Source organism: Flavimobilis marinus, assembly GCF_900113055.1.
Lineage (GTDB): Bacteria > Actinomycetota > Actinomycetes > Actinomycetales > Cellulomonadaceae > Flavimobilis > Flavimobilis marinus.
Genome location: NZ_FONZ01000002.1, coordinates 340,031 through 453,663 on the forward strand (window position 1 = coordinate 340,031; position 113,633 = coordinate 453,663).

The window sequence follows — 113,633 nt, forward strand, 5'->3', positions numbered from 1 at the left end:
CACCTGCGCCGCGCGCGGTGCCACGTGGTCTCCCGACGACGAGATCGTGCTCGAACGGTTCACGGTGGTGTGGCCGCCCGAGCACGCCGACTGAGCTCGACCCTCAGCTCACGCCGGCGGCTTCCGTCGTCCGCGGGAACAGCTTCGCCAGCACGTCGGCGAGGGTGATCACGCCGCTGACGGTCGTGCCGTCGCTCACGATCGCGAGGTGGTTGCGCGTCTCGCGCATCGCGGCGAGCGCCGCATAGACCGGGGTCGAGGGTTCGAAGGCGAAGACCGGCCGCATCAGCTCGGCGACCGGCCGGTCGTCCGGCTGGTCCAGCGTGTCCCGGACGTGCGTGACGCCCACCACCTCGTCGCCGGCCCCCACGAGGATCCTCAGGTGCCCGGTGGCTCGCGTGGCTTGCTGGACGTCCGCCACGGTCGCGCCGACGGGCACGGCCGTGGGCCGCGTCCCCGGCTTGACGAGGTCCGCCACGGTGAGCGCCTGCAGGTCCAGCGCGCCCGAGAGCTGCGCCGAATAGCTGGCGTCGAGAGCGCCGACGCTCGCGGAGTGCTCGACGAGGTGGCGCAGGTCCTCGGGACGCTGCCCGGTCGCGAGCTGCTCGGTGGGCTCGACGCCAACCTTGCGCAGGCACACGTTGGCAAGGTTGTTCAGGCCGATCAGCAGCGGTCGGGTAAGGAACATGAAGCCGCGCATCGGGATCGCCAGCAGCGTCGCCGACGTCTCCGGGTGCGCGATGGCCCACGACTTCGGTGCCATCTCCCCCACCACGAGGTGCAGGAACGTCACGATCACCAGGGCGAGGACGAACCCGGCGACGTCGGCCGCCCACAGCGGCGCGCCCCAGTCCTCGAACAGGGGCGTCAGCCAGTGGTGGACCGCCGGCTTGGTGACAGCGCCGAGCGCGAGGGTGCACACGGTGATGCCGAGCTGGGATCCAGCCAGGAGCACGGTGAGCTCGGTCGAGCTGCGCAGCGCTGCACGCGCCGCGCGGCTCGTGGGAGCCGCGTCCTCCAGGCGGTGGCGCTTGGCCGCCAGCAGTGCGAACTCGACGGCGACGAAGAACGCGCTGAGCGCGATGAAGGCGACCGTCAGCGCGGCGACGACCCAGGGGTTGCTCATCGGTCCTCCTCCGTCGGGGTGGTGTGCGTCGGGGCGTCGGCTGCGTCGTCAGGCGCGCCGCCGTCGGCGTCCTCCGTGAGCGTGAGCCGGACCAGCGACGGGACGTGCCGGTCGACCTCGAGTACCTCGATCACGGCCCAGGTGATCACGGGCTCCTCGGCGCGGGCGAGGTCGGCGGGGTCCAGCGGGAGCTCGACGCGCACGCGGGCCCCGACGGCCGGGAACGCGCCGTACGTGTCGATGACGAGGCCCGCGATGGTCTCGTACTCGTCGCGCGGCAGATCGTGGTCGATCGCGCGCTCGACCTCGTCGATGTGCACGTCGCCGGCCATCACCCAGATGCCGTCGTCGTCCCGAGGAGGGACGGTCGGCGTCTCGGGGTCGTGCTCGTCGGTGATCTCGCCGACCAGCTCCTCGGCGAGGTCCTCGAGGGTCAGGACACCGGCGAAGCCGCCGTACTCGTCGATCACGCACGCCAGCCTGTTGCGGCTGGTCGTCAGCTCGCGCAGCGCATCGGGCAGCGCCATCGTCGTGGGCACCACCAGGGCCGGACGGAGGAACTGCGTCGTGACGCTCGTGCCCGGGAGCGCGGACGTGAGGATGTCTTCGAGGTGCACGACGCCCAGCACCTGGTCGTCATCGGTCAGGACCGGGTAGCGCGAGTGCCCCGTGGCCATCGTCTCCCTGACGTAGGCGAGCGTGTCGTCGTCACGCACGACGTCGACGCGGGCGCGCGGGATCATCGCGTGCTCGGCGTCCTGGTGGGGGAAGTCGAGGATCCGGTCGAGCAGGACCGACAGCTCGTCGGGCAGGTCACCGCTCTCGCGGGAGTCGGCCACGATGTGCTCGAGGTCGCGGGCCGTGGCCGAGTGCTCGACGTCGTGCACGGGCTCGATCCGCAGCGCCTTGAGCAGGAGGTTGGACGCATGGTCGAAGACCGTGATCAGCCAGCCGAAGACGGCGAGGTAGATCGTCGTCGAGCGCGCCAGCCACAGGGCGACAGGCTCCGGCCTGGCGATGGCGAGGTTCTTGGGGAACAGCTCACCGAACAGCATCTGGACGAACGTCGAGAACACCAGGGCGAGGACCGTGCCGACGGCCACCCCGACGGACTGCGGCACGCCGACACCACCGAGCGCCGTCCCGAGGGACTCGCCCACGAGCGGTTCGGCCACGTATCCGACCAGCAGGCCGGTGACCGTGATGCCGAGCTGCGCGCCCGACAGCATGAACGACGTCCGCTTCGTCACCGCCAGCGCTCGGCCCGCCCCGGGGTCCCCCGACGCGGCGCGAGCGCCGAGCCGTGAGCGGTCGACCGCCATGTATGCGAACTCTTGCGCGACGAAGTAGCCGGTCAGCGCGGTGATCAGGCCAATCACCACGATGCCGAGGAGAAGTGTCAGCACCCACACGAGAAGTTCGACCCCCTTGCGACTCCGAACGGTGGCACAAGGGGGTGACAACTATCTGCGTCCATCATCTCTCTCAGCAGTCGGGAAGCGTTCCGACAGCCTAACGCTGCGCCGGAGGCATGAGTTCCTGCGGCGCCAGAGGACTGTCCGCGTGACCGCGCAGCCGCTAGGGTCGGGCCATCCCGGGGGGCCGGCGGAACGGTGGTGGCTGATGAGTCTGGATGGCCGACGCGCGATCGGCGCGGGCGCGCTCGCGCTGATGCTCCTGACGGCGTGCGCGGGCGAGGGCGCGATCCCGGAGGGCTACAAGGACGCGCCCCGTACCGAGATCGACCTCTACGTGCACTGCGGCGTCCGCAGCCTGCACCACGGCGGACGCGAGTACGTCCCCGTCGACGGTCCGCTCACCTCGAAGCTCGACGACGCGAGCGGGGACGGCAGCCCGAGCGCCAGCGAGACGCCCGAGGGCGGCCTGGCCAACCCACCCGCAGGCTGGGACAACCCGAGTCAGGCAGGATGGGTGCGGGTGGACGGCGACCGTGCGCTCTTCACCGACGACCAGGGCCACGTGGTGGAGTTCCGGCTCCGCACGGCCGACGACGCGCCCGAGGAGCCGTGCCTGTAGCGTCACGGACCCGCCGCGGCACCGAGAGGACCCCATGACTTCCATGACGAACTGGTCCGGGACCGTGGCCTTCGGCGCCACCCGCGTCCATGCCCCGTCCACCGTCGACGAGCTGCGCGCGGTCGTCGCCGCGGCGCCGCGGATCCGGGCGCTCGGGACCGCGCACTCCTTCAGCCGGGTGGCTGACACCGACGGCGAGTTGGTCTCCGTCGCTGGGCTCCCCGAGACGATCGAGGTCGACGCCGTCGCCCGCACGGTCACCGTCGCCGCGGGCGTGCGGTACGGCGCGGTCGCCCAGGCGGTGCACGCCCACGGCCTCGCGCTCAAGAACATGGGGTCCCTGCCGCACATCAGCGTGGGCGGCGCCTGCGCCACGGGGACCCACGGCTCGGGACCGCGCAACGCCAACCTGGCGTCGTCCGTGCGCGCGGTCGAGCTCGTCACCGCCGACGGCACGCTGGCGCACCTGGCGCGCGACGCGGACCCGGACCGCTTCCCCGGGGCGGTCGTCGCGCTCGGGGCGCTGGGCGTGGTCGTGCGCCTCACGCTCGACCTGGTGCCGGCGTACGACCTGCGGCAGGTGGTCTACCTCGACCTCCCGCCGGAGCAGCTCACGCAGGACCGGCTCACCGAGGTGCTGGGCAGCGCGTACAGCACGAGCCTGTTCACCCGGTGGTTCGGTCCCGGGGTCGAGCAGGTGTGGCTCAAGCGGCGCGTCGACGGCGGCGCGGACGAGACCGGTCTGCCCACCGACGCACACGGCCGGTTCCCCGACACCTGGCGCGGCGCGCACCTCGCCGGCGACGCGGTGCACCCGCTGCCCAGCATGCCCGCGGAGAACTGCACGCAGCAGGGCGGCGTCGTCGGCCCCTTCCACGAGCGGCTGCCGCACTTCCGCCTCGAGTTCACCCCGAGCAGCGGGGACGAGATCCAAACCGAGTACCTCCTGCCCGCCGAGCACGCGGGCGCGGCCGTGGCGGCGCTCAGCGCCCTCGGTCACCGCATCGCGCCTGTGCTGCACGTCTCGGAGATCCGCACCGTGGCCGCGGACGACCTGTGGCTCAGCCCGAGCTACGAGCGGGACTCGGTCGCCCTGCACTTCACCTGGCTCAAGGACCCCGACGGCGTCACGGCGGTGCTGCCCGCGATCGAGGAAGCCCTGGCACCCTTCGCACCGCGTCCCCACTGGGGCAAGGTGTTCGCCATGGCGCCCGACGACGTCCGGGCGGCCTACCCGCGCGCCGACGACTTCCGCCGCCTCGCCGCCCAGATGGACCCCGACGGCAAGTTCCGCAACGACTTCCTCGACCGCTTCCTGCCGAGGATCTGAGCCGCGGCGCGGAGGACGGCCGGCCCTCCGGGGGACGAGGGCCGGCCGTCGGTCTCGCTACGACTGCGTCGGGTCGGCCCGCCGCGTGATGCGGACGTGCCAGTCCGTGGGGCCGTCGACGATCGTCTCGACGTCGATCGGGGCGCGCTGGGCCAGCTGCGCGAGCAGCGGCGCGGGCAGGTGCGGGGCGATGATCACGAGCGAGCCCCCGGCCGGGATCGAGTCGAACGCTCCGAAGACGGCGCCGTGGCGCACGGCGTGCGGGATCGTGCGGACGTCGAGGACCGGGGCGGCCTCGTCATGGCCGCCACAGCCGCAGCCGCCGCTGGCGGGCTCCGGGGCGGCGGGCAGGATCTCGATGGGCTGGCTCATGGGGTGCTCCTTGTGGGTGTGAGGGTGAGCTGACAGAGGGTGGGTTCGACGAACGGGAGGAGCTGGACATCCACGGAGGCGCCGTCGTCGGCGCGCGCAGCCACCGCGCGGGCGAGACCGAGGTGGATCTGGCACACGACCTGCTGGTTGCGGCGCGCGGCCGCGCGGAAGGGGCAGCCGCGCAGGTCCAGGCGATCACCCGCGGGCTCGGGCTCGAACCCGAGCCGCGTCAGCACGTGCGTCGTGAGCTCGAGCGCGTCGCCCGGCGGGACGTCGACACTGGCCCCCCAACGCTCACCGGCGCGACGTGCCTCGTCCGCGGGTGCCGGTCCCCCGGCCGCGGCGACGTCGGCGAGGGCGTCGATCATCTCCGAGCGCGCCGCGACCAGGTCCGCCTCGACCGAGCGGTAGCGCACCGCCGGACGGCCGCGCCGGCCGGAGCGCTCGACGCTGCGCCGGACGAGACCGGCGTGCTCGAGCTGCTCCAGGTGGAACCGCACCGTGGTCACATGCAGGCCGAGCCCGGCGGCGAGTTCGGCCGCCGAGGCGGCGTCCGGCGAGCCCTGGAGCAGCGCGAGCAGCGCACGGCGAGCGGGTGCAGCGAGCGCGCCGTGGCGCGCATCGTCTGTCCTGGACTCGATCACGTATTTGAGAGTATCAGCATCCTCTATATTGGCTCCATGACCACCACCCCCGTGCCCCGGCGGCGCAGCCGCGTACCGCGCGGGCGGCTGCTGCTCCTCGCGCTGGGCGGCGCCGCGATGCTCGCAGGGCTGGACGCGGCGCTGCTCCGGCTCGGGGCCGCCGCCCCTGTCCGGTCGGTCCCGCTCGCCTCCGTGCACGGGGTCCTCATGGTGTACGGGTTCCTCGGGACGGTGATCACCCTCGAGCGCGCCGTAGCGCTGCGGTCCGGCGGGTCGCGCCGGGACTCCTGGGCGTACCTCGCGCCCGCGGCGTGCGCCGCCGGGACGGTGCTCCTGCTCGCGCAGGTCGCCGGGCTGCCCGTCCCGGGCGGACGACTGGTCCCGGGGCTCGCCTGGATCCTGGGCCTGGGCGCGTTCGTCGCCGTCTACGTCGCGATCTGGCGCCGCCAGGCCGCTGCTGCCGTGCTCGTCCAGGCGCTCGGCGCCGTGTGCGGGCTCGCCGGCATCGCCCTGTGGACCCGCGGCCTCGACGTCGCCACGATCATGCCGTGGTGGGCGTGCCTGCTGGTCCTCACGGTGCTGGGCGAGCGCCTCGAGCTCGCGCGCCTCGCCTTCCTGGCGCGCGGCACCGAGACCCGTGTGGTCGCCGAGGTGTGCGCGGTGCTCGTCGCCCTCGTCGCGACGCTCCTCAGCCCCGCGTGGGGCTACCCGGCGCTCGGGCTGACCCTCGGCATCCTCGTGGTCGACATCGCGGTGCACGACGTCGCCCGGCGCACCGTCCGCGCCCCCGGCCTCACCCGCGTGATGGCAGTGAGCATGCTCGCCGGCTACGCCTGGGTGGTGGTGGCAGCGCTCGTGTGGATCCTCGGCGGCCCCGCGCTGTCCGGCTACCGCTACGACATCGTCATCCACGCCCTGACCATCGGGTTCGCCCTGTCGATGGTGATGGCGCACGCGCCCGTCGTCGTGCCCGCGATCGTGCGCCGCCCCCTGCCCTACCACCCCGTCATGTGGGTGGTCCTCGCGCTCCTGCACGGCGGGCTCGCGGTCCGCGCGCTCGGCGCGTCGTACGCGGCCGAGGGTGCGTGGCGACTGGGCGGCACCGTGAGCGTCGTCGCCGTGCTCGCCCTCCTGGGGACGGTGGTGGCACGCACGAGCGTCGGAGCCCGGCCGGGCCCCCGCGCGGTTCCGACGGAGCCGACGACGGCGGTCGTCTCGTGAGCAGCGGTGCCCGGCCGCGTCGGTTCCGCGCGGACCGGTTCACGACCGCGTGGATGCTGGTCGCCCTCGTCACGTCGGCTCTCACGGTCGTCGGGCGCAGCGCGATCCCGCAGCCCCTGTGGACGTCCGTGCACATCATCACGCTGGGCGTCCTCACCAGCTCCGTGCTCCAGTGGTCCTGGTACTTCGCCCGCGCGCTCCTGCACCTGCCGGCCGCGGACCGGCGCTCGGGACGCGACGCCCGCATCCGCATGGTCGCCTTCCACATCACCCTCGTCGGGCTCGTCGCCGCCATGTGGTCCGCCTCCGCCGTCGGGACCGTCGTCGGAGCCGGGGCGGTCGGTGCGATCGTCGCCTGGCACGGCCTCGCCCTGCTGCGCGCCGCACGGACCCGCCTGGGCAACCGGTTCGCGGTCACGGTGCGCTACTACATCGCCGCGGCCGCGTTCCTGGTGCTCGGCTGCGTGCTCGCGGGGTTCCTCACCGTGGCCATGTTCGCTGCGGGGGCGCCGTCGTGGCTGCTCGCCGCACGCGACGACCTCACTCTCGCGCACGCGGTCGTCAACGTGGCCGGGTGGCTCGGGCTGTCCATCTGCGGCACCCTCGTCACCCTCGCGCCGACGATGCTCCGGACGCGCATCGACCCCGCGGCGCTGGGCCACGCCGTCGGCGCGCTGCCCTGGGCCGTCGGCGGGATCCTCCTCGCGGCGGCGACGGCCGTCGTCGGGTGGACGCCGGGCGTGGGGCTGGGCCTCGGCGCGTTCGGCACCGCCGCGCTCGTCGGCGTCGGCGTGCCGCTCGCGCGCTCGGCCCGCCGCAGCGGGCCGTCGTCGTACGCGAGCTGGACCATGACGAGCGGCCTGGCGTGGTCCGCCGTCGCGCTCGTCGCGATCGTCGTCAACGCCGTGCTCGCGCCCGACGCCGCAGCGCTACGCACGACCAACCTGCCCTGGCTCGCCCTGCTCGGCGCCGGAGGGATCCTGCAGATCCTCGTCGGTGCTCTCACCTACCTCATGCCCGTGGTGATCGGCGGCGGACCGAGCGCCGTCCGCGCGGGCATGACCGTCCTGGAGACCGCGGGACCGGCGCGCGTCGCGCTCCGTGCCGCAGCACTCGCTCTGCTGACCATCGCGACGATCAGCGGGAGCGGGCCCATGCCCCTGTGGTGGGTCCCCGTCCTGCTCGCCTACGCGCTCGACGTCGTGCTGTTCGCGCGCGCGGGCGTCCGCCAGGCACGCCTGCGGGGCCGCGGGCCCGCCGTCCCCCCGCCCGTGCCGCTCACCCTCACCCCACCGCCCAGGAGCACTCCATGACGACGACGCCGCCCGAGCCCACCGCCCGGCGTCCCCTGCCGGGGCAGGAGGGCACCCCGGTCCAGCGGGCGGCCCTCGCCGTGATGGGCGTCGTCGCGGTGGTCGCCCTGAGCGTCGCAGCCGTCCTGGCCGACCCGGGCCTGGTTCCGGCGACCGATCCGGGAGCAGCCAGCAGCAGCGGCGCGGCCAGCCCGGGCGCGCCCGTCGCCCCCACCGGCCGCACCACGGAGGTGACCGTCACGGTCGACGGCATGGCCTTCACTCCCGCGCGGATCGAGGTCCCGCGCGGCGACGCGCTGCTGATCACCTTCACCAACACGGGTGACCAGCGGCACGACCTCGTCTTCGGCGACGCCCTCGGCACCCCGGCGATCGCCCCCGGCGCGAGCGCGACCGTCGACGTCGGCGTGGTCGGGGCGGACCTCGAGGGCTGGTGCTCGCTGCCCGGGCACCGGCAGATGGGCATGACCCTGCAGGTCGTGGCGACCGGCGCTGGCGCGCCCCCCTCCACCGCGGGCGCGCACGACGACCCCGCGCTCCCCGCGTCGCCCGTCCCGTCGGCGGCGGAGCTGCAGGCAGCGGCCGCGAGCGCCACGCCCCACCCCGCCGAGCTGCCCCCGCTGGACGACGCGACGGTACGCCGGTACACATTCACCGTGACCGAGGCGGTCCAGGAGGTCGCGCCCGGCGTCACCCGCGTCGTGTGGACGTACAACGGCTCCTCGCCTGGCCCGCTGCTGCACGGTCGGGTCGGTGACACGTTCGAGATCACCCTCGTCAACGAGGGCACCATGGGGCACTCGATCGACTTCCACGCCGGCGAGCTCGCTCCCGACGAGCCGATGCGCACGATCGAGCCCGGTGCGCGCCTGCAGTACACCTTCACGGCGGACCGCGCCGGAGTCTGGATGTACCACTGCTCGACGATGCCGATGTCCCAGCACATCGCCAACGGGATGTTCGGGGCCGTCGTGATCGAGCCGGCGAACCTCGACCCGGTGGACCGGCAGTTCGTCCTCGTGCAGAGCGAGCAGTACCTGGGCGCCGACGGCGGTCCGACGGACGCGACGAAGGCCGCCGCGGCGATCCCGGACATCGTCACCTTCAACGGCCGCGCGTTCCAGTACGACGCCCACCCGCTCACCGCGGCTGTGGGTGATCGCGTCCGGTTCTGGGTGCTCGACGCCGGGCCGAATGCGGCACTGTCCTTCCACGTGGTCGGCGGCCAGTTCGACACGGTGTGGACGGAGGGCGCCTACTCCGTCCGCGGGGGAACCGGCGCAGGCACCGCGGGCACCACCGGGGCCCAGACCTTGCCGCTGCTCGCGGCGCAGGGCGGGTTCGTCGAGCTGGCCCTGCGCGAGGCCGGGCACTACCCGTTCGTCAACCACCAGATGAGTCTCGCGGAGAAGGGCGCGCACGGGGTGCTCCTCGTGGAGCCCGCCGGCGCGAGCTAGTTGTCCTGAGCTGCGGCCGCGAAGAACCCGTGGGCGTCCGACCCGGTGGGCACGACGATCTCCGCCGGCGTGCTCCCGAGCCGCAGCTCCACCGACGTCGCTCCCGCGTAGCGCGGGTGGGGTCGCACCACCACCGCGTCGATCCTGCTCCAGGGGATCACCAGCCGGCCCGACGAGTGCTCCGGACCGCGGCCGCGGCGCAGCCAGTCGCGCCGGCTCACCACCTCGAGCACCGTCTCGCTGCCAGCCACCACAGCGCCCTGGAGAGTCATCGGGGAGACGAGGTGCGCGAGGCGCGCGACGACGCCGCTCGCCTCGGGACGCAGCCGGACACCCCGGCGCTCGTGCCAGGCCCACGCCCGCAGCTGCGGGTCGCGTCGGGTGATCTCACGGAAGTCGTTGACGAGCCCGACCTCGCGCTCGCTCATCGACGGCTCGCCGCCGGACGGGGCGCCGGTGCGCAACGCGTGCCCGGCTGTGCTCGGCGCGTCACCGGTCGTGGCCGCGCGCAGGGTCTCCACGAGTCGAGTGACAGCGGTGCGCGCCGACCCGTTGTAGGAGACGACGACGGGGTCCCCGTCGCGGGTCAGCACCGTGAGGCGCCCGTCGAGCAGGGACACGGCGTCCCGCAGCCCGGCGATGTCGGCGAACGCCACGGTCCGCGCTGCGTACCCCTCCCGCCCTGCGGCGTCCGCGGTGCGGCTGAGGACCGTGAAGCCGTCCACGGCGACGACGAGCAGGTGGTCGTAGAGGTTCATGTCCGGCGTCGCGTCGCGGCGAGGGATGTTGCGGGGCACCTTGAGGACGAGCGTCGCTGCGGCGAGGTCGAGGGGGTGCGGGCGGAACAGCGGTGGGACGTCGTCGGGCGCGCGGACCTCGTCGATCCACGGGCCGAAGGCATCGAACTCGGCGGTGCGGAGGAGACCGGTCGGAGTTGCAGCGTCGTCGCTCACCCCTCGAGCATACGCCCGGAGGGCGCCCGTCCGGCAGGCCCTCCGGCGTCCGCGTCGATAGGGTCGGACGCGCCAGCTGACCCGAGGAGAGGGGCGTCCTTCGTGACGTGGATCGATCATGCGCTGCTGTGGCACGTCTACCCGCTCGGCTTCGTGGGAGCGGAGCCCTCGGGGACCGGCGACGGCGTGCACCACCGGCTCGGCGGTCTCGAGCCGTGGCTCGACCACGCGATCGCGCTCGGCGCGTCCGGGATCCTGCTCGGCCCGGTGTTCGCGTCCTCGACGCACGGGTACGACACGGTCGACTACTTCCGCGTGGATCCGCGCCTGGGCGACGAGGACGACCTGGTCGCACTCTTCGCAGCAGCGCACGCCCGGAGGCTGCGGGTCGTCCTGGACGGGGTGTTCAACCACGTCGGGCAGGGATTCGAGCGGTTCACGACGGCGCTCGAGCAGGGCCCGGGCTCCCCCGCCGCCGACTGGTTCCACCTGCGCTGGCCCGACGACGGCGGCCCGGTCGAGCACGACGACTTCGAGGGGCACTCGGCGCTCGTCGCGCTCAACCACGACAACCCCGCGGTCGCGGACCACGTGGCGTCCGTCATGGAGTACTGGCTCGAGCGCGGCGCCGACGGCTGGCGGCTCGACGCCGCCTACGCGGTGCCGCCGTCGTTCTGGGCTCCCGTCCTCGAGCGCGTGCGCGCCGCCCACCCGGACGTGTACGTCGTCGGCGAGGTGATCCACGGCGACTACGCGGGGATCGTGCGCGAGTCCGGCATGGACGCCGTCACCCAGTACGAGCTGTGGAAGGCCGTGTGGAGCTCGCTGAACGACGCGAACGCCCACGAGCTCGCGCACGCCCTGGGGCGGCACGCGGAGTTCAGCGAGGCGTTCGTCCCGATGACGTTCCTCGGCAACCACGACGTCACCCGCATCGCCAGCAAGCTCGAGGAGCCGCGCCACCTGGCGCACGCACTGGCCGTCCTGCTCACGGTCGCGGGCACGCCGACCATCTACGCGGGCGACGAGCTCGGCTTCGAGGGCGTCAAGGAGGACCGCGCCGGAGGCGACGACGCGATCCGTCCGGCGTTCCCGGCCGATCCGGCGGACCTCGAGCCGGACGCGTCGGCGGTCTTCCGCCTGCACCAGGAGCTCGTCGGCCTGCGCCGCCGCCACCCGTGGCTGCGGACCTCGCGCACCGAGGTGCTCAGCGTGACCAACACGCTCCTCGTCTACCGGTCGTCACAGCGTGACGACACCGGCGCCGTCGTCGTCGCCCTGAGCACCGCCGACGAGCCGACGACGGCGGCGCTCCCGGGGCCGTGCACGGTCCTCGCGGGCAACGGCTGGGTCGAGGCCGACGGGTGGCGGGTCGGGCTGCCGACGCACGGCTGGGCGGTCCTCACGCTGCAGGCTGGCTGACGGTGGCACTCGACCTGGACCGCCTGTCCAGCACAGCGCGCCTGCTCGCGCTGTCGACCCATCCCGGTCCGAGCGTCGCCGTCACCGTCCTGTCGATCGTGCTCGGCGCGGCGGTCGGCATCTCCGCGCCGCGCGTCGCGCTCCTCGGCCTCGCCGTCATGCTCGGCCAGCTGTCGATCGGGCTGTCGAACGACTGGATCGACGCCGAGCGCGACGCCGCCGTGGGGCGCACCGACAAGCCGGTGGCGCAGGGACTGGTGCCGCTCGGGCTCGTCCGGGGTGCCGCGCTCACCACGGCGGCGCTCACGGTCGTGGCCTCCCTGGCGCTGGGCGTCGAGGCCGGGATCGCCCACGTGGTCTTCGTGGCGTCGGGGTGGCTGTACAACGCCGCGTTCAAGCGCACGCCCGTCTCGGTGCTGCCGTTCATGCTGAGCTTCGGCCTGCTACCCGCCGTCGTCACGCTCGCGCTCCCGACGCCGCAGTGGCCCGCGTGGTGGGCGCTCGCGGTCGGCGCGATCTTCGGCATCTCGATCCACTTCACCAACGTGCTGCCCGACCTCGACGACGACGCCCGCACCGGCATCGCCGGCCTGCCGCATCGCCTGGGGCGCGTTCGCTCCGGCGTCGTGGCGTTCGGTGCGCTCGCGCTCGCGGCCGTGCTGCTCCTGGTCGGCCCGGTCCTCACCGGCGGCGGCGGGGTGTCGGTGCTCGCCGTCGTCGGGCTCGTGGCCTCGGTCGCGATCGCGGCCACCGGGGTGGTTCTCGTGCTCACCCGGCCGCCCGGGCGGCTGCTGTTCCGGCTGGTAATCGTCGCGTCACTGCTGATCGCGGCCCAGCTCGTGCTCTCCGGGACCGAGCTGGTCGCGGGCTGATCGCGCGCTAAAGCCCACGCATCGCGTAGACCGACGCCAGCTGGCGACGCAGCGGGCTGCGCAGGGCGGCTCGCAGGGCGGCGTCGCGCACCGCCAGGTGCGCCCCCGTGGCCGGACGCCCGAGGGACATGTTGACCTCGGCCTGGGTGGCGGCGCGGCGCGCGCTGGCCATGCGCGCCCGCTCGAACCGTGCGAGACCCGTCTCGTCGGGCCCGCGCCCGGAACACCCAGCGACGAGCAGCGGCGCGAGCGCGGCGACGTCGAGCCACCCGAGGTTCATCCCCTGACCGCCGATCGGACTGATCTCGTGGGCCGCGTCCCCGACCAGCACGCACCGCCCGCGGACCATGGCGTTCGCGAGGCGACGCCGGACGGCGAAGGCGCTGGTCATGGTGCTGGTCGCCGGATCGAGCTCGAGCCCGGTGCGGTGGGCGACGACCTCGGCCAGGTGCGCGGCGCTCGGTCCCGGCACCAGGCTGCTGGTGCGCACCACGACGCGGCGCTGCGAGCCCGGCAGCGGGAACGACTCGACCACGCCGTCCGGAGCCAGGTAGACGACGGCGTCGCTCCCGCTGCCGGTGGTGTCCGCGAAGTCGCCCATGACGTAGGTGTCGCGGTAGTCGCGACCGACGACGCCGACGTCGAGCAGGCGACGCACCGCGCTGCGGGCGCCGTCCGCGCCGACGACGAAGCGCGCGCTCTCGGTGACCGCGCCGCCGGAGGCTCGCTGCCCGACGGCGCGGACTCCCCCGCCGACGTCGACGAGCGCCTCGAGCTCCAGGCCCCGCTCGACGACGCTCGGCGCGAGCTCGTCCAGGCGGGCGGCGAGCAGCGCCTCGGTGCGCACCTGGGGCAGGGTGGCGACGTACGGGTGGCGCGGGTGGACGTGCGCGAAGGGGACCTCGCCGAGGACGCCGCCCCGGCTGACCGCCAGCCCGCGCCGCACCTGCACGGCCTCCGCGGCGACCGCGGCACCCACGCCGGCGTCGTCGAGCACGTCCAACGCGGGGGCGTGGATCCCGATCGCGCGCGAGTGCGCGACCGGGGCCGCGCGACGCTCCCAGAGCACGACGTCGAGGCCCTCCTGGGCGAGAAGCGTCGCCAGGAGCAGGCCCACGGGCCCGCCGCCGACGATCAGCACGTCACGCACGCGCGCTCCCACCCGCAGGGCCCCCAGCGCCGGCCCGGTGCACCAGCAGCACGCGGTACGGGAACTGCGCCCGCACCCGCCAGCCGGGCGGGACGAGGGTCGCGAGCTCGGCCGGGCGGAAGCTGCGGCGGATCGAGAGCAGCCCGTCGTCGTGGATGAAGGAGGCATGCGGGCGGGCCCCGCGCACGAACGGCAGCGTCGCCACGAAGTACGCGGCGTAGGCGACCGGGCTGCGCGCGATGTCGTTGTGCACGACGACGCGGCGCGCCAGGCGCTCGCAGTCGGCCAGGAGGGCGCCGCGGGCGTCGTCGTCGAGGTGGTGAAGCAGATGGTTGGAGACGACGACGTCGAACGTCCGACCCGCGGCGACCAGCGCCGCGCTGGTGGTCTGCTCGAAGGTCACGCCCCGTTGCGGCACGCGGGCGGAGCAGAACGCGAAGGCTCGCTCGTCGGGATCGATCCCCGTCACGGTCAGGCGCAGCCCGTCGCGGCGCGCCCACCGCGCGAGCGCGATCGCGACGTCCCCGCCGCCGCAGCCGACGTCGAGCAGGGTCGTCTCGCGCGACGCGGACAGCAGCGGGCGCAGCCGCCGCACATAGACCCGGCGCCACCCGGCCACGAGGGCGTTGATCACGCGGAAGTGGCGGTAGGTGCGCGTGAGCGCCTGCAGGTCGCAGTCGGGGTCGTCCATGAGCTCGCGCGCCTCGACCTCGCGGTGCTGCAGCCGGACGGTCGACGCGGACGACCGTGAGGTCATCGGGGCGCGCGCCGGGTGAGCAGCGCGGACTCCACGGTGAGGCCGGGACCGAACGCCATCGCGCCCACGCGCGCGTCGGGCGGCCCCCCGCCCTCGCCGTGCAGCAGCCGGCGGAGCACGAACAGGACGGTCGCGCTGGACATGTTGCCGTCCTCGCGCAGCGTCGCGCGGGACGGCGCGAGCTGGCCGTCGCTCAGGCCGAGGGCGTGCTGCACCTTGTCGAGGATCGACCGGCCGCCGGGGTGCACCGCCCAGAGGTCGACGTCGGCCGCCGGACGGCCCGCGAGCTCCGGGTCGGAGGCCAGCAGCGGGGCCAAGCCCGCCACGATGTGCTCGCCGATGATGCCGGGCACGTACCGGCTGAGCACCATGTCGAAGCCCTGGTCCCCGATCGTCCACGCCATGTCGGCCTCCCCGGTGGGGATGAGCGCGCTGTCGAAGGCGTCGAGGTCGAGCCTGGGGTGCTGGTCTGCGCTGGGGGTCTCGCGTCCGGTGACCACGGCGGCCGCGGCGCCGTCGGCGAACACCGAGGAGGCGACGATCGTGTCCGGGTCGTCGCTCGCGTGCAGGTGGATGGAGCACAGCTCGATGCACACGACCAGCACGACGGCCCCCGGGTCGCTCGCGCAGAACGCGCGGGCGGCCCGCAGTGCGGGGAAGGCCGCGTAGCAGCCCATGAATCCCAGGTGGTAGCGCTGCGTCGAGGGCGCCAGGCCGAGCTCGCGGACGATCGCGTAGTCCGGTCCGGGTGCGAAGAACCCGGTGCAGGAGACGGTGACGACGTGCGTGACGTCGGGCGCCTCGATCCCCGGGGCCGCGGCCAGGGCGCGGCGCGCGGCCGCCAGGAAGAGCGCGGGCGAGCGCTCGGCGTACACGTCGTTCCGTACGCCCGTCGTCGGGGCCAGGAGCTTGCCGGCCGCGGCGTCGTAGAACACCGGTGCCCCTTCGCGCGGCTGCTGGTCGAGCTCGTCGACGACGGTGTGGCGCGTGTCGATCGCTGCGGCGTCGAACACGGCGGCGATCTGCCGCTGCGCGAGCCGGGTGCGTCCGGGCTGCGCCGCGAAGAGGTCACGGATCTCACCCTGCTTGAGCTCGGTGTCAGGAACCGCAGTCTCAATCGAACGGATGCTGATGGCCATTCGTCACTCTAACCAGCGCGGCTGCACGACCGCGCGATGACCAGCCCCGATGCGGACTGCTACTGCCGAGGCGCCCGACGCCGGACACGGCACCGCGTCATTCCGGTCACAGTTGGGCATCAGCCCACGAACCGGGCCTGGTGAGCGCTATGGTCCGGCACATGACCACCGCGCGCGTCACCTTCATCGTCCTCGTCGGGCTGCTGCTCCTGACGGGCTGCTCGGGCAGCAGCGACTCCGCGGGCGCGGGTGATGGTGCCGCCGTCGCGTACGCGTCCGCCGGTGCCGAGGCCGCCGACGACGCCGAGGCCACCGCGGAACGCGAGGTCATCACGACCGGCTCCCTCACCCTCGTCGCCAACGACGCCGAGACCGCGGCCGACGCGGTCGTCGCCCTCGTGGAACGGGCGGGCGGCCGGGTCGACGGCCGCTCGCAGCAGCGCGCCACGGACGAGCAGGAGGCCTCCGCCTGGTTGTCCGTGCGGGTCCCGGCGGCGAAGGTCACCGACACGTTGACCGCGGCCGAGGAGATCGGTGAGGTCGCGAACCTCTCCCTCACGTCCGACGACGTCACGCGCCAGGGCAAGGACCTCGACGCGCGCATCGCGGCGCTCGAGACCTCGACCGAGCGGCTCGTGGCGCTGATGGCGGACGCGGACTCGAGCGAGGCGCTGCTGGCGGCCGAGAAGGCGCTGAGCGAGCGTCAGGGCGAGCTCGAGGCGCTGCGCTCGGAGCGGGACTACCTCAGCGACCAGGTCGCGATGTCCACCCTGATGATCGACGTCGTCACCGAGGAGACCGCGCAGTTCGAGGCGGGCGGGTTCGTCGGCGGGCTGACCAGCGGGTGGAACGCGCTCGTCGCGTTCGCCAGCGCGCTGCTGGTCGGCCTCGGTGCGGCGCTCCCCTGGCTCGTGGTGCTCGGCGCGCCGGTGCTCGTGGCGGTGCTGATCGCGCGTCGATCGCGCAAGCGTCCGACACTGGAGGCATGAAACCTACCCAGGAGCTGCACGACGCCGGTCAGAGCCTCTGGCTCGACAACATCACGCGAGGGATGCTGGACGACGGAACCCTGAGCAGATACCTCGACGAGCTCGCGGTCACCGGTCTGACGTCCAACCCGACGATCTTCGAGAAGGCCATCAGCGCCGGCTCGGACTACGACGCCCAGATCGCCGAGGTCAAGGCGACCGGCGCGTCCGACGAGGAGGTGTTCTTCGAGCTCGCGCTGGCGGACCTGCGCCGCGCGGCCGACCTGTTCGCCCCGGTCTTCGAGCGCACCGACGGCGTCGACGGCTGGGTCTCCCTCGAGGTCTCTCCCCTGCTGGTGCACGACACCGAGGGCACCATCGCGCAGGCCACCGCGCTGCACGCCGCCGCGGACCGGCCCAACGTGTTCATCAAGATCCCCGGGACGCCCGCCGGGCTGCCCGCGATCGAGGAGTGCATCTTCGCCGGCATCCCGGTGAACGTGACGCTCCTGTTCTCGCCCGCGCAGTACCTCGCCGCCGCCGAGGCGTACCTGCGCGGCGTCGAGCGCCGCGTGCAGGCCGGGCTGAACCCGGTCGTCGCGTCGGTCGCCTCCGTGTTCGTCAGCCGTTGGGACACCGCCGTGGCCGAGAAGGTGCCCACGGAGCTGCGCGACCGCCTCGGCATCGCGCAGGCGGCGCTGGCCTACCGCGCCTACCGCGACCTGCTCGACTCCCCGCGCTGGGGCCGGCTGGCGAACGCCGGTGCCCGCGCCCAGCGCCTGCTGTGGGCCAGCACGTCGACCAAGAATCCCGACGCGCCCGACGTCCTGTACATCAACGCGCTCGCGGCCCCCTTCACGGTGAGCACCATGCCGGAGGCCACGCTGCTCTCGTTCGCTGACCACGGACAGCTCGGCGAGCTCATGGCGGCCGACGGCGGCGACGCCGAGGCTGTGCTCGAGGAGCTCGCCGGTGCCGGGGTGGACCACGTCGCGCTCGCGGAGGACCTGCAGCGCGAGGGCGCAGCGTCCTTCGAGGCGTCCTGGCACAGCCTGGTCAAGACGATCGCCGCCGTCGAGGCCGAGGTCACTGACGGCGCCTGAGGACGACTGAGCACGAGGCCCGCCGGGGAACCGGCGGGCCTCGTGTCTGCACTAGTCGGTGAAGCTGGTCAGCACGATCTTGCCGCCGGCGTGGCCGGTCATGCTCTCCTCGAACGCTGCGGCCGCCTCCTGCATGGGCCGGGTCGAGACGACGTGCACGGTCAGCTTGCCGTCCTCGACCAGGGCGTCGAGGCGCTCGAGCTCCTTGCCGTCGGGGCGGACCCAGATGTACCGCCCGCCGTGCTCGACCGCGCCGGCGTCCGCGATCGACGCGTGTCGACCGGAGTCCTTGAGCACCGCGAGGGTCTGCTCGAGCGCACCGCCGTAGAAGTCCGCGACAGCGTCCACGCCCTCGGGCGCCAGTGCGCGCACCGCCTCGACGAGCCCGTCGCCGTAGGTCAGTGGCTCCGCCCCGAGCGAGGCGAGGAGCTCGTGGTTCTTCGCCGATGCCGTCGCGAGCACCCGGACGCCGCGCGCGGTGGCGATCTGGATCGCAGCCTGGCCGACGCCGCCGGCGCCGTTGTGGATCAGGAGCGTGTGACCGTCGCTCAGGTCGAGCGCGTCGAGGGTGCGCAGGGCGGTCCCGCCCGTGAGCGGCAGCGCGGCGGCCTCCTCGAAGGTGAGCGCCTGCGGCTTGTGGGCGACCGCGCCGACGGGCAGCGTCATGTACTCGGCGAACGACCCGATGCCGACAGTGTCGCGCCGACCGTAGGCGTGCACCTCGTCGCCGACGGCGAACTCGGGGGTGTCGAACCCGACGGCGTCGACGACGCCCGCGACGTCCCACCCGGGGACGGCCGGGAAGGTGGTGTCAAGGATCGGGTCGAGGTAGCCGGCCATGACCTTCCAGTCGACCGGATTCACAGCCGCGGCCTTGACCTTGATCCGCACGGTGCCGGGACCGACCTTCGGCAACGGCAGCTCGAGCTGCTCGAGCTTCTCCACTCCCCCGTAGCTCCGGTACGCCATGGCCTTCATCGTGGGCTCGCTCATCGTGGTTCCTGCTCTCGCTCGACCGACTGTTCTTCGTGCCCTGCGACAACAGCGTGGCGTGCAGGATTATTCGCGCACACCACGAGGTCCGCGCGGTCGCGGGTCGCGGCAATGAGGTCCGCGTTGCGCTGGTCGCTGCCGAGAGCGTGCGCGCGGGCGCTCGCGGCATCGCGCCCGAACCGCTGGTGGCGGGTCACGAGCCGCGCGAGGCGGTCGGCGTTGTCCAGGTCGACGTACCAGCACTCGGCGAGCAGACCGCGGACCTGAGCCCAGGGGCCGTCGTCGTGCAGGAGGTAGTTCCCCTCGACGACGACGAGCGGCACGGTCTGCGGCACGGGGATCGAGCCGGCCAAGGGTTCCTCGAGCGCGCGGTCGAACGCGGGCGCGTAGACGACGGGCTCGTTCACTGCAGCCAGGCGGTGCAGCAGGGAGACGAAGCCGCCGACGTCGAACGTGTCGACGGCACCCTTGCGCTCGCGCCGGCCGAGGCGCGCGAGCTCGGCTTCCGCCAGGTGAAAGCCGTCCATGGGGACGACGACGGCATCCTCGCCGAGCGCGTTCCCGAGCGCCGCTGCGAGGGTCGACTTCCCCGCACCGGGCGGGCCCGCGATACCGAGCAAGCGACGTTCGCCCGTGGCTGCGAGGACGCGCGCTCGGTCGACCAGCTCAGGCAGGCCGCCCGCGACGGGGTGGGCGTTCACGACACGTGCCGGCGGACCGCAGCCGATCCGTCCTGCGCCTCCACCACCCAGATCGCGCCGCTGCCGTGGCGGGTCCAGGTCCCGTCCTCCTCGACGAGCAGGGAGGTGTCTTCGTCGATGCCCAGCAGGGTCGGCGCGACGCCGTCCTGGGCGAGCGCGATCAGGTTCCCGAGCGTGCCCGCCTGCGCGACGTGCACCTCGACCGGGTGCGGGAAGAGGCCGATCCCGTCGGCGATCTGGATCTCGTCGAGCCCTTCGGACCACTCCTCGGGGCAGACGTCCACCCCGCGCCAGCGGGACCCGCCGAGGAGCGCCTGTCGGGGCGCGATCATCGCGCCGGCCGAGAAACCGAGGTACGCGCCGCCGTCGTGCACGAGCTGGCGGAGGGCATCGAAGGCGGGGGCGAGCGACGCGTAGTACCCGGGCGTCGGTCCGCCGGCGACGACGACCGCGTCCACCGAGGCAAAGGCCCCGGGTTGGATCAGGGTCTGTGGGCCCGCGGTCACCAGGACCACCTCGTGGTCCACCTCCGAGAGCAGCGCGACGTACTGCGGCAGGAACGCCCCGGCGCTGCCGTCGACGTCGAACAGCACGTACGCCACCCGGGCGCGACGGTCACGGCGCTCGAGCGAGGCCAGGAAGGGAGCGACGACGGCGCGGTCGGCCACGGTGTCGGGCCCTCCGCCCACGAGAACGACAGTCATACGGGTCACGCTAGCGGACGGCGTACGCAAGACTGAGGGCTCGAACAGTAGGGGGTCATCCAGATGCATGCTCTGCGCCCCGGTGCGCGGCGTCTCGCCGCGTTCCTCGCCCCTCTGCTCGTCCTCGTCGGGTTCATCGGTGCCGTCGTCGGCGTCGTCGCTAGCGTCTCGGCGGCGAAGGAGCGCGACGGGGCGATCAGCGTGCCGGTGCACCTGAATGCCTCGGACGGCCTCGGCGCCGAGCTCGAGCTCACGGTGGGCGACGGCCACGGCTCGCCCTATCCGGGCGTGACGGTCAGTGGCATCCGCACAGGTGGACTGCCGCACCGTGACCACCGCACCTCGCCGCTCGGGGTGGTCACGCTCCACACGACCGGCGCAAGTGACCTGGAGCAGGTGATGTCCCGCGGTGATGTCCTGCTCCGGGGACTCTCGCTGTTCGTCGCCGCGCTGGCGTTGCTTCCCGTGCTCCGCGCCCTCGTGGACCAGCGCTCGTTCCGCGTCGCGCACGCGCATCGGCTCTGGATCGTCGCGGCGTGTGTGATCACGGGCGGGTATGTCGCCCCGCTGCTGCCGTGGTGGGCGAGCGCGTCCGTGCTCGGCAAGCTCCACGACGCGTACGGCATGAGCGCGCGGCCGATCCATCACCTGCAGGTCTGGGTGATCGCGGCGCTCGTCGTGGTGGTCGGGGAGGTGGTGCGCGCGAGTGTTTCCCCCGCGGATGTTCGGCCCGAGGACCTCGGAGATTCCGGCTCGGGGCACGCTATCCCTTAGGCCAGAAGGTCGCCGACGACACGGCCTGCGCGGTCACCCGAGACGAGGGCGCCCTGGATCGAACCGCTCCCCTGGTGGTCCCCCGTGACCAGCACCCGGTCGCCCGTCCACCGCGGCTCGCGCTCCACGAAGGGCGGTAGTTGGGCGGGGAGCGTGTGCGGGACGACGTGGTGGACGAGCAGCTCCCAGCGCTGCGTGGACGTCTGGTAGATCCGCTCGAGGTCGCGCCGGACCGCGGCTTCGTCCGCGCGCCCGTCGGGGCGGTCGAGCAGGGTGGTCGCCTCGACGAGGTGCTCTCCCGCCGGGGCGTACGAGGGCGCGGCGTTGGAGACGACGGCGGTGTGCCAGATCGGCCCCGCGGGCCCGCCGCCCGGACGGGAGGCGTCGAGTATCAGGTACGGGTGCTGCTGCGGCTGCTCCGGCGTCCGGAACCACCAGGTGGTCAGGCCGCGGGTGGCGGGTGTGGGCAGGGGCGTGAGCGCGCCGACGACCTGCGGCCCGACGGCCACGACGGCGGCGCGGGCGCGGATCGCGCCGTCGTCGGTGTCGACCTGGACACCGTCGGAGATCTCGCGGATCCCCCGCGCCGCGACCCTGAGGCGCACGGGCTGATCGAGCCACGCGGCCATCTGCTCGGGCAACGCCTGCATGCCCGCGCGGGGCAGGCCGGGAACGCCGAGAGCGAAGAAGCGCATCAGGTACCGCACGAAGTTCGCGGAGCTGCCGCCGGTGCTGTCCGCGAGTACGCCGGCCAGAAAGGTGTCGAGGACGTCGCGCCGCAGCCGACCGGTCAGCCCGGCCTCGTCGAAGGCGACGGCGAGCGTCTGATCCTGCTCGGCCCGGCGCACGAGGGACGGGCGCAGCAGCGCCGGGCCGAGCCACCGCGCGAGCGCGAGGACGTCCGACGCCGGCAGGTGCTCGCTCCGGAGAGTCTCGAGGGCAAGCTGGGGATGGCGCAGCGGGCGAGCGAGCGTGCTGGTTGTCTGGCCGCTGCGGACCACCACGCCCACGCCGAACCGCTGGAGCCCGAGCCCGGGTACGTCGATCCAGTCGTGGACGGCGGGGTACGCGGGGTTCAGCACCTGGAAGCCGCGGTCGCACAGGAACCCGTCGACCTGGTCGGTCCGCACGCGCCCGCCCACGGAGTCCTCCGCCTCGAGCACGATCACGCGGAGGCCGCTGCGCTCAGCCCGCCGGGCGCACTGCAGGCCCGCGAGACCTGCGCCGATGACGATGATGTCGGTGTCCATGGGGCTCCGTCCGGTTGCGTGCCAGTCTCGCTCCGGCGCTGCGACCGGGCAACACCTGCCGCGCCGGGAATCGTCGCCCTGGCGCGCACGGTCTTCCAACGTCAGCCACCTCGACGTCGAGGTCGACCCGAATGGGCCCGGCTATGCGCGCAACCTGGAACGGCACAGTCATCGCCGAGAGCGACCACACGGTGGTGGTCGAGGGCAACCACTACTTCCCGAAGGAATCGGTGAGCTGGGAGCTGCTCGAGCCTTCGGCCACGCGCACCACGTGCCCGTGGAAGGGACAGGCGCACTACTGGTCCGTCAAGGACGCAGGCGACTCCGGGCAGGACGTGGCCTGGTCCTACCCGGAGCCGTCCGCCGCAGCGAAGCAGATCACCGAGCACGTCGCGTTCTGGCGCGGCGTTCAGGTGGTGTGACGCCGTGCCTCAGGGCACGAGGTGACCTGAGGCACGGAAGAGCTCGTACCACTCCGCTCGCGAGAGCGGGATCTCCGAGCCCTGGGCCGCACCTGCCACGCGCTCGGGCGTCGTCGTGCCCAGCACCACCTGCATCTGCGCGGGGTGACGAGTGATCCAGGCCGTCGCGATCGCGATCGGCGGCACGTCGTACTTCGCTGCGAGGCGGTCGACGACGGCGTTCAGCTCGGGATAGTCGGACGAGCCGAGGAACACTCCCGTGAAGAAGCCCGCCTGGAAGGGCGACCACGCCTGGATGGTGATGTCGTGCAGACGGCAGTAGTCGACGATCCCGCCGCCGTCGAGGGTCACCGACTGCCGCTCGGCGAGCATGTTCGCGGCCACGCCCTGGGCGATGATCGGCTGGTGGGTGATCGAGAGCTGGAGCTGGTTGGCCACGATGGGCTGGCGCACGTGCTTGCGCAGGAGGTCGATCTGGCGTGGCGTGTGGTTCGAGACGCCGAACGACCGCACCTTGCCGGATGCCTCGAGCTCGTCGAAGGCGCGGGCGACCTCGCCCGGCTCCACCAGGGCGTCGGGACGGTGCAGGAGCAGGATGTCGATGCGGTCGGTCTGCAGCGCGGCGAGCGAACCCTCGACCGACTCGATGATGTGCTCGTAGGAGAAGTCGAAGTACGGTCCCTCGCGCACGATCCCCGTCTTCGTCTGGATCGTGAGCTCGTCGCGCTCGGACGGGGTGAGCTGCATCGCCTCGGCGAAGCGACGCTCACAGCCGTGGAGGTCGTCACCGTACACATCGGCATGGTCGAGGAAGTCGATGCCGGCGTCGCGAGCCGTGCGCATCAGCTCGCGGACCTCGTCGTCGGACTTGTTGCTGATACGCATCAAACCGAGCACGACGTTCGGGGCGACGATCTCGGTGCCAGGCATGGTGAAGGTCTTCACAGCAGGGGTCCTCTCGACGGTTCGGCTGGTGCCACCTCCACGATCGCGCTTCAGCGCCCGCCGTGCACGCCCATCAGAAGGATCAGGCCCAGGACTCCTGTGTGGTAGGCGCCCAGGTTCACTCGGAGTTCGGCTCACGTGACGAGCAATCCGTGCCGACAAGAACGAGAACGGCGAAGCCGCCCACCGCTGCAGAGACGGAACGATGAGATGCACTCCCTCAAGAGGACCGCCCTCACGCTGGTCACCGCTGTCATCTGCTTGACCGGGCTGACCCCGCCGCCCGCCAGCAACGCGCTCGAACCTTCGGGAGGCATTCCGACCCTGAGCGTCGCGGGCTCACCGGAATACGTACGTGACATCGCGCCCGGCGGATTGCTTCTCGCGAGGTACACCGGTGTCTACCCCGACGGGCCCGCCGACGTCATCTTCACCGTCCATCGTGCGGGCATCGACACGGCAGGGCTGGCGCCGGTCGCGACGCGCGTCGTCCCGACCGTCGTCAGGCGTGGTGAAGCATCGGCCTCCGTCAACCTCTATGCGATGACTGGATCGACCGGCAGGTACCAGGTCAGTGCACTGATGAATGGCACTGGCGTGGTGAACAAGGAACTCACCATCATTCGGTCCCCGGCCACGATCGTTCGCATCAACGAGAGAGCCAACGCCGACGTCCATCCCTTTGATGGTCGCTACGCTTCTTACGCCGCATCGTCCCGAACCATGAACTACGAGACCTTCGAAGTCGCTCCTGCACTTGGTCAGCGTGTCACACTCATGCGAAAGAGCGGCAAGCGTTGGATCGCTTCCGGTACCCCTGTCCGGCTCGGCAGCGACGGAGGCGCTCAGATCGTCAAGATGCGTCTCCCCCGGTCGGCGGGCCTGCAGCGGTTCCGGCTCCGCGTGGACGCCTCGTCGGGGAGCAAGGCGGCGAACTCCGCGACCCTCGAGATCAATCTGTCAGATACCAAGAAGCACGCCGCTCAGATCAGACGTGCACGCAAGTACATAGCAAAGTACTGTCCCAAGACTCCTGTATATGTCGTGCGCGACGAGGCGCACACGAGTGGTGCAGGCTCGCAGATCGGGTTCAGCCGCACCGATGGCAAAATCGTCCGCTTCTACCAGGATGCCATCCTGCTGTCACCGTCCACGTCTGCGCGGACTGTACGTGCTGCCGCGCTCCACGGCTGCGCGACCATCATCAGCACAAAACTCGAGATGGCCCCGCTGAGCGCTCAGCGCGCGCACGATCGCAACATCGCCAAGATATTCAAGGCCGGCAAGGGCGATCGGCGGTCAGTGAGCTGGCGCAGTTGGCAGAGGTTCGAGGCGTGCCTCGTCTACTCCATCTCCAAAGATCGCCAAGAGCTGCAGGACACACGATGCTCCCGATCCCGCATCGCATACGTGAGGAAATACCTCAAGACCTACACGAAGACAGCCGCTCAGCGCGATCCCTACTTCCATTGGACTTCGTAGCATCCTCGGCCGAGCCATCGTCGCGCGCACGACACCGGGGTGCCCACGGCGCGCAGCCGCCCAGAGGCGCGCCGCGTCCGCTCAAGCAGACGCGAACCTCGTCTGTTGGATTAAAGGTCCCCCAGGCCAGAGACGCCGCCAGCGTCGTCGGGTGCGCGCCAGACCAGCGCGTGCAACGACCGAGCCGTCCCGGGCCGGCTTCCTCCACCTGGCCACGGCGCTCCACTGCTTCTCGCGTCGGCGGTCGCATGGCCTATGACCTGGGCAAATGCTGGTGGGCGATACTGGGTTCGAACCAGTGACCTCTTCGGTGTGAAAACGGACAGAGGGGTCCGTCAATGTCTGAGCGGACACGTATGCGCTGGTCAGAGGCTTCCAGGTGAAGCGGCGGACGTCCCTGGATCGCTCGACTCCGCATCAAGTTGGGTCAGAAATGGGGTCAGCGCCGATGACGTTCGAACAGATGACCGCCCACGGTGTCGGCGATTCGATCCATGTGTGTCTTCTCTCAAACACCGGAGTCAACCGCTGGCCGCGCGAGCCGATCACCGATCTAGGCGGGGATACCGCCGATGGCATCGAGAGCGCGCCGGAAGCGCTCTTGCGTCTCGATGAGCCACTCGGCCATCGCTGGCCACTGGTCTCGATCGTTGATACTCATAAATGGCGAGGTCAGCACGATCTTGGTCGCCTTCATGCCGTCCATGTTGTCCCAGGCCGGAGCCTCGCCGAGGACTGCTTCGAACTCGGCCCTCCGGGCCATGACCGCTGCGAATCTATGCTCGTTCACCGTTGGATCCTGGTCGCCGAACCAGATCTGTTGAACGAGCCCAGCTCGGATCCATGACATCGAGAACCGGACCCCGCTCACGCCCGTTGATACATCACAGAAATCCTGGCCCGTGGTCCGCGCCGCGGTCCAGTGCGGGTGGCGTTCACGTATGCGGTTGAGAGTCACCTCCCAGAAGGCGCGCCGGATCTGGACCCGCTCACTGACTGCCGACGAACTCGTTCCAGCGCGAACGTGTTTACCCCAGTCATTGGGCTGAGCAACCAGCTTGAAGTTCGGCGCGGGTGCCGAGTCCCCGATCCGGACAACGATGATCTCCACACCGAAGAAGCGGGTGTCCTCATCAGTGCGCTCGTTGAGCCAGTCGAGCGCGGCCCGGTGCTCGTCCCGGAAGCCGGTTGTGATCCACACGATCGTGGTCGGGTCTGTCCCCGCTGCGTAAGTGAGGATCTGGCCGAGGTGGGCGTGGTCCGAGCCCTCGAGTTGGTTTTCGACGATCACGGCCCGTCCCGTCACCCGGTCGCGTCCGAGGAGGTCCAGCGAGAACCCACCGACCGGATGCTCTGCCGCCTCAAGCTCGAGATCCATGCCGAGCAGATCCGAGAGTACGTCGACGTTTGCAAGGAGCCATGGCGTGAAGTCCGCCGCCTCGTGCGGCCAGACACTGCGGGGGTGTATCACGTCTAATCGACCAAGGTCAGCAGTCACGTTCCGAGGTTACGGGGCAACGGAGAGATCCGGAAGAGGCAAAGGTGTGCAGCTTGCTGGTCGAAGCCGAGTGCGTTCGCAATCTCGCGAGGACGCTGTGGTCACTAGTCCCGAGTTCCAGAATGCGGCGCTGCTTCACGGCAGAGACCGGTCTGGAACCGTTGAGAGATCTCCTCCAGGGCAAGCCAGAACGCCTGGGCGATTGCCGCCCGAGACAAGTCAGATTCGCGCTACCACACCGGCCGCCAGCAGGAGTCCGCCGCCCACCACGGCCAACCAAATGGACGCGGCAACGCGACGGTGTTTCCGCCACGCGATGTCGGCCATCACCACGACCTGACGCGCTAGCTGTTCAATGAGGTCCGCTGCGCGCAACTCATCCGCGAGCGCCTCAGGTTCCCACCCTCGCGCGTGCCCGAAGTAAATGAAATTGGCAGCCATCTCACTCGCTAGATGCTTCGACCGGAGCCGCGGAGCGACAACAGAAGCCGCGAAGCCGAGCCCTACTGCCACGAGTAGGACGCCGAGCCCCAGGAGGACGTACTCGATACAGGAATCGATATCGTTGACGAGACTCACGGAAAGTGCGAGCAGCGCGCCCTGTATCGTCAACGAGAACGCCGCCTTAGCGTCGACCTTTCCCGTCCAGTCCATTTGTGAGTCGTGGAGACGCCAGGCGTTGGCGAGGCCCTCACCTCGCTCATCGGGTTCCTGTCGCCGCCTAAGCGAGAAGACTGTCATAGCGCGGCCCAGCGGTAACTCGTCGTGTAGTACTCGTACGAGCGACCGCCCATAGGAATCGAGTAGGCGCCGGTCCACATGTTCTTGCCAGCGGACATGATCGCAATATCCTCCAAGGAGCCATATGTACCCGCCCCGATCGCGATGTCGTGTCCGGGACTCGCGTCCCTCACGTCACTGAGTTTGGCCGCGAGGTTTGCCACTGCCCCAACCGATAGGAGGTCGTTATTGTTGCGGATGCCCGCTCTGACTAGCAGCGCTTCGCCCGACGCGACGCCCGTCATTGCCCTCACCGTCCAATCGGCCTCACGGAGCGCTCGGCATGAGTTCTGAACCTCTGGGTTCAAGAGTTCAACGGTCGCGTACTTGATCTTCATCGCCGCTTGCACCGCCCGTGTCGCGCGTCTGGGACCGACGAACACACCCATCACTCGGTCACCGTCGAAGCTCCGGATGTGCCCGTCGCCAGCCCGGACGATCCGGACCGCCACCTTGAGGAACGCCGACATCACCGACGCGGCCTCTTCCGGGCTCTCGGCAGTTCTAAGCAGTCCGGACGAGTCGCGAAGGTCCGAGTACAGATATGTCGCTTGGATCACCTTTGCGTCGCTGTACCCCATGTCATCCGGATCGGGAACGTCTGTCGAGGAAGTGGAGCACGTGGTCTTGATCCAGTACTTCGCGACGTCACTAACCGCGTCCTCGACTTGATCCTTCAATGTAGGCATCTCGATCAGCTCCTAGCGGATTCGTTGAGGTCTTGGTCACACCGTAGCGTTCGACTGTGACAGCCCCTTCGGGCCTGAAGGGACTGGATGCCTTGGGAACGTTGGAGTGACACCCCGTGCCGGTCCAGGTTCCGTGCCGCGTGACCAGCGCGCCATTTCAATGCCGTCGGGGACCATCTCTGTGCACATGTGCCTCGCCACGCGCGAACCCGCGATCAGGTGGGAGGACACGTCGATGAAGCGGGCGTCAGCCGCGCCGGCGAACCAGGGCACGTCGGTCAGCCGGCGACCTACGGCTGGTTCAGGGCGGGGTCGGTGAGGTCGCGCTTGGCCAGGTCCGGGTGGCGCAAGGCCGGCGGGTTGGCTGTTCGCGTCGATGAACACGACTTCTCCTTGTGTTGGCGGTTTCTCGTGTTGGCGGTCGAGCTCCGCCCCGAAGAATGACGCCGCCCGCTTCAACATCTCGTTGGTGTGCTTCAGTTCGCGGTTCTTCTGCTCGCGCTTGCGGACCCGCGTGGCCTCGGTCACGCTCACCCCGGGGGGCGCGTGTCCGTCGTCGATGTCGGCCTGCACGTGGATACGCACCGGGGGTGCGCACGACCGAGCCGACGCGGCGTCTTCAAGCGAACAACGCAACGGTCGCCTGTACGCTCCGCGACTGTCGCTCATCGACGACCGCTGCCGGGGCATCCATCCGAGCGTCTTGCGCACGAGGGCCTGACCGTCGACACGCGGAAGCCGGTCTGCTGGCAAAGCGCGGGTGACGGCTCACGGCCTATAGGTCGAGCGAACCCTGGCCCTGACCGGTATCGCCCAACCGGCCCTCGTAGCGGGGCTTGCGATCCGCCGGAACACTCGGCCACCGCACCCCCGCATCGCGGAGCTCGCTCATCGTTAGGAGTTTGCTGGCCACGATGCGACTAAGCAAGTCCGCCTGAGCGGTCTCAAGCTCGACGAGACGCGTGAGGACGGTTAGGAGGTCAATCAGCTCGGTGGTCCAGTCCGGGTCCCACGACGCGACGTGTATGTGGTCCAGCAGCGAAGTCTTCTTGCCGCCGGGTGCTGCCTTGCGGTAGTTAAACCAGGACTTGAGTACGTTCTTGCCGCCGACGGCGTAGTCCCACACGTCGGGCATGACGGGCCCTAGCTCCCCGGTACCAACGACGACGACGGCACGCGCAGCGTCATACGTCATGGTGGCAGGCAGACCGGTGATCGCCCTTCGGGACAGTGGCTGACGAGCATCCCCCTTCGGGTACCGAATGTTCCCGGCCGAGCGGGCCGGGCCGCTGAAGCTCTCGCCGTAGGTGTGCAGCCAGAGCACCTGCTCCCCGATCTCGACCGCTTCCGCCCACAGCGCCGGATCCTTGGTGAGCGGGACCCGGATGCCCGGGGTGGTGAGTTCGTCAGCGAATGTGCGCGTGAAGGCCGGGAGCCCGACGATACCCGCAACGTACGCGAGCACGGCTGGTGCGGTGACGCGGTGGTCGAGAGTGGCGGAGAGGGTCGCTACCAGGCCGGGCGCGAGGTTGGGTGTGCCGTCGGGGTGCAGGAAGGGGAGGGTGCGGCCGCCCTCAGACCCCTTGAAGTGGTGCAGGTCGGGGATAAGAGCGGTGACTACAAGAGCGGGCCCATTGGATAACGACCAAGAGTGCGGCTCAACGACGTAGACCTGGCCCGGGATGCGCGCCTCCCAAAGGTGGCGACGGGGCATATCGAGAATGCGAGCGTCTGGGAGGAGCCACTGCCGGTCGAACGATCGATAGCCCACGCGGACGGGGATCGGACTCCTTCCATCTGCCGCGACGCTCGCTCGCGGAGCCTCGTCGATCCCAGGGAGCGGCTCGACTGAACGATCCAAAGTCCGATCGCGTGTCTCCTTGAAAAGCGCGCGTCGCGTCCCGACGTCTGTCTCTGAGCGAAGCCGGGCCCACCGCGCACTAAGAATGCTGCGGGAAGGTGCGTACGGCCAACGTCGGTTGCCGGCTACGGCCGGCGATGTCCACGGCAGCAAGTCATCCAGCGCTGGATATGTGTCCCAGCTTGACGGCGCCGCAGGTGTGAAGGGGCCGGTCCACTCGGTGCGTGCCTGACGCCACCCGTCATCATCCAGCCTGACTTTGCCGAGCTCAGAGAACTTCTCCGCCTGGCGCCCCGAGACGCTCCGGTAGTGGATTGTCGCCGGAACCTCTCGATCGGCGTCGGCTCCGCGGACAAAGAGCCCGATCGCCAGCGGCTGACGCACGCCGGGGAAGATCCGTGTCGGCACGTCCGGCGTCTGCCCCTCGGGAGTTAGGTCGATGATCCAGCCCTCGGAGGCGTGTCGCCGCAGGTGCTGGCGCATCGCAGTGAAGCCGGGGCCGGCGATATACCCGGAGGTCGAGATGAAGCACACGATTCCGGCGTCGCCGTCTGGATCAGGCATGGTGGACTCCCACACCTTCCAGGTCGCCCAGCGCCAGAAGTACACGTAGAGGTTCTTCAGGTTGTGGAAGTGGCGAGCGGTCGACGGATCGCGGAAGTCGTCGAGGATCGCGCGCGCCGCCTTGCCGTGCGCCGCCGATCCGTGCTCGACCCAGCCGCCCATACCCTCGGCCCGCTCTCGGTACGGAGGGTTTCCGATCACCACAGTGACATTTGCCCTGGCCTTGACCTCGTTGGCTTTCTTTCGTGACTGCGCGATCAGGTGCAGGCCGGAGCCGAGTTGCGACTCCACCGCATACGGGTCGTCCAACGTATCCGTGACGTACAGATGCATCCCTCCGGGCGGGGCGGTGGCCCCGTGCGCGGCCAGCAGATCGGTGGTCCGCAGCTCGGCCACCGCGTACGGTCCCATCTGCAACTCGAACCCCACGAGGCGTTCGGCGACCTGACCGAGGACCCCGGCGACCGCTCCGGGACCATCGCTCGCCGCGACGTCATCGGCCACGCGCTCCAGAATCGTGTGCAGATAGGTGCCCGTGCCCATCGCCGGGTCGACCGTCAAGACGTCCGGGTCACGAAACCCGTCGGCCTTGCCCAGGCGGGTGACCAGCGCCTCCTCAGTCAGACGCACCATCTCCTCCACGATCTCGCGCGGGGTGTAGTAGGAGCCGGACTGCTTACGCAGGTCGTTGTCGTACGCCTCGAGGAAGTTCTCGTACAGGTGCAGATACGTGTCGCGCCGACCCTTGCGGACCCGCGCCCAGTCGACGGCGCCGATGACCCGTACCAGGAGGTCGAGGGTGACCTTGAAGTCCGCCGCGACGTCGTCGGTCAAGAGCTGGAGAGCCTTGCCCATGAGTGAGTGGTCATCGCCCAGAGCGCCTCCGACCTCGTGCAAGGGGCGCCCGGCGACGTCGATCCCCTCGGTGCGGGCGAGGAGCAGCGCGAACGTCACTGCCTGGGCATAGCCGTCGGCGAAGGTCTGGTCGTCCGCTGACGGGAACAGCAAAGCGCGCCAGTCCCGAGCGAGGCCCAGGAACGGCTGAGTGTCCTCGTCAGCGCCGGCCGCCATCGCGCGTCGCTCCGACCCCAACTGGTCGAGGACCTCGCCGCGGAGCAGACGCGTGAGGGGCGCAATGGCTCGCACGAGCGCACTGACTGACGTGATCGGGGCAGGATGCCAGCGTAGGAAGTCGGTGACCAGGGCCTCGAACTCGAGGGGTGCGGTCAGGTTGCTGCCCGCCGTCTCCAAGGCGCCACCGCTGAACGTGACCGGCCCTGCGAGCAACTGCGTGTCGCGGTACAGGCGCCACTCGGTGCCGTTGGTGTAGATGAGGTTCGGCAGGTCCCGCTGACGCTCCCACTGGCGCTGGTCATGGCCGGTAAACCCGGCAGGGTCAATGCCCCGCCCCGGCGCCTTAACCTCGATGTACCCCGTGATCGCGCCCTTGACCGAGACGCCGTAGTCGGGCCGCACCTGGCGCTCGGTGTCCCGAACCTCGTCGTGGAAGACTGCCTTGACCTGCAGGTGCGCGCCGACCGCGCCCAGCAGTCCCTCCAGTGGAGAGCGGATCGCGGCCTCGCGGTCACCCGGCCCGGCGAGCTTTGCCTTGCAGGCGCGGCCGAACGCGCTGACCGCGCCCGACAACCACGGTTCAGACGTCTTCGGCACGGCTAGGCCTCCGCTTATTCAATCGGATCGGGACTGAAGGCAACCCTAGTGGCACTCGTGTCGTCGAACGCCGAAGCAACATCCTCTCTTCCCAACGGGTTGGGGATTAGACATCGTCCCGAGGCGCTAGGTCGCCCCCCCCTTCCGTGCCGAGCCGCGTACCGCTCGGGCCGAGGTCTCGCGCCTCAGCACACATGACGGCGACCGGGACTCGTCTGGCACTGCTGGCTCGGGCGTCGCGGCCACCGTTCGGGCCACGGCGGCCCCACGAGGGGCACGAATCGGCAAGCGCCCGGCCACGGCCCTCGTTGGAGGGCCGCGTCAGCCCTTGCAGCGACGGACTCAGAACTCGAAGTAGGGTCACATTCGGCGTCACTGTGCGGCACCAAACTGTCCGTGGCTCACCTTCAGTACCCGTCACTAGCCAAGCGACGCGACGCGTCGATAGTGTCGGGAGATGAAGCTTCCCCCGCTGCTCCAAGGCAAGACCGTACCGAGCCGCGAGGAGTCGCTCATTCGCCAGGAGGTGCGATTCAACGCACAAACCTGGAAGGCTCGGCTGGCGCCCAACGACTGGCCGAACGCACTCGAGCTTCTGCCGAGGGTCGGCCGCTTCCATCGAGTCAATCGTGGTGACGTGTTCGCCCTCGCAGCCGTCGTCGAGACGACTGACGACGCGGTCCGCGCTTACGTCGGCGCGTGTGTATGGGGCACGGGCCTCCCTGGCATGGGTGTCGCCCGCCGCGTCCGACCACTCTCCGCTCACGGCGACGCAGGCGAACGTCTCCTGGAGTCGATAAAGACGCTCCGCGCTGACGGCGCGGTTGCCGCCTATCAGAGGCTGGACAAGGGTGGGGACCTCCGCCTTGTCGGGCTTGGGCCAGCGTTCTTCACCAAGTTGCTCTACTTCTCGGGATGGGACAAGGGCCCGGGCCCTCAGCCCCTGATACTCGACCAGTTCGTCGTGAAAGCGCTCAACGAGCAGGCCGGGTTTGGATGGCGGACGAACTGGACGTGGACCGCCGACCAGTACCACTCCTACCTCGAGACCGCCGCCGGGTGGGCGGACGCTTGGGGCACCACCGCCGACGTGGTCGAACTAGCGCTCTTCGAGCACGGCAAAGCGCTCAGCAGGCCGAACAAGACTGCCGACAAGCCCTCCCGCTGATCGAGGACGACCTCGTCGATCTCGTCCGCCCGAGACCGTGGCGCCCTCGCCGAGCTATCCCCGACCGGGGTGGGCATGTCACTCTCGCTGAACCAGGGCGACGCCAACGGGACGGCGGCTCTTAAACCCGATCACGTAGTTGCGGCTCGTTGCCTCGACGCTTCGAGGCGGTCGGAACTTCGGCAGCGAGTTGCATAATCCAAAGACACAGCCAGAGAACCTGCCGAGGATCCAGGGTCTACGGACCGGAGCGCACCCAGGTCGAGAGCGCGGTGTCGAGGATCCTGAGACGTGTGGTCTCGGTTTGCACTTTGCGCCACATGGCCACCTCGCTGATGAGTGGTGTGAGGCGGTCGATGGCTTCCATGAGGTCCCGGTCGCTGATCAGCGCTCGAAACACCTGCCAGTCGACCCGGTAGTCATCTCGCCCGGCCTCTGACCGGAGCCCGAGGTACCCACGGACGACTTCGTTCCTCACGGGGAAGAGGTTCGGACGCTTGCGTGCGCAGAGTTTGCTAGCAGCTTCCCAGTCGTCGGGGTTCTCGGTGGTCGGTCCCGAAAATGCAACCATGATGTTTAGGTAGAGGCTTTCCATGGCTTGGAGCACGCGCGGGCCTGCCACGAGCAGATCGCTGTCAGGGATGGCTCGGAGTGCATCCACCGTCTTGTGTCTCGCTACGCTCGGATGGAGCAGGCGCCTCGTCGCGCCCGGGCCGATGTTGACTGAGAGCAGCGTCGTGGCGTGAAGGTCGACTGCGGTGATGTCGTCACGCTCGAAAGGCCCGAGTTCCGTGAAAGACGCGCCAGCATAGTCCCCGGACCGGTCGTAGAAGTCTGCCAAACGCTCGTGCGCTGGTCGATCGCTGTCTGTAGACAGTGCGTCGAGGGCGGACCGCTTGGCGCCAGCTAAGACGTCCGCTGGCGCTTCCGACCAGCCGTCCGGAGTCTGAGTCCACTGGGCGACGTCCATGGGCTCACGGTGGCAGCCATCCACGGCTGCGGCAAGAGTCCCGGTGTACTTCGACAGCGAGATCATTGGCGACGTGTCCCCTCCGGCGGACAGCCACCAGCGACGGAGTGTCCGAGCAGGCTCGAGTGCGGCACCTTGATCGGCGGAGGTGGTCGGCTGGCCCTGCTAGCGAACCAAGCCATGTCGGCTCGCAACAGCACTCCCGACTGCGTACCCGGCTTCGTACCGCGCTCCCACCGGAACCTCTCTTGCCTGCTCGAAGTTGGTGGTCAGGTCTTCAACCTCGGCCGCGGGCATCGCAACGTACCCACCGCGGAGCGCGCTCACGAGGTCCTGTCCGGTGAGTTCCTCTTCCCCGGCACGATCGTGGCGCGATGCTCGGCCACGCCAGTATCCAGATCACCGCCAACACCTACGGCCATGTCTCCCCAGAGTCGCACCGGAAGGCGATGGAGGGCTTGGGCCGCGCCCTCGGCTTCTAGCTGAGCATCCGCAGCGCGGGCCCAGTGCTGTCGCCATTGAGCGCTAGTCTCTGTCACATGGCGGGCGGACCGGTCCCATTGCTCCCGTGCACGCGCTGCGCGAAGAGAACTCAACACAGCAAGAGAATCAACCTCTGCCGGGCCTGCGCACTCGAGAAGGGGTGGCGGGTCTGCACGGTATGCACAGCACTCTTCATGCCAGAGCCCGATCGTGCCCACATCAAGAGGTGCGGAAAGTGCGTGGCTCTGAAGCGGCGCACCGTCGGCGGCCGCCGGTCGGTCCGGACAGTCAGCGGGGGCCTCCCGGGCCTCGGCAAACGGCACTGACTTCGGAGCCTGTTCGCGGTCGGCCGATGCTAGGCAGGCGCACCTGAGGTCACCGCTCGAGGGGCCGGTGACTGCGCAAGACGGCGGTGCGCCAGCGTCCTTCGTCCGGGACGCGTATCCGCCTCTACTCGGCAGCAGTTGGGTCAAACTCGCTCGAGCTGCCGCCGCAGAAGGCTGAAACGTCGAGAAGGTGGGTCAACTTCCGCGACGCTAGTTGGGTCCGAACTGGGGTCACCCCCTCCATCGGGGCCTAGTTCACAACCTGTTCGACCGGCCTCATGGCCTCTGACCTGGGCAAATGCTGGTGGGCGATACTGGGTTCGAACCAGTGACCTCTTCGGTGTGAACGAAGCGCGCTACCACTGCGCCAATCGCCCCAGCGGCCTGCGGACCGACGCTGTGCGCCGTTCGCGTGCCGAGGAAGATGCTAGCGGACGTCGGGCCGATTGCCGAAACCGGCCCCGCCGCGCGCCCTCAGGGGTCGAGGTCGTCGTTCACGCGGGCCGCATACAGCGCGCACAGCTCGGCGAGCAGCGCACCAGGCACCGTGGCCGTCCCGTCGAGCGCGACCACAGGCACCGGCCCGCGCACGGACCCGCTGATCGCCAGCGACGCCCGCCGGGCCTCGACGTCGGCCAGCACGTCTTCGTACCTGAGCTCCCCAGCCGAAGCCTCGCGGACCGCGAGGCCCGCCTCCTGCCCCCACAGCAGGACGAGGTCGCGGGTGATGCCCCCGAGGCAACCGCTCGACAACGGCGGAGTCAGCACCTCACCGTCGCGCTCGACGAACACGTTCGCTGCGGTGCCTTCGCACAGCTCGCCGACCGTGTTGGCGAGCAGCGCCTCGTCGGCCCCCCGCTCCTTCGCGTAGGCGAGGGCGACCACGTTCTCGGCGTACGACGTCGTCTTCAGACCTGCGACGGCGGAGCGCTCGTTGCGCACCCACGGCACGCGCACCACGCGTGCGTCGACGCTGGCCGGGCCGCTCGCCGCCGCCACGACGAGCGTGGGTGTGGACCCGGGCGTGCGCGCCGACCCGAGTGGACCGGGCCCAGCAGTCACGGTGATGCGCAGCCGCGTCGCCTGGCCGGGCTCCTCCGCGGGCAGTGCCGCGAGCACCTCGGCCACGCCCCGGCGAATCTCTGCGTCAGCAGGCAGGTCGACGCCGAGCCCGGCGGCCGAGCGCGCCAACCGGTCCAGGTGCCGCGTCAGCGCGAACGCCTGTCCGTCGAGCACCCCGCACGTCTCGAACACGCCGTCGCCCACGGTCAGCCCGTGGTCGAGCACGCTGATCATCGGCTCGTCCGGGTCGCGCAAGGACCCGTTGCACCACACCACCGTCATGCTGTCTCCTTCGAGGCCAGGCCCACCAGACGGCGCGCCTTGAGCTCAGTCTCGTGCCATTCGCCGTCGGGGTCACTCCCCCACGTGATTCCCGCGCCGGTGCCGAACCGCAGGACGCCGTCGGCCCACCAGAACGTGCGGATCGCGACGGCGAGCTCGGCACGCCGCGCATCACCGTCGATCCAGCCGAACGCGCCGCAGTACGGACCGCGCGCCGCGGGCTCGAGCGCCGCGATGACGTCGAGGGCCGCCTGCTTGGGCGTCCCGGACACCGACGCCGGCGGGAAGGTCGCGTCGAGAATCTGTGCCCAGCCGACGCCCGGACCGCGCAGGTTGCCAGCGACCGTCGAGACCAGGTGCACGAGGCCCGGGTGTTCCTCGAGGGCCAGCAGCGCCTCGACCTCGACCGACCCTGGCGCGCACACGCGCAGCAGGTCGTTGCGGACCATGTCGACGATCATCACGTTCTCGGCCTCGTCCTTGGGCAGCAGCCCGGCGGCGGTCGGCGCGGTGCCCTTGATCGGCCGCGACGTCAGCCGGTCCCCGTCGCGCCGCAGGAAGAGCTCCGGCGAGGCGGACACGAGCCACGCCGGAGTCAGGCCCGACGACGCCGGGACGTGCAGCCACCCCGCGTGCGGCGCCGGGTTCTCCCTGGCCAGGAGCGCAGCGAACGACGCCGCGTCCGGCTCGGCGACGTCGTCGCCCGCCGGCAGCGGCGCGTCGAGCACCCGGCAGACGTTCACCTGGTAGGTCTCCCCCGCCCGGATCGAGGCGCGCACGACGTCGACCGCGTGCCGGTACCGCTCCGCCGTCGCCGAGCTGCCCCATGCGTCGGCCCGTGGGCCGCGCCAACCCGTCCGCGGGTAGTCGGAGAGCGCCGACGACGAGCCGTGCGCGCCGTCGTCGTCTCGCGTGACCTCGGCGAACCTCCACGCGTGACCCGTGCCCTCGAACCCGAGCGACACGAACCACAGGCCCTCGTCCAGGCGGGCCCGGCCGACGTCGTCGGACAGGTCGACGCACTCGACCGCGCCGCAGGCGCTGACGCCGCCGAAGCGCGCCCATCCCGGGCGGGCGGTCGGAGGCAGGGCGGGCACGGACACAACCTACCCAAGCGGGTGCTTCCGGGGCGCCGTCGTGAACCACACCGGTGTGAGTTGGACGTTCGGTCCGATGACCGGCTAGTGTTTGTCCGTTGCTGCGGCCGGGTCACCGGTCACAGTCATGCGGATGTGGCTCAGTGGTAGAGCATCACCTTGCCAAGGTGAGGGTCGCGGGTTCGAATCCCGTCATCCGCTCGGAGACGTGGCACCGGTTCATCCCGGCACCCGACTCGAACGGTGGAGTGGCCGAGAGGCGAGGCAGCGGCCTGCAAAGCCGTCCACACGGGTTCGAATCCCGTCTCCACCTCCACGGCACAACCCTCGGGTTGAGTCGCGGGCGATTGGCGCAGCGGTAGCGCGCTTCCCTGACACGGAAGAGGTCACTGGTTCGATCCCAGTATCGCCCACCAGCAAGGCCCCAGGTCGATGACCTGGGGCCTTCTTCGTGCCCCGGGGACACCGCTTCCCTGGCTACGCTCGACGCATGACCTCCCCGACGCCCTCCAGCCTGACGCTGCGACGCGGCGTCGTCCGCGCCGGCCTCGCGGCCCTGCTGTTCGGGGCGTCCACACCGTTCGCCGCACAGCTGGCCCGGGACATCAACCCCTTCACGCTGGCGGGACTGCTGTACCTCGGCGCCGCCCTCGCGGTCCTCCCGGTGAGCCTCCGGCACCGGCCCGACCCCGCGGCGCTCCGCCGTGGTGCTCCTCGGCTCGCTACCGCGGTCGTGCTCGGCGGCGCCGTCGGGCCCGTGCTGCTCGCCCTCGGCCTGCGCTACACGACCGGTGCCAACGCCTCGCTCCTGCTCAACCTGGAGCTCGTGTTCACGATCGTCATCGCGGGGCTCGTCTTCCGGGAGCACATCGGACGCCGCGTGGCGGTCGGCGCCGGCCTCGTGGCCGTCGCGAGCCTCGTGCTGTCGGGGCCGGGCGCGACCGCCGACCTGCGGACCGGTGCCGCGCTGATCGCCCTCGCGTGCGTGTGCTGGGCGGTCGACAACAGCGTCACCGCCGAGCTCGACGAGCTCGCCCCCGCGCACATCACCCTCGCCAAGGGTCTGGTGGCCGGGGGCGTGAACACCGCGATCGGGCTGAGCGTCGCGTCTGCACCCGCCCTGCCAGCCCTGGGCGCCGCCCTGGTGATCGGCGCGCTCGGCTACGGGCTGTCGATCACGCTGTGGGTCGCTGGCGCGCGCGACCTCGGCGCGGCCCGCGCCCAGGTCGTGTTCGCCACCGCGCCGTTCCTCGGCGTGCTGGTCGCGTGGACCGTCTTCCGCGAGCCCGTGACCGCTGCGGCGGTGGCGGCGCTGGTCATCGCCGTCGGCGGCGTCGCCCTCGTCTCGCGCTCCGCGCACGAGCACCACCACGTCCACGAGGCCCTCGAGCACGACCACGAGCACACGCACGACGACGGTCACCACGACCACGTGCACGCCGACGGGTTCACGGGCCGCCACCAGCACCCGCACACCCACGAGCGGATCGAGCACAGCCACCCGCACGTCCCCGACGTCCACCACCGGCACGCGCACTGAGGGGCAGCAGCTACCCCAGGTCCCGCAGCGCGTCCTCGATGCCACGGTGGAACGTCGGGTAGGCGTAGATCATCGACCGGAGCGAGTCGATCGGCACCTGCGCGTGCACGGCGACGCACAGCGCACCGAGCACCTCTCCCCCGGCCGGCCCCATCGCCGTCGCGCCGACGAGCACGCCGCGATCGGCGTCGGCGACCAGCGTGATGAGGCCCTCGTTGCCGGGCCCGTGGATCCAACCGCGGGAGCTGCTCGACGTCGCGGTCGTCCCGGTGCGGACCGTCAGCCCAGCCTCGCGCGCCTGCGCCTCGGTGAGGCCGACCGCGCCGATCTCAGGATCGGTGAACGTCACGCGCGGCAGCGCGCGATAGTCCGCTGCCGGCCCTGGCTCGTCCAGGAGCTCGCGGATCACGATGCCCGCCTGGTACATGGACACGTGCGTGAACGCGCCCTTGCCGGTGAGGTCACCGACCGCCCACACGCCGGGGGCGACCCGGAGCCGGTCGTCCACCGGGACGGCACGGGCCGACGTGTCCACGCCGACGGCGCCGAGACCGACCTCGCCGACGTCCGTGCGGCGTCCCGTGGCGACGAGCAGCCGCTCCGCCCGCAGCTCTTCCCCGCCCTCGAGCACGACGACGACGGCGGCGGTCCCGTCCCGCAAGACGCGCGCAACCCGGGCCCCGGTCCGGACGGCAATCCCCTCCCGCTCAAAGACCTGACGCAGCGCTTCGCTCGCCTCGGGCTCCTCCTTCGCCAGCAGCCGGTCGCCGCCCTCGACGATCGTCACCTCGACGCCGAAGCGCGCCAGGACCTGCGCCAGCTCGCAGCCGATCGCCCCGCCGCCGAGCACGACGAGCGACGCGGGCAGCTCCTCGGCCTCGACCGCGTCGTGGTTGGTCCAGAAGTCGACGTCGCTCAGGCCGTCGATCGGCGGGATCGCGGGACGGCTCCCGGTCGCGACGACGATGCCGCGGGTCACGGCGTACGTGGTGCCGTCGACCTCGACCCGCCCGGGTCCCGCGATGCGGCCAGTGCCGCGCACCAGCGTCCCGCCCTTGGCGGTGAACCGCTCCGCCGCGACCGAGTCGTCCCAGGAGTCCGTGGCCTCCTCGCGGATGCGCCGCGCCACGACCGACCAGTCGGGGCGGACCTCGCCGGCGCTCCCGGCCAGCTGCGCCAAGCGTCGGGCCTCGGCCAGGGCGTCGGCTGCGCGGATCATCATCTTGGTGGGCACGCATCCCCAGTACGGGCACTCCCCGCCCACCAGGCCGCGCTCGATGCCGAGCACCCGCAGGCCTCGTTCTGCGAGGGTCCCGGCGACGTGCTCGCCGCCCGGACCCATCCCGATCACCGCGACATCGAACTCCCGCATGGTTCCTCCTCAGGGGACTCGTCGACACCACCCTCGAGCGCCACGACGGCGCTGTCCGGAGCGATGAGCTTCAGCAGTCGATCGACGCCGACACCGATCACGATGCCGCCCGCGACACCGACGACGACGGCGAGCATCGGGCGGCCGGTCAGCCACGACCCAGCGCCGATGCCGAGCGCCGCCGAGTACAGCGACCACATGACCGAACCCGCGGCCGCGAGGGCCACGAACCTGGCCCGGGGGTAGCCGAGCGCGCCGGCGCTGACGTTGACCGCCACGCGCGCGATGGGGATGAACCGCGCGGCCAGGATGAAGCTCGGGCCGCGGTGGGCAAGGGCGTTCTCCGCCCACAGCACGCTGCGCCGCCCGCGACCGCTGCGCAGGATCGGGATGCGGGACACGTCGATCCGCGTGCCGATCGCGTACGCGACCAGGTCGCCGCCGAACGCGCCGAGCGCCGCGACGAGCAGGAGCACGGGAAGGTTCGTCTGTTCTCCCGAGACCGACAGCGCGGCGAGCCCGACGAGCGCCGCCTCGCTGGGGATCGGCGGGAAAAAACCGTCGATGAACGCAAACGCGAACATCCCCAGGTAGACGAGCGGCGAGGCAGCCAGCGCGAGGAGCCATGCGTCCATCTCAGGCTCCTCCCGACCACGCCGACGCCGGTCGGCCGCCGACCAGCCATGCTACGCCCGGACCACGTCGACCGCGGTTTGGGGAATCCATGATCGTTCGACTAACGTGTACACGCACCGAACGGCCGCTTCATCGGGCCCTCGGAATCATGCGGATGTGGCTCAGTGGTAGAGCATCACCTTGCCAAGGTGAGGGTCGCGGGTTCGAATCCCGTCATCCGCTCGGAGCAGCTCAACCGGCTCGCCGGGCGAGAGGCTTGCACGGTGGAGTGGCCGAGAGGCGAGGCAGCGGCCTGCAAAGCCGTACACGTGGGTTCGAATCCCATCTCCACCTCGCAGCACGACCGGGCGAGGTGCGGATGCGCAACGATTCCCACCACCCAGCACGAGGGCGATTGGCGCAGCGGTAGCGCGCTTCCCTGACACGGAAGAGGTCACTGGTTCGATCCCAGTATCGCCCACCAGCACAGCACTCAGAGGGCCGTCCCGGAGAGATCCGGGGCGGCCTTCTGCGTGCCCGCGAAAGTCGCACCCATCCACCCGCGCGTCCGCTCCGAACCTCTTGTGACCGAGCAAGAACCGTCACGACGAAGGAGCACCCCGTGCAGACCTCACTCCCCTACCTCCGCCCGACCGTCGCCCTCGGCGCCACGATCGCCCTCGCGCTCGGCCTGGCCGCGTGCAGCTCGGACTCCGACGACATGGGTCCTGTCGCGACGATGACCCAGACCGAGGCCCCGATGGACCCGGGCACGTCCGCCCCCGCGGACGACATGGACATGTCTGCCCTCGACCCCGAGGGCACGGGCGACCCGTTCGCCGACGCCCGCACGGCGGCGCAGCACATGCCCGGCACGGCGAAGACCCTCGCTGCCGGGTTCGCCGCGGCCCTCGACCTCCCGGGCGACGCGACCTCTCCGGCGGCCGACCTGCGTTCCGGCCTGACGTCGCTGCTCCAGGAGCACGTGTACCTGGCCGGGATGGCCGTCGCGACCGCCTACGCCACGGCGCCCGACTCGGCCGAGTTCGAGGCCGCAGCGGCGACGCTCGACGTGAACACGGTCGCGCTCTCCGAGGCCATCGGTGAGTTCTCCACCCCGGAGCAGGAGGAGGCGTTCCTCGCGCTGTGGCGTGAGCACATCGGCTACTTCGTCGACTACGCGGTCGCGGAGAAGACCGGCGACGCCGAGGCCAAGCAGACCGCACTGGACAACCTCGCCGGGTACACGGGCGACGCGGGCGCGTTCTTCGAGGACGTCAGCGGTGGCGAGCTCCCCGCGAGCGACATCGCCATGTCGCTCGAGATGCACATCACCACACTGACGAAGGCGATCGACGGCTTCGCCGCCGGCAGCGCTGACGCGTTCGACTCGCTGCGCACCGCGGCGATGCACGTGGGTGAGGGCGCCGCGGTGATCGCTGGCGGCCTCACCACCGCCGCGGACCTCGAGGGCGACCCGGCCGACGAGGCCTCGACCCTGCGCGCCACGCTGACCGCGGGCCTCCAGGAGCACGTCTACCTCGCGGGCATCGCGGTCTTCACCGCGTACACCTCAGAGGGCGGGACCGAGTCGGAGGCGTTCGCCGCCGCCGCTGCGACCCTGGACGCGAACTCCGTCGCCCTCTCCGAGGGCATCGGCTCGCTCGCTGGCGAGGAGAACGGCACCGCGTTCCTCGAGCTGTGGCGTGAGCACATCGGCTACTTCGTCGACTACGCGAACGCGGTCGCCATGGGTGACGACGCCGCCGCCCAGGAGGCCCTCGCCGAGCTCGACGCGTACCGCGCGACCGCGGGCGAGTTCTTCGCTGGGATCTCGAACGGCGAGCTCCCGGCACAGGACATCGCCGATGGCCTGGCGATGCACGTCAGGACGCTCGGCGGCGCGATCGACTCGCTCAACGAGGCACTCGTCCAGGGCTGAGTCCGCTCGACCGGGAGGTGGCGCGTACCGCCGCCTCCCGGTCAGCACGGAGCCTGCCCGCACGGCACAATGGCCCGATGACCTCGCCCAGCGCCTCGCTCCCCCGCGAGAGCCAGGCCGAGCGGTCCCGACGGCTGGCCGGCGTGCTCGCCCGCGTCGTCGACGGCGACCAGGAGGCCTTCGCCGAGCTCTACGACGAGACCTCGCCCCTGGTCCACGGCACCGCGCTGCGGGTGCTGCGGGACCCCGACCTCGCCGCCGAGCTCACCCAGGACGTCATGGTCGAGATCTGGCGCACCGCCGGCCGGTTCGATCCCGCGCGCGGCAGCGTGCTGGCGTGGGTCGCGACGATGGGGCACCGCAGGGCGATCGACCTGGTCCGTTCCGTCCAGGCCGCGCGCGAGCGCGACACCACGATCGGCATCCAGAGCTACGAACGGCCGCACGACGAGGTCGCCGAGACCGTCGTCAGCAACGAGGAGCGCGACCGCGTCGCGGGCTGTCTGGGCTCGCTCAGCGAACTACAGCGGGAGGCAGTGATGAGCGCGTACTACGGCGGACGCACCTACCGCGAGGTCGCGGAGACCACCGGCGCGGCGCTCCCGACGATCAAGTCACGGATCCGCGACGGCCTGCTCCGTCTGCGCGACTGCCTGGGGGTGTCGTCATGACCGACGACGACGACCGCGAGCTGCTCGCCGCCTGGGCGCTCGATGCCGTGGACGACGTCGAGCGCGCTGCGGTCGAGCGCGCGATGCGTGCCGATCCGGCGCTGGCGGCGGAGGGCCGGGCACTGCGGGAGACCGCTGCGGCCCTCGCCTCGCACGCATCTGCGCCCGCCCCCGACGCCACGCGCGCCGCGGTGCTCGCCCAGATCGCCACCACGCCGCAAGCCGGCGTCGCGCCCGCGCCGCCCGCTCGAGCCGACCGTCGCCTCCCGCTCGGGCGCGTGGCCGCCGTCGCCGCGGCGTTCCTGCTGGGCGCGGCCGTCCCGACGGGCGTCGCGCTCTACCAGGCGAGCCAGGTCTCCCAGCTCGAGCGCCAGACGCAGGCGCTCGACGACGCGCTCGCCCGCCCCGGGGCGCGGCTCGTCCAGGCCCCGGTCACCGGGGGCGGGACGGCGACGGCGATCGTGGCGGAAGGCGCGACGCTCTTCACCGCTCAGGACCTTCCGGCGCTCGACGGCCGCGACTACCAGCTCTGGATTGTCGCCGACGGCGCTGCGACGTCGGCGGGGCTGCTCGAGGTCTCCGACGGCGGCGCGCTCGCCGACGTCACCGCGCTAGCCCCCGAGGCAGCTCTGGCCGTCACCGTTGAGCCGGTCGGCGGATCCCTGCAGCCGACGACCGAGCCCCTGGTGGTCCTCAGCGCTGGGTGAGTCGGGGGCTCAGTCCGACGACGTCGACCGCGCGAACGCCGTGACCCCCGGCGCGGCGCTCACGCCGAACACCACGACGCTCACCGCGACCGCGAGCGACCCGGCCGCCCAGACCTCCGGCTCGAGCACGCCCTCGTGCCTGCTGTGCAGCAGGTAGAAGACCGCGCTGACGCCCATGGGCCCGAACCAACCGAGGAACAGGCCCTGCCGACCGTCGAGCGCGAGGTTCCGGCGCAGCACCAGCACCGCGGGCAGCCGGCGCAGCGCGAACACCGCCGCCACGAAGCCGAGGGCCGGCCAGCCGAGCGCACCCCACTCTTCCCACGGCAGCACGGCACCGAACAGCACGAAGAACGGCACGACGGCGTACCGGTTCACCGCCTCGTCGATGCTGTCCTGCTCGACGCGCAGGTCATCACCGCACCAGTGGTTGTACGCGAGGCCCGCGACGAACACCGCGAGCACTCCCCCGGTGCTCGCGAGCCTGGCGACGCCCAGGACACCGAGGGCGAGCAGCAGCGTGAACACGAGCTCCGGCCCCCCGGAGAGGCTGCGCTCCTTGGTGGCCAGCATGATCCCGAAGGCCGCAGCTGCTCCGAGGATCGCGCCGATGGCCGCGCCTCCCAGGACCTCCCACGCGAGCCGTCCCGCGACCTCACCGCCGGAGCCACCGTGCGGTACCGCGAGCGCGATCGCGACCCCCACGAGTGGGAGCGCGAGCCCGTCGTTGGCGCCGCTCTCCCCGGTCAGCAGCGCTCGCAGCCGCGCGGGCAGCCCTTCCTCGGCGGGCTCGCCCGAGACGACCGACGCCGCCAGCACCGGGTCCGTCGGACTGAGCGACGCACCGATCACGAGGGCGAGCGCGACGGGCACGCCGAGCAGCAACGCCGCGGCGCTGGAGATGAGCGCGGCGACGGGCATGATCACGGCGACCAGCAGGGTGAGCTGAGGCACGAGCGGCCGGAGGTCGCGAGCCGAGAAGCGCAGTGCCGCAGCCATCACCGACCACGCGAGGAGAACCCGGGCCGACTCGAGCAGCACCGGTGTCCTCGCAGGTTCGTCGAGCGTCAGCCACCCCGCCACCGCGGGCCCGAGCAGGACCCCGAGGACGAGCCCGACCAGCGGCTCGGTGACCGGCCAGCGCCGGATCTGCCGAGAGACCAGGACGAGCACCACTGCGGCGACGCCGACGGCGGCGTACAGGAGCGGGAGCTGAGCGGTCGACATGGCTCGACGCTATCCACGGCGCACGGGACGTGCATCACATCATCCGTGGCGTGACCCGAGGCGTGGGCTGTGGTCCAATGGTTCCATGTCCGGCCACGACCACACCCCTGCGCGCACGGCCCTCGCCGTCCGCGCCTCGCGGGTCTCGTGCTGTCCGGCGTGCTGTCTGCGCTGTTGTTGAGCTGACCGCACCGCGCGCCCGTCGCGCCCCGCTCGGTCCGCTCGGACCAGCCCCCGCCCGCCACGGCTGATCGCCGTCTGCGCGCACCCTCTCGCGGCCCACGCCGCAGCGGCTCTCCGCCGCGCATCCCCCTCGCGCCGCCCCGGCGCCCATCGAAGGAGCTCCTCATGGCCATCGCCCGCTCGTTCCTCGCCCGCACCTCGGCCGTTGCCGTCCTCGCGCTCGGCCTCGCCGCCTGCTCCTCGGACGCCGACGCACCGGCGACGTCCTCGACCACCCCCGCGGCCGGCGGTGCCGACACGTCGCTGACCGACGTCGAGGAGCGCGGCTCGATCATCGTCGGCACCGAGGGCACCTACCGTCCGTTCTCCTTCCACGAGGACGGCGCCGGCGACCTGACCGGCTACGACGTCGAGGTCATCACGGCCGTCGCCGAGGAGATGGGCCTCGAGGTCCAGTTCGAGGAGACCCAGTGGGACGCGATCTTCGCGGGCCTCGAGGCTGGCCGCTTCGACGTGATCGCCAACCAGGTCTCGATCACGCCGGACCGCGAGGGCTCGTACACCTTCTCCGAGCCGTACACGATCTCGACCGGCGTCGTCGTCGTCCCTGAGGACAACACCGACATCACCTCGTTCGCCGACCTCTCGGGCAAGCGCACCGCCCAGTCGCTCACGAGCAACTGGAAGACGCTCGCCGAGGAGTCTGGCGCGCAGATCGAGGGCGTCGAGGGGTGGGCGCAGGCCGCCACGCTCGTCCAGCAGGGCCGCGTCGACGCGACCATCAACGACAAGCTCACGTTCCTCGACTACCAGCAGCAGCAGGGCGGCGACACCGGCCTGAAGATCGCGGCCGAGACCGAGGACACCTCGCGCAGCGCCTTCGCGTTCGCCCAGGGCGACGAGGCGCTCGCCGCCGCCGTCGACGAGGCCCTCGCCACCCTGGCTCAGGACGGCACCCTGACCGAGATCTCCGAGAAGTACTTCGGCGCAGACGTCTCGAAGTGATGCGAGCATCGTCGCTATGAACCAGACGTCGTGGGAGCTGTTCACCAGCTCCCTGTGGCCGATCGTGGAGGGCGCGATCCGCGGGACCATCCCGCTGACGCTCGCATCCTTCGCGATCGGCCTCGTCCTCGCCCTGGCGCTCGCTCTCATGCGGATCTCGGGCCGGTGGTGGCTCTCGGGGCCGGCGCGCGCGTACATCTCCGTGGTGCGTGGCACGCCGCTGCTCGTCCAGCTGTTCGTGATCTTCTACGGGCTGCCGACGATCGGCATCGTGCTCGACCCGTGGCCCAGCGCGATCGCCGCGTTCTCGATCAACGTCGGCGGCTACGCGGCCGAGGTGATCCGCGCGGCCATCCTGTCGGTGCCCAAGGGCCAGTGGGAGGCGGCCTACATGATCGGCATGCCGCGCTCGGTCGCTCTCCGGCGAATCATCCTCCCGCAGGCCGCGCGCGTCTCGGTCCCCCCGCTGTCGAACACGTTCATCAGCCTGGTCAAGGACACCTCGCTCGCCTCGCTCATCCTGGTCACCGAGGCGTTCCGCAAGGCCCAGGAGATCGCCTCGTCCACGAACGAGTTCATGCTCCTCTACGTCGAGGCCGCTGCCGTCTACTGGGTGATCTGCCTCGCGCTGTCCGCCGCTCAGGGCTCGATCGAGAAGAAGCTGGACCGCTATGTCGCCCACTGACCCGTCCCCCACCACGCCCCGCACGGCGCCTCCCGGCGGCCTCGTCCTCGAGGTCCGCGGGCTCGCGAAGAGCTTCGGCGACAACCAGGTCCTGCGCTCGGTCGACCTGTCCGTCCAGCGCGGCCAGGTCCTCGCGATCATCGGCCCGTCCGGCTCCGGCAAGACCACCGCGCTGCGCTGCCTCAACGGCCTCGAGGTCGCCGACGGCGGGGTCATCACCGTGGGCGACGACCTCACCCTGGACTTCGCCTCGGGACCGTCCAAGCGCCAGCTCGCGGCCCTGCGGGACCGCTCGGCGATGGTGTTCCAGCACTACAACCTGTTCCCCCACAAGACGGTCCTCGAGAACATCATGGAGGGGCCCGTCGTCGTGCAGCGCCGGAAGCCCGCGGAGGTGCGCGCCGAGGCGGAGGCTCTGCTCGCGCGCGTCGGCCTCGCGGACAAGCGCGACGCCTTTCCCTTCGAGCTCTCGGGCGGCCAGCAGCAGCGCGTCGGCATCGTCCGCGCGCTGGCGCTGCGGCCCGAGGTGCTGCTGTTCGACGAGCCGACGTCGGCACTCGACCCGGAGCTCGTCGGCGACGTCCTCGGGCTCATGAAGGAGCTCGCGCTCGAGGGCTGGACGATGGTGGTCGTCACCCACGAGCTGCAGTTCGCCCGCGAGGTCGCCCACGAGGTCGCGTTCGTCGACGGCGGCACGATCGTCGAGCGCGGCGCGCCCGAGCAGGTGCTGCGCAACCCCACCCACGAGCGCACGCAGCAGTTCCTCCGCCGGCTCCTGCACCCGTTCTGACGCTGCGCGCGCCGCGCTGGCGACCTGACGTCCGGGCTGGAGCTGGCCGGCGGCTGCCGACTGAGGCTGCTGGCGGCGCGCCGTCAGTCGGCCACCGCGTCCCGTCGGATCACGCGCGGCTCCAGCTCGGAGGGCAGCGGTGCGCTCCCCGGCCCGCCGGCTCGGAGCCACGACGCGAGGGCGGCCGTCTGCGCGTCGCCGGCCAGCTGCTCGAACCACACCGGCGCAGCCCCGGCGTCACGCCGGCACGAGGTCGGGCGCGCCACGACGACGTCGCCGCGCTCGCACTCGTCGAGGCACTCGACGAGCGTCAAGCGCGCCACCCCCTCGGCCTCGAGCTGCCGGAGCCGGCCCAGCTGTCCGTCCGGAGCGGTGTCGACGCCTTCGAGCGTCTCGCCGGCGCACAGCGAGCAGGCCGTCAGGCCGGGGACGGCGCGATCAGGTGTGAGGGTCACCGGTCGAGGGTAGGGGCGAGCACCCATCCCGCCCGAATGATGAGATCCAGGTCACAGTCGATTGCCGCATAATTCCGGGGGAAACGCGCTTGACCGGCGCTCGTGACAAATCGGAAACACTCGAGGGGCATAGTCTCTCCGGCAACCCGGTGGGCAAAGGCGGCCACCTCGGACGACGACTGGACGGAGACTACCGGTGCCCTCTGCCGTCAGTACGTGGAGACGAACAGCGCACGTCGCGGTCCTCCTTCTCGCGCTGCTCACCGCGCTGGCCCTGGGACACGGGACCGCGCACGCAGCCGAGACCTGTGACCCGGACGCCGAGACCGCGTGCCTCGGAGGAGCCTTGCGGACCTCGGCGGGCGAACCCGCGGACGGGGTGGTGCTCACGATCACCGGCCCGGGCGAGCCGATCGAGGTGACGACCGGTGAGGACGGCCGCTGGAGCGTAGGCGTTGGCGAGAGCGGCGACTACACCGTCGAGCTCGACGTCGAGTCCCTGCCTGCTGGGGAGCAGCTGCGCGACCCCGCCGTCAACCCGCGGACGGTGACCGTCACGCTCGGCGCCAGCGCCGGCGTCCTGTTTCCGCTGGGCGGCGCCGTCGCCCCGCCGGCCGACGGCGCGACCAGCGAACCGAGCACCCCCGGCACGCCAGCGCCCGGCGGCGACGGCGAGGGTGACGTCGCGCCCGAGACGGCCTCGGCCGAGGGCGCGTCCACCGGGGACAGGGTCGCCCAGCTCGTCGTCAGCGGCCTGCTCTTCGGGCTGCTCCTCGCGCTCGCGTCCGTGGGCCTGTCCTTGATCTACGGGACCACGGGGCTGAGCAACTTCGCCCACGGCGAGCAGGTCACGCTGGGCGCCCTCATCGCCTACTTCCTCGTGCAGAGCGCGGGGGTTCCGCTCGTGCTCGCCGGCGCCCTCGCCGTGCTCGTCGGCCTCGCCTCGGGCTACCTGCAGGACCGCGCGCTGTGGGCCCCGCTGCGCAAGCGCAACGTCGGGCTGACCCAGCAGATGATCGTCTCGATCGGTCTGGCGATGGCCCTGCAGTACACCTTCAACCTCCTCGCCGGTGGCGGCAGCCTCCGCATCGTCACCTCGACGCCGCGGATGGTCGAGCTCGGGCCCGTGCTCCTCACCGAGCAGTCCGCCGTGTCGATGCTGATCGCCGTCCTCACGCTCGGCGGGGTCGCGTACTTCCTCGTGGGCACCCGGACGGGACGCGCGGCCCGAGCGGTCGCCGACAACGCTGCCCTGGCCTCGGCGTCGGGCATCGACGTCGTCCGCATCGTCCGGCTCGTGTGGACCATGGGCGCCGGCCTCGCAGCCCTCGGCGGGGTCCTGATCGGCCTGTACTTCAGCGCCACGCGCTGGAACATGGGCACCGCGATCCTGCTGCTCATGTTCGCCGCCGTCACGCTCGGCGGCCTCGGCACCGCGTTCGGAGCACTCGCTGGCTCGATCGTGATCGGCCTCGTCGTCGAGCTGTCCACGCTCGTGCTGCCGAGCGACATGCGCTACGCCGCCGCCCTGCTCATTCTGATCGTCGTCCTGCTCGTGCGACCACAAGGCATTCTCGGCCGACCCGACCGGGTCGGCTGAGGGGAGGAACGTCATGGACTGGTCACTGATCCTCACCAACGTCGCGGGCGAGCTGTTCGCCCCCACCACCGCAGCGTTCGCGCTCGCGGCCATCGGTCTCAACGTGCACTTCGGGCTCACCGGCCTGCTCAACATGGGTCAGGCAGGCTTCATGCTGCTCGGCGCCTACGGCTTCGCGATCGCGACGATCGAGGGCTGGCCCCTGTGGGCCGCCGTCGGCGTCTCGATCGTGCTGGCGGTGATCTTCGCGACGATCCTCGGCATCCCGACGCTCAAGCTCCGGGGCGACTACCTGGCGATCGTCACGATCGCCGCCGCGGAGATCGTCCGGCTCGTCGGCCGCTCGACCGCGCTGACCGACCTCACCGGTGCGTCCAACGGGCTGCTCGGCAACTCCTTCAAGCACACATTCCAGGACGCCTCACCGTTCCCCGACGGTTCGTTCAGCCTCGGCCCGTTCACGTACGCGACCAACGCGTCGAACAGCTGGTGGCTGCGGATCGTCGGCTGGCTCCTCGTCGCCGCGATCGCCCTCGTCGTCTGGCGGCTCATGAAGAGCCCGTGGGGCCGGGTGCTCAAGGGCATCCGCGAGGACGAGGACGCCGTCCGCTCGCTCGGCAAGAACGTCTTCGCGTACAAGATGCAGGCGCTCGTGCTCGGCGGGACGCTCGGCGCGCTCGGTGGGATCGTGTACGCGCTCCCCCGGGCCGTGCAACCGGACGCGATGGGCCGCACCACGACCTTCTACATCTGGACGATCCTGCTGCTCGGCGGTGCCGCCACGATCTTCGGACCGATCCTCGGCTCGATGATCTTCTGGGCCGGGCTCATGCTGATCAAGTCCGTCATGCGAGCCACCGTTCCGGCAGACGTCATGAGCGTCGCGCAGATCGAGGCTTTCGGCTGGGTCATCGTCGGCGTCGTCCTGATGCTGCTGATCATCTTCCGACCACAAGGGATCCTCGGGGACAAGAAGGAGCTGGCGATCCATGCCCACTGAGCCCGCACCCACGACGCCGGCCGCACCGCGGACGGCCGTCCCCGACTTCAGCACGACCGCGCGCCAGCCCGGGGCAGCCAAGGCCGACCCGATCCTCGTCGCCGACCAGGTGACCCGCAGCTTCGGCGGCGTCACCGCCGTGGACGTGGACCATCTCGAGGTCCCCCGGCACGCCATCACGGCGCTGATCGGGCCCAACGGCGCCGGCAAGACCACGTTCTTCAACCTGCTCACCGGTTTCGACCGGCCGAGCTCGGGGCACTGGACCTTCGACGAGCACCGGATCGAGCGCCACAGCGCGGCCCGGGTGGCGCGGGCCGGCATGGTCCGCACCTTCCAGCTCACCAAGGCGCTCAACCGGATGACGGTCCTCGAGAACATGCGCCTGGGTGCCCGCGACCAGCGCGGCGAGCTGTTCGGCTTCGCGCTCCTGCCGATGTTCTGGCGGTCGCGCGAGAAGGAGATCACCGAGCAGGCGATGACCCTGCTCGAGCGGTTCAAGCTGGACACCAAGGCCCACGAGTACGCGGGCAGCCTGTCCGGCGGCCAGCGCAAGCTGCTCGAGATGGCCCGCGCGCTCATGAGCGAGCCGACCATGATCATGCTCGACGAGCCCATGGCCGGCGTGAACCCCGCGCTCACGCAGTCGCTGCTCGGGCACATCGCCCAGCTGCGTGACGACGGCATGACCGTCCTGTTCGTCGAGCACGACATGCACATGGTGCGGCACATCTCCGACTGGGTCGTCGTGATGGCCGAGGGGCGGATCGTCGCCGAGGGGCCGCCCACCACCGTCATGCAGGACCCCGCCGTCGTCGACGCGTACCTCGGCGCCCACCAGAACACCGACCTGGGCGACGACGCGCTGCTCGAGGAGCACTCATGAGCACCACGACCGACCGACACGACGTCCACGCCGGCGCCCCGGCCGGCGAGCCGCTGCTGCGCGCCGCGGACCTCGTCGCCGGCTACCTGCCCGGCGTCAACATCCTCAACGGCTGCAATCTCGACGTCCACGAGGGCGAGCTCGTCGGCATCATCGGCCCCAACGGCGCCGGCAAGTCGACCCTGCTCAAGGCGCTGTTCGGCCTCGTCAAGGTGCGCTCGGGCGCCGTCACGCTCGCGGGTGAGGACATCACCAACCATCGCGCGGACTCGCTCGTGCGCCGCGGTGTGGGGTTCGTCCCGCAGAACAACAACGTCTTCCCGTCGCTGACCATCGAGGAGAACCTGCAGATGGGCGCCTTCCAGGCGCCGTCGAAGTTCACGGAGCGGTTCGAGGCGATCGTGGACATCTTCCCCGCGCTCGGCGAGCGCCGTCGGCAGCGCGCCGGGTCGCTCTCGGGCGGCGAGAGGCAGATGGTCGCCATGGCGCGCGCGCTCATGATGGACCCGCAGGTGCTCCTGCTCGACGAGCCGTCCGCGGGCCTCTCCCCCGTGCGCCAGGACGAGGCCTTCATCCGCACCCGCAAGATCAACAAGGCGGGGGTGAGCGTCGTGATCGTCGAGCAGAACGCGCGGCGCTGCCTGCAGATCTGCGACCGCGCGTACGTCCTGGACCAGGGGGCGAACGCCTACTCCGGGCCTGGTCGCCAGCTCATGCACGACCCCAAGGTCATCGAGCTGTACCTGGGCACGCTCGCGGAGGACGTGGCCGACGCCGAGGCCGAGCAGGACGCGCAGCGCGGTCAGGAGACTCCCGAGTCCTGAGCGGCGTCACCCCACGCGGCGCACCCGGACCAGACGCAGCACCACGCCGACGGCGAGCACGACGAGCCCGCCCACGACGGCCGCCCGCGGCAGCGACGCCATCAGCGCGACGCAGGTGAGCGCGCCGGCCACCTGGACGGCCCGCGGATATCGGCGTTCGCCCGGGCCCTGCGTGAATGCCGCGACGTTGGCCACGAGGTAGTAGAGCAGCACCCCGAACGACGAGAACCCGATCGCCCCGCGCAGGTCCACCGTCAGCACGAGCACGACGACGACGCCGGCCACGAGCAGCTCGGCCCGGTGCGGCACCGCGAACCGAGGGTGCACCGCGGCCAGGGCACCAGGCAGGTCCCGCTCGCGCGCCATCGCCAGGACCGTGCGCGCGACACCCGCCAGCAGCGCGAGCAGCGCACCCGCAGCGGCGACCGCCGCACCCACGCGGACCACGGCGCCGACCCACGACGACCCACCGAGGGACGCCATGGCGGCGACCGGAGCGCTCGACGACGCGACGCCGTCGGCCCCGAGGGTGCCGAGCAGCGCGAGGCCCACGGCGACGTAGACCAGCAGCACGACCCCTAGGCCGATCACGATGGCCCGCGGGATCGTGCGCCGCGGGTCACGGACCTCCTCGCCGAGCGTCGCGATCCGCGCGTACCCGGCGAACGCGAAGAACATCAACCCGGCGCCCTCGAGCACCCCGCCGAGCCCGGGCCAGGCACCGGGAACCTCGGCCCACCGCAGCTCGCCGTCACCGAGGCCGCTGCCGACGGCGACGACGAGGGAGATCAGCACGATCGCGACACCCCAGCGCGCGAGCCGCGCGGTCCGGTGCACCCCTCGGTATCCCGCCGCCGTGATCGCGACCACGACTCCGGCCGCAGCCAGCCGCGCCCAGCCCTCGGGCGCGACGTACGTCCCGAACGCCAGGGCCATCGCCGCGCACGAGGCGGTCTTGCCGACCACGAATCCCCAGCCTGCGAGGTAGCCCCACCACGGGCCGAGCTGGGCCCGGCCGTAGACGTAGACGCCGCCCGACGTCGGGTGGGCGACGGCGAGCTGCGCCGTGGACGTGGCGTTGGCCGCGGCGACCATGCCGGCCAGTGCGACGGCGAGGACCAGCCACCCGCCCGCAGCCGCGGCAGCCGGGCCGAAAGCGACAAACACGCCGGCCCCGAGCATCGCGGCCAGCCCGATGCCCACGGCGTCCCCCGTGCCCAGCCGACGTGCGAGCGCGTCGTGGCTCACGGTTCCCCCTCGCTCGTGCGTCGTCCCGCGCGCAGCGCGGCGATGGCGGCCCCGGGAGACCCGGGACCGCCATCGTCACACATGACTACAGAGCATCAGCCGATCTCGCCGAACTCCCCGCGCTGGAAGGAGTTGTTGTTCTCGCCGTCGAACTTGTAGATGCCGATGTTCGCGGCGGACGGGTCGTTGGCGGCGTTGAACGGGCCCACGCCGGAGACGGCCTGGTAGTTGATCTCCTCGTCGCCCTCGAGCAGCTCGGCGCACTCGGCGAAGCCCGTGCACTCCGTCCCGCCCTCGGCGCCCGAGACGGCCGCCATGTTGGCCTGGATGGTCGCCCCGTCGGTCGCCCCGCCGCGGACCGCCGCGAGCGACGCGAGCATCGCCGCGTCGTACGACTCGGCTGCGTAGGAGAAGTCGTTCAGGTCAGGGTTCACCTCGAGGAGACGGTCGCGGAACTCGTCGCTGGGGAACGCGCCGGGCAGGGTGCCCTGCGCGCCCTCGAGCGTGCCCGGGTCGAACTCGTCGCCGAAGTTCTGCAGGTTGCCGTCCACGAAGTACACCTTCGACATGTCGAAGCCCTGGTTGACGAGCTCCTGGACGATCAGCGGCGTCTGCGTCGTGAACGCGATGATCGCCACGGCGTCCGGGCTGCTCGACAGCGCGCTGCCGACGATCGAGGAGAAGTTCTGCTCGGTCGGGTCGAACTCCTCGCCCGGGTTGCCGTAGGACACGGTGCCACCGGCCTCTTCGACGACGCCCTTGACGACGTCCCGCAGCCCGGTGCCGTAGTCCTCGTTGAAGACGAGGATGCTGAGGTTCGCCGCGGCGTCGGACAGGATCAGGTTGCCCAGGACGTCCCCCTGGACGGTGTCCGGCGGGGCGGTACGGAAGAAGAAGTCGCTGTACCCGGACAGCGTGGCCGAGGTGTTCGCGGGCGAGATCATCACCGTCTCGGAACCGACGACGTCGTCGATCACGTTGAGCGTCACCTGAGAGGACGCCGCGCCGATGATCGCCGAGGCCCCCTCGCTGATGAGCTCCGTGACCGACTGTGTGGCGACCTGGGTGTTCTCGGCGTCCGAGGAGTCCTTGTGCGAGACCTCGACGTCGGCGCCGAGCACCCCGCCGGCCTCGTTGATCTCCTTGACGGCGAGGTCCACGCCTGCGATCTCGGGCGGACCGAGCTGGGAGAGCGAACCGGTGACCGGCAGGAGCGTCCCGAGCAGGAGGCTCTCGCCTGAGGCGCCGGTCGTGGCCGCGCCGGTCGCCGACGGCGTGGCGTCGCCGTCGCTGTCGGAGCCGCACGCCGTGAGCACGAGGCTCACGCTCGCGAGCAGCGCCAGGGAGCGGATGGTCGTTGTCCTGCGGTTCATAAGCGTCTCCTACGTTGGCACGTGGGACCGGCGTCCGCTGGCGCGGGTGCCGGCGTCAGGCATGCGGGCCAACCTACGCACCAGGTATGTCCGAGTTGTGTCGTGTTGTTAACTGGGTGTTAAGTCCGCGTCACGGTTGCGTCTCAAAGTAGGATGATTGGGACGCTGGCCACAACGCCGGGACTTATCACGCGCGCCGGGCGCACCCATGGCATCGTTGGCCCATGCAGATCTGGCCAGGACAGCCCTACCCCCTCGGTGCGACCTTCAACGGCACCGGCACGAACTTCGCACTCTTCTCCGAGGTCGCCGAGCGCGTCGAGCTCTGCCTCCTCGACGACGACGGCACCGAGACGCGGATCGACGTCCCCGAGGTCGACGCCCACGTGTGGCACGCGTTCCTCCCGGGCGTCCAGCCCGGGCAGCGCTACGGCTACCGGGTGCACGGCCCGCACGACCCCGAGAACGGCCACCGCTGCAACCCCTCGAAGCTCCTCCTCGACCCGTACGCCAAGGCGATCGACGGCCAGATCGACGGCGACGAGTCCCTGTTCTCCTACCACTTCGACGCCCCTGAGGGCGGCGAGCTCAACACGACCGACTCCGCGGCGCACACGATGACGTCCGTCGTCGTGAACCCGTTCTTCGACTGGGGCCACGACCGTCCGCCGGGCCGGGACTACCACGAGAGCGTGATCTACGAGGCCCACGTGCGCGGCCTCACGCAGACTCACCCCGACATCCCCGAGGAGATCCGCGGTTCCTACGCGGCGCTCGGCCACCCGGCGATCGTGAGCTACCTGCAGGACCTGGGCATCACCGCGATCGAGCTCATGCCCGTCCACCAGTTCGTGAACGACCCCACGCTCCAGGACAAGGGTCTGTCCAACTACTGGGGCTACAACACGATCGGCTTCTTCGCCCCGCACAACGCCTACGCAGCCTCCGGCAGCCGCGGCCAGCAGGTGCAGGAGTTCAAGGCGATGGTCAAGACGCTGCACGAGGCCGGCATCGAGGTCATCCTCGACGTGGTCTACAACCACACGGCCGAGGGCAACCACCTGGGCCCCACGCTCAGCTTCCGCGGCATCGACAACAGCGCCTACTACCGGCTCGTCGACGACTCCAAGGAGCACTACTTCGACACCACGGGCACCGGCAACTCCCTGCTCATGCGCTCGCCGCACGTGCTGCAGCTAATCATGGACTCGCTGCGCTACTGGGTCACCGAGATGCACGTCGACGGGTTTCGCTTCGACCTGGCCGCCACCCTCGCCCGCCAGTTCCACGAGGTCGACCGGCTCTCGGCGTTCTTCGACATCGTCCAGCAGGACCCGATCATCAGCCAGGTCAAGCTCATCGCCGAGCCCTGGGACCTCGGCAGCGGCGGCTACCAGGTCGGCGGGTTCCCCCCGCTGTGGACCGAGTGGAACGGCAACTACCGCGACACCGTCCGAGACTTCTGGCGCGGCGAGCAGGCCACCCTGCCCGAGTTCGCCAGCCGCCTCACGGGCTCCTCCGACCTCTACGAGCACAGCGGCCGCAAGCCGATGGCCTCGATCAACTTCGTCACCGCCCACGACGGCTTCACGCTCCGTGACCTCGTGTCCTACAACGAGAAGCACAACGAGGCCAACGGCGAGGGCAACAACGACGGGGAGAACCACAACCGCAGCTGGAACCACGGCGTCGAGGGACCGACGGACGACCCCGAGATCGCGGCCCTGCGCGCCCGGCAGCACCGGAACTTCCTGGCCACGCTCCTGCTCTCCCAGGGTGTGCCCATGATCGCGCACGGCGACGAGATCGCGCGCAGCCAGGGCGGGAACAACAACGGCTACTGCCAGGACAACGAGATCACCTGGATGAGCTGGGAGCTGGACGCCGAGCGCCAGGACCTGCTGACGTTCACGCAGCGGCTCATCGCGCTGCGCCGCGACCACCCCGTGCTGCGCCGTCGCCGGTTCTTCACCGGCGACGTCCACCCCGACAACCCCGAGTCGGTCCCGGACATCGCGTGGCTCGACCCGAGCGGCACCCGGATGTCCGACGAGGACTGGGAGGTCAGCTTCGCCCGCTCCGTCATGGTGTTCATCAACGGTGAGGCGCTCACCGAGCCGGACGTCATGGGCGAGCGGATCGTCGACGACTCGTTCCTCGCGATCTTCAACGCCCACCGCGAGCCCATCGAGTTCTGCCTGCCGTCGGCGGAGTACGGCCCCGAGTGGACCGTGCTCTTCGCCACCGACCAGCCCGTCACGGACGAGTACGAGCGAGCGACGCACCCCGCCGAGGCGTGCATCGAGGTCGCGGCCCGCTCCGTGGTGCTCCTGAGCCGTGCTCCGCTGAAGGCCTGACCGGTGGCCGTCGACACGACCAGCACCGACGCCGCCGCCGAGGAGCGGACGTCGCACCGCCGGCTGCCCGCCCCCGGCAAGCCCGTCCCCCTGTCCACCTACCGCCTGCAGCTCGGGGCGGACCTCACGTTCGACGACGTCGCCGCGCGCGTCGACTACTACGCCGCGCTGGGCGTCACGCACCTGTACCTGTCGCCGGTGCTGCAGGCCGCCCCGGGCTCGACCCACGGCTACGACGTCGTCGACCACGACCGAATCAGCGACGTGCTCGGCGGTCGGGCCGGCCTCGAGCGGCTGGCGGACGCGGCGCACGCGGCGGGCCTCGGCATGGTCGTGGACATCGTGCCGAACCACATGGCCGTGCCCACACCGGTGTGGCACAACCGCGCCCTGTGGTCGCTGCTCGCGCAGGGACCCGACTCCCCGTACGCGACGTGGTTCGACGTCGACTGGTCCGGCGGGGACGGCGCGCTGCTCATGCCCGTGCTCGGGTCGCGCATCGGCGACCTCATCGGCTCGGGCGACCTCACGGTGGACGAGGTCGAGATCGACACGGGCGACGGCCCGGAGCTCCGGACCGCGCTGCGGTACTTCGAGCACGTGTTCCCCGTCCGCGCGGGGACCGAGTCCCTGCCGCTGGCCGAGCTGCTGGAGCGCCAGCACTACCGGCTCGCGCACTGGCGCGTCGGCGACGAGGAGCTCAACTACCGGCGCTTCTTCGACGTCGGCACCCTCGCGGCCATCCGCGTCGAGGACCCCGAGGTCTTCGACGCGACGCACGCCCTGATCCTCGACCTCCTGGCCACAGGCATCGTCGACGGGCTGCGGATCGACCACCCCGACGGCCTTGCGGATCCCGCCGGCTACCTGGAGCGGCTCGCGGAGGCGAGCGGCAACGCCTGGGTGGTCGTCGAGAAGATCCTCGCGGGCGAGGAGACGCTCTCCCCCGACTGGGAGACCGCCGGCACCACGGGGTACGAGGGGCTCTGGCGCCTGCAGTCGACCTTCGTGGACCCCGGCGGCGCGACGTCGCTCGCGATCATCCTCGAGGAGCTCACGGGCGACTCGGTCGGCGACCTGCCGGCCCTGGTGGAGGAGGCCAAGCGGGAGATCGTCGCCGGACCCCTGTATGCCGAGCTGGACCGGCTCACGGACCTGGCCGCCGAGGTCTGCCGTGCGGACATCCGGCTGCGCGACCACACGTGGCGCGCCATCAACGAGTGCCTGCGCGAGCTGCTCATCGCGTTCGACCGCTACCGTGCGTACGCCCGCCCGGGGCTCGAGACCCATGCGACCGCGGTGCAGGCCATGCACCAGGCGGCGGCGCGGGCACGCCTGCGCCTGGACGAGACTCGCTGGGCCACGCTCGACCTCGTCGTCGATCTGCTCCTCGGCCGGGAGGCCGGCAGCGCCGGACGCACCCGCGAGGCGCGCCGCGACGAGCTCGTCGTACGCTTCCAGCAGGTATGCGGGGCCGTGATGGCCAAGGGCGTGGAGGACACCGCGTTCTACCGCTGGACGCACCTGACGTCGCTGTGCGAGGTGGGCGGCGAGCCCGCGCACTTCGGCTTCAGCCCCGACGAGCTCCACGCGTTCGCCCTCCGGTTCGGCCAGCTCACCCCGGCAGCGATGACCACCACGTCCACGCACGACACCAAGCGCGGCGAGGACACCCGCGCCCGCATCGGCGTGCTCAGCGAGCACGCCGAGGAGTGGGCGCAGACGGTCCGCGAGCTGCACCGCCTGAGCGCCGGGTACCGGTCCAAGCGCGTAGACGGCCGCACCGAGAACCTGCTGTGGCAGACGCTCGTGGGCACCTGGGCCCACGAGGCTCCGATCGCGCTCGAACGCCTGGAGCCGTACCTGCTCAAGGCGACCCGGGAAGCCAAGACGCACACGACGTGGACGGCACCCGACGAGCGCTACGAGAGCGCCGTCCTCAGCCTGGCGCGGGAGGCCGTGGCCGATCCCGCGGTGCTCAACGTCCTGGCCGACTGGAACAACCGCACGGCGGCCGACGTCCGTGCGGCCACGCTGGGCACCAAGCTCGTCCAGCTGACCCTGCCGGGGGTCGCCGACGTCTACCAAGGCTCGGAGATCGTCGGGCCGACGCTCGTGGACCCGGACAACCGGCGCCCGGTGGACATCGACGCCCTGCGCGCCGCGCTCGAGCACCTCGACGGCGGCGGCAACCCGCACGACCTCGGCGAGGAGAAGCTCCTGGTCACGTCGCGCGCGCTGCGCGTGCGCCGTGACCATGCGGACGCGTTCGTGAGCGAGCACGCCGGGTATCTCCCGCTGCCGACGTCGAGCGGGCACCTGTTCGCGTTCGCGCGGACGGCCGACGGCGTCCCGCGCACGGTCACGCTCGCCACCCGCCTGCACCACCGGCTGCACCACCAGGGCGGCTGGGGCGGGCACCGCGTCGTGCTGCCCGAGGGCACGTGGCGGTGCACGTTGACAGGCGCGGTCTTCTCGGGCGAGACGCCGATCGCGAGCCTGCTCGAGCGTTACCCCGTCGCGCTGCTCGTCCGTGAGGAGGACTGATGATCCCTGCGCTGTGGGCCCCGGAGGCCACCCGCGTCGAGCTTGCCGTGCCGCCCGCAGAGGACCACGCGGGCGTGCGTCATCCGATGCGCCCCGACCCCACCAACCCGAGCGGTCCGGGCTGGTGGATCGCCGACGTGGACCTGCCCGCCGGCACCGACTATGCCTTCGCGGTCGACGGCGGCGAGCCGCGACCGGACCCGCGCAGCTCCTGGCAGCCCGCGGGGCCGCACGGGCCCAGCCGGGTGTTCGACGCGACCGGCTACGACTGGTCCGACGACGCGTGGCCAGGCCGGGACGCCCGCGGTGCCGTCACCTACGAGCTGCACGTGGGCACGTTCACGCCGCAGGGCACGCTCGACGCCGCGGCGGGCAAGCTCGAGCACCTGGCCGCGCTCGGCGTCGAGATGGTCGAGCTCATGCCGCTCGCGGAGTTCACCGGCGAGCGCGGGTGGGGCTACGACGGCGTCAACCTCTACGCCGTGCACCACGCGTACGGCGGTCCGGCCGCCCTGCAGCGGTTCGTCGACGCCGCGCACGGACACGGCCTGGGCGTGTGCCTCGACGTGGTCTACAACCACCTCGGGCCGTCCGGGAACTACCTCAGCGAGGCGGGCCCCTACTTCACCGACGAGCACCACACCCCGTGGGGCGCGGCGGTGAACCTCGACCAGGACGGCAGCGAGGGCGTGCGCCGGTGGATCTGCGACAACGCGCTGCGCTGGTTCGCCGACTTCCACGTGGATGCCCTGCGCCTGGACGCCGTGCACGCGCTCGTCGACGACTCCCCGACGCACATCCTCGCCCAGCTGTCCGCAGAGACCGCCGACCTCGCGCTCGAGCTCGGCCGCCCCCTGTCGCTCGTCGCGGAGTCAGACCTCAACGACGTCGCGATGATCACGCCGGTCGCGGACAGCGGGTGCGGCATGACCGCCCAGTGGGCCGACGACGTGCACCACGCCCTGCACGCCTGGCTCACCGGCGAGGAGCACGGGTACTACGTGGACTTCGGCTCCGGCGAGGTGCTCGCCAAGGCGCTGACCCGGGCATTCGTGCACGACGGCAGCCACTCGACCTTCCGGGGCCGCTCGTGGGGCCGTCCGGTCCCGCCGGAGACGGACGGCCGCCAGCTGGTGGTCTTCGCCTCCAACCACGACCAGGTGGGCAACCGGGCCCTCGGTGACCGCCCGGCGGCGCGCCTCTCCGTGGACGAGCTCGGCGTGAGTGCCGCCCTCGTGCTGCTCTCCCCCTTCACCCCCATGATCTTCATGGGCGAGGAGTGGGGCGCGCGCACGCCGTTCCAGTTCTTCACCGACCACCCGGACCCCGAGCTCGGGCAGGCCGTGAGCGAGGGCCGCATGAGCGAGTTCGGCTCGCACGGCTGGGACGCCCTGTACGGCGGCCGCGTCGAGGTGCCTGACCCGCAGCTGGAGTCCACGTTCGCCGCGAGCCGCCTCGACTGGACGGAGCCCGAGACCGGTGAGCACGCGCGTCTGCTGGCCTGGAACCAGCAGCTGATTCGGCTGCGCGCCGAGGTCCCCGCGTTGACCGACGGGAACCTGGCGGCGACGACCGTCGAGGCGAGCGCCGACGCCGTCGTCATGCACCGCGGCGACGTCACCGTGCTCGCGTGGCGCCCCGCGTCCGAGGGCACCGAGACTCGTACGCACCCGACCGACGGCCGCCCGGTGCTCGCCACCTGGGGCGTGGTCGACGCCTCACCCCAGTCCGCGAGCGTGACGGCCGACGGCGCCGGCGTCGTCGTCCTCGGCCCGCGAGCCTGACCCGCACGTCCCCCTCACCCACGGAAGAGCGAGGTGCACCATGGCGAAGAGCAAGGGCGACAAGAAGAAGGACGCCAAGGACAAGAAGGAGACGCGGCCCAAGGAGCAGCGCGTCGAGGTCCCGACCTCGGCCGCTCTGCGCGTCGGCCCGGACTTCAGCTGGGAGGACGTCGACGAGCGCGCCACACCCGGGTGGGACGGGGACAAGGCGGCCGCCGCCGTGCACCTGGCCGCCCGCGCGGACGAGCTGTCCGACCTTCAGGAACGTCTATACGCGCACGGCCGCACCGGCGGTGACCGGTCGGTGCTGCTGGTGCTGCAGGGCATGGACACGGCCGGCAAGGGCGGCATCGTCCGCCACGTCCTGGGCCTGGTCGACCCCCAGGGTGTGGCCCTGCGTTCGTTCGGCGTCCCGACGCCGGAGGAGCTGCGCCACCACTACCTGTGGCGCGTCCGGCGCGCACTCCCCCGCCCCGGCCAGATCGGCGTCTTCGACCGGTCGCACTACGAGGACGTGCTCGTCACCCGCGTCCGCGGCTTGGTCGACGAGGCCGAGGTCCCCGCGAGGTTCGAGGAGATCAACCGGTTCGAGCGCAAGCTCGTCGAGTCCGGTACGACGATCATCAAGGTGGCGATGGCCGTGTCGTACGACGAGCAGGGCGCGCGGCTGCGCGAGCGCCTCGAACGGCCCGAGAAGCACTGGAAGTACAACCCCGGGGACATCGACGCCCGCGTCGAGTGGCCCGAGTACCGGCGCGTGTACGCGGAGGCGATCCGCGCCACGAGCACCGAGCACGCACCCTGGCACCTGGTGCCCGCGGACCGCAAGTGGTTCGCGCGTCTGGCGGTCGGCGAGCTGCTGCTCGAGGCCCTGCGCGGACTGGAGCTCGCGTGGCCGACGGCCGACTTCGACGTCGCCCACGAACTCGAGCGGCTCAGCGCGTCGGACGATCTCCCGCACTGACGCCCGCGACCTCGCGACCCATCGTCTCGAGCGCGCCCAGCCGGGAGAGGGTCCGGTAGTACTTCTTGCGGTACCCACCAGCGAGCATCGCGGGGGTGAAGAGGTCGTGCAGCCCGCTCCCACCCAGCAGCACGGGCACGTCGCGGTCGTAGAGCCGGTCGACGAGCACGACGAGCCGCAGCGCCTCGTCCTGGCGCTCAACGGTCCGCACACCACGCAGGCCGACGAGCGTCACCCCGTCGAGCAGCGCGCTGTACCGGCTCGGGTGCACGGTGCTCAGGTGCCCGAGCAGGTCGTCGAACAGGTCGCAGGTAGCGCCCGGGTGACCTGCCGTGCCGGCCCGGACGGCGTCGTCGGACAGCCCGCCCGCGTCGGTGACGACCGGCCGGTGGCGATAGTCCTCGCCGTCGACCCGCAGCACCTCGAAGCGCGCGGCGAGCGCCTGGATCTCACGCAGGAAGTCCTCCGCGGCGAACCTGCCCTCACCGAGGGAGCCCGGAAGCGTGTTGGAGGTCGCGGCGAGGGCGACGTCGCGGTCGGCGAGCTCGCGCAGCAGCCGGCTCATCAGGACGGTGTCCCCCGGGTCGTCCAGCTCGAACTCGTCGATGCACACCAGAGCGTGCTCGCTCAGCGCGTCAACCGTCGCCGCGAACCCGAGCGCACCCACGAGGTTGGTGTACTCGACGAACGTCCCGAACGCGGTGCGTTCGGTGCCCACGGCATGCGCGAGCGCGGCCAGCAGGTGCGTCTTGCCGACGCCGAAGCCGCCGTCCAGGTAGACGGCGGGGGTCGCGGGACGCCGCCGCAGCCAGCTGCCGAACCCGCGTGACGGTGCGAGCGCCTCGGCCACCTCGGCGAGGCGCTGCAGAGCGCGCTGCTGGCTGGGATGAGCCGGGTCCGGCACGTACGAGGCGAAGGTGGCCTCGGCGAAGTGCCGAGGCGGGACGAGGTCGGCCAGGAGGCGTTCGCGGCCCACGGCGGGACGGACGTCGACCAAGGAGCGCGGGGACGAGGGACTCACGAGCAACCAGGTTACGTGCCCGCCGACGCTCCCGCGGACCCGTCAGGCGTGATCTCCGTCGGCGCGGATAGGGTGCGAGCATGGCTGCTCGCGTCCTCCCCCCGCTCGACCTGCTGCTTGGCCCCGACGCTCCGCGCACGATCGAGGTGCACGCCGGCGAGCCCGACCTGGGTGCGCTGTTCCGGGTGCCGGGGGACGGACCGCTCGTGCGCGCCAACATGATCGCGACGATCGACGGTGCCGCGTGGGGGCCAGACCGGCGCTCGGGATCGATCAACGGCCCCGCCGACTGGCGCGTCTTCCGCATCCTGCGCGCGCTGTCGGACGTCGTGCTCGTGGGGGCAGGCACGGCACGCGCCGAGGAGTACCGGCCGTGGCGTGTGCCGGCCGACCTGCAGGATCTCCGTGCCGCCGCGGGGCTGGCGCCGGAGCTCGAGATGGCCGTCGTCACCCGGACGGGCAGCCTGCCCCCGGGCCTGCGCGTCGTCGACCGGCCCCCGCTGGTGTGCACGAGCGAGGCGGGCGCCGATCGGCTGGGCTCCGACGCGGACCCGGAGCGCACGATCGTCGCCGGTGCCACCGAGGTGGACCTGGCCGCCGTGCTGGACGCGCTGGCCGCACGCGGTCTCGACCGCGTCCTCGCCGAGGGCGGCCCGGAGCTGCTGGGCGCACTCGTCGCCACCGACCTCGTCGACGAGCTGTGCCTCACGACGAGCCCGTCGGTCGTGGGCGCCGGACCGGGCCGCATCCTCGGCGGCCCGGCCTTCGGCGAGGTCAGGCCCGCTCGGCTCGCGCACCTGCTGCACGCGGACGGCATGCTGCTCGCGCGCTGGGTGCTCGACGGCTCCGAGCGCTAGTCGTCCAGCAGGACGGCCAGGCGCCCCCGGCTAAGCACTCCCAGGCCGTACCCCCGCGAGTTCGACATCGGCCAGTCGCTGCCAGCAGTACAGGTGTCCCTCCTTGCGCAGCTCGATCAGACTCACGCGGTCGATCCGCACGTCCACTCCGCGATCCATCACCGGCGCCACGGCGGCACGCACCCGGTCGGCGGGCACCGCGCCGCAGGCGTACGCGAGGCTCAGGTGCGGACGGACCTGGTCGTCGTCGTCCCCCTCGACGCCCCGATCCCCGAGGGTCTCCCGGACTGCCGCTCGGAGGGCGTCGCGCAGCGCGCGCACCGGCGCGTCCGGCCCCGCACGCATGCCGACCGACTCCCGGTACGGCGCCGCCGGCGCGAGGCTCAGCTCGACCGGTGGGAGCTGACGCACGTGACGACGCGCGGCCGCGACGACCGCCTGGCGGGCCTCCACGCCGACCCGGTCGGCGAACCCGACGCCTTGCACGGTCACGTGGAGCCACGGGACGGGCACGAGGTCCAGGTTCTCCACGTGCGCGAGGACCCGGTGGTGTTCTTCCACCGACCGGCGCAGGGCCGCAGCCTCGGGGAGCAGGTGCCACGTCAGGTAGCGGGTTGCCGCCGTCCATCCGGGGCGGTCGTACCAGTGGTCGACGAGCGACTCGCCGGAACCCAGCGGCCTCATCTGCGGCTCCTCAGTACCCGGAGGGCGTCGGCCGCGGGTAGTGCTGGCGGTACTTGCGCCAGAAGTTCGCGGTCATGGCCTCGATCGTCAGGCGGCGGCCCAGCGACGCGTCCAGGCGGTAGCGCAGCGGGTGGACCACGGCTCGCCTCCGCACGACCGCGCCGAGTCGCTTGCGCAGCTCCGGATCGAGGATGTAGCGCATGAGGAGGCGCACCGGGACCACCGTGTAGAGGACCTCACCGCTCGCCCGCACGGGTTCGATCTGGCGGCCGTGGACGACGTCCTCCACGAGCACGCGCGCCGGGTTCGCCCCGGCCGCGGTCACGTAGTAGTTGTTGCGCCCGATGCGCGGGTTCATCTCGAAGTACACGTGCTGGCCGCGCCGGGCGTCCCACTTGTAGTCGAAGTTGGCGAACCCGACGTAGCCGGCCTTGTCGAGGAATCGCGACGCTGCCTCCATCGCGTCCTCGTACTGCTCGGTGAGGATCGCGGCCGGGATGCCGAGGGTGCCGGGGGTGTGCTCCTCGAGGAGCACCCGGCCGGTCGCGAGCAGCGTGACCCGACCGTGGGTGTCGCGGTACGCGGTGAGCGAGCGCATCTGGGTCTCGTCACCCTCGATGAGCTCCTGCACCAAGAACGTGCCGGGGTATCCGGCGTCGACGAGGTGCCCCAGGAGCTCGTCGAGCTCGGCGCGGGACTCGACGTGGTGGATCTTGCGCTTGCCCGGGAACGAGACGTAGTAGTACTCGGCGCTCGACGACGGCTTGGCGACGACCGGGTACGTGAGGTCGACCTCGAGCGCCGCGACAGCGTCGCGCGAACCACCCAGGTCCGGGACGTGCACGGGGACGGTGCGCGGCGTGGGGATGCCGAGCTCGGCGCAGACGGCCGCGAAGCCCTCCTTGCTCGACACCGTCTCCAGAACGTCGAGGGAGCAGAACGGCACGAGGTAGTGCTTCTCGAGCCGCTCCCGGTGCTCGACGATCGTCCGCACGTACCAGTCGGCGTTCGTCAGCAGCACCAGCCGTAGGCCGGGATGGTCCGCCGCGATCTGCTCGAGCGCGCCCAGGAGGGTCTCCGGGTCGTCGAGACCGGGGACCACGACGTTCGTGACGAACGTCGACCCGGCCATGGCCCGGGTCGCGACCGCGGACAGCACGATCCCGGGCGTCCCGTACTGCTCGTGGAACGCGCGCAGGAGCGCGTACACGCCGATGTCGCCGCCCACGGCGACCGGGATGACGTTCCCGGCGCGCCCGGCAGGACCGACAGGCGCCACTCAGGACTCCTGCGTCTGCGAACGGTCGGTGGTCCACTCGGTGTGGAACACGCCGGCGCGGTCCGTGCGCTGGTAGGTGTGGGCACCGAAGAAGTCACGCTGCGCTTGGATGAGGTTGGCCGGCAGCCGCTCAGCACGCACGCCGTCGTAGTACGCGAGCGACGAGGAGAACGCCGGCGTCGGGACGCCGTTGAGCGCCGCCTGCGACACGATGCGCCGCCAGGCACCCACGCCGTTGCCGACCGCGGCCGTGAAGTACTCGTCCGCGAGCAGCAGCGGGAGGTTCGGGGTCCGCTCGTACGCCTCGGTGATGCGGTTGAGGAAGCGCGCACGGATGATGCAGCCGCCCCGCCAGATCCGGGCCATCGCGCCACGGTCGATGTCCCAGCCGAACTCGGCGGAGGCAGCGGCGATCTGGTCGAAGCCCTGCGAGTACGCGACGACCTTCGACGCGTACAGCGCGAGGCGCACGTCCTCGATGAACGCGTCGCGGTCCGTCACGTCCCAGCTCGAGGCATCGGCGACGAGCGTGCCCACGGCGGCCTCGCGCTGCGGCACGGAGCCGGAGAGCGCGCGGGCGAAGGTGGCCTCGGCGATGCCCGTGATCGGGACGCCCAGGTCGAGCGCGTTCTGCACGGTCCAGCGACCGGTGCCCTTCTGCTCCGCGCGGTCCAGGACGACGTCCACGAACGCCGCGCCCGTCTCGGGGTCGGTGTGCGCGAGGACCTCGGCCGTGATCTCGATCAGGAACGACTCGAGGTCGCCGGTGTTCCACTGCGCGAAGATCTCGCCGATCTCCGCGGCGGAGGCGCCGAGGCCCTGCTTGAGGAGGTCGTAGGCCTCCGCGATGAGCTGCATGTCGGCGTACTCGATGCCGTTGTGGACCATCTTGACGAAGTGCCCGGCGCCGTCGGCACCGACGTGCGTGCAGCACGGGACGCCGTCGACCTTGGCGGAGATGTCCTCGAAGATGGGGCCGAGCCACTCGTAGGACTCGACCGAGCCGCCAGGCATGATCGACGGGCCGTTGAGCGCGCCCTCCTCGCCGCCCGAGACACCGGTGCCGACGAAGTGCAGACCGTGGGCGCGGAGCTCGGCCTCCCGCCGGCGCGTGTCCGGGAAGTGCGCGTTGCCGGCGTCGATGACGATGTCGCCCTCCTCCAGGAGGGGCACCAGCTCGGCGATGACCGCGTCCGTCGCGGCGCCCGCCTTGACCATGATGACGATCTTGCGCGGGCGGGCGAGCGAGGCCACGAAGTCGGCCATCGACTCGGACGGGACGAAGTCGCCGTCGTCGCCGTGGTCCGCGATCAGCGACTGGGTGCGCCCGAACGACCGGTTGTGCACCGCGACGGTGTACCCGTGCCGCGCGAAGTTGCGCGCGAGGTTGCGACCCATGACCGCGAGGCCCGTGACACCGATCTGTGCGCGTGCAGTCATCCCAGCAAGCTCCCTTGTGCATCGTCCTGGTCGACCTGGGCTTGTCCCCGGCCGCGCTTCCTCGTCCAGCCTAGCGGCGTGCGCCCGGTGCGCACCCGAGGTCCCACCATGTGTCCTGCCCGCGCCCGGTGGGCCTGCTCCCGCGCGCCGTCCGGGGTTTGTCGGTGGCGCGTCCTACGCTGCCTGGTGTGATGAGCACTGCAGGCGCCCGGGCACCCGAGCCGTTCCTGCATGCGCTGAGGTCCTTGCGGGGGGCCGCGCGCCGTCGTCCCGAGGTCGCACTCGAAGAGGTCCCCGGGCCCGCACGCATCGCTCCGTTCACCGTGGCGCTCACCGGTGCGGTCACGCAGCCGGGCGTCGAGGACGACCTCGCCGACGGACGCTTCGTGGTGCTGCACGACGCCGCCGGGCAGGACGGCTGGCACGGCACCTTCCGCGTCGTCGCGATGCTCCGGACCACGGTCGAGACCGAGCTCGCGTCGGACCCGATGCTCGGGGACGTCGCGTGGAGCTGGCTCACGGACGCCCTCGGGGCGCACGACGCCGTCGCGCTCGGCCTGGCGGGTTCGGTCACGCGGGTCACCAACGACTCGTTCGGCGGGCTCACCGAGCGGGGTTCCACCTCCGAGCTCGAGATCCGCGCGTCGTGGAGCCCTGACGGCCCCGACCTCGGCCCGCACCTGGCCGCGTGGACCGACGCGCTCGCGACGTGCGGTGGCCTCCCGCCGCTGCCCGAGGGCGTGGCCGCCTTCGAGCGCCGGCGCTGACCGTGCCTGACGCACCGAACCGCTCCCCTTCCTCCACCGAACCCGGCAGGACCATGACAGACGCAGAGACCACCGGACCCATGGCACCGAGCCCCGCGCACGAGCCACCCGCCTCCCCCGACCCGACCTCCGGCCCGGCGCCCGAGGCACCGGAGACCACGGCGTTGCGCGAGCCGGCCGACGGCATCCCGCCGGTCGTCGAGACACCGGAGGCTCTCGACCGCGTGGTCGCCGCCTTCGCACAGGGGCACGGACCGGTCGCCGTGGACGCCGAGCGCGCCTCCGGGTACCGCTACGGCCAGCACAACTTCCTCGTCCAGCTCCGGCGCGCGGGCGCGGGGACGGCCCTGATCGATCCGGTCGCGCTCCCTGACCTGTCCGCGCTGAACGAGGCGCTCGACGGGGTGGAGTGGGTGCTGCACGCGGCGTCGCAGGACCTCGCGGCTCTCGCGGAGCAAGGACTCGTACCCTCCACGATCTTCGACACCGAGCTCGCCGCGCGCATCCTGGGTCTCGAGCGCGTCGGTCTCGCCGCAGTCGTCGCCGAGGTCCTGGGGCTGGGCCTGGCCAAGGAGCACTCCGCGGTGGACTGGTCGACCCGCCCGCTGCCCGAGGACTGGCTCCGCTACGCGGCCCTCGACGTCGAGGTCCTGGTGGAGCTCCGCGACCGCATGGCCGAGCGGCTGGAGGCGGCCGGCAAGGCCGAGTGGGCACGCCAGGAGTTCGAGGCCGTGCGCCTGGCCGCGCCCCCCGCGCCGCGCGTCGACCCGTGGCGACGCGTGTCGGGCACGCACGCGCTCCGCGGCCGTCGCCAGCTCGCCGTCGTGCGCGAGCTGTGGGTTACCCGCGAGGACAACGCCCGCAAGCGCGACATCTCCCCCGGCCGCGTCCTGCCCGACCGCGCGATCATCGCGGCCGCCACCGCGCTGCCGCGCACGCTCCCCCAGCTCGTCGCGCTGCCCGCCTTCTCGGGGCGCGGGACCCAGCGACGCGCCACGCTGTGGATGGCGGCGATCGACCGCGCGATGGCGCTGCCCGAGGAAGAGCTGCCGAGCACCCGCGGTCCCCGCTCGGACGCGCCCCCACCGCCGCGCGCCTGGGCGGACCGCGATCCCCTCGCCGCGGCCCGGCTGGAAGCGGCCCGGGCCGTCGTCGCTGCGGCCTCGGCCGAGCACGGGACCCCGCTGGAGAACCTGCTGCAGCCCGACGCGCTGCGCCGCCTGTGCTGGACCCCGCCCACGCCGATCGACGCCGTCAGCGTCGGGGCGTTCCTCGCCGGGCGCGGGGCACGTCCCTGGCAGGTGGACCTGCTCGCCGCACCGCTCGCGGCGGCCCTCCTCGATCCCCCTCCACCGGCGCCCGCCGAGTAGAGTCGGCCCAATGCTCAGCATCGATCACGTCACCAGCCGCTCCGAGTGGGACGCGCTCGTCCTCGACCTCGAGGGCAACCCGCTCCAGCTCTGGGGCTGGGGTGAGGTCAAGGCCAAGCACGGCTGGCGCGCGGTCCGCCTCCGGGTGCGCGACGGCGAGCGCGTCGTCGGCTGCGCGCAGGTGCTCGTCCGCCCGCTCCCCGGAGTGTTCGGCGCCCTCAGCCACGTCCCGCGCGGCCCCGTGGTGCGCACCGGCGAGAGCCGCGGCCCGGTGTGCGACGCCGTCGCCGAGCACTGCCGCCGGGAGATCAAGGGCGTGGGCATCACGTTCGAGCCGGACTGGCCCGCGGACGACGACGACACGATCACGGGCGGCGTGCCCAGCCCCAACCCCATCTTCATGGCCAGCACCCTGGTGCTTGACCTCGCCCAGGACGACGACACCCTGCTGGCGCGCATGGCCAAGAAGACGCGCTACGAGGTCCGCAAGTCTCAGCGCCGGGAGTGGGACATCACCGAGGTCCGCACCCCCGAGGACCTCGACGCCGTGCTCGCGCTCTACCGGGAGACGTCCGAGCGCGCCGGGTTCGGGATCCACGCCGACGCCTACTACCGCGACGTGCACGCCGAGCTCGGGGACCACAGCGTGCTCCTGCTCGCCCGCGACGAGGGGACGCCGGTCGCGTTCCTGTGGATCGCGGCGTCCGACCGCACGGGTATCGACCTGTACGGCGGCAGCAACGACGCCGGTCGCAAGCTCCTGGCCAACTATGCGCTGAAGTGGCGCGCGATCCACACGCTGCGCGACCGCGGCGTCACCCGCTACGACCTCAACGGTCTGCTGGGCGAGGACGTCTCGCACTTCAAGCGAGGCTTCTCCGACCACACCGACGAGCTCGTCGGCTCCGTCGACGTGCCGTTCTCCGTCTGGTACACCGCGTGGCACCGCGCCCTGCCCGCCGCCAAGGCCGTGCTCCGGCGCGTGCGCCGCTAGACGCAGGCCGGACGATCGTGCGGCACGACCGCACGCCATCAGCCTCCACCATTTTCCTGAGACTCGCGGTATCTTGTACTCCTGGTCTCGGGAACATCCGGGCCTGGACAGCGCCGTCCGACACTCAGGAGAGTTCATGTCCTCACGTCCCCGTCCCCCCGTCCGTGACGTCGTGTTCGTGGAGGGGGTGCGCACTCCCTTCGGCAAGGCCCGCCCCGACGGGCTGTTCGCCGAGACCCGCGCCGACGACCTCGCGGTCAAGTCCGTGCGCGAGCTCCTGCGTCGCCGGCCCGAGCTCCCGGCCGAGCGCATCAGCGAGGTCGCGATCGCGGCCACGACGCAGACAGGCGACCAGGGCCTGACCCTCGGCCGCTCGGTTGCTGTCCTCGCCGGGCTGCCCAAGTCCGTCCCCGGCTTCGCGATCGACCGGATGTGCGCGGGCGCGATGACTGCCGTCACGACGACCGCCTCGGCCATCGGGTTCGGCCAGCAGGACGTGGCGATCGCCGGAGGCGTCGAGCACATGGGCCGCCACCCGATGGGCTTCGACGCGGACCCGAACCCCCGGTTCGTCTCCGAGAAGATCGTCGACTCGACGGCGCTCATCATGGGCTCGACCGCCGAGAACATCCATGACCGCTACCCGCACCTCACCAAGGAGCGCGCCGACGCCTACGGCGTAGCCAGCCAGGCCAAGTACGCGGCCGCCGTCGAGGCCGGCAAGGTCGCTCCCGACCTCGTGCCGATCGCGGTGCGCTCCGCGGAGAAGGGCTGGGGCCTCGCCACCGCGGACGAGCTCGCCCGCCCGGGGACCTCCGTCGAGGACATCAAGAACCTCAAGACGCCGTTCCGCCCCGGTGGCCGCGTGACCGCCGGGAACGCCTCGCCGCTGACCGACGGCGCCACCATGTGCGTGATCGCGGCAGGCGACGTCGCCGCCGAGCTCGGCCTCCCGGTCCGCATGCGGATGGTCTCGTTCTCGTACATGGGCGTCGACCCCGAGGTCATGGGTCTCGGCCCGATCCCCTCGACCGAGAAGGCCCTCGAGAACGCCGGACTGTCGATCAGCGACATCGGCCTGTTCGAGATCAACGAGGCCTTCGCCATCCAGGTGCTCGCGTTCCTCGACCACTTCGGCATGCCCGACGACGACCCGCGGGTCAACCTGTACGGCGGCGCCATCGCGATCGGCCACCCGCTCGCCGGCTCCGGCGTCCGCCTCATGACGCAGCTCGCGCGCCAGTTCGCCGAGCACCCCGAGGTCCGCTACGGCCTGACCACGATGTGCGTGGGTCTGGGCATGGGCGGCACCGTCATCTGGGAGAACCCGCACCACGCCGACTACTCCGGCCACACGAGCTGAGAAGGGGAACGACGATGACTGAGAACACCCCCACCCCCACCGAGCGGGTCGCCCACGCCTACGTCCGCGACGTCGAGCTGCCCGGAGGCGGCGGCACGATGGCCCTCGTCACGATCGACAACGGCCTCGACCACACCAAGCCCACCACCCTCAGCCTCGCGGGTCTCGCCGAGATCCGCGCCGCGCTCGAGGGCGTCCAGCGCCGCGCCCAGGACGGCGAGATCTCGTCCGTCGGCGTCACGGGCAAGCCGTTCTGCCTCGCCGCCGGCGCGGACCTCACCGCCGCGGGCCGGATCGAGGGGGCCGACGCCGCCCACGAGCTGGGCCGCGCGGGCCACGCGACCTACCGGCTGCTCGCAGAGATGGGCGTGCCGACCTTCGCGTTCATCAACGGGCTCGCGCTCGGGGGCGGGCTGGAGCTCGCGCTCGCGTGCCACTACCGCACGATCGCGAGCGACGTCCCGGCCGTGGCCCTGCCCGAGACCTCCCTGGGGCTGGTCCCCGGCTGGGGCGGCACCTACCTGCTCCCCCGCCTCATCGGCCTGCCCCGCGCGCTCGACGTGATGCTGACGCGCCCGGCGGCCAACAAGCCGCTCAAGGCACGTGAGGCCGCCGAGCTCGGCATCGCCGACGTCCTGCTCGACGCCGCGGACTACCTCGAGCAGTCGCTCGCGTGGGCCGGGGCCGTCGTGCGTGGCGAGCTCGTCGTCGAGCGCCCGGACCTCGGCTCCCGCGAGGAGTGGGACGCCACCCTCGCTGCGGCCCGCGCGCGGCTCGACGCCGTCGTGCACGGCGCCCGGCAGGCGCCGTACGCCCTGCTCGACCTGCTCGACGGGTTCTACGACGCCGACCGCGACACCGCCTTCGCCGCCGAGGACGAGACCCTCGCGCAGCTCATCATGAGCGACCAGCTCCGGGCGAGCCTGTACGCCTTCGGCACGGTGAACAAGGGCAAGAAGCCCACCGGCGCCCCGGACCCGAAGCTCGCCCGGCCGGTCACCGCCGTCGGGATCGTCGGCGCCGGGCTGATGGCGGCGCAGCTCGCGTTCCTGTTCGCCCAGCGGCTCGGGGTGCCGGTGATCATGCGCGACCTCGACGCCGATCGCGTCGCCAAGGGCCTGGACTACGTCCGCGGCACGGTCGACAAGCTCACCAGCACCGGCCGCATGAGCGCCGACGCCGGGGCACGCATCCTGTCCTCCGTGCACGGGACGACCGACATCGCCGACTTCGCGCGGTGCGACTTCGTGATCGAGGCTGTCACCGAGATCCTCGACCTGAAGAAGAGGGTGTTCGCCGAGCTCGAGGGCATCGTGTCCCCCGAGACGATCCTGGCCACGAACACCTCGGCGCTGTCCGTCACCGCGATGTCGGCGGACCTCGCGCACCCCGAGCGCGTGGTGGGGCTGCACTTCTTCAACCCCGTCGCGCAGATGCCGCTGGTGGAGATCATCAACACCGTGCACACGTCGGTGGAGACCCTCGCCACGGCGTTCGCGGTCGGGAAGAAGCTGCGCAAGACCTCGGTGCTGGTGGCGGACCGTCCCGGCTTCGTGGTCAACCGCCTGCTCGTCCTGCTGCTCGGCGAGATCGTCCGCGCGGTCGAGGCCGGCACCCCGGTCGAGGTCGCGGACCGCGCGCTGCGTCCGCTCGCGCTGCCCATGGGTCCGTTCGCCCTGTTCGACCTCGTGGGTCCGGCGGTCGGCCTGCACGTGCTGACGTCGCTGCGCGCGGAGCTCGGGGACCGGTTCGCCCAGTCTCCGGGTCTCGAGAAGATCGTGGCCGAGGGCACCCGGGTGGTCGCACCGACCACCAAGGGAGTCCCCGCGGAGGTCGACCCCGCGATCCAGGGGGCGTTCGGCGAGGCCGGCGGCCCGACGGCGCTCGACGAGGCCGGCGTGCTCGACGCCGTGCTGACCGCGCTCACCGTCGAGATCGGGCACATGCTCGACGAGGGCGTCGTCGCGGGCCCGACCGAGATCGACCTGTGCATGATCCTCGGCGCGGGCTGGCCGTTCTCGAACGGTGGCATCACGCCGTTCTTGGACCGCACGGGCTACTCCGAGCGCGTGCTCGGGCGGCGGCTGCTGCCCGACGGCGTCGCCAACGTCCCGGCAGGCGCGCGGCGCGCCTGACATCGTGATGACCGTGGCCCCCGTCGCCCTTCGAGGGCGGCGGGGGCCACGGTCATCAGGTCGGCGTCCGCGGCGTCAGTAGACGGTGAGCCCGCGGCGGCGGAACTGGTTCCGCACCCGCTCGGTCTCCTCGTTGGTCGGCGGCTCCGTGTCCTCGAGCTCGTAGCGCATCCCGAGGTTCTCCCACTTGTCGCGCCCCATCTGGTGGAACGGGAGCACCTCGACGCGGGTCACGCTCGACAGCGACGCCGCGTACTCGGCGACCCGCTCGACGTTCTCGACGTCGTCGGTGAGGCCGGGGACGAGCACGAACCGGATCCAGGTCTCGATGCCCTTGTCGGACAACCGCCGGCCGAAGTCCAGGGTCGGCTGCAGGCGCTGGCCCGTGACGCGCCGGTAGGTCTCCTCGTCGCCCGACTTCACGTCCAGGAGCACGAGGTCGATGTCGTCGAGCATCTCGTCGGTGCACGCGGCACCGAGGAAGCCGGAGGTGTCGATCGTCGTGTGGATCCCGGCGGCCTTGGCGCCCGCGAGGATCGTGGCGGCGAACGCCGGCTGCATGAGCACCTCACCGCCGGAGATGGTCAGGCCACCTCCCGTGGCGTCGAAGATCGGCTTGTAGCGCAGGATCCGACGCAACAGCTCCTCGGAGGCGACCGTCTCGCCGTCCTTCATCTTCATGGTGTCGGGGTTGTGGCAGTACAGGCACCGCAGCGGGCACCCGGCGAAGAACACGGTCATCCGGGTCCCGGGCCCGTCGACGGCCGTGACGAGCTCCCAGGAGTGGATGGCGCCGAGCTGGCCGGCACGCATCTGCTCGAACTTCTCGCCCCGGTCCAGGGCTGTGATCTCCAGCCCTTCGGTCCCTGCCGCAGCCCGACGGTTCGCCGGTCCCTGCGTGGGGGCGGCCGGCGCGGCGGCGACCTCGTCCGCCGTCAGCGGTGTGACCGCGACGACCGGCAGGACGCACGAGCCCGCGGTGCGGGGGGTGACGGGCGGGACAGCCGTGGTGGTCATCGTCGTCTCCTTCTCTCGTGCGTCCTGGTCGGTCGGTGCGGGGTGGCTCAGATCGAGCCGTGGAACGTGCGGTTCAGCACGTCCAGCTGCTGCTCGCGGGTGAGCCGCACGAAGTTCACGGCGTAGCCCGAGACGCGGATGGTGAGCTGCGGGTAGTTCTCCGGGTTCTCCATCGCGTCCAGCAGGGTGTCCCGGTTGAGGACGTTGATGTTCAGGTGGTAGCCGTCGGCCTTGTTCACGGCGTCCATGAGCCCGACGAGGTTCTTGACCTGCTCCTCCTTGGTGCGGCCGAGCCCCGAGGGGACGGTCGTGTTCGTCAGCGAGATGCCGTCGAGGGCCTCGTCGTACGGCAGCTTGGCGACCGACAGCGCAGAAGCCAGCATGCCGTGCGTGTCGCGGCCGTTCATCGGGTTCGCACCCGGGGCGAACGGCTCACCGGCGCGGCGACCGTCCGGCGTGTTGCCCGTGGCCTTGCCGTACACGACGTTCGACGTGATCGTCAGCACGGACTGCGTGTGCAGCGCGTTGCGGTACGTCGGCTGCTGCTTGATCTTGCGCATGAACGCCTCGACCAGCTCGACCGCGATCGCGTCGACGCGGTCGTCGTCGTTGCCGAACATCGGGAAGCTGCCCTCGACCTCGTAGTCGACCGCGAGGCCCGTCTCGTCGAGCACCGGCACGACCTTGGCGAACTTGATCGCCGCGAGCGAGTCGGCCGCGACCGAGAGCCCGGCGATGCCGCACGCGAGCGTCCGCAGGATCGTGCGGTCGTGGAGAGCCATCTCGATGCGCTCGTACGCGTACTTGTCGTGCATGTAGTGGATGCAGTTGAGCGCGTCCACGTACGTCTCGGCGAGCCAGTCCATCTCGAGGTCGAACGCGGCACGCACCTCGTCGTAGTCGAGCGGGACGCCGGCGCGGGCGATCGAGGGGCGAGCCGGAGAGATCTGCTTGCCGCTGACCTCGTCGCGGCCGCCGTTGATCCCGTACAGCAGGGCCTTGGCCAGGTTGACGCGGGCGCCGAAGAACTGCATCTGCTTGCCCACGCGCATCGGGGACACGCAGCAGGCGATCGCGGCGTCGTCGCCCCAGTGCGGGCGGATGAGCTCGTCGGACTCGTACTGGATCGCCGAGGTGTCGATCGAGACCTGGGCGCAGAAGTCCTTGAAGCCGCGCGGGAGCCGGTCGGACCAGAACACGGTCAGGTTGGGCTCGGGGGCCGGGCCCAGGTTGTAGAGCGTCTGGAGGTAGCGGAACGAGGTCCGCGTGACGAGCGGGCGGCCGTCCTCGCCCATGCCGGCGATGGTCTCGGTAACCCAGGTCGGGTCGCCGGAGAACAGCTGGTCGTACTCGGGGGTCCGCAGGAACCGGACGATCCGCAGCTTGATCACGAAGTCGTCGATGATCTCCTGCGCCTGCTCCTCGGTGAGGACGCCGGCCGCGATGTCGCGCTGCAGGAAGATGTCGAGGAAGGTCGAGGTGCGGCCGAGCGACATGGCCGCACCGTTCTGCTCCTTGACCGCGGCGAGGTAGGCGAAGTACAGCCACTGCACGGCCTCGCGGCCGTTGGTCGCGGGACCGGAGATGTCGTAGCCGTAGGAGGCCGCCATGGCCTTGAGCTCCTTGAGCGCGCGCACCTGCTCCGCGTTCTCCTCGCGCTCCCGGATGACGTCCTCGGTGGAGCGCTCCATGTCCATCTCGGCGCGCTCGAGCTTCTTGCCCTCGATCAGGGCGTCGACGCCGTAGAGGGCGACGCGGCGGTAGTCACCGATGATCCGGCCGCGGCCGTACGCGTCGGGCAGGCCCGTGACGATGTGGCTCGAGCGGGCGGCGCGGACGTTGGGCGGGTAGACGTCGAAGACGCCGTCGTTGTGGGTCTTGCGGTACTTGGTGAAGATCTCCTTGAGGGTCTCGTCCACCTCGTAGCCGTACGTCTTCAGCGACGTCTCGACCATGCGCCAGCCGCCGAACGGCATGATCGCGCGCTTCAGCGGCGCGTCGGTCTGCAGGCCGACGATGACCTCGTTGCCCTCGTCGATGTAGCCGGGGGCGTGCGCGGTGATGCTCGAGGGGGTGGTCGCGTCGACGTCGTAGACGCCCTTCTCGCGCTCCTCGGGGAACATCTCCGACAGCTTCGCCCACACGGACGTCGTGCGCTCCGTCGGGCCCACCAGGAAGCTGGCGTCGCCCTCGTACGGGGTGTAGTTGCGCTGGACGAAGTCCCGGACGTCGATGGCGTCGCGCCACGGGCCGTCGTTGAAACCCTGCCATGCGGGGACGTCGGCGTGGTCCTGGGTGCCCGCGACGTCGTCGTGCGAAACCGTGGTCATCGTGTCCTCCTCGAAGAATCTTGCGTATCTTCAACGTAGGGCGGCAATGATGGGATGTATTGGGACCTTGGACCCCGCGCAGACTCAGGGCCTGTCGCGCGCGTCACAGCCGGGCGGTGCGGTCCGCCTCGTCGGAGGACGGCAGCGCGGAGTCTGCGAGCACCGCGGCGGCGACGTCCGCCGGGCGCAGGCCGCTCGCCTCGACGACCTGGTCGCGCGACGCATGGTCGAGGAACACCGCCGGGATGCCGAACTGCCGGACCGGCGCCCGGTGCCCGGCCCGCGCCGCGGTCTCCGCCAGCAGCGCGCCGACGCCGCCCGCCACGATGCCGTCCTCGATCGTGACGACGAGGTCGCGGTCGGCGCACAGGTCGACGAGCCCGCCGGGCGTCGGGACCACCCAGGTGGGCGAGACGACCTCGACGTCGATCCCGCCGTCCGCGAGCAGGGACCCGACCTCGACCGCGGTGGCGGCCATCGCGCCGACGCCGACGACGAGGACGCGCGCTCCGGCGCTGCCCTGGCTCCGGGTCAGCACGTCCACGCCCCCGACCGTCTCGAGCGCAGGCAGCTCCGGACCGAGGGGCCCCTTGGGGTAGCGCACGACCGTCGGTGCGTCGTCGACCGCGACGGCCTCGCGCAGCGCCCGGCGCATGGTCGGCTCGTCCCGGGGCGCGGCTAGGCGCAGCCCGGGCACGATCCGCATCAACGCCATGTCCCACATGCCGTTGTGGCTCGCGCCGTCGTCACCGGTGATGCCGGCCCGGTCCAGCACGAACGTCACGCCCGCGCGGTGCAGCGCGATGTCCATGAGGACCTGGTCGAACGCGCGGTTGAGGAACGTCGCGTACAGCGCGACCACCGGGTGCAGACCGGCGAAGGCCATGCCAGCGGCGCTCGTGGCCGCGTGCTGCTCCGCGATGCCGACGTCGAACGTCCGCTCCGGGAACCGCGCGGCGAACGGCGCGAGCCCGACCGGCGCGAGCATCGCGGCCGTGATCGCCACGACGTCCGTGCGTTCCTCACCGATCTTGACGATCTCGTCCGCGAACACCTTGGTCCAGCCGAACCGCGACGGCGCGACGGGCAGCCCGGTCTCCGGGTGGATCACGCCGACCGCGTGGAAGCGGTCCGCGACGTCCTGCTCGGCCGGGGAGTACCCGCGGCCCTTCTCGGTGATCACGTGCACGAGGACGGGGCCGCCGAACGCCTTCGCGCGCGACAGTGCGCGGTCGAGCGCCTCGCCGTCGTGGCCGTCGACGGGGCCCACGTACTTCAGCCCGAGGTCCTCGAACATCCCCTGCGGGGCGACGACGTCCTTGATGCCCTTCTTCAGGCCGTGCAGGGCGTCGTACGCGAGCCGGCCCGGGGGGCCCGAGCGGCGCAGCGTCCGCCGACCCCAGTCGAGGAACTGCTCGTAGCCGCGCGTCGTCCGCAGGGTGTCGAGATGGTGGGCCAGCCCGCCGATCGTGGGCGCGTAGGACCGGCCGTTGTCGTTGACGATCACGACGAGCCGCTGGTCCTGGCTGGCGGTGATGTTGTTGATGGCCTCCCAGGCCATGCCGCCCGTGAGCGCGCCGTCGCCGATTACGGCGACCACGTGCCGGTCCCGGTGCCCCTTGAGCATGTTCGCCTTGGCGATCCCGTCGGCCCAGCTGAGGGCCGTCGACGCGTGCGAGTTCTCCACGATGTCGTGCTCGGACTCCGCGCGGCTGGGATAGCCCGACAGCCCCTCGCGCCGTCGCAGGGCCGCGAAGTCCTGGCGGCCCGTGAGGAGCTTGTGCACGTAGGACTGGTGCCCGGTGTCGAAGATGAAGGAGTCCCGCGGGGACTCGAACACGCGGTGAATGGCGATCGTCAGCTCGACGACGCCGAGGTTGGGCCCGAGGTGTCCGCCCGTCTGGGACACCGCCTGGACCAGGAAGGAGCGGACCTCAGCCGCGAGCTCCTCCACCTGCGCCGTGGTGAGCCGGCGGAGGTCCGCCGGCGTGCTGATCCGATCGAGCAGTCCCATGTGGTCCTCGTGCTCCCAGCTGCTGAGGTCGTGGCCGGGCACCCAGACGCACCCGGTAGCCGTTCACTCTACGCGCGCGGGTCCGTGCGGACGTCAGTGACCGCCCGACACGATCCAGGCGATACCCGCGACGACGGCGATGCCCACGACGGCGAAGCAGGCGGCCGCCGCCAGGGTCATGGCCGGGGAGCGCTCGACGCGGACGCCGGCGGGGTCGCCGTCGGCGGCGGGCACCACGGTGCCCGCGGATAGGGCGCGCAGGCCGAGCGCGAAGACGGCGGGCAGGCCGGCCCCGAGCGCGAGCCCGACGACGATCACCTTCACGAGCGAGACAGCGACGTCGGCGAAGTTCATGACAGCTCCTGGACGGGTCGGGCGGGCAGCAGAGGCGCAGGGGGTGCAGCGGGCACAGCGGGCACCGGGGTGCGGGAGGTGAGCGAGGTCACGGGGCGGCGACGAGCTCGTCGACGGCGCGGACGGTGGCGGGGACGGGGACCTCTGCCGGGTCCCACTCCTCGTTGACGTTGTCCGGGTTCACGGGAGCCTTGCGCGAGTGCAGCCACATGGCCAGGCACGCGGCGACGAGCACGCCGAACACGACGATGATCCCGAGCGGCCCGCCGATCACGTGGGCGAGAGCCCAGCACGCCGCGCCGATCGCACCGGCGGCGGGGATGGTGGTGAGCCAGGCGACGCCCATGCGTCCAGCCACGCTCCAGCGCACGGTGGCGCCGCGGCGGCCCACCCCGGAGCCGAGGATCGAGCCGGTCGCGACGTGCGTCGTCGACAGCGGGAGGCCGAGGCTCGAGGACGTGAGGATGATCGCGGCAGACGACGTCTCCGCGGCCATGCCCTGCGGGGCGGAGATCTCGACGAGGCCCTTGCCGAGCGTGCGGATCACGCGCCAGCCGCCGAGGTAGGTACCCAGGCCGATCGCGATCGCGCAGCTGGCCTTGACCCAGAACGGCATGCCGTCGTCGGGTGAGAGGGAGCCGTGGGCGACGAGCGCGAGGAAGATCACGCCCATGGTCTTCTGCGCGTCGTTGGTGCCGTGCGCGAGGGAGACGAGCGAGGCGGAACCGACCTGGCCCCACCGGAAGCCCTTCTCCTGGTAGCCCGCGGGGACGGACCGCGTGATCCGGTAGATCACGAAGGTGCCCACGGCGGCCACGGCGCCGGCGACGACCGGGGCCAGGAGTGCCGGCAGCACGATCTTGGCGAGGACGCCGTCCCAGACCACGCCGCCCATGCCGAGCGCCGCGATGGCAGCGCCGATCAGGCCGCCGAACAGCGCGTGCGACGAGCTCGAGGGCAGGCCGAGGAGCCACGTGAAGACGTTCCACAGGATGCCGCCGACGAGTCCGGCGAACACGACGGTCAGCAGCGCGCTGCCGTCCACGCCCTCGAGGTTCACGATGCCCTTGGCGACGGTCGCAGCGACCTCGACCGACAGGAACGCGCCGACGAGGTTCAGGACCGCGCTGAGCGCGACGGCGACCTTGGGCCGCAGGGCGCCCGTGGCGATCGATGTCGCCATCGCGTTGCCGGTGTCGTGAAAACCGTTGGTGAAGTCGAATGCGAGCGCGGTGATGACCACCAGCGCGAGGATCAGGATCTCGGCCACGCACACCATCATGGGGCTCGTCGTCGTCGTGTCCAGCAGGACCTCGGTCACACCGGCGGGGTTTCGCCCCCTCCCTGTGGACATTTCATCGCTCGTTCACCTGCCGTTCACCTGACCGGGGCCGCCTATGCTCGACACCATGGATTTCCTTCCCGGCCAGCACCCCTCGAGCGACCTCACCTACGGCGACGTGTTCCTCGTCCCGTCCCGCTCGGACGTCACCTCGCGGTTCGACGTCGACCTCGCGTCGACCGACGGCACCGGCACCACGATCCCCGTCGTCGTCGCCAACATGACCGCCGTCGCCGGTCGCCGCATGGCGGAGACCGTGGCACGTCGCGGCGCCATGGCCGTGATCCCCCAGGACGTGCCCGTCGACGTGGTCGCGGACGTCATCGCGAGCGTCAAGGCGCGCCACACGGTCGTGGAGACCGCCGTCACCGTGACGGCGCACGACACGGTCCACACCGCGCTCACGCTGATCGGCAAGCGCGCGCACGGTGCCGCGGTCGTCGTCGACGGGCCTGGCGTCGTCGGCATCGTGACCGCGGACGACTGCCGGGACGTGGACCGCTTCACCCAGGTCGGCGTCGTGATGACGGCCGACCCCGCCACGGTCGACATCGACATCCTCGACGGGCCGGACGGCCTGCGCCGCGCCTTCGACCACCTGCACGGCCTGCGCCGGCGCGTGGTCCCCGTCCTGCGCGGCGGCGAGCTCGTGGGCGTCCTGACCCGCACGGGTGCGCTGCGCTCGAGCGTCTACTCCCCCGCGCTCGACGCCGCGGGCCGCCTGCGGGTCGCCGCAGCGATCGGCATCAACGGCGACGTGCGCGGCAAGGCGGAGGCGCTGCTCGCCGCCGGCGCCGACACCCTGGTCGTGGACACGGCGCACGGCCACCAGGCCAAGATGCTCGAGGCCGTGGCGATCGTGCGCGCCCTCGATCCGGCCGTCCCGATCGTCGCGGGCAACGTCGTGACGGCCGCGGGGGTGCGCGACCTCGTCGCCGCCGGGGCGGACATCGTCAAGGTCGGCGTCGGCCCGGGCGCGATGTGCACGACCCGCATGATGACCGCCGTCGGCCGCCCGCAGTTCTCGGCGGTGCTCGAGTGCGCGCAGGCCGCCCGGGAGCTCGGCAAGCACGTCTGGGCCGACGGCGGGGTGCGCCACCCGCGCGACGTCGCCCTCGCGCTCGCCGCGGGCGCCTCCCAGGTGATGGTCGGCTCCTGGTTCGCCGGCACCTTCGAGAGCCCCGGGGACCTGCACGACGACGGCACCGGCCGCCTCTACAAGGAGAGCTTCGGCATGGCCTCGGCCCGTGCCGTGGCGGCCCGCACCGCGACGGGCTCGGCGTTCGACCGCGCCCGCAAGGCGCTCTACGAGGAAGGCATCTCCTCCTCCCGGATGTACCTGGACCCCCAGCGCCCGAGCGTGGAGGACCTGCTCGACCAGATCACGTCCGGGCTGCGCTCGTCGTGCACGTACGCGGGCGCCCGCACCCTGACCGAGTTCGCCGAGCGCGCGCTCGTCGGCGTGCAGTCCGCGGCCGGCTACGACGAGGGCCGCCCGCTGCCCGCAGGCTGGTGAGCTCGTGTCCTCCCTGACGGCCGCACCCGTCCTGGTCCTGCAGCACGCGGAGTTCGAGCAGCCCGGGGTCATCGCACGGGCGCTCGAGCTCGCCGGCGTGCCGTGGGAGTCCCGGATCATCCTCGACGATGTCGACCCCGAGCTGCCCGACGTCCGCGAGCTCAGCGGCCTCGTCGTGCTCGGTGGCGCGCCGGGCGCGCTCGACGACGCCGCGCACCCCGGGCTCGCCGCCGAGCGCCGGCTCCTCGCCGCTGCCGTCGACGCCGACCTCCCGACGCTCGGCGTGTGCCTCGGCATGCAGCTCCTCGCAGTCGCCCTGGGCGCGCAGTCCCTCCCGCAGCACGGCCAGGAGATCGGGTTCGCGCCGCTGAAGGTCCACGGCGACGGCATCCGCGACCGCCTGCTGTACCCGCTCGTCGTCGACGCCGGTGCCGACCCCGACGTGCTGCACTGGCACGACGACGCGGTCGACGCGCCGGCCGGGGCGACGGTGCTCGCGTCCACCGACGCCACCCCCGTGCAGGCGTTCCGCCTCGGCAGCGCGGTCGGGCTGCAGTTCCACCTCGAGCTCGACCCGCCGCTGCTCGCGGCGTGGCTCGCGCACCCCGAGGGCGGAGGCAGCCTGCCGCCGCAGACCGTGCGCGCGATCGCCTCCGACGGTGCGCGCCTCCTGCCCAGCCTCGCACCGCGCGCACAGATGGCGTTCGGGACCTTCGCCGCCGACGCCCGGGACCGCCGTGGCTGAGCACGACGCACGGGCAGAGCTCGCCGCGCTGCCCGCGCGCGGCATCGACTGGTCCCGCCTGGCCGGCGGCCAGCGCGTGCGTCCGGCCGGGCGTCCCGCCGCTGTGCTGGTGCTGTTCGGACGCCTCGACGCCGTACCCGCGGTGCACGACGCCCCGCAGGTGGCGCGCGACCTCGACGTCCTGCTCGTCCGGCGCGCGGACACGCTCAACCACCACCCGGGGCAGGTCGCCTTCCCGGGCGGCCGTCAGGACCCAGGAGACGCAGACCTGGTGGCAGCAGCGCTGCGGGAGGCGGAGGAGGAGACCGGACTCGACGTCGCTGGCGTGGAGGTGCTCGGCGCCCTGGGAGCCCTGCCGCTGCCGGTCAGCGACCACCTCGTCACGCCGGTGCTCGCGTGGTGGCGCGAGCCGTCGGCCGTGCGGGCGGTCGACGCGGGCGAGTCCGCCGGCGTGTTCCGCGCGCCGGTGGCGGACCTGCTCGACCCCGCCAACCGTCGGACGTCGGTGCTCCCCGGAACCCCCTACCGCGGCCCGGCGTTCTTGGTCGCCGACCACCTGGTCTGGGGCTTCACCGCCCTCGTGCTCGACCAGCTGTTCGACGCGCTCGGCTGGACCGAGGCCTGGGACCGCTCACGCGAGGTCACGGTACGCCGATGACCCTGCCCGACCCACGCCGCTCGTGGCGCTGACCCCGCCCGCGCGCGTCGACGTGACGCCGGCGCTCGTGCGGGGACTGCTGGCCGCTCAGCATCCCGACCTCGCCCACCTGCCGCTCGTCGTCGTCGCGAGCGGCTGGGACAACGTGGTGCTGCGCCTCGGTGACGACCTGGCCGTGCGCATGCCCCGGCGGGACGAGGGCGCACCGTTGATCCTGCACGAGCAGCAGTGGTTGCCGCGGCTCGCGCCCGCCCTCGGCGTGCCGGTGCCCGCACCCGTCCGCCTGGGTGTCCCGAGCGACGGGACGGCCGGTCCGGACTATCCGTGGGCGTGGAGCGTCGTGCCCTGGTTCCACGGCACTCTCGTCCGGGAGCTGACGGTCGCCCGGCGGGCCGCCCTGGCCCAGGCCCTCGCCGACGTCGTCGTCGCGCTGCACGTGCCGGCTCCCGCCCAGGCGCCGGTGAACGCGGTGCGGGGCGTGGGCCTGCACACCCGGACGTCCGCGGTGCACGAGCGCCTCGCCAGCGGTGCCGTGCCGCGCGCCGACGAGGTGCGCGCGGCGTGGGACGCGCTGGTGGAGACGCCGCCCTGGGCCGGTCCACCCCTGTGGTTGCACGGCGACCTCCATCCCGCCAACCTGCTCGCTCGCGACGTCGGCCCTGACAGCGAGCCGGAGCTGGCCGCCGTGCTGGACTTCGGCGACATGACCTCGGGCGACCCCGCCACAGATCTCGCCACGGCGTGGCTCACGTTCGACGCCGTGGGCCGGACCCTGTTCTACGAGCACGTCCAGTCGCGCCAGCCCTACGACGACGCCACCTGGGCGCGTGCCCGCGGCTGGGGCCTGACCATGACGACCGGGCTGCTCGCCCACAGCGACGACGCCCCGGCCATGCGCGCGATGGGCCTGCGCGCCCTGGACGAGCTGCTCGACTTCTCGCACCCCGGTGCGCGACAGTGAGGCATGGCTGACGACGCAGTGACCCGACCGACTGACGCCGACGTCGCAGCGTTCCTGGACGCCGTCGAGCACCCGGTGCGCCAGCGCGACGCGCATACGCTGTGCGCGCTCATGACCCGCGTGACCGGGCAGGAGCCGCGGATGTGGGGACCGTCGATCGTCGGGTTCGGCTCGTACCACTACCGCTACGCGAGCGGCAGGGAGGGCGACGCGCCGGCGGCCGGCTTCTCACCGCGCAAGGCAGCGTCGACGATCTACGTCCTCGACGGCTTCGACGGCCGTGAGGAGCTCCTCGCAGCCCTCGGCCCGCACACCCTCGGCAAGGGCTGCCTCTACCTCAAGGACCTGGGCACGACGAACCTCGCCGCCCTGGAGGCGCTGATCCGCACCAGCTACGAGTCCCTCACCACCGCCCTCCGCTGAGTGCACAGCTTTGGCGGTGCTGAGGGCAGATTCCACCGCCAAAACTGTGCACTCACGCTCGGGTGGCGGGCGCGCAGCGGCAGGCTGGGGGCAGACGACGGCGGGGCGCTCACCTTCTGGTGAGCGCCCCGCCGTTCGTGACTCGGGTCAGGCGGCGACGAGCGAGCGCAGCACGTACTGCAGGATGCCGCCGTTGCGGTAGTAGTCCGCCTCGCCCGGGGTGTCGATCCGGACGTCGGCGTCGAACTCGACGACCCCGCCGTCGGCCTTGGTCGCCGTGACCTTGACCGTCTTGGGGGTGACGCCCTCGTTGAGCGCGGTGACGCCCTCGATGGAGAACGTCTCCGTGCCGTCGAGGCCGAGCGACGCGGCGTTCTCGCCGGCCGGGAACTGCAGCGGCAGCACGCCCATGCCGATCAGGTTCGAGCGGTGGATGCGCTCGAACGACTCCGTGATGACGGCCTTGACGCCCAGGAGGGCCGTGCCCTTGGCCGCCCAGTCACGCGACGAGCCCGAGCCGTACTCCTTGCCACCGAGGATCACCAGCGGGGTGCCCTGGGCCGCGTAGTCCCGAGCGGCGTCGTAGATCGTGTCCTGCGCGTCCTTCACGAAGTTGTACGTGAAGCCGCCCTCGACGTTGTCGAGCAGCTGGTTGCGCAGGCGGATGTTCGCGAACGTGCCGCGGATCATCACCTCGTGGTTGCCGCGGCGCGAGCCGTACGAGTTGAACTCGCGGCGCTCCACGCCGTGCTCGGCGAGGTAGCGGCCCGCGGGGCTGTCGGGCTTGATCGCACCCGCCGGGGAGATGTGGTCGGTCGTGACCGAGTCCCCCAGCTTGGCCAGCACGCGCGCACCGGAGATGTCCGTGACGGGCTCCGGCGTCGCCTGCATACCGTCGAAGTACGGGGGCTTGCGGACATAGGTGGACTCGGCGTCCCACTCGAACGTGTCACCCTCGGGGGTGTTGAGCGCACGCCAGCGCTCGTCGCCCGAGAACACGTCCGCGTAGTCGCTGGTGAACATCTCGCGGTTGATCGAGCTGTCGATCGTGGCCTGGACCTCTTCCGGCGTCGGCCAGATGTCGCGCAGGAAGACCGGCTGGTCGTTCTCGTCGCGGCCCAGGGGCTCGGACTCGAAGTCGAACTCCATGGTGCCGGCGAGCGCGTACGCGATGACGAGCGGCGGCGACGCCAGGTAGTTCATCTTGATGTCCGGGTTGATGCGGCCCTCGAAGTTGCGGTTGCCCGACAGTACCGAGACGACGGCGAGGTCGTGCTCGTTCACGGCGGCCGAGACCTCGTCGGCCAGCGGGCCCGAGTTGCCGATGCAGGTGGCGCAGCCGTACCCGACTAGGTGGAAGCCGAGCTTCTCCAGGTAGGGCCACAGGCCGGCCTTGTCGTAGTAGTTCGTCACGACCTGCGAGCCCGGCGCCATCGACGTCTTGACCCACGGCTTCGAGATCAGGCCCTTCTCGACGGCCTTCTTGGCCAGCAGACCGGCCGCGAGCATGACCGACGGGTTCGAGGTGTTGGTGCACGACGTGATCGACGCGATCGCGACGGCGCCGTGGAACAGCTCGTACGTGCTGCCCTCGGGCGTCGTCACCGGCACGGTCCGACGCACGGGCTCGCCGATGGCGGGCGAGTCGGATGCGGGGAACGACTCGCGGGAGGCCTCGTCGACCTGGTTGTGCACGTCGTCGGCGTAGTTCGGCAGGTCCCGCTTGAACGCGGTCTTGGCGAGGCTGAGCTCGATGCGGTCCTGCGGGCGCTTGGGCCCGGCGATCGACGGGACGACCGTCGACAGGTCGAGCTCGAGGTACTCGGAGAACACGGGCTCGGTGTAGCCCTTGACGGTCGGGTCGAGCCAGAGGCCCTGCTCCTTGGCGTACGCCTCGACGAGCGCGACCGACTCGTCGCTGCGGCCCGTCAGGCGCAGGTAGTCCAGGGTGACGTTGTCGATCGGGAAGATCGCGGCCGTCGAGCCGAACTCGGGGCTCATGTTGCCGATGGTCGCGCGGTTCGCGAGCGGCACCTGGGCGACGCCGTCGCCGTAGAACTCGACGAACTTGCCGACGACGCCGTGCTGGCGGAGCAGCTGCGTGATGGTGAGCACGACGTCGGTCGCGGTCACGCCAGCGGGGATCTGGCCGGAGAGCTTGAAGCCGACGACGCGCGGGATCAGCATCGAGACGGGCTGGCCGAGCATCGCGGCCTCGGCCTCGATGCCACCGACGCCCCAGCCGAGCACGCCCAGGCCGTTGACCATCGTGGTGTGCGAGTCGGTGCCGACGCAGGTGTCGGGGTAGGCCCGAAGGACGCCGTCAACCTCGCGGGTCATCACGGTGCGCGCGAGGTACTCGATGTTCACCTGGTGCACGATGCCGGTGCCCGGGGGGACGACCTTGAAGTCGTCGAAGGCCGTCTGACCCCAGCGCAGGAACTGGTAGCGCTCGTGGTTGCGCTCGTACTCGATCTCGACGTTGCGGCGGAACGCGTCGGCCCGACCGGCGACGTCGATCTGCACGGAGTGGTCGATCACGAGCTCCGCGGGCGCGAGCGGGTTGATCCGGGCCGGGTCTCCCCCGAGCTCGGCGACGGCCTCACGCATCGTGGCGAGGTCGACGACGCACGGGACGCCGGTGAAGTCCTGCATGATCACGCGCGCCGGCGTGAACTGGATCTCGGTGTCGGGCTGCGCGTCCGGGTCCCACCCGGCGAGCGCACGCACGTGGTCGGCCGTGATGTTGGCACCGTCCTCGGTGCGCAGCAGGTTCTCGGCCAGGATCTTCAGCGAGTACGGCAGACGGTCGAGGCCGTCGACGGCGGACAGTCGGAAGATCTCGTACGAGGTCCCGCCGACGTCCAGGGTTCCCTTTGCACCGAACGTGTCAACGCTGCTCACGGTGGCTCCTCACTCAGTTGCGGCCTGGTCCGGGCATCCGCGACAGACCAGAGGTAGGCGACCTTGGCCAGCCTCGTCCCAGCGTATCGAGCGGCGCCCACGTCGGCCGGTCGACGCGAGGTCGGCCGGCCCGGGGCGCGCCGATGGGACGCGGTTCAGCCAGGGGGTCGGGGTCCAGCCTAACAGTTATCTTGACGTCAAGATACTTAGGCTCACCTGCGCTCGAGCACCGCCACGCACTCGACGTGGTGCGTCATGGGGAACAGGTCGAACGCCTGCAGCGACCCGAGCGCGTACGGCGTCGCGCCGCGCGAGAAGTAGTCGATGTCCCGGGCGAGGGCCGCCGGGTCGCAGGCCACGTAGACGACGCGCTCGGGTCGCAGCGTCTGCACCTGCTCGACGACGGCGCGTCCGGCACCGGCCCGCGGCGGGTCCAGCACGACGACGTCCGCTCCCCCGACCGCCCCGTGCCCGGCGTCGCGCAGCACACGCACGACGTCGCCCGTGTGCAGCTCGACCTGGTCGGCCGCGTGCAAGGTGCGTCGCGCGTCCTTGACCGCCTGGGCGTCGCCCTCGACGGACACGACGCGTCCCACGGGGCCGACGGCGTCGGCCAGCGGGGCGGTGAACAGGCCCGCACCGGAGTACAGGTCCACGACGGTCGCGTCCCCGATCTCTCCCGCGGCGGCCATGACGGCGTTCGCGAGCACGCCCGGCGCCTCGCGGTGCACCTGCCAGAATCCCGCCGCGGCAATCTTGAAGTCGTACGTCCGCTCCCCCACGGTGACCGACTCGGTGACCGTGCGACGCGCGTTGGGGCGCGTGTCCGGCCGCGTGTCCTTCCACGGCAGCCCGTCGACCAGCACGATGGGCTCCTGGCCGCCGGCCGGGGCGACGACGTCGATCGTGTTGCCCCCGCGCCAGCGCCGGCTGAACACCCCGACGCGCTCGCACGCCGCGAGCACCGCCTCGGTGGCGAGCGGCATCCCCGTGACCGCGACGACGTCGTGGCTGCGGTGGCGGCGCATGCCCGCCCGGCCCTCGTCGTCGCACACCAGCTCGATGCGTGTGCGCCAGTGCAGCCCGCCGCGCTCGTCGTCGCCGGGCGCCCCCAGCACCTCGACGGAACGCTCCAGGTGGGCGAGGCGCTTGAGCTGCTCCGCCACGACGTCGGCCTTCCAGCGCCGCTGCCCCGCGAGGGAGACGTGACCGAGCTCGGCGCCGCCCACGCCGCCGGGGCCGGCCTCCGGCCACGGGTGCATCACGCGGTCGGGGCTCGCCTCGAGGATCTCGACGGCGTCCGCGCGCCAGAACTTGTCGTCCGGCCCGGCCTCGGTGAGCCGCGCCCGCACCCGCTCTCCGGGCAGGGCGTGCCGCACGAACACGACGCGCCCCTCGTGGCGTGCGACGCAGTGCCCGCCGTGCGCGACGGGGCCGATCTCGAGGTCGAGCAGGGTCATGTCAGGCCTTCGGGTCAGAGGGGGTGCGCGGGGCCGGGCGCGGGGCGTAGACGCTGGGGTCGGAACCGCCCTGGGCGAGCGTCGACGACAGCCGCCACGGCACGGAGGCCACGACGACGCCCGGCGTGTACAGCAGGCGTGCCTTGAGACGCAGGGCGCTCTGGTTGTGCAGGAGCTGCTCCCACCAGTGCCCGACGACGTACTCGGGCAGGTAGACGACGACGAGGTCGCGCGGGCTCTCTCGCCGCACCGAACGCACGTACCCGAGGACGGGCCGGGTGATCTCGCGGAACGGCGAGTCGAGGACGCGCAGCGGCACGGGCAGGTCGAGGGTCTCCCACTCGTCGACGAGACGCTGAGAGTCGTCCGGGTCTACGGCCACCGTGATGGCCTCGAGCACCGACGGGCGGGTCGCCCGCGCGTACGCCAGCGCGCGCATCACGGGCTTGTGGATGCGCGAGACGAGCACGATCGCGTGCACGCGGCTCGGCAGGGCCCGCTCGGTGTCGACGTCCTCGTTCAGCGCGAGCTCGCGGGAGACAGCGTCGTAGTGACGGCGGATGGAGCGCATGACCACGAAGACCACGCCCATGGCCAGCAGCGCGATCCACGCGCCGTGCGTGAACTTGGTGATCAGCACGACGACGAGCACCGTCGCGGTCAGGGCGAAGCCGACGACGTTGACCGCGCGGGACCGCCGCATGCGGTTGCGCTCGGTGGGGTCGTAGGCGACGCGCAGCAGGCGGGTCCAGTGCTTGACCATGCCGAGCTGCGACAGGGTGAACGACACGAACACGCCCACGATGTAGAGCTGGATGAGCCGGGTGACCTGGGCGTCGAAGAACCAGATCAGGCACGCCGCGGCCGCGGCGAGGGTGAGGATGCCGTTGGAGAACGCGAGCCGGTCGCCGCGGGTGTGCAGCTGACGCGGCAGGTAGCCGTCCTTCGCGAGGATCGACCCCAGGAACGGGAATCCGTTGAACGCCGTGTTGGCGGCAAACACGAGGATGAGGCCGGTGACCGCGGAGACGAGGTAGAACATCGGCGGAAACGACGCGAAGACGGTGTGCGCGAGCTGCCCGAGCACCGGGGTCTGCACGAAGCCCTCGGAGACGAGCTCGCCGTCGACCCGCAGCGACGTCGAGGGGTGCTCGACGAACTTCACCCCGGTCGCCGACGCGAGCAGCAGGATCGACATGATCATGAATGCGGAGATCGACCCGAGCAGCAGCAGCGTCGTCGCCGCGTTGCGGGACTTGGGCTTGCGGAACGCCGGAACCCCGTTGCTGATCGCCTCCACGCCGGTCAGCGCAGCACAGCCGGAAGCGAAGGCCCGGGCCACCAGGAATGCACCCGCCAGCCCGAGGAGCCCCTGGTCGAAGGCGTCCTGGGGCACGACCTCGTACGCGGCGCTCTCGGCGACGCCGAGCGTCCCGGTCGCGTACTGGACGAACCCGATGACCGCCGTGAGCCCCACGGCGAACATGAACAGGTAGACGGGGATCGCGACCACACGGCCGGACTCCTTCACGCCGCGCAGGTTGACGAGCGTCAGCACGGCGACGAGGAAGATCGCGAGCTGGGACTCGTGCCCGCGCAGGAACGGCAGCGCGGTCGCGGCGTACTGCGCCGCCGACGAGATCGACACGGCGACCGTGAGGACGTAGTCGACCAGCAACGCGCTGGCCACGCCGACGCCGGCCGTCCGCCCGAGGTTCGCGGTGGCGATCTCGTAGTCGCCGCCCCCGCTCGGGTACGCGTGCACGTTCTGCCGGTACGACGCGACGACGACCACCATGACCACGACGACCGCCAGCCCCACCCAGGGCGAGATGACGGTTGCCCCGACGCCCGCGATCGCGAGGGTCAGCAGGATCTCGTCGGGTGCGTACGCGACGGACGAGAGCGCGTCGGAGGCGAAGACCGGGAGTGCGATCTTCTTCGGCAGCAGGGTGTGGCCCAGGCCGTCGCTGCGGACGGGCCGCCCGAGCAGGAGCCGCTTGGCGGCGTCCACGATGTCTGACACAAGGCACCATGCTAGGCCCCGCCCGTCGCGCACGGGACGGGCCGGTCGCTCGGCCCCATCCAGCAGGTATAGCGTCACCCCTGTGCACTTCGTGATCATGGGCTGCGGCCGCGTCGGCGCGACGCTCGCCCAGTCGCTCGAGTCCAGCGGCCACTCCGTCGCTGTGATCGACCAGAGCTCTGAGTCCTTCCGTCGGCTGCCGGCCTCGTACGAGGGCAAGAAGGTCACCGGCCTCGGCTTCGACCGCGACACCCTCACCCAGGCCGGCATCGAGGAGGCGCACGCCTTCGCGGCGGTCTCCGACGGGGACAACTCCAACATCCTCGCTGCCCGCGTCGTGCGCGAGACGTTCGGGGTGGACAACGTCGTCGCCCGGATCTACGACCCGCACCGCGCCGAGATCTACCAGCGTCTGGGCATCCCGACGGTCGCGACCGTCCGCTGGACCGCGGACCAGGTGCTGCGCCGCATGCTGCCCATGGGCGCGACCGACGAGTTCCGTGACCCCTCGGGTGCCATCCGGCTCTGCCAGGTCGACCTGCACCCGGGCTGGGTGGGCCGCACCGTGCAGACCCTCGAGACCGCGACCGCGGCCCGGGTCGCCTTCCTGACCCGGTACGGCGACGGCGAGCTGCCGACCGCGAGCACCGTGCTGCAGGAGAACGACACCGTGCACATGCTGATCCGTTCCGACGACGTGCCTACGGTCGAGCGCGTTGTCACCCACCAGCCCGCCCAGGAGGTCTGATGCGCGTCGTCATCGCCGGTGCCGGGTCCGTCGGCCGCTCGATCGCCCGTGAGCTGCTGGGTCACGACCACGAGGTCACCCTCATCGACCGGCAGCCGTCCGCCATGCGCGTCGCCCAGGTGGCCGAGGCCGAGTGGCTCCTCGCCGACGCCTGCGAGCTGCCGACCCTCACCGAGGCGAAGGTCGCCGAGTGCGACGTCATCGTCGCGGCCACCGGTGACGACAAGGCGAACCTCGTCATCGCCCTCCTCGCCAAGACCGAGTTCGGCGTGCCGCGCGTGGTCGCGCGCGTGAACAACCCCAAGAACGAGTGGATGTTCGACGAGTCCTGGGGCGTGGACGTCGCCGTGTCGACGCCGCGCATCATGACGGCCATGGTCGAGGAGGCCGTGGCCGTCGGCGACCTGGTGCGGATCTTCACGTTCCACCAGTCGCGCGCGGACATCCTCGAGATCACGCTCCCGGCGGACTCGCCGCTGGCGGGCGTCCGCGTCGGCGCGGTGGACTGGCCGACCGACACGGTCCTGGCCGCGATCGTGCGCGGGCCTCAGCCGATCGCGCCGAGCGCGGACGACACCCTCGAGGCCGGCGACGAGCTGCTGCTCGTCACGGGGCGGGATGCGGACGAGTCTGCGCTGGCACGGCTGATGGCTGGCGCACCAGCACCCACGTCAACCACATCGTCAGGGCCCACAGCGGCACGCCCATGACGAGGCGCGCGGTGCCGAGCCACCCGATGCTCTCCGTCTGGTCGTCGAGGTAGAGCGGCAGCTGCACCGCGAGGCGAGCCGCGAACAGCGTCGCCCAGACCACAGTGGCGATCTGGTAGCGCCGCACGAGCGCCCGGTCGAGGCGCCAGCGCGAGAACCCGGCGAACGGATTCTCCGTCGTCGTCTGCCCCGTGCCGAAGCCGGCCCGCAGCGCCTCCACGACGATGCCGACGAGCGGCCACCGCACGGCCACGGAGATCAGGCAAGCGGCCAGGTAGGCACCGTTCGTCCACAGCCCGAAGGCGAAGAAATCTCTCGCGTCGCCGGAGCGCCAGGCCCACAGGACGCCGATGAGGACCCCAGCCACGCCGCCGAACGCCTGGGTGACCGGGGTGCGCTGCACCAGCCGGACGAGCACCGCGAGCAGCGCGACGCCGAGCGAGGCGACGAGCGTGGGCGTCAGGTCGAAGGTGATCAGGTACACGACGACGAAGACGAGCCCAGGCGCGAGCGCCTCGAGCACACCTCGCACGCCGCCCACGGAGTTCGCGAGCGAGAACTCGTCCTGGGTGAGGACGTTGACGCCGCGGGCCTGCGCGGGGACGGCGCCGTCGAGCGGGCTCGTCACTCGGCGTCCTCGGAACGGGCGAAGAGCTCGTAGCGCGGGTTGTAGATCACGCGTCGACCGTCGCGCGCGCACACGAAGCCGTCGACGACGACGCGGCGCCCGGGTTCGATGCCCGCGATGCGGTGCCGACCGAGCCACACGAGGTCGAGCGAGCCCGAGCCGTCGTACAGCTCCGCCTCGACCGCCTGGACGCGGTCGGTCGGCCGCAGGACGACCGACCGGATCACGCCGGACACCCGCACCGCAGCACGCTCGGGGCAGTCCCCCACGGCCGTCGTGCCCAGCTGGGCAGCGCTGGTGCGTTCCTCGCGGGCGGCGACCTCGTCCTGGGACGCCAGGGCCGCGCTGACCATCGACCCGATCTTCGCCGTGATGCTCACGGGTTCTCCGTACCTTCGGGGATGTCGTCCGCGGGTGGCGGCTCAGGGGCCACCGGACCCTCCGGGCTCTGCGCGGCCGGCTCGCTCGTGGGCTCCGCGGCCTTCGGCGGGGCCTTGGGGAGCGTCAGCGCGAGGACCTCGCGCGGTGCGCGCGGAGCGTCGTCGCGGACCACCACGACCTGGGAGAAGATGCCCTCGACGACGCGGGCGGCCTGCATGTCCGTCGCGCTCTTGCCCGTGATCACACCGCGCAGGAACCAGCGCGGACCGTCGACACCGATGAACCGGAGCACGCGGACGACCTTCTCGCCTTCCTTGGTGGTGGCCGGCACCTGGGCGAGGAGCTCCCGGCCGAACGGACCCGGGAGGTCGTCGACCTTGGCTCCCTGCGTCTGCAGCGACGCCATGATCTCCGCGCGGATCTCGTCCCAGATGCCCGTGGTCTTGGGCGCGGCGAACGCCTGGATCTGGATGGCCGAGCCGTCGACCATCACCGACGCACCAGTGACCGCCTGGGTCTTCTTGTCGATCTCCATGCGCACCTGCATGCCGTGCACGCCGGGGAGCCAGATGGCGCCGAGGTCGACGCGGTTGCCGCGGCCGGCCACCTGCGTAGCGTCCCAGGGGCCGTGCGCCGGAGCTGCTTCCTCGGCGGGAGGCGTCGTCGGCGCCGGGGTCGTGCCCGTCTCGGGCTCGGCGGTGCGGTCAGAACGGCGTCCAAACAGGCCCACTACGTGCTCTCCTTCGTCAGGTCCCGCTGGCGAGACATCTGCTCCAGCCTATGCCGGGTCGTGGCCGAGGTCGCGCACCGCGGCGGCGACGCCCCCGGTGGAACCGAACCCGCCGGCGCCTCGGTGCGATCCCGGAAGCGACTGCGCGCGGACGAACCGTGCGCGCTCCACGCGCTGGAAGACCAGCTGGGCGATCCTGTCGCCCCGCGCCAGCCGCACGGTCTGCGACGCGTCCGTGTTCAGCAGCGTGACGGCGATCTCCCCCCGGTATCCCGCGTCCACCGTCCCCGGGGCGTTCACGATCGTCACACCGTGGCGGGAGGCGAGGCCCGAGCGCGGGTGGACTAGCGCGACGTACCCGTCCGGCATCGCGATCGCGACGCCTGTGGGCACCGTGGCGCGCTGCCCCGGCGCGAGCTCGACGTCGACGCGCGCCACCAGGTCCGCACCCGCGTCACCTGGGTGCGCGTAGGTGGGCTCGGGGAGATCGGGGTCGAGCATCTGGATCAGGACGTCGACATCGCGGTCCTCGTGTGCAGTCACGGCGCGATCCTAGCCGCACCGCTCTGTCATGCTGGGAACCATGGTCTCCCCCTCTGCGCATCCCGCACCGGCGCCGTCCGAGCAGCACCTCCTGTTCCGGGAGCGGCTGCTGCCGGGGATCGGTGGGATCGCCGCGATCGTGGGCTTCGCCTTCGTCACGTTCGTGGCGCTGAGCGTCGTCGACCTGCGGGCCGCCTGGGCCACCGCCGTCGCCGTGGGCGTGGCCGGCCTCGTCGGCGCGTGGCTCACCGCTCCGGTGGTCGCCGTGCGGGACGGCGAGCTGCACGCGGGACGGGCCCACCTCCCCGTGAGCTTGCTCGGGCCGGTGGAGGTCCTGGACCGCGAGGGCGTCCGCGCCGCCATGGGCCCCGGGTACGACCCTCGTGCCTTCGTGTGCCTGCGGGCGTGGATCGGCGGCGCGGTCACCGCACCCGTCACGGACCCGGCTGACCCGACGCCGACGTGGCTCGTCTCGAGCCGCCGTCCGCGCGCTCTCGCCGCCGCGATCGAAGCAGCGCGCGCCGCCTGAGAAACGACGACGCCGGCCCCCCGAGCGGGAAGCCGGCGTCGCGGTGGAGCAGCGGATCAGCTCGCGCACTCCGTGCAGATCGGCTGGCCGTTCTTCTCCTCGGCCAGCTGGCTGCGGTGGTGCACCAGGAAGCAGCTCATGCAGGTGAACTCGTCGGCCTGGCGGGGCAGCACGCGGACGGAGAGCTCTTCGCCCGAGAGGTCGGCACCGGGCAGCTCGAAGCCTTCGGCCGCCTCGGCCTCGTCCTCGTCGACGACGCCCGAGCTCTTGTCGGAACGCCGCGCCTTGAGCTCCTCGATCGAGTCCTCGGAGAGGTCCTCCTCGGTCTTGCGGGGGGCGTCGTAGTCAGTAGCCATGCGTGGGGACACTCCGTGTGGTCTGGAAGGGCGATGTCGCGGGCGGCGCGGGGCGCGTCGCGTCTGGAGCGGCGGGTCGGGCCGCGGCCGGCAGGGCCACGGCGACGCTGGGTCGCAACGACGTGGCGATGGGATTGTGCATCATTTTCGTCAGCGTTGCACTCTGGCGCCCACGCCGGTCCGCTCCAGCAGTGTTCTCAACACCGCGACGGTCGACTTGCTTCCCGCGAGAAGCATGCGGTGGTCGGGGGCTCCGCCGCCGACGCCGACCACCACGCCACCGGCCTCGCGGACCACCAGCTCGCCTGCTGCGTGGTCCCACGGGCCGAGCGCTTCCTCGTAGTACGCGTCCAGCTGGCCCGACGCGACCCGGCACAGGTCGAGGGCCGCAGACCCGATGCGACGAAGGTCACGGACGTGCTCGAGCAGGATGGCGGCGGACCTGCCCTGGGCCGCGCGCAGCTCGGGGTCGTACCCGAAACCCGTGCCGACGAGCATCCCGGCGACCTCGACCCCGTCCGTCATCCACAGGCGTCGGCCGTCGGTCGCCGCACCGAGCCCCTGCCCGGCGCTCGTGCTCACGTCGGCGACGACGTCGTGGACCGCGCCCGCGAGCACGGTCCAGCTGTCCGGGCGCGGCGCGCCGCTCACCACCGCGACGGACACGGAGTACGAAGGCAGCCCGTACAGGTAGTTCACGGTGCCGTCGATCGGGTCGACCACCCAGGTCAGGCCCGAGGTGCCCGCCGTGGCCCCCTCCTCCTCGCCGAGCACGGCGTCGTCGGGGCGCGCGGCCGCGATCTCGCGGCGCAGGAAGGCCTCGGCGTCGGCGTCGGCGGCCGTCACCACGTCGGTCGCGCTGGACTTGGTCCGGAGCACCTCGACGCGGTCGGGCCGGTGCTCGCGCAGGCGGGCCGCGGTACGCCGGGCCAGGTCCTCGCACAGGGCGCGGAGGGCGGCGACGTCGGGCGTGGTCTGGTCGTCGGGCGTGGTGCGCTCGGGTCTCATGTGCCCAGTCTGCGGCGTCCGAAGCCCTGCCAGGGCCCCGGCGCGCGCCACCGCATCCGGAGCGAGACGAGCCTGACGACGAAGATGCCGACGACGACGGCGCCTCCCGTCGCGTAGCCGAGCACCCCCTGCTCGGCCAGCACGACCGTGACCACGGCCCCGAACGTCGCCGGGATCGCGTAAAGCTCGCGCTCGCGCAGGACGATCGGCGGCTCGCCCACGAGCAGGTCGCGCACGAGGCCGCCGCCGATGCCCGTGATCAACCCGACGAAGACGGCCGCGAGCGGGCCGACCCCGTGGTCGAGGCCCTTGTCCACGCCGACGACGACGAACATCGCCAGCGCGCCCGCGTCCAGCACGGTGATCCCCCGGCGCATCCGCTCCAGGCGCGGGTGGAAGAACTGGATCACGAGCCCGCCCAGCAACGACGTCAGGACGAGGTCCCACGACGTGATGCCCACCGGTGGCGTGGCGCCGATCAGGACGTCACGGATGATCCCTCCGCCGAGCCCGGTGACCCACGCCAGCAGCAGGACCGAGAAGACGTCGTAGCTCTTGCGCACCGCGGCGAGACCACCCGAGAGCGCGGCGCAGAAGACGGCCGCGAGCTCGAGGTAGTGCCGGGCGTCCTGCAGTATCTCCACGGGCCCGATCATGTCAGGCTGGAACGGCGTGGTGTGACGCGTCCGCGTGCGGTGCGGCGCGGCACACCGGGCCGCCTCCATCGATCCGACGGCGGCAGGTGGCACGCTCAGGGGAACTGCGCTGGGAGGATGCATGGCTGACGTGGAACTGATCGGGCTGGACGAGGACGGGGAGCATGTCGTCCTCGCGGCTTCCGACGGCACGCGCTTCCGGCTGCGCATCGACGAGCAGCTGCGCGCCGCCGTCCGGCGGGACCGGCCGCAGCTCGAGCAGCTGCGCGCGACCGCGATGTCGAGCCTGTCGCCCCGCGAGATCCAGGCACACATCCGCGCCGGTCTGAGCGCCGAGGACGTGGCGCGGAACGCGGGCATCTCGATCGAGCACGTCCGCCGCTACGAGGGCCCGGTGCTGGCCGAGCGCGAGTTCGTCGCCGACCAGGCCCAGCGCACGCGGGTAGGCCGCGACGCCGGCTCCCCCATGCTGGGCGAGCTCGTCACGGACCGCCTCGCGGCTCGCGGCGTCGAGCCGGACCAGCTGGTCTGGGACGCCGCACGCCCGGGCAGCGGCGGCTGGGTCGTGAGCGTCGAGTTCCCCGAGCGCGGATCCACCAAGCGCGCCGAGTGGGCGTTCGACGCGAGCGCGCGGACCGTCGCGGCACGCGACGACGAGAGCCGCGGGCTGTCCGAGACCGCGGTTGCGGACTCCCCCGTGCCGCGGCGTCACCTGTCTCCCGTGCGCTCGCGCGTGTTCGACATCGAGGCCACGCCGTTCGCGGCGCCCGAGCCCGCACCCGAGCACGCGGAGGCACCCGAGGCCCCCGCTCCCGAGGACCGCACGGCTGAGCTGCTGCACGACCTGCGAGCCCGCCGCGGTGTGCGCCAGGAGGTCGACGTCGAGATCGGTGTCGAGGACGACGAGAGCGCCGGCGAGTTCGAGGGCTTCGGGCCTCAGCAGGCGTTCCACTTCGACCTGCCTCCCGCAGCCGCACCCGAGGGCCGGCTGTTCACCCTGCGACCGAGCCCTGACTCGGCTGCCGACCCCGCCGACGACGGTCCGGCCACGGCACCGTTCGAGCCGGTGGACGTGCCGCGCACCGAGCAGCCGGAGCCCGCCGCTGTCGAACCGGAGCAGCCCGCGGTCGTCGACGACGTCCCGCCGCCGCTCGAGCGCGCGAAGCCTGCTCGCAAGGGCCGCGCGAAGGTCCCGAGCTGGGACGAGATCGTGTTCGGCGCCAAGCCCGAGGAGTAGTCCTCAGACGACCGCGGTCAGCACGGGGATCTCGACCTCGTCGGGGGTCAACGAGCCGTGCACGCCCACGAGCCCCAGAGATGCGCTCGTCTGGGTCGCTGAGTCGACGACGGTCGCGCGCCCCGTCGTCGCGACCACCACGTCACCGATCGCGGCACGCACGTGGTCGGCGACGTCGCCGAACCAGCCGGCGGCCTCGGCTTCCTCGCGCGTCACCGGCACGACCGCTCGTCCGAGGCGGTCCGACCAGCGCTGGACGACCGCGGCCGGGTCGGTGCCCGGGCTGACGTAGAGGTGGATGGCACGTGGTTCGCCGGCCACCAGCTCGATCCCCTCGGCGAGCGCCGGCTCGGTCGCGACGTCCCAGCGCTGGGCGGGATCGACGTCGACCATCCCGTGGTCGGCCGTGATCACGACGGTCGTGCCCCGCGGCAGCGAACGGACCAGCCTCCGCAGTGCACCGTCGATGTCCTCGAGCGCGGCACCCCACTCGGCCGACTGCCACCCGTGGTGGTGCCCTGCCTTGTCGACCTCTCCCCAATAGAGGTACGCGAGGCCAGGCTTGCGGAGCGTCGCGACGACCGCGTCCACCCGGGCGTCGAGCGACTCGGCGACGACGTAGCGCGAGCCGCGCAGGGCTGCACGCGTCATGCCGGACCCCGCGAACCGGGCAGGACCGACGGACGTCACGGCCACGTCGCGGGCCGCGAGCTGCTCGAACACCGTGGGTTCGCGCTGCACGTCCTCCGGGGTGGGCATGCCCTCCCACGACACCATGTTCGCGAGGCCGGAGGCACCCGCCGGGCGGATCGTGTAGCCGAGCATCGCCGTGCGCCCGGGAGCGGTTCCCGTGCCGAACAGCCCCATCGAGGCGGCGGTGGTGGAGGGGAACCCGCAGTACGCGACGCGTCGGTCGCCGAGCAGGCTGCGCAGGAACGGCGCGTGCCCCGACCTGCTCTCGAGGAGCCGAGCGCCAAGACCGTCGACGAGGACGACGCACACCCGCGAGGCCCGCGGGAGGCCGAGCGCCGCCGCCGCGTCCGGGGACGCGAGGCCCGTGGAGGTGGTCAGCGGGGCACCGAGGGCGTTCGCGCACGCAGGCAGGACGGAGCCCAGCCCGCCCGGAGCGTAGGTCGGTGCGACCAGACCTGCGGCGCGCAGGCGGCGCTGCAGGGTCACCGCGACGCTCCCCCTGTCGACGCGGCGGACAGGGCACGGGCGAAGGCGAGGGCGTCCTGGACGGACTCCTGACCCTCGGCCTGGGCGCTCACGCGCAGCACGAGGTCGTCCGGGGTCATGCTGCCCGTGAGACCGTGGTCCGCCTCGCAGGACGGGTCCGGGCACGTCGCGGGCTCGAGGTCGAGCCGGTTGATCGCGCCCCAGCCGATCGCGAGCGTGACCTCGATCGGGGGGGCACCCGGCCGGTACCGCTCCGGGTGCTCGACCACCTGGGTGAGGGCGACGGAACGCACGGCGGACACCGGGACCACCTCGGTGGTCGCGGCCGCGCTGGCCGCCGGGTGCTCGGCATCGGCGGGCTGGTCGTCCACATGGGCGGAGACCAGCCGCGTGGCCGTGAGCGCGAGGGCGGTGACGTGACGGCGCACCTCGGTGCTCGAGAACGTGGTCTCGACGTGCACGAGGTGCGCGCTCACGGGCTCGGCCCCCAGGGCGCCCTCGAGGATGTCCATCACCAGGTCGGGGTAGTAGCCAGCGCGGACGAGGGCAGCCCTCAGGTCGGCACGGCTGTCGGAGGTCACGTGTGGCACGCGCCCATCCTCCCACCTCGACCGACCTGCCCGCGGCCTCACCACGGCAGGGCCCGCCGGTCGTCGCCGCTGCGCGAGGCCGGTGCCATCTCGCACCGGGCGCCGAGCACGTGCACCCCCGTCGGGGTGACCACCACCGGGTTGAGCTCGAGGCTGCGCAGCACCGGGAGCGTGTCAGCCATGCGGGACACCCGCTCGACGATGTCCTCCAGGCCGGCCACGTCCATCGGGGGCAGACCGCGGTACCCGAACAGGCGGGGAGACGCGCGGACCCCGCGCACCATCGCGTGCACGTCGGTGTCCGTCAGCGGCGGGATGCCGTAGCTCACGTCGTCGAGGAGGTCGACAGCGTCGCCCGCCAGCCCGAACGACACCACGGGCCCGAACAAGGGGTCCTCCTCCGAGCGGAGCACGCAGGCGACGCCGGAGGGGACCTGGTGCTGCACCTCGAGGGGCATCGTGGTCCCGAACTGGCGGACCATGAGGTCCTCCATCTGCGCGAAGTGGTCGCGCACCGCGTCGGCGCTCGTGATGTCGAGACGGATCCCGCCGAGGTCCGCTCGGTGCCGCAGCGACGCGGCGGTGCTCTTCACCACGACCGGCCAGCCCAGCTCCTCGGCCGCCGCGACGGCCTCGTCGGCGTCGGTGACGACCCGTGAGGGCACGAGCGTGATGCCGTACCCCGCCAGAAGCTCGGCGACCTCGTGCGCCTCGAGCGTCCGGGGGCCGGTCGCGGCGAGAGCCTCGGCTCGCTCGTGGGCGTCGTCGGCGACCTCCGGTGCGACGTACGTGCCGTGGCCGCGCGCGCGCCACTGCGCGTACCGGACGACCGCCGCGAGCGCGAGCACGGCATCCTCCGGGGTGGCGTAGGCGGGAACCTGCCACGGGTCGCCCGCAGCCGTCGTGGTGGCGAGGTCCGGAACGAGCCCGTGCCGGCCCAGCACCGAGGCCACGGTGGGCCGGCCGGTGCGAGCCGCCGCGTGCGCCACGGCCCGGACGAAGCTCGTGCTGCCCGGGCCGAGCACGGGGATGTGCACGGCGACGACCGCGTCGACGTCCGCCAGCGCGTAGACGGAGTCGACGGCCGCGCGCACGTCCGCGTCGGCCCAGCCCTCGGGGACGACGCCGGTCGCGGGGACGACGTCGAGCCCGGCCGACGCGGCAGCCTCGGCGACCAGCGCGGCGAGGGCAGGCGAGCTCGCCACCACCGCGACCCGAGCGCCCGCGGGCAACGGCTGGGTGTCGAGCAGCTGGGCGATGTCGATCATCTGGTGGGTGTTCTCGGCCCGGATGACCCCAGCCTGGCGCATCATCTCCTCGAGCGTGCCCCGCGGCGCCTGGGTCGCGCGGACCACGTGCCCCGGGGGCACGACCTGGCCCGAGCGCCCCGCGGTGACGACGACGACGGGCTTGACGGCAGCGAGCCGCCGCGCGAGCCGGGAGAACTTGCGCGGGTTACCGATCGACTCCAGGTACAGGCAGGCGACCGTGGTGGCCGTGTCCTCCTGCCAGAACTGCATGAGGTCGTTCCCGGAGACGTCGGCGCGGTTGCCCGCGGACAGGAACGTCGACAGCCCGAGGCCGCGCCGCTGCAGCGTGGCCAGCAGGGTGACGGCCGTCGGTGCGGACTGGCAGAACACCCCGATGCTGCCCGCGAGAGGCACGGGTCCGAGCGTCGCGGTGAGCGGCCCGTCGGCGCCCGCCCGCGCGAGACCGTAGGAGCCGGGCCCGACGACGCGCATGCCGGCGAGGTGGGCGGCACGCAGCAGCCGGCGCTGGCGGTCGAGCCCGGCCGCGCCCGTCTCCGCGTACCCCTCGTTCACGACGACGAGCCCGCGCACCCCGAGCCGCGCGAGGTCCGGGACGACCTCCAAGAGCTCGTCGGGCGCGAGCGCGACGACCGCGAGGTCGACCGGCCCCGTCACCTCCTCGAGCTCGTGGTGCCCCCGGGCACCCGCGGGTACCGGCAGGCCGCTCGCGCGCGGCGCCACTACGTGGACGTCCTCGCCGGCGGCGGCCAGCGGCGCCAGCGACGCGAGCACGCGGGCCGCCGCCGCCTCGTGCTCCTCGTCACCCACGAGCACCACGACCGAGCGGGCCTCGAGGATCGCGCTCACGCTGCGGGCCTCGGCTCGCCGCTCGCGCTCGGCGACGACCGACCGGGAGCGCTCGGTCGGGTCGAGCTCGACGGTGACCGTCACGATGCCGTCGTCCACGTGCTGGGAGACGTCGTACCCGGCGTCGCGGAACACGGCGAGCATGCGCCCGTTCTGCGGCAGGACCTCGGCGGTGAAGCGCCGCACGCCGCGCTCGCGGGCGGCGGCAGCCACGTGCTCGAGGAGCACCGACCCGATGCCGCGGCCCTGCTGGGTGTCGGCGATGTTGAAGGCGACCTCGGCGACGTCGGGCCCGATCTTGTCGTAGCGTGCCACGCCGATGATGTGCTCGGTGTCGTCGACGGTGCGCAGCGCGACGAGGGCGACCCGGTCGACGTGGTCAACGGTCGTGAAGCGCACGAGGTCCCGCTCGGGGAGCTTCGCCATGGCGGCGAAGAACCGCAGATACGTGGAACGCTCCGACTGCGCGACGTGGAAGGCCTGCAGCGCGGGCGCGTCCGAGGGGCGGATCGGACGGATGTGCGTCGTCGTCCCGTCACGCAGGACGGCGTCTGCCTCCCACCCGACGGGATAGCCGGTCCCGGTCACGTCGTCGTCCATGAGGCCAGGCTATGCGGTCCCGCCCACGGCCGGTGCGGCGCGCCTGGCTCGGGGCACCACGGACAGCGGCGACAATGGACGCCGGACCGCCGCAGCCACCGCGCGGCGCCGCACCCGACGAAGGAGACCACGCACGCATGACGCCGCGGAACGCGAAGACCGACGCCGCCGGTGACGTCCCCGAGAAGATCGTCGACATCGACGTCACCACGGAGATGGAAGGCTCGTTCCTCGAGTACGCCTACTCCGTGATCTATGCGCGGGCGCTGCCCGACGCCCGGGACGGCCTCAAGCCGGTGCAGCGACGGATCCTGTTCCAGATGTCCGACATGGGGCTGCGCCCCGACCGCGCGTACGTGAAGTCGGCGCGCGTCGTCGGCGAGGTGATGGGCAAGCTCCACCCGCACGGCGACACCGCGATCTACGACACCCTCGTGCGGATGGCCCAGGACTTCACCCTGCGCCTGCCGATGGTGGACGGCCACGGGAACTTCGGCTCGCTCGACGACGGCCCGGCCGCGGCGCGGTACACCGAGGCGCGCCTCGCGCCCGCGTCGCTCGCGATGACCGCCGACCTCACCGAGGACGTCGTCGACTTCGTCCCGAACTACGACAACAAGCTGACCCAGCCCGAGGTCCTGCCCGCCGCGATCCCCGCGCTGCTGGTCAACGGCGCCTCCGGCATCGCCGTCGGCATGGCCACGAACATGGCGCCGCACAACCTCGTCGAGGTCGTGGCCGCCGCCCGCCACCTGATCGCGCACCCCGACGCGACCGTCGAGGACCTCATGCGGTTCGTGCCGGGCCCGGACCTGCCCACGGGAGGCAAGATCGTCGGGCTCGAGGGCGTGCGCGACGCCCACCGCACCGGCCGCGGCTCGTTCCGCACCCGCGCCACCACCCGGATCGAGAACGTCAGCGCCAAGCGCAAGGGCATCATCGTCACCGAGCTGCCCTACCTCGTGGGCCCGGAGAAGGTGATCGAGAAGATCAAGGAGGGCGTGCAGAACAAGCGCCTCACCGGGATCACCGCGGTCATGGACCTCACGGACCGCAGCCACGGCCTGCGCCTCGTCATCGAGATCAAGAACGGGTTCAACCCGGACGCGGTCCTCGAGCAGCTGTACCGGCTGACCCCGATGGAGGACTCCTTCGGGATCAACAACGTCGCGCTCGTCGACGGCCAGCCGCGCACCCTGGGCCTGCGCGAGCTCGTCCGGGTGTGGGTGGACCACCGCATCGACGTCGTCAAGCGACGCTGCGAGTACCGGCTGGGCCGCAAGCGCGACCGGCTGCACCTCGTCGACGGCCTGCTCGTGGCGATCCTCGACATCGACGAGGTCATCGAGGTCATCCGCACCTCGGACGACTCCGAGACCGCCCGCGGTCGGCTGCGCACCGTCTTCGACCTCTCGGAGGCGCAGGCCGAGTACATCCTCGAGCTGCGCCTGCGGCGCCTGACCAAGTTCTCGCGCATCGAGCTCGAGGCCGAGCAGGCGGCGCTGCGGGCGGAGATCGCCGAGCTCGAGGAGATCCTCGCCTCCGACGCGCGGCTGCGCGGGGTCGTCAGCGAGGAGATGGCCGAGGTCGCCCGGGTGCACGGCACGCCTCGCCGCACGGTGCTCCTGGAGTCCTCGGGCCAGAACGCCCCCGCCGGGCGCAGCGCGTCGTCCGCGATGCCGCTCGAGATCGCCGACTCTCCCTGCTGGGTGCTGCTGTCCGGCACGGACCTCCTCGCGCGCACGGCCTCCGGGGACGAGCCCGTGCGTGAGGAGCAGCGGCGCGCGCACGACGTCCTGCGCTCGACGGTCGCGTGCACGGCCCGCGGGCAGGTCGGCGCGGTGACCAGCCGCGGCCGCGTCGTGCGCGTCGACGTGCTCGACCTCCCGACGCTGCCGGCGACCGAAGGAGCACCCTCGCTCTCGGGCGCGGTCCCTGTCTCGGAGATCGTGGAGCTCGAGGCCGGCGAGCGCATCCTGGCGCTGACGTCGCTCGACTCGTTCGCGCCGACGCTCGCGCTGGGCACGGCCCAGGGCATCGTCAAGCGCGTCGCGCAGGGAGACGTGCCCGCCGGACGCGACTCCTGGACGGCGATCACGCTGAAGGAGGGCGACGAGGTCGTGGGGGCCGCCGCCTGCACGAGCGACGACGAGCTGGTCCTGGTGGCGTCCGACGCCTCGCTGCTGCACTTCCCCGCGTCGCTCGTGCGTCCGCAGGGGCGCACCGCGGGCGGGATGGCGGGCATCAAGCTCGGCCCGGGCGCGCACGTGGTGCACTTCGGCGTCGTTCCCGCAGGGCACGCCTCAGACGCGGTCGTGGTCACTGTCGCCGGTGTCTCGGGCGCGCTGCCGGGAACCGAGACCGGCTCGGCCAAGGTCACGCCCTACCCGCTCTATCCCGCCAAGGGCCGGGCGACCGGCGGCGTGCGCTCGCACCGCTTCCTCAAGGGCGAGGACACGCTCGTGGGCGCCTGGGTCGGAGCCGCGCCCGCGCACGGGATCGGCGCAGGCGGGCAGAGCGTCGACCTGCCGGAGCCCACCGAGCGTCGCGACGGCTCAGGCACCCCGCTGCCTGCCCCGCTGCACGCGATCGGGTGACGACCCTGCCGACGGCTCTCAGGCCCGGGCGGGCACCGGGGCGCTGGGGCGGCGGACGGCTCCGCGCAGGCTCGCTCCCAGGAGGCGGAGCACGCCGACCGCGATGAGCGCCTGAGCGCTGATGTAGGTGAGCATGACCCAGAAACCCATGGCGGGGATCTGCACCTCGGGTGCGAACGCCCGGAGCGCGATCAGAGAGTCGGACACGAGGAACACGAGCCCACCGACCCCGACCGTGCGCGAGACCCCCGTCGCGAGGACCGACATGCTGAACAGGCACAGTCCGTAGACCACCACCGGGCCCAGCAGCGGCCCCGCCTGCTCCCCGCAGAGCGCCACCAGCCCGATCAGGGCCGCCGCGTACACGCCGAGCACCCATGGCCGCCGGACCGCTACGGACGAGCGGCGGAAGGGCCAGAACGCGACGATCAGCACGATCTGCGCGACCAGGAAGAAGCCGACCATCGCGAGGAAGCCAGCGTCGCCTTCGAGGAGGCGCGGGACGGCGTCGCCGAGCCAGGAGAACCCCAGCGCGACGAGCAGGAGCCTGACGAGCCGCTCGCGGCGGCCCGGACCCGCCGTCAGCGCGACGTAGGCCGCCAGCGCGGGCATCAGCAGCACCTGCGTGACGTCCGCGAGGAGGTCGCGGTTCCCCAGCAAGGCCGCGAGGTGCACGAGCGATACCCCGACGCTCACCCCGATCGCCACCCGTGTCGTCATCGTCCGCACCGTGCCACCCCCGTCGTCGATGGCGGTCACCCTAGCGCGTGGCGAGGGCGCCCGTGGCCAGCACGGCCACGGGCGGCGCCGTCACAGCTCGATCGTGTAGGTGCGGCTCATGTGCGTCTGGCGGTAGCCGAGCGACGCGTAGAGGTCGTGCGCCCCCGAGGGGTTCTTCGTGTCCACCTCCAGCTGGGCGTACTCGACGCCGTCGGCCTGGTAGGCACGCATCGCCTCGGTCAGCAGGGCGGGCGCGAGGCGCCGGCCACGGTACTCGCGACGGACCCCGAGGAGCTCGGTGTAGCCGGTCGAGTACCCGACGACGTCCCACACGTGGTCGTACCGGCCCGAGACGAGGTAGGCCGCGACGTGCGGCTGCTCGGACGCGTCCTCGTCGAGGACCGCGAAGGTCCACTGCGGCGCGAACGTGGCGCGGCCCTTGGCCCATGACTCCGGCGTGGACGGCTCGCTGCCCCAGTGGTCGCGGAACGCGTCGTTGTGCGCGAGCCGGATCGCGTCGTCGATCTCCTCGCTCCAGGGCACGACGCGCAGCCCGCGGGCGAGCGTCGGCGGCTCGGGCAGCGGCTCGGACAGGTCGCGGCGCACCACGGACCAGTACCGGCCGACCGTGAACCCCGCCGTCTCGAACAACTCCTGGCGGGCGGTGTCCCCGTCCGCACAGTCGACCGCGAGGCGAGCCGGCAGCTCCTTGCCCTCGGCGACGAGCATCTGCCTGCCGCGCGCGACGAGCCAGGCCAGCAGCGCGGTGCCGATCCCGCGGCCCCGGACGTCCGGGTGCACGGTGCCCGACAGGAACGCCCGCACGGTCCGGGTGTCCCCCGGCTTGATCTCCGCCCAGCCGGCGGCGCGCAGCACCCCGGCGCCGTCGACACCCGCCACCGCGTCCGTCTCGAAGTTCTTCCAGGGCCCCTCGAAGATTTCGGTGACCTCGTCGCGGGACGTCCGGTGCGGCGCCTCGTCGGCGACCTCGGAGGCGTCCAGCAGCGCGTGCAGGGCGTCTGCGTCGGCGGCCGCGAGCGGGCGCCAGGTCAGGTGTTCGGTGGGAAGCTCGGGCAGGGTTTCGGGCGCAGCGACGCGGCGGTTGATGGGGGTCATCCGACCACTTTAGGGTCCGGGCTCCCCGCAGCGCACGCCTGGCGGGTCGCTCCGCGCGTCGCTCCGGGCTCGGTCAGGCGTCGATCTTGGCCCGGTCGAGCTCCTGCGCGCCGGCCACGATGAACTCCTTGCGCGGAGCGACATCGGACCCCATGAGGAGCTCGAACACGCGCTCCGCGCGCTCGGCGTCGGACAGCGTCACGCGGCGCAGCGTGCGGAACTTGGGGTCCATCGTGGTCTCTGCGAGCTGGTCGGCGTCCATCTCCCCGAGGCCCTTGTACCGCTGGATGTCGTCCTTGTAGCGGCGTCCGGACTTGTCCAGCTTCTTGAGCGTCGCGTTGAGCTCAGCCTCCGAGTACGTGTAGATGTACTCGTTCTTGCGGGAGCCGGCGCCGATCACCTCGACGCGGTGCAGCGGCGGGACCGCCGCGAACACACGACCCGCGTCGACCATGGGACGCATGTAGCGGAAGAAGAGCGTCAGCAGAAGCGTGCGGATGTGCGCGCCGTCGACGTCGGCGTCCGTCATCAGGACGACCTTGCCGTAGCGCGCGGCCTCCAGGTCGAACGAGCGGCCCGAGCCGGCTCCCAGCACCTGGATGATCGCGGCGCACTCCGCGTTGCGCAGCATGTCGGAGATGGAGGCCTTCTGGACGTTGAGGATCTTCCCGCGGATGGGCAGCAGCGCCTGGAAGTCCGACGAGCGTGCGAGCTTGGCTGTCCCCAGCGCGCTGTCACCCTCGACGATGAAGAGCTCCGAGCGTTCGACGTCGTCGGACCGGCAGTCGGCCAGCTTCGCGGGCAGGGACGAGGTCTCGAGCGCGTTCTTGCGGCGCGAGATCTCCTTCTGCTTGCGCGCCGAGAGCCGGGCGCGCATCTCCGCCACGACCTTGTCCAGCAGGAGCGAGGCCTGGGACTTGTCGTCCCGCTTGGGCGAGGTCAGGATCGCGCCGAGCTGGGTCTCCACGACCTTGGCGACGATGGCCCGGACCGGTGCCGTACCGAGGACCTCCTTGGTCTGCCCCTCGAACTGCGGCTCCGCGAGACGCACGGTCACCACGGCGGTCAGGCCGGCGAGCACGTCGTCCTTCTCGATGCGCTCGGCCGAGTCCTTCGTGGAGACCTTCAGGCGTCGCGCGTTGATCTCGACCTGCTTGCGCAGGAGCTTCAGCAGCCCAGCCTCGAAGCCGGCGGCGTGCGAGCCACCCTTCGGGGTCGCGATGATGTTCACGTACGTCCGGACGGTCGTGTCGTAGCCATGACCCCACCGCATCGCGATGTCGACCTCACACTCACGCTCGACCTCGGTCGGCACGAGGTGCCCGACCGCATCCAGCACGGGGACGGTCTCCGTGAACGTGCCCGACCCCGTGAGCTTCCAGGTCGCGGTCACCGGCGCGTCGGGCGCGAGGAACTCGACGTAGTCCACGGTCCCGCCGTGGTGCACGAAGGTCTCCTCGTGCGGCCCCTCGGCCCCCGGTGTTCCGGGCATGCCGCGCTCGTCTCGCAGGGTGATCGTCAGGCCGGGCACGAGGAACGTCGTCTGACGGATGCGCTCGACGAGGTCCTCGTAGGAGAAGACCGCCGTCTTGGGGAACACCTGGCGGTCAGCCCAGTACCGCACGCGCGTGCCGGTGCGGCCGCGGGCGACCTTGCCCACGACGGCGAGCTCGGAGCCCGACACGAAGGGCGTGAACGGGGCGTCCGGCGTGGGGCCTGCCTTCGGGTCCGCGAACGTGCCCGGCTCGCCGCGGTGGAACGTCATGCGGTGGGTCTTGCCGCCGCGGTCCACCTCGACGTCCAGCCGGGCCGAGAGCGCGTTGACGACGGACGCTCCGACGCCGTGCAGGCCGCCGGACGCCGTGTACGAGCCCCCGCCGAACTTCCCACCGGCGTGCAGCTTGGTGAACACGACCTCGACGCCGGTGAGGCCGGTCTTGGGCTCGAGGTCCACGGGGATGCCGCGTCCGTCGTCCCGCACGGTCACCGAGCCGTCGGGGTGCAGCACGACGTCGATCGCGGTGCAGTGCCCACCGAGCGCCTCGTCGACGGAGTTGTCGATGATCTCCCACAGGCAGTGCATGAGACCGCGCGAGTCGGTCGAGCCGATGTACATGCCGGGGCGCTTGCGCACCGCCTCGAGCCCCTCGAGCACGGAGAGGTGACGGGCGTTGTAGCTGGACTCGTTCAGGACGCTGGACACAAGGCCCCACCTTAGTTCGAGACCCCGACACTCCCGGGCTCGCCATGCCGCCGACCACGCGCCGGCTCGGTGCCGACTACGCGGGTGGCGAAACTGTGACCTTTTCAGGAGGCGGAGCCGCGCAACGATGGTTGGATAGCAGCATGAACACCACGACGAGCGCACCGCTGACCGTAGCCGATCGGTGTGACCGCTGCGGCGCCCAGGCGTACGTGAAGGTCACCCTTCCCGCAGGCGAGCTCCTCTTCTGCGCGCACCACGCCCGCGCCCACGCCCCGGCGTTCGAGGACATCGCGGTCGACATCCAGGACGAGACCGACAAGCTGCTGGCCGAGGAGAGCGCCGGCGTCCACTGACGTCGCTCTCGCTCGAGGTCGGAGGCCGGCCACCCCGCGGGGTGGCCGGCCTTCGGCGTCCTACGCAGGCTCTCCCCTATGCTCGGCTCCGACGCCGGGAGGTCCGGCGCGCAAGGAGGCACTGTGGCCGACGACGTCCGCACCGAGCTCCAGGACGGCGTCCTGACGCTCACCCTCGCCCGCCCGGGCAAGAAGAACGCGCTCACGCAGGGCATGTACGCGGCGCTCGGCGCACGCATCGGCGACGCTGACGGCGACCCGGAGGTCCGCTGCGTCCTGATCGCGGCGGACGGCGACACCTTCTGCGGGGGAAACGACCTGCAGGACTTCGCCGCGATGGCCCAGGACCCCGACCTGCGGTGGCAGGGGAACCCGCTCCTGACGGCGCTCACGGAGACCACCACCCCGGTCGTGGCGGCGGTGCAGGGCCCCGCGGTGGGCATCGGGACCACCCTGCTGCTGCACTGCGACGCGGTCGTCCTCGCCGACGACGCCCGGCTGAGCACGCCATTCGCCGACCTGGGCCTGGTCCCGGAGGCAGCCTCGAGTCTCCTGCTTCCCGCGCGGGTCGGGCACCTGCGGGCGTTCGCGATGCTCGCGCTGGGCGAGGTCGTCCCCGCGGCCCGGGCCGTCGACTGGGGGCTGGCGAGCACGGTCGTCCCCGCGTCCGAGCTCCTGGCCACCGCGCTCAGCCTCGCACGCGCCGTCGCCGACCGTGCGCCCGGTGCCATGGCCACGACCAAGGCGCTCCTGCGCGACGTCGGGGCGCTCACGGCGCGACTCGACGTGGAGGGCGCGGCCTTCGTCGAGCGGCTGCGCTCCCCCGAGGCACGCGCCGCCTTCGAACGCTTCCTGGGGCACGCCGGCTGAGCGTTCCCTGCCTCAACGCACGACGGCCCGCACCGGACATACCGGTGCGGGCCGCGTGGCGGTGAAGCTCAGTCCAGGTAGTCGCGCAGAACCTGCGAGCGGCTCGGGTGCCGCAGCTTCGACATCGTCTTCGACTCGATCTGACGGATGCGCTCGCGCGTCACGCCGTAGACCTTGCCGATCTCGTCCAGCGTCTTGGGCTGCCCGTCGCTCAGACCGAAGCGCATGGCGACCACGCCGGCCTCGCGCTCCGACAGCGTGTCGAGCACCTGGTGCAGCTGCTCCTGCAGCAGCGTGAAGCTGACCGCGTCGGCCGGCACGACGGCCTCGGAGTCCTCGATGAGGTCGCCGAACTCGCTGTCGCCGTCCTCACCGAGGGGCGTGTGCAGCGAGATGGGCTCGCGCCCGTACTTCTGGACCTCGACGACCTTCTCGGGCGTCATGTCGAGCTCCTTGGCGAGCTCCTCCGGGGTGGGCTCGCGGCCCAGGTCCTGGAGCATCTGCCGCTGCACGCGCGCCAGCTTGTTGATGACCTCGACCATGTGCACCGGGATGCGGATGGTGCGGGCCTGGTCGGCCATCGCGCGGGTGATCGCCTGACGGATCCACCAGGTGGCGTAGGTCGAGAACTTGTAGCCCTTGGTGTAGTCGAACTTCTCGACCGCGCGGATCAGGCCGAGGTTGCCCTCCTGGATCAGGTCCAGGAAGAGCATGCCGCGGCCGGTGTAGCGCTTGGCC

General features: G+C 71.8%; 99 protein-coding genes, 7 tRNA genes and 1 pseudogene (2 of these 107 running past the window's edge). 53 read left to right on the forward strand and 54 right to left on the reverse strand.

What is annotated here, in order from left to right:
• Positions 1 to 94: the final stretch of an ASCH domain-containing protein gene (locus BMZ30_RS06605; protein ID WP_093376391.1), read on the forward strand. It extends 401 nt beyond the left edge of the window; only the last 94 of its 495 coding nucleotides appear in the window; its start codon lies off the left edge, out of view; the stop codon is at positions 92 to 94.
• A 9-nt stretch (positions 95 to 103) separates the two neighbouring features.
• On the opposite strand, the gene BMZ30_RS06610 is transcribed toward BMZ30_RS06605, so the two are convergent.
• Together BMZ30_RS06610 and BMZ30_RS06615 are read right to left on the reverse strand one after the other, a co-directional pair.
• Positions 104 to 1,126: a hemolysin family protein gene (locus BMZ30_RS06610; protein ID WP_093376393.1), complete on the reverse strand. Its 1,023-nt coding sequence runs from the start codon at positions 1,124 to 1,126 to the stop codon at positions 104 to 106.
• Positions 1,123 to 2,538 carry a hemolysin family protein gene (locus BMZ30_RS06615; protein WP_093376395.1) on the reverse strand — a complete coding sequence of 472 codons (1,416 nt, stop codon included), beginning with the start codon at positions 2,536 to 2,538 and terminating at the stop codon, positions 1,123 to 1,125. The genes BMZ30_RS06610 and BMZ30_RS06615 overlap by 4 nt, the downstream gene beginning before the upstream one ends.
• A gap of 211 nt (positions 2,539 to 2,749) precedes the next feature.
• Between BMZ30_RS06615 and BMZ30_RS06620 the strand changes: the two genes are divergently transcribed.
• Positions 2,750 to 3,163 (forward strand): hypothetical protein, encoded by a 414-nt coding sequence (locus BMZ30_RS06620; RefSeq protein ID WP_093376398.1) that lies wholly within the window; start codon positions 2,750 to 2,752, stop codon positions 3,161 to 3,163.
• Between the two features lie 34 nt (positions 3,164 to 3,197).
• Positions 3,198 to 4,493: an FAD-binding protein gene (locus BMZ30_RS06625; RefSeq protein WP_093376400.1), complete on the forward strand. Its 1,296-nt coding sequence runs from the start codon at positions 3,198 to 3,200 to the stop codon at positions 4,491 to 4,493.
• A 57-nt stretch (positions 4,494 to 4,550) separates the two neighbouring features.
• Here BMZ30_RS06625 and BMZ30_RS06630 read toward each other — a convergent pair whose 3' ends face one another.
• Together BMZ30_RS06630 and BMZ30_RS06635 are read right to left on the reverse strand one after the other, a co-directional pair.
• On the reverse strand, positions 4,551 to 4,865 hold the full coding sequence (locus BMZ30_RS06630; RefSeq protein ID WP_093376401.1) for a DUF2249 domain-containing protein: 315 nt from the start codon (positions 4,863 to 4,865) through the stop codon (positions 4,551 to 4,553).
• Positions 4,862 to 5,509: a helix-turn-helix transcriptional regulator gene (locus BMZ30_RS06635; RefSeq protein WP_177191300.1), complete on the reverse strand. Its 648-nt coding sequence runs from the start codon at positions 5,507 to 5,509 to the stop codon at positions 4,862 to 4,864. Before BMZ30_RS06635 ends, BMZ30_RS06630 begins: the two co-directional genes overlap by 4 nt.
• A gap of 36 nt (positions 5,510 to 5,545) precedes the next feature.
• Here BMZ30_RS06635 and BMZ30_RS13490 point away from each other — a divergent pair, with 36 nt between their 5' ends.
• From BMZ30_RS13490 to BMZ30_RS06645, 3 genes are read left to right on the forward strand one after another with little or no spacing between them, the layout of a single operon-like run.
• Positions 5,546 to 6,730, forward strand: a complete 1,185-nt coding sequence (locus tag BMZ30_RS13490; protein WP_177191301.1) for a hypothetical protein — start codon at positions 5,546 to 5,548, stop codon at positions 6,728 to 6,730.
• Entirely contained in the window at positions 6,727 to 8,043 is a 1,317-nt protein-coding gene (locus tag BMZ30_RS06640) for a hypothetical protein (protein ID WP_177191302.1), read from the forward strand. The genes BMZ30_RS13490 and BMZ30_RS06640 overlap by 4 nt, the downstream gene beginning before the upstream one ends.
• The gene (locus BMZ30_RS06645) at positions 8,040 to 9,500 is read left to right on the forward strand and encodes a multicopper oxidase domain-containing protein (protein WP_093376406.1); all 1,461 of its coding nucleotides are present in this window, start codon (positions 8,040 to 8,042) and stop codon (positions 9,498 to 9,500) included. Before BMZ30_RS06640 ends, BMZ30_RS06645 begins: the two co-directional genes overlap by 4 nt.
• Here BMZ30_RS06645 and BMZ30_RS06650 read toward each other — a convergent pair.
• Complete coding sequence (locus BMZ30_RS06650; RefSeq protein ID WP_093376408.1) at positions 9,497 to 10,453, reverse strand: hypothetical protein; 957 nt, start codon at positions 10,451 to 10,453, stop codon at positions 9,497 to 9,499. The genes BMZ30_RS06645 and BMZ30_RS06650 overlap by 4 nt on opposite strands.
• Before the next feature lie 102 nt (positions 10,454 to 10,555).
• Here BMZ30_RS06650 and BMZ30_RS06655 point away from each other — a divergent pair, with 102 nt between their 5' ends.
• Both BMZ30_RS06655 and BMZ30_RS06660 read left to right on the forward strand, forming a co-directional pair.
• Complete coding sequence (locus BMZ30_RS06655; protein WP_219810198.1) at positions 10,556 to 11,875, forward strand: alpha-amylase family protein; 1,320 nt, start codon at positions 10,556 to 10,558, stop codon at positions 11,873 to 11,875.
• Positions 11,876 to 11,877: 2 nt separating this feature from the next.
• Positions 11,878 to 12,747 carry a UbiA family prenyltransferase gene (locus BMZ30_RS06660; RefSeq protein ID WP_229828536.1) on the forward strand — a complete coding sequence of 290 codons (870 nt, stop codon included), beginning with the start codon at positions 11,878 to 11,880 and terminating at the stop codon, positions 12,745 to 12,747.
• A gap of 7 nt (positions 12,748 to 12,754) precedes the next feature.
• On the opposite strand, the gene BMZ30_RS06665 is transcribed toward BMZ30_RS06660, so the two are convergent.
• From BMZ30_RS06665 to BMZ30_RS06675, 3 genes are read right to left on the reverse strand one after another with little or no spacing between them, the layout of a single operon-like run.
• Positions 12,755 to 13,897 (reverse strand): FAD-dependent oxidoreductase, encoded by a 1,143-nt coding sequence (locus tag BMZ30_RS06665; protein ID WP_229828535.1) that lies wholly within the window; start codon positions 13,895 to 13,897, stop codon positions 12,755 to 12,757.
• Positions 13,890 to 14,654, reverse strand: coding sequence for a class I SAM-dependent methyltransferase (locus BMZ30_RS06670; RefSeq protein WP_093376413.1), 765 nt, complete (start codon positions 14,652 to 14,654; stop codon positions 13,890 to 13,892). The genes BMZ30_RS06665 and BMZ30_RS06670 overlap by 8 nt, the downstream gene beginning before the upstream one ends.
• Positions 14,651 to 15,793, reverse strand: a complete 1,143-nt coding sequence (locus BMZ30_RS06675; RefSeq protein WP_093376415.1) for a type III polyketide synthase — start codon at positions 15,791 to 15,793, stop codon at positions 14,651 to 14,653. Before BMZ30_RS06675 ends, BMZ30_RS06670 begins: the two co-directional genes overlap by 4 nt.
• A gap of 161 nt (positions 15,794 to 15,954) precedes the next feature.
• Between BMZ30_RS06675 and BMZ30_RS06680 the strand changes: the two genes are divergently transcribed.
• Positions 15,955 to 16,782 (forward strand): DUF4349 domain-containing protein, encoded by an 828-nt coding sequence (locus tag BMZ30_RS06680; protein WP_177191303.1) that lies wholly within the window; start codon positions 15,955 to 15,957, stop codon positions 16,780 to 16,782.
• Positions 16,779 to 17,864 (forward strand): transaldolase, encoded by a 1,086-nt coding sequence (gene tal, locus BMZ30_RS06685; RefSeq protein WP_093376420.1) that lies wholly within the window; start codon positions 16,779 to 16,781, stop codon positions 17,862 to 17,864. Before BMZ30_RS06680 ends, tal begins: the two co-directional genes overlap by 4 nt.
• 51 nt (positions 17,865 to 17,915) lie before the next feature.
• Here tal and BMZ30_RS06690 read toward each other — a convergent pair whose 3' ends face one another.
• The 3 genes from BMZ30_RS06690 to BMZ30_RS06700 are packed head-to-tail and all read right to left on the reverse strand — an operon-like array spanning position 17,916 to position 20,262.
• Entirely contained in the window at positions 17,916 to 18,842 is a 927-nt protein-coding gene (locus BMZ30_RS06690; RefSeq protein ID WP_177191317.1) for an alcohol dehydrogenase catalytic domain-containing protein, read from the reverse strand.
• Between the two features lie 11 nt (positions 18,843 to 18,853).
• On the reverse strand, positions 18,854 to 19,558 hold the full coding sequence (locus tag BMZ30_RS06695) for a nucleoside/nucleotide kinase family protein (protein WP_229828534.1): 705 nt from the start codon (positions 19,556 to 19,558) through the stop codon (positions 18,854 to 18,856).
• Complete coding sequence (locus tag BMZ30_RS06700) at positions 19,555 to 20,262, reverse strand: type 1 glutamine amidotransferase family protein (protein WP_093376425.1); 708 nt, start codon at positions 20,260 to 20,262, stop codon at positions 19,555 to 19,557. Before BMZ30_RS06700 ends, BMZ30_RS06695 begins: the two co-directional genes overlap by 4 nt.
• 63 nt (positions 20,263 to 20,325) lie before the next feature.
• On the opposite strand from BMZ30_RS06700, the gene BMZ30_RS13690 reads away from it, so the two are divergent.
• Entirely contained in the window at positions 20,326 to 21,036 is a 711-nt protein-coding gene (locus tag BMZ30_RS13690; protein ID WP_093376427.1) for a hypothetical protein, read from the forward strand.
• Here BMZ30_RS13690 and BMZ30_RS06710 read toward each other — a convergent pair.
• Positions 21,033 to 22,286, reverse strand: a complete 1,254-nt coding sequence (locus BMZ30_RS06710) for a flavin monoamine oxidase family protein (RefSeq protein ID WP_093376429.1) — start codon at positions 22,284 to 22,286, stop codon at positions 21,033 to 21,035. The genes BMZ30_RS13690 and BMZ30_RS06710 overlap by 4 nt on opposite strands.
• A 143-nt stretch (positions 22,287 to 22,429) precedes the next feature.
• Between BMZ30_RS06710 and BMZ30_RS06715 the strand changes: the two genes are divergently transcribed.
• Positions 22,430 to 22,708: a DUF427 domain-containing protein gene (locus BMZ30_RS06715; RefSeq protein ID WP_093376431.1), complete on the forward strand. Its 279-nt coding sequence runs from the start codon at positions 22,430 to 22,432 to the stop codon at positions 22,706 to 22,708.
• A gap of 9 nt (positions 22,709 to 22,717) precedes the next feature.
• Here BMZ30_RS06715 and BMZ30_RS06720 read toward each other — a convergent pair whose 3' ends face one another.
• A complete protein-coding gene (locus BMZ30_RS06720) occupies positions 22,718 to 23,653 on the reverse strand; it encodes an aldo/keto reductase (protein WP_093376433.1) in 936 nt (311 codons plus the stop codon).
• Positions 23,654 to 23,863: 210 nt separating this feature from the next.
• On the opposite strand from BMZ30_RS06720, the gene BMZ30_RS06725 reads away from it, so the two are divergent.
• The gene (locus BMZ30_RS06725) at positions 23,864 to 25,135 is read left to right on the forward strand and encodes a hypothetical protein (RefSeq protein ID WP_093376435.1); all 1,272 of its coding nucleotides are present in this window, start codon (positions 23,864 to 23,866) and stop codon (positions 25,133 to 25,135) included.
• Between the two features lie 553 nt (positions 25,136 to 25,688).
• Here BMZ30_RS06725 and BMZ30_RS06730 read toward each other — a convergent pair.
• The 5 genes and pseudogenes from BMZ30_RS06730 to BMZ30_RS06745 form a co-directional block, all read right to left on the reverse strand.
• A complete protein-coding gene (locus BMZ30_RS06730) occupies positions 25,689 to 26,633 on the reverse strand; it encodes a DUF4268 domain-containing protein (RefSeq protein ID WP_093376438.1) in 945 nt (314 codons plus the stop codon).
• 219 nt (positions 26,634 to 26,852) lie between these two features.
• Complete coding sequence (locus BMZ30_RS06735) at positions 26,853 to 27,374, reverse strand: Pycsar system effector family protein (protein ID WP_143073143.1); 522 nt, start codon at positions 27,372 to 27,374, stop codon at positions 26,853 to 26,855.
• Positions 27,371 to 28,102 carry an adenylate/guanylate cyclase domain-containing protein gene (locus tag BMZ30_RS06740; RefSeq protein ID WP_093376442.1) on the reverse strand — a complete coding sequence of 244 codons (732 nt, stop codon included), beginning with the start codon at positions 28,100 to 28,102 and terminating at the stop codon, positions 27,371 to 27,373. Before BMZ30_RS06740 ends, BMZ30_RS06735 begins: the two co-directional genes overlap by 4 nt.
• A 342-nt stretch (positions 28,103 to 28,444) precedes the next feature.
• Positions 28,445 to 28,672 (reverse strand): annotated as a pseudogene (locus BMZ30_RS14010) (IS3 family transposase); the annotation flags it as partial.
• A 205-nt stretch (positions 28,673 to 28,877) separates the two neighbouring features.
• Positions 28,878 to 32,198, reverse strand: coding sequence for a type ISP restriction/modification enzyme (locus BMZ30_RS06745; RefSeq protein WP_093376445.1), 3,321 nt, complete (start codon positions 32,196 to 32,198; stop codon positions 28,878 to 28,880).
• 457 nt (positions 32,199 to 32,655) lie between these two features.
• On the opposite strand from BMZ30_RS06745, the gene BMZ30_RS06750 reads away from it, so the two are divergent.
• Entirely contained in the window at positions 32,656 to 33,366 is a 711-nt protein-coding gene (locus BMZ30_RS06750; protein WP_143073144.1) for an 8-oxoguanine DNA glycosylase OGG fold protein, read from the forward strand.
• 238 nt (positions 33,367 to 33,604) lie between these two features.
• Here the strand turns inward: BMZ30_RS06750 and BMZ30_RS06755 are convergent, their stop codons facing one another.
• From BMZ30_RS06755 to BMZ30_RS06770, 4 genes are all read right to left on the reverse strand, one after another.
• Positions 33,605 to 34,336 carry a DUF6308 family protein gene (locus BMZ30_RS06755; RefSeq protein WP_143073145.1) on the reverse strand — a complete coding sequence of 244 codons (732 nt, stop codon included), beginning with the start codon at positions 34,334 to 34,336 and terminating at the stop codon, positions 33,605 to 33,607.
• 1,111 nt (positions 34,337 to 35,447) lie between these two features.
• Positions 35,448 to 35,522 (reverse strand) — tRNA-Val (locus tag BMZ30_RS06760).
• Positions 35,523 to 35,619: 97 nt separating this feature from the next.
• On the reverse strand, positions 35,620 to 36,489 hold the full coding sequence (locus BMZ30_RS06765; protein WP_093376453.1) for an aminotransferase class IV: 870 nt from the start codon (positions 36,487 to 36,489) through the stop codon (positions 35,620 to 35,622).
• Positions 36,486 to 37,586: a chorismate-binding protein gene (locus tag BMZ30_RS06770; RefSeq protein ID WP_219810199.1), complete on the reverse strand. Its 1,101-nt coding sequence runs from the start codon at positions 37,584 to 37,586 to the stop codon at positions 36,486 to 36,488. Before BMZ30_RS06770 ends, BMZ30_RS06765 begins: the two co-directional genes overlap by 4 nt.
• 129 nt (positions 37,587 to 37,715) lie before the next feature.
• Here BMZ30_RS06770 and BMZ30_RS06775 point away from each other — a divergent pair.
• The 4 genes from BMZ30_RS06775 to BMZ30_RS06790 all read left to right on the forward strand — a co-directional run bounded on the left by BMZ30_RS06775 (position 37,716) and on the right by BMZ30_RS06790 (position 39,126).
• Positions 37,716 to 37,787, forward strand: a tRNA-Gly gene (locus BMZ30_RS06775).
• Positions 37,788 to 37,828: 41 nt separating this feature from the next.
• A tRNA-Cys gene (locus BMZ30_RS06780) sits at positions 37,829 to 37,902 on the forward strand.
• A 25-nt stretch (positions 37,903 to 37,927) separates the two neighbouring features.
• Positions 37,928 to 38,002: transfer RNA gene (locus tag BMZ30_RS06785), tRNA-Val, on the forward strand.
• Positions 38,003 to 38,076: 74 nt separating this feature from the next.
• Complete coding sequence (locus BMZ30_RS06790) at positions 38,077 to 39,126, forward strand: DMT family transporter (RefSeq protein ID WP_093376458.1); 1,050 nt, start codon at positions 38,077 to 38,079, stop codon at positions 39,124 to 39,126.
• Positions 39,127 to 39,136: 10 nt separating this feature from the next.
• On the opposite strand, the gene BMZ30_RS06795 is transcribed toward BMZ30_RS06790, so the two are convergent.
• A complete protein-coding gene (locus tag BMZ30_RS06795) occupies positions 39,137 to 40,498 on the reverse strand; it encodes a dihydrolipoyl dehydrogenase family protein (RefSeq protein WP_093376461.1) in 1,362 nt (453 codons plus the stop codon).
• Positions 40,474 to 41,133, reverse strand: a complete 660-nt coding sequence (locus tag BMZ30_RS06800) for a DedA family protein (protein WP_093376464.1) — start codon at positions 41,131 to 41,133, stop codon at positions 40,474 to 40,476. The genes BMZ30_RS06795 and BMZ30_RS06800 overlap by 25 nt, the downstream gene beginning before the upstream one ends.
• 151 nt (positions 41,134 to 41,284) lie before the next feature.
• On the opposite strand from BMZ30_RS06800, the gene BMZ30_RS06805 reads away from it, so the two are divergent.
• From BMZ30_RS06805 to BMZ30_RS06830, 6 genes are all read left to right on the forward strand, one after another.
• Positions 41,285 to 41,356: transfer RNA gene (locus tag BMZ30_RS06805), tRNA-Gly, on the forward strand.
• Positions 41,357 to 41,396: 40 nt separating this feature from the next.
• Positions 41,397 to 41,467: transfer RNA gene (locus BMZ30_RS06810), tRNA-Cys, on the forward strand.
• Positions 41,468 to 41,522: 55 nt separating this feature from the next.
• Positions 41,523 to 41,597 (forward strand) — tRNA-Val (locus tag BMZ30_RS06815).
• 138 nt (positions 41,598 to 41,735) lie between these two features.
• Positions 41,736 to 43,055, forward strand: coding sequence for a hypothetical protein (locus BMZ30_RS06820; protein ID WP_093376468.1), 1,320 nt, complete (start codon positions 41,736 to 41,738; stop codon positions 43,053 to 43,055).
• Between the two features lie 77 nt (positions 43,056 to 43,132).
• Positions 43,133 to 43,726: an ECF RNA polymerase sigma factor SigK gene (gene sigK, locus BMZ30_RS06825; protein ID WP_093376471.1), complete on the forward strand. Its 594-nt coding sequence runs from the start codon at positions 43,133 to 43,135 to the stop codon at positions 43,724 to 43,726.
• Positions 43,723 to 44,433, forward strand: a complete 711-nt coding sequence (locus BMZ30_RS06830) for an anti-sigma factor (protein ID WP_093376476.1) — start codon at positions 43,723 to 43,725, stop codon at positions 44,431 to 44,433. The genes sigK and BMZ30_RS06830 overlap by 4 nt, the downstream gene beginning before the upstream one ends.
• A gap of 9 nt (positions 44,434 to 44,442) precedes the next feature.
• Here BMZ30_RS06830 and BMZ30_RS06835 read toward each other — a convergent pair whose 3' ends face one another.
• Positions 44,443 to 45,660: a cation:proton antiporter domain-containing protein gene (locus BMZ30_RS06835; RefSeq protein ID WP_093376479.1), complete on the reverse strand. Its 1,218-nt coding sequence runs from the start codon at positions 45,658 to 45,660 to the stop codon at positions 44,443 to 44,445.
• Positions 45,661 to 46,008: 348 nt separating this feature from the next.
• On the opposite strand from BMZ30_RS06835, the gene BMZ30_RS06840 reads away from it, so the two are divergent.
• Genes BMZ30_RS06840 through BMZ30_RS06850 form a run of 3 tightly spaced genes read left to right on the forward strand, consistent with a single transcriptional unit; the run spans position 46,009 to position 48,323 of the window.
• Positions 46,009 to 46,848 carry an amino acid ABC transporter substrate-binding protein gene (locus BMZ30_RS06840; RefSeq protein WP_093376483.1) on the forward strand — a complete coding sequence of 280 codons (840 nt, stop codon included), beginning with the start codon at positions 46,009 to 46,011 and terminating at the stop codon, positions 46,846 to 46,848.
• Positions 46,849 to 46,864: 16 nt separating this feature from the next.
• Positions 46,865 to 47,533: an amino acid ABC transporter permease gene (locus BMZ30_RS06845; protein ID WP_093376486.1), complete on the forward strand. Its 669-nt coding sequence runs from the start codon at positions 46,865 to 46,867 to the stop codon at positions 47,531 to 47,533.
• Entirely contained in the window at positions 47,520 to 48,323 is an 804-nt protein-coding gene (locus tag BMZ30_RS06850; protein WP_093376489.1) for an amino acid ABC transporter ATP-binding protein, read from the forward strand. The genes BMZ30_RS06845 and BMZ30_RS06850 overlap by 14 nt, the downstream gene beginning before the upstream one ends.
• A gap of 83 nt (positions 48,324 to 48,406) precedes the next feature.
• Here the strand turns inward: BMZ30_RS06850 and BMZ30_RS06855 are convergent, their stop codons facing one another.
• Positions 48,407 to 48,778 (reverse strand): hypothetical protein, encoded by a 372-nt coding sequence (locus BMZ30_RS06855; RefSeq protein ID WP_229828533.1) that lies wholly within the window; start codon positions 48,776 to 48,778, stop codon positions 48,407 to 48,409.
• 382 nt (positions 48,779 to 49,160) lie between these two features.
• Between BMZ30_RS06855 and BMZ30_RS06860 the strand changes: the two genes are divergently transcribed.
• The 4 genes from BMZ30_RS06860 to BMZ30_RS06875 are packed head-to-tail and all read left to right on the forward strand — an operon-like array spanning position 49,161 to position 53,088.
• Positions 49,161 to 50,378 carry a branched-chain amino acid ABC transporter permease gene (locus tag BMZ30_RS06860; RefSeq protein ID WP_229828532.1) on the forward strand — a complete coding sequence of 406 codons (1,218 nt, stop codon included), beginning with the start codon at positions 49,161 to 49,163 and terminating at the stop codon, positions 50,376 to 50,378.
• Positions 50,379 to 50,391: 13 nt separating this feature from the next.
• Positions 50,392 to 51,378 carry a branched-chain amino acid ABC transporter permease gene (locus BMZ30_RS06865; RefSeq protein WP_093376499.1) on the forward strand — a complete coding sequence of 329 codons (987 nt, stop codon included), beginning with the start codon at positions 50,392 to 50,394 and terminating at the stop codon, positions 51,376 to 51,378.
• Positions 51,368 to 52,264 (forward strand): ABC transporter ATP-binding protein, encoded by an 897-nt coding sequence (locus BMZ30_RS06870; RefSeq protein ID WP_093376501.1) that lies wholly within the window; start codon positions 51,368 to 51,370, stop codon positions 52,262 to 52,264. Before BMZ30_RS06865 ends, BMZ30_RS06870 begins: the two co-directional genes overlap by 11 nt.
• Positions 52,261 to 53,088 (forward strand): ABC transporter ATP-binding protein, encoded by an 828-nt coding sequence (locus BMZ30_RS06875; RefSeq protein WP_093376503.1) that lies wholly within the window; start codon positions 52,261 to 52,263, stop codon positions 53,086 to 53,088. The genes BMZ30_RS06870 and BMZ30_RS06875 overlap by 4 nt, the downstream gene beginning before the upstream one ends.
• 6 nt (positions 53,089 to 53,094) lie before the next feature.
• Here BMZ30_RS06875 and BMZ30_RS06880 read toward each other — a convergent pair whose 3' ends face one another.
• Both BMZ30_RS06880 and BMZ30_RS06885 read right to left on the reverse strand, forming a co-directional pair.
• A complete protein-coding gene (locus BMZ30_RS06880; protein ID WP_093376507.1) occupies positions 53,095 to 54,336 on the reverse strand; it encodes an APC family permease in 1,242 nt (413 codons plus the stop codon).
• A gap of 95 nt (positions 54,337 to 54,431) precedes the next feature.
• Positions 54,432 to 55,709 (reverse strand): ABC transporter substrate-binding protein, encoded by a 1,278-nt coding sequence (locus BMZ30_RS06885; RefSeq protein WP_093376509.1) that lies wholly within the window; start codon positions 55,707 to 55,709, stop codon positions 54,432 to 54,434.
• Between the two features lie 224 nt (positions 55,710 to 55,933).
• Between BMZ30_RS06885 and glgX the strand changes: the two genes are divergently transcribed.
• From glgX to BMZ30_RS06905, 4 genes are read left to right on the forward strand one after another with little or no spacing between them, the layout of a single operon-like run.
• Positions 55,934 to 58,066, forward strand: a complete 2,133-nt coding sequence (glgX, locus tag BMZ30_RS06890) for a glycogen debranching protein GlgX (RefSeq protein ID WP_093376512.1) — start codon at positions 55,934 to 55,936, stop codon at positions 58,064 to 58,066.
• Between the two features lie 3 nt (positions 58,067 to 58,069).
• Positions 58,070 to 60,613, forward strand: coding sequence for a malto-oligosyltrehalose synthase (gene treY / locus BMZ30_RS06895; protein ID WP_093376516.1), 2,544 nt, complete (start codon positions 58,070 to 58,072; stop codon positions 60,611 to 60,613).
• Entirely contained in the window at positions 60,613 to 62,397 is a 1,785-nt protein-coding gene (gene treZ, locus BMZ30_RS06900) for a malto-oligosyltrehalose trehalohydrolase (protein WP_093376518.1), read from the forward strand. The genes treY and treZ overlap by 1 nt, the downstream gene beginning before the upstream one ends.
• 40 nt (positions 62,398 to 62,437) lie before the next feature.
• Positions 62,438 to 63,361, forward strand: coding sequence for a PPK2 family polyphosphate kinase (locus BMZ30_RS06905; RefSeq protein WP_093376521.1), 924 nt, complete (start codon positions 62,438 to 62,440; stop codon positions 63,359 to 63,361).
• On the opposite strand, the gene zapE is transcribed toward BMZ30_RS06905, so the two are convergent.
• The gene (gene zapE / locus BMZ30_RS06910; RefSeq protein WP_229828531.1) at positions 63,333 to 64,382 is read right to left on the reverse strand and encodes a cell division protein ZapE; all 1,050 of its coding nucleotides are present in this window, start codon (positions 64,380 to 64,382) and stop codon (positions 63,333 to 63,335) included. The genes BMZ30_RS06905 and zapE overlap by 29 nt on opposite strands.
• 80 nt (positions 64,383 to 64,462) lie before the next feature.
• On the opposite strand from zapE, the gene BMZ30_RS06915 reads away from it, so the two are divergent.
• Positions 64,463 to 65,239, forward strand: a complete 777-nt coding sequence (locus BMZ30_RS06915; RefSeq protein WP_093376525.1) for a dihydrofolate reductase family protein — start codon at positions 64,463 to 64,465, stop codon at positions 65,237 to 65,239.
• Between the two features lie 30 nt (positions 65,240 to 65,269).
• Here BMZ30_RS06915 and BMZ30_RS06920 read toward each other — a convergent pair whose 3' ends face one another.
• The 3 genes from BMZ30_RS06920 to gndA are packed head-to-tail and all read right to left on the reverse strand — an operon-like array spanning position 65,270 to position 68,642.
• Positions 65,270 to 65,923, reverse strand: a complete 654-nt coding sequence (locus BMZ30_RS06920) for a 2'-5' RNA ligase family protein (protein ID WP_093376527.1) — start codon at positions 65,921 to 65,923, stop codon at positions 65,270 to 65,272.
• Positions 65,924 to 65,933: 10 nt separating this feature from the next.
• Complete coding sequence (locus tag BMZ30_RS06925; protein ID WP_143073146.1) at positions 65,934 to 67,202, reverse strand: carboxylate--amine ligase; 1,269 nt, start codon at positions 67,200 to 67,202, stop codon at positions 65,934 to 65,936.
• Complete coding sequence (gndA, locus tag BMZ30_RS06930) at positions 67,203 to 68,642, reverse strand: NADP-dependent phosphogluconate dehydrogenase (RefSeq protein ID WP_093376529.1); 1,440 nt, start codon at positions 68,640 to 68,642, stop codon at positions 67,203 to 67,205. It lies immediately after the preceding gene.
• 191 nt (positions 68,643 to 68,833) lie between these two features.
• On the opposite strand from gndA, the gene BMZ30_RS06935 reads away from it, so the two are divergent.
• The 5 genes from BMZ30_RS06935 (at position 68,834) to BMZ30_RS06955 (ending at position 75,271) form a co-directional block, all read left to right on the forward strand.
• On the forward strand, positions 68,834 to 69,409 hold the full coding sequence (locus BMZ30_RS06935) for a DUF3000 domain-containing protein (protein ID WP_093376531.1): 576 nt from the start codon (positions 68,834 to 68,836) through the stop codon (positions 69,407 to 69,409).
• An 80-nt stretch (positions 69,410 to 69,489) separates the two neighbouring features.
• On the forward strand, positions 69,490 to 70,779 hold the full coding sequence (locus BMZ30_RS06940) for a ribonuclease D (protein ID WP_093376534.1): 1,290 nt from the start codon (positions 69,490 to 69,492) through the stop codon (positions 70,777 to 70,779).
• 10 nt (positions 70,780 to 70,789) lie between these two features.
• Positions 70,790 to 71,773, forward strand: coding sequence for a lipid II:glycine glycyltransferase FemX (locus BMZ30_RS06945; RefSeq protein ID WP_093376536.1), 984 nt, complete (start codon positions 70,790 to 70,792; stop codon positions 71,771 to 71,773).
• A gap of 136 nt (positions 71,774 to 71,909) precedes the next feature.
• On the forward strand, positions 71,910 to 73,136 hold the full coding sequence (locus BMZ30_RS06950; protein WP_093376538.1) for a thiolase family protein: 1,227 nt from the start codon (positions 71,910 to 71,912) through the stop codon (positions 73,134 to 73,136).
• Between the two features lie 14 nt (positions 73,137 to 73,150).
• A complete protein-coding gene (locus BMZ30_RS06955; protein ID WP_093376540.1) occupies positions 73,151 to 75,271 on the forward strand; it encodes a 3-hydroxyacyl-CoA dehydrogenase NAD-binding domain-containing protein in 2,121 nt (706 codons plus the stop codon).
• Positions 75,272 to 75,346: 75 nt separating this feature from the next.
• Here BMZ30_RS06955 and pflA read toward each other — a convergent pair whose 3' ends face one another.
• The 5 genes from pflA to BMZ30_RS06980 form a co-directional block, all read right to left on the reverse strand.
• On the reverse strand, positions 75,347 to 76,288 hold the full coding sequence (gene pflA / locus BMZ30_RS06960; RefSeq protein WP_093376542.1) for a pyruvate formate-lyase-activating protein: 942 nt from the start codon (positions 76,286 to 76,288) through the stop codon (positions 75,347 to 75,349).
• 47 nt (positions 76,289 to 76,335) lie between these two features.
• A complete protein-coding gene (pflB, locus tag BMZ30_RS06965; protein ID WP_093376543.1) occupies positions 76,336 to 78,618 on the reverse strand; it encodes a formate C-acetyltransferase in 2,283 nt (760 codons plus the stop codon).
• A 103-nt stretch (positions 78,619 to 78,721) separates the two neighbouring features.
• Positions 78,722 to 80,632, reverse strand: a complete 1,911-nt coding sequence (gene dxs / locus BMZ30_RS06970) for a 1-deoxy-D-xylulose-5-phosphate synthase (RefSeq protein WP_093377370.1) — start codon at positions 80,630 to 80,632, stop codon at positions 78,722 to 78,724.
• Positions 80,633 to 80,725: 93 nt separating this feature from the next.
• A complete protein-coding gene (locus BMZ30_RS06975; protein WP_093376546.1) occupies positions 80,726 to 80,986 on the reverse strand; it encodes a hypothetical protein in 261 nt (86 codons plus the stop codon).
• Between the two features lie 88 nt (positions 80,987 to 81,074).
• Positions 81,075 to 82,265: an inorganic phosphate transporter gene (locus BMZ30_RS06980; protein ID WP_093377372.1), complete on the reverse strand. Its 1,191-nt coding sequence runs from the start codon at positions 82,263 to 82,265 to the stop codon at positions 81,075 to 81,077.
• Positions 82,266 to 82,395: 130 nt separating this feature from the next.
• On the opposite strand from BMZ30_RS06980, the gene guaB1 reads away from it, so the two are divergent.
• The 5 genes from guaB1 to BMZ30_RS07005 are packed head-to-tail and all read left to right on the forward strand — an operon-like array spanning position 82,396 to position 86,631.
• Positions 82,396 to 83,844, forward strand: a complete 1,449-nt coding sequence (gene guaB1, locus BMZ30_RS06985; RefSeq protein ID WP_093377374.1) for a GMP reductase — start codon at positions 82,396 to 82,398, stop codon at positions 83,842 to 83,844.
• A gap of 4 nt (positions 83,845 to 83,848) precedes the next feature.
• Complete coding sequence (locus BMZ30_RS06990) at positions 83,849 to 84,589, forward strand: type 1 glutamine amidotransferase (RefSeq protein WP_229828529.1); 741 nt, start codon at positions 83,849 to 83,851, stop codon at positions 84,587 to 84,589.
• On the forward strand, positions 84,582 to 85,247 hold the full coding sequence (locus tag BMZ30_RS06995; protein ID WP_093376548.1) for an NUDIX hydrolase: 666 nt from the start codon (positions 84,582 to 84,584) through the stop codon (positions 85,245 to 85,247). Before BMZ30_RS06990 ends, BMZ30_RS06995 begins: the two co-directional genes overlap by 8 nt.
• Before the next feature lie 22 nt (positions 85,248 to 85,269).
• Complete coding sequence (locus tag BMZ30_RS07000; RefSeq protein ID WP_093376551.1) at positions 85,270 to 86,208, forward strand: aminoglycoside phosphotransferase family protein; 939 nt, start codon at positions 85,270 to 85,272, stop codon at positions 86,206 to 86,208.
• 3 nt (positions 86,209 to 86,211) lie between these two features.
• The gene (locus tag BMZ30_RS07005) at positions 86,212 to 86,631 is read left to right on the forward strand and encodes a DUF1801 domain-containing protein (protein ID WP_093376552.1); all 420 of its coding nucleotides are present in this window, start codon (positions 86,212 to 86,214) and stop codon (positions 86,629 to 86,631) included.
• A gap of 147 nt (positions 86,632 to 86,778) precedes the next feature.
• Here BMZ30_RS07005 and acnA read toward each other — a convergent pair whose 3' ends face one another.
• From acnA to BMZ30_RS07020, 3 genes are all read right to left on the reverse strand, one after another.
• A complete protein-coding gene (acnA, locus tag BMZ30_RS07010; protein WP_093376555.1) occupies positions 86,779 to 89,535 on the reverse strand; it encodes an aconitate hydratase AcnA in 2,757 nt (918 codons plus the stop codon).
• Positions 89,536 to 89,747: 212 nt separating this feature from the next.
• On the reverse strand, positions 89,748 to 90,995 hold the full coding sequence (locus BMZ30_RS07015) for a class I SAM-dependent RNA methyltransferase (protein ID WP_093376556.1): 1,248 nt from the start codon (positions 90,993 to 90,995) through the stop codon (positions 89,748 to 89,750).
• Position 90,996: 1 nt separating this feature from the next.
• Positions 90,997 to 93,021 (reverse strand): APC family permease, encoded by a 2,025-nt coding sequence (locus BMZ30_RS07020; protein WP_093376559.1) that lies wholly within the window; start codon positions 93,019 to 93,021, stop codon positions 90,997 to 90,999.
• A 97-nt stretch (positions 93,022 to 93,118) separates the two neighbouring features.
• Between BMZ30_RS07020 and BMZ30_RS07025 the strand changes: the two genes are divergently transcribed.
• The gene (locus tag BMZ30_RS07025) at positions 93,119 to 93,769 is read left to right on the forward strand and encodes a potassium channel family protein (protein ID WP_093377378.1); all 651 of its coding nucleotides are present in this window, start codon (positions 93,119 to 93,121) and stop codon (positions 93,767 to 93,769) included.
• Entirely contained in the window at positions 93,769 to 94,479 is a 711-nt protein-coding gene (locus BMZ30_RS07030; protein ID WP_093376561.1) for a potassium channel family protein, read from the forward strand. Before BMZ30_RS07025 ends, BMZ30_RS07030 begins: the two co-directional genes overlap by 1 nt.
• On the opposite strand, the gene BMZ30_RS07035 is transcribed toward BMZ30_RS07030, so the two are convergent.
• Genes BMZ30_RS07035 through dut form a run of 4 tightly spaced genes read right to left on the reverse strand, consistent with a single transcriptional unit; the run spans position 94,376 to position 96,761 of the window.
• Positions 94,376 to 95,107: a DUF3159 domain-containing protein gene (locus BMZ30_RS07035; protein ID WP_093376565.1), complete on the reverse strand. Its 732-nt coding sequence runs from the start codon at positions 95,105 to 95,107 to the stop codon at positions 94,376 to 94,378. The genes BMZ30_RS07030 and BMZ30_RS07035 overlap by 104 nt on opposite strands.
• Positions 95,104 to 95,487, reverse strand: a complete 384-nt coding sequence (locus BMZ30_RS07040; RefSeq protein WP_229828528.1) for an OB-fold nucleic acid binding domain-containing protein — start codon at positions 95,485 to 95,487, stop codon at positions 95,104 to 95,106. The genes BMZ30_RS07035 and BMZ30_RS07040 overlap by 4 nt, the downstream gene beginning before the upstream one ends.
• Positions 95,484 to 96,218: a DUF3710 domain-containing protein gene (locus BMZ30_RS07045; protein WP_093376568.1), complete on the reverse strand. Its 735-nt coding sequence runs from the start codon at positions 96,216 to 96,218 to the stop codon at positions 95,484 to 95,486. Before BMZ30_RS07045 ends, BMZ30_RS07040 begins: the two co-directional genes overlap by 4 nt.
• A 48-nt stretch (positions 96,219 to 96,266) precedes the next feature.
• Complete coding sequence (gene dut / locus BMZ30_RS07050) at positions 96,267 to 96,761, reverse strand: dUTP diphosphatase (RefSeq protein ID WP_268248158.1); 495 nt, start codon at positions 96,759 to 96,761, stop codon at positions 96,267 to 96,269.
• Between the two features lie 40 nt (positions 96,762 to 96,801).
• Here dut and BMZ30_RS07055 point away from each other — a divergent pair, with 40 nt between their 5' ends.
• Positions 96,802 to 97,290, forward strand: coding sequence for a DUF3093 domain-containing protein (locus tag BMZ30_RS07055; RefSeq protein WP_229828527.1), 489 nt, complete (start codon positions 96,802 to 96,804; stop codon positions 97,288 to 97,290).
• A 56-nt stretch (positions 97,291 to 97,346) separates the two neighbouring features.
• Here BMZ30_RS07055 and BMZ30_RS07060 read toward each other — a convergent pair whose 3' ends face one another.
• From BMZ30_RS07060 to BMZ30_RS07070, 3 genes are all read right to left on the reverse strand, one after another.
• Entirely contained in the window at positions 97,347 to 97,646 is a 300-nt protein-coding gene (locus BMZ30_RS07060; protein WP_093376574.1) for a DUF4193 domain-containing protein, read from the reverse strand.
• Positions 97,647 to 97,796: 150 nt separating this feature from the next.
• Positions 97,797 to 98,654, reverse strand: coding sequence for an inositol monophosphatase family protein (locus tag BMZ30_RS07065; RefSeq protein WP_093376576.1), 858 nt, complete (start codon positions 98,652 to 98,654; stop codon positions 97,797 to 97,799).
• Positions 98,651 to 99,298 carry a trimeric intracellular cation channel family protein gene (locus tag BMZ30_RS07070; RefSeq protein ID WP_229828526.1) on the reverse strand — a complete coding sequence of 216 codons (648 nt, stop codon included), beginning with the start codon at positions 99,296 to 99,298 and terminating at the stop codon, positions 98,651 to 98,653. The genes BMZ30_RS07065 and BMZ30_RS07070 overlap by 4 nt, the downstream gene beginning before the upstream one ends.
• A gap of 133 nt (positions 99,299 to 99,431) precedes the next feature.
• On the opposite strand from BMZ30_RS07070, the gene sepH reads away from it, so the two are divergent.
• Positions 99,432 to 100,547 carry a septation protein SepH gene (sepH, locus tag BMZ30_RS07075; RefSeq protein WP_093376578.1) on the forward strand — a complete coding sequence of 372 codons (1,116 nt, stop codon included), beginning with the start codon at positions 99,432 to 99,434 and terminating at the stop codon, positions 100,545 to 100,547.
• A 3-nt stretch (positions 100,548 to 100,550) separates the two neighbouring features.
• Here sepH and BMZ30_RS07080 read toward each other — a convergent pair whose 3' ends face one another.
• The 3 genes from BMZ30_RS07080 to BMZ30_RS07090 are packed head-to-tail and all read right to left on the reverse strand — an operon-like array spanning position 100,551 to position 105,033.
• Positions 100,551 to 101,726 carry an alkaline phosphatase family protein gene (locus BMZ30_RS07080; protein WP_308430765.1) on the reverse strand — a complete coding sequence of 392 codons (1,176 nt, stop codon included), beginning with the start codon at positions 101,724 to 101,726 and terminating at the stop codon, positions 100,551 to 100,553.
• Positions 101,723 to 102,316 carry a DUF5998 family protein gene (locus BMZ30_RS07085; protein ID WP_093376582.1) on the reverse strand — a complete coding sequence of 198 codons (594 nt, stop codon included), beginning with the start codon at positions 102,314 to 102,316 and terminating at the stop codon, positions 101,723 to 101,725. Before BMZ30_RS07085 ends, BMZ30_RS07080 begins: the two co-directional genes overlap by 4 nt.
• A 38-nt stretch (positions 102,317 to 102,354) precedes the next feature.
• The gene (locus tag BMZ30_RS07090; RefSeq protein ID WP_093376585.1) at positions 102,355 to 105,033 is read right to left on the reverse strand and encodes a bifunctional acetate--CoA ligase family protein/GNAT family N-acetyltransferase; all 2,679 of its coding nucleotides are present in this window, start codon (positions 105,031 to 105,033) and stop codon (positions 102,355 to 102,357) included.
• 137 nt (positions 105,034 to 105,170) lie between these two features.
• On the opposite strand from BMZ30_RS07090, the gene BMZ30_RS07095 reads away from it, so the two are divergent.
• A complete protein-coding gene (locus tag BMZ30_RS07095; RefSeq protein WP_093376588.1) occupies positions 105,171 to 107,630 on the forward strand; it encodes a DNA gyrase/topoisomerase IV subunit A in 2,460 nt (819 codons plus the stop codon).
• 18 nt (positions 107,631 to 107,648) lie between these two features.
• Here BMZ30_RS07095 and BMZ30_RS07100 read toward each other — a convergent pair whose 3' ends face one another.
• The 3 genes from BMZ30_RS07100 to BMZ30_RS07110 form a co-directional block, all read right to left on the reverse strand.
• A complete protein-coding gene (locus BMZ30_RS07100) occupies positions 107,649 to 108,350 on the reverse strand; it encodes a lysoplasmalogenase family protein (RefSeq protein ID WP_093377388.1) in 702 nt (233 codons plus the stop codon).
• Between the two features lie 90 nt (positions 108,351 to 108,440).
• A complete protein-coding gene (locus BMZ30_RS07105) occupies positions 108,441 to 109,466 on the reverse strand; it encodes a GNAT family N-acetyltransferase (protein WP_093376592.1) in 1,026 nt (341 codons plus the stop codon).
• Positions 109,467 to 109,539: 73 nt separating this feature from the next.
• Positions 109,540 to 111,669 carry a DNA gyrase/topoisomerase IV subunit B gene (locus tag BMZ30_RS07110; protein WP_093376595.1) on the reverse strand — a complete coding sequence of 710 codons (2,130 nt, stop codon included), beginning with the start codon at positions 111,667 to 111,669 and terminating at the stop codon, positions 109,540 to 109,542.
• Between the two features lie 143 nt (positions 111,670 to 111,812).
• Here BMZ30_RS07110 and BMZ30_RS07115 point away from each other — a divergent pair, with 143 nt between their 5' ends.
• A complete protein-coding gene (locus BMZ30_RS07115; protein ID WP_093376598.1) occupies positions 111,813 to 112,025 on the forward strand; it encodes a DUF7455 domain-containing protein in 213 nt (70 codons plus the stop codon).
• 123 nt (positions 112,026 to 112,148) lie between these two features.
• On the forward strand, positions 112,149 to 112,895 hold the full coding sequence (locus BMZ30_RS07120) for an enoyl-CoA hydratase-related protein (protein ID WP_229828525.1): 747 nt from the start codon (positions 112,149 to 112,151) through the stop codon (positions 112,893 to 112,895).
• Positions 112,896 to 112,963: 68 nt separating this feature from the next.
• Here the strand turns inward: BMZ30_RS07120 and BMZ30_RS13915 are convergent, their stop codons facing one another.
• A protein-coding gene (locus tag BMZ30_RS13915) for an RNA polymerase sigma factor (RefSeq protein ID WP_093376603.1) crosses the window boundary here: on the reverse strand, positions 112,964 to 113,633 show its end. It continues 923 nt past the right edge of the window; 670 of the gene's 1,593 nt are visible here — the last part of the coding sequence; its start codon lies off the right edge, out of view; its stop codon occupies positions 112,964 to 112,966.

Bases quoted from the DNA above. Each gene is read 5' to 3' on its own strand.
- BMZ30_RS06610 (WP_093376393.1), bottom strand. From the start codon at position 1,126: ATGAGCAACCCCTGGGTCGTCGCCGCGCTGACGGTCGCCTTCATCGCG.
- BMZ30_RS06620 (WP_093376398.1), top strand. From the start codon at position 2,750: ATGAGTCTGGATGGCCGACGCGCGATCGGCGCGGGCGCGCTCGCGCTG.
- BMZ30_RS06625 (WP_093376400.1), top strand. From the start codon at position 3,198: ATGACTTCCATGACGAACTGGTCCGGGACCGTGGCCTTCGGCGCCACC.
- BMZ30_RS06630 (WP_093376401.1), bottom strand. From the start codon at position 4,865: ATGAGCCAGCCCATCGAGATCCTGCCCGCCGCCCCGGAGCCCGCCAGC.
- BMZ30_RS13490 (WP_177191301.1), top strand. From the start codon at position 5,546: ATGACCACCACCCCCGTGCCCCGGCGGCGCAGCCGCGTACCGCGCGGG.
- BMZ30_RS06645 (WP_093376406.1), top strand. From the start codon at position 8,040: ATGACGACGACGCCGCCCGAGCCCACCGCCCGGCGTCCCCTGCCGGGG.
- BMZ30_RS06670 (WP_093376413.1), bottom strand. From the start codon at position 14,654: ATGACCTCACGGTCGTCCGCGTCGACCGTCCGGCTGCAGCACCGCGAG.
- BMZ30_RS06675 (WP_093376415.1), bottom strand. From the start codon at position 15,793: ATGGCCATCAGCATCCGTTCGATTGAGACTGCGGTTCCTGACACCGAG.
- BMZ30_RS06680 (WP_177191303.1), top strand. From the start codon at position 15,955: ATGACCACCGCGCGCGTCACCTTCATCGTCCTCGTCGGGCTGCTGCTC.
- tal (WP_093376420.1), top strand. From the start codon at position 16,779: ATGAAACCTACCCAGGAGCTGCACGACGCCGGTCAGAGCCTCTGGCTC.
- BMZ30_RS06690 (WP_177191317.1), bottom strand. From the start codon at position 18,842: ATGAAGGCCATGGCGTACCGGAGCTACGGGGGAGTGGAGAAGCTCGAG.
- BMZ30_RS06700 (WP_093376425.1), bottom strand. From the start codon at position 20,262: ATGACTGTCGTTCTCGTGGGCGGAGGGCCCGACACCGTGGCCGACCGC.
- BMZ30_RS13690 (WP_093376427.1), top strand. From the start codon at position 20,326: ATGCATGCTCTGCGCCCCGGTGCGCGGCGTCTCGCCGCGTTCCTCGCC.
- BMZ30_RS06710 (WP_093376429.1), bottom strand. From the start codon at position 22,286: ATGGACACCGACATCATCGTCATCGGCGCAGGTCTCGCGGGCCTGCAG.
- BMZ30_RS06715 (WP_093376431.1), top strand. From the start codon at position 22,430: ATGCGCGCAACCTGGAACGGCACAGTCATCGCCGAGAGCGACCACACG.
- BMZ30_RS06725 (WP_093376435.1), top strand. From the start codon at position 23,864: ATGCACTCCCTCAAGAGGACCGCCCTCACGCTGGTCACCGCTGTCATC.
- BMZ30_RS06735 (WP_143073143.1), bottom strand. From the start codon at position 27,374: ATGACAGTCTTCTCGCTTAGGCGGCGACAGGAACCCGATGAGCGAGGT.
- BMZ30_RS06740 (WP_093376442.1), bottom strand. From the start codon at position 28,102: ATGCCTACATTGAAGGATCAAGTCGAGGACGCGGTTAGTGACGTCGCG.
- BMZ30_RS06750 (WP_143073144.1), top strand. From the start codon at position 32,656: ATGAAGCTTCCCCCGCTGCTCCAAGGCAAGACCGTACCGAGCCGCGAG.
- BMZ30_RS06755 (WP_143073145.1), bottom strand. From the start codon at position 34,336: ATGGACGTCGCCCAGTGGACTCAGACTCCGGACGGCTGGTCGGAAGCG.
- BMZ30_RS06765 (WP_093376453.1), bottom strand. From the start codon at position 36,489: ATGACGGTGGTGTGGTGCAACGGGTCCTTGCGCGACCCGGACGAGCCG.
- BMZ30_RS06790 (WP_093376458.1), top strand. From the start codon at position 38,077: ATGACCTCCCCGACGCCCTCCAGCCTGACGCTGCGACGCGGCGTCGTC.
- BMZ30_RS06795 (WP_093376461.1), bottom strand. From the start codon at position 40,498: ATGCGGGAGTTCGATGTCGCGGTGATCGGGATGGGTCCGGGCGGCGAG.
- BMZ30_RS06800 (WP_093376464.1), bottom strand. From the start codon at position 41,133: ATGGACGCATGGCTCCTCGCGCTGGCTGCCTCGCCGCTCGTCTACCTG.
- sigK (WP_093376471.1), top strand. From the start codon at position 43,133: ATGACCTCGCCCAGCGCCTCGCTCCCCCGCGAGAGCCAGGCCGAGCGG.
- BMZ30_RS06830 (WP_093376476.1), top strand. From the start codon at position 43,723: ATGACCGACGACGACGACCGCGAGCTGCTCGCCGCCTGGGCGCTCGAT.
- BMZ30_RS06835 (WP_093376479.1), bottom strand. From the start codon at position 45,660: ATGTCGACCGCTCAGCTCCCGCTCCTGTACGCCGCCGTCGGCGTCGCC.
- BMZ30_RS06840 (WP_093376483.1), top strand. From the start codon at position 46,009: ATGGCCATCGCCCGCTCGTTCCTCGCCCGCACCTCGGCCGTTGCCGTC.
- BMZ30_RS06845 (WP_093376486.1), top strand. From the start codon at position 46,865: ATGAACCAGACGTCGTGGGAGCTGTTCACCAGCTCCCTGTGGCCGATC.
- BMZ30_RS06850 (WP_093376489.1), top strand. From the start codon at position 47,520: ATGTCGCCCACTGACCCGTCCCCCACCACGCCCCGCACGGCGCCTCCC.
- BMZ30_RS06865 (WP_093376499.1), top strand. From the start codon at position 50,392: ATGGACTGGTCACTGATCCTCACCAACGTCGCGGGCGAGCTGTTCGCC.
- BMZ30_RS06870 (WP_093376501.1), top strand. From the start codon at position 51,368: ATGCCCACTGAGCCCGCACCCACGACGCCGGCCGCACCGCGGACGGCC.
- BMZ30_RS06875 (WP_093376503.1), top strand. From the start codon at position 52,261: ATGAGCACCACGACCGACCGACACGACGTCCACGCCGGCGCCCCGGCC.
- BMZ30_RS06885 (WP_093376509.1), bottom strand. From the start codon at position 55,709: ATGAACCGCAGGACAACGACCATCCGCTCCCTGGCGCTGCTCGCGAGC.
- glgX (WP_093376512.1), top strand. From the start codon at position 55,934: ATGCAGATCTGGCCAGGACAGCCCTACCCCCTCGGTGCGACCTTCAAC.
- treZ (WP_093376518.1), top strand. From the start codon at position 60,613: ATGATCCCTGCGCTGTGGGCCCCGGAGGCCACCCGCGTCGAGCTTGCC.
- BMZ30_RS06905 (WP_093376521.1), top strand. From the start codon at position 62,438: ATGGCGAAGAGCAAGGGCGACAAGAAGAAGGACGCCAAGGACAAGAAG.
- BMZ30_RS06915 (WP_093376525.1), top strand. From the start codon at position 64,463: ATGGCTGCTCGCGTCCTCCCCCCGCTCGACCTGCTGCTTGGCCCCGAC.
- BMZ30_RS06920 (WP_093376527.1), bottom strand. From the start codon at position 65,923: ATGAGGCCGCTGGGTTCCGGCGAGTCGCTCGTCGACCACTGGTACGAC.
- gndA (WP_093376529.1), bottom strand. From the start codon at position 68,642: ATGACTGCACGCGCACAGATCGGTGTCACGGGCCTCGCGGTCATGGGT.
- BMZ30_RS06935 (WP_093376531.1), top strand. From the start codon at position 68,834: ATGAGCACTGCAGGCGCCCGGGCACCCGAGCCGTTCCTGCATGCGCTG.
- BMZ30_RS06940 (WP_093376534.1), top strand. From the start codon at position 69,490: ATGGCACCGAGCCCCGCGCACGAGCCACCCGCCTCCCCCGACCCGACC.
- BMZ30_RS06945 (WP_093376536.1), top strand. From the start codon at position 70,790: ATGCTCAGCATCGATCACGTCACCAGCCGCTCCGAGTGGGACGCGCTC.
- BMZ30_RS06950 (WP_093376538.1), top strand. From the start codon at position 71,910: ATGTCCTCACGTCCCCGTCCCCCCGTCCGTGACGTCGTGTTCGTGGAG.
- BMZ30_RS06955 (WP_093376540.1), top strand. From the start codon at position 73,151: ATGACTGAGAACACCCCCACCCCCACCGAGCGGGTCGCCCACGCCTAC.
- pflA (WP_093376542.1), bottom strand. From the start codon at position 76,288: ATGACCACCACGGCTGTCCCGCCCGTCACCCCCCGCACCGCGGGCTCG.
- pflB (WP_093376543.1), bottom strand. From the start codon at position 78,618: ATGACCACGGTTTCGCACGACGACGTCGCGGGCACCCAGGACCACGCC.
- dxs (WP_093377370.1), bottom strand. From the start codon at position 80,632: ATGGGACTGCTCGATCGGATCAGCACGCCGGCGGACCTCCGCCGGCTC.
- BMZ30_RS06975 (WP_093376546.1), bottom strand. From the start codon at position 80,986: ATGAACTTCGCCGACGTCGCTGTCTCGCTCGTGAAGGTGATCGTCGTC.
- BMZ30_RS06980 (WP_093377372.1), bottom strand. From the start codon at position 82,265: ATGGTGTGCGTGGCCGAGATCCTGATCCTCGCGCTGGTGGTCATCACC.
- guaB1 (WP_093377374.1), top strand. From the start codon at position 82,396: ATGGATTTCCTTCCCGGCCAGCACCCCTCGAGCGACCTCACCTACGGC.
- BMZ30_RS07005 (WP_093376552.1), top strand. From the start codon at position 86,212: ATGGCTGACGACGCAGTGACCCGACCGACTGACGCCGACGTCGCAGCG.
- BMZ30_RS07015 (WP_093376556.1), bottom strand. From the start codon at position 90,995: ATGACCCTGCTCGACCTCGAGATCGGCCCCGTCGCGCACGGCGGGCAC.
- BMZ30_RS07025 (WP_093377378.1), top strand. From the start codon at position 93,119: ATGGGCTGCGGCCGCGTCGGCGCGACGCTCGCCCAGTCGCTCGAGTCC.
- BMZ30_RS07030 (WP_093376561.1), top strand. From the start codon at position 93,769: ATGCGCGTCGTCATCGCCGGTGCCGGGTCCGTCGGCCGCTCGATCGCC.
- BMZ30_RS07055 (WP_229828527.1), top strand. From the start codon at position 96,802: ATGGTCTCCCCCTCTGCGCATCCCGCACCGGCGCCGTCCGAGCAGCAC.
- BMZ30_RS07060 (WP_093376574.1), bottom strand. From the start codon at position 97,646: ATGGCTACTGACTACGACGCCCCCCGCAAGACCGAGGAGGACCTCTCC.
- BMZ30_RS07065 (WP_093376576.1), bottom strand. From the start codon at position 98,654: ATGAGACCCGAGCGCACCACGCCCGACGACCAGACCACGCCCGACGTC.
- sepH (WP_093376578.1), top strand. From the start codon at position 99,432: ATGGCTGACGTGGAACTGATCGGGCTGGACGAGGACGGGGAGCATGTC.
- BMZ30_RS07090 (WP_093376585.1), bottom strand. From the start codon at position 105,033: ATGGACGACGACGTGACCGGGACCGGCTATCCCGTCGGGTGGGAGGCA.
- BMZ30_RS07095 (WP_093376588.1), top strand. From the start codon at position 105,171: ATGACGCCGCGGAACGCGAAGACCGACGCCGCCGGTGACGTCCCCGAG.
- BMZ30_RS07100 (WP_093377388.1), bottom strand. From the start codon at position 108,350: ATGACGACACGGGTGGCGATCGGGGTGAGCGTCGGGGTATCGCTCGTG.
- BMZ30_RS07105 (WP_093376592.1), bottom strand. From the start codon at position 109,466: ATGACCCCCATCAACCGCCGCGTCGCTGCGCCCGAAACCCTGCCCGAG.
- BMZ30_RS07115 (WP_093376598.1), top strand. From the start codon at position 111,813: ATGAACACCACGACGAGCGCACCGCTGACCGTAGCCGATCGGTGTGAC.